The 115343-nt window shown below is 50.8% G+C and carries 87 protein-coding genes and 1 CRISPR repeat array (1 of these 88 running past the window's edge); of the genes, 36 read left to right on the forward strand and 51 right to left on the reverse strand.

Features of this window, described 5'->3' with window-relative positions; all coding sequences use genetic code 11:
* Positions 1 to 350: 350 nt before the first annotated feature.
* From EOE67_RS12490 to EOE67_RS12500, 3 genes are all read right to left on the reverse strand, one after another.
* Positions 351 to 8231 (reverse strand): Ig-like domain-containing protein, encoded by a 7881-nt coding sequence (locus tag EOE67_RS12490; protein WP_206099582.1) that lies wholly within the window; start codon positions 8229 to 8231, stop codon positions 351 to 353.
* Positions 8232 to 8463: 232 nt separating this feature from the next.
* Complete coding sequence (locus tag EOE67_RS12495; protein ID WP_127699418.1) at positions 8464 to 9099, reverse strand: phage tail protein; 636 nt, start codon at positions 9097 to 9099, stop codon at positions 8464 to 8466.
* A gap of 281 nt (positions 9100 to 9380) precedes the next feature.
* Positions 9381 to 9869 carry a GNAT family N-acetyltransferase gene (locus EOE67_RS12500; protein WP_164852318.1) on the reverse strand — a complete coding sequence of 163 codons (489 nt, stop codon included), beginning with the start codon at positions 9867 to 9869 and terminating at the stop codon, positions 9381 to 9383.
* A gap of 624 nt (positions 9870 to 10493) precedes the next feature.
* Here EOE67_RS12500 and EOE67_RS12505 point away from each other — a divergent pair.
* Complete coding sequence (locus EOE67_RS12505; protein WP_164852319.1) at positions 10494 to 13472, forward strand: TonB-dependent receptor; 2979 nt, start codon at positions 10494 to 10496, stop codon at positions 13470 to 13472.
* A gap of 109 nt (positions 13473 to 13581) precedes the next feature.
* Positions 13582 to 15138, forward strand: a complete 1557-nt coding sequence (locus EOE67_RS12510; RefSeq protein ID WP_127699421.1) for a tryptophan halogenase family protein — start codon at positions 13582 to 13584, stop codon at positions 15136 to 15138.
* Here EOE67_RS12510 and EOE67_RS12515 read toward each other — a convergent pair.
* A complete protein-coding gene (locus EOE67_RS12515) occupies positions 15115 to 16014 on the reverse strand; it encodes a helix-turn-helix domain-containing protein (protein ID WP_164852320.1) in 900 nt (299 codons plus the stop codon). The genes EOE67_RS12510 and EOE67_RS12515 overlap by 24 nt on opposite strands.
* A 275-nt stretch (positions 16015 to 16289) precedes the next feature.
* Here EOE67_RS12515 and EOE67_RS12520 point away from each other — a divergent pair, with 275 nt between their 5' ends.
* From EOE67_RS12520 to EOE67_RS12530, 3 genes are read left to right on the forward strand one after another with little or no spacing between them, the layout of a single operon-like run.
* Entirely contained in the window at positions 16290 to 17573 is a 1284-nt protein-coding gene (locus EOE67_RS12520; RefSeq protein WP_127699423.1) for an MFS transporter, read from the forward strand.
* Positions 17570 to 20206 (forward strand): family 20 glycosylhydrolase, encoded by a 2637-nt coding sequence (locus tag EOE67_RS12525; protein WP_127699424.1) that lies wholly within the window; start codon positions 17570 to 17572, stop codon positions 20204 to 20206. Before EOE67_RS12520 ends, EOE67_RS12525 begins: the two co-directional genes overlap by 4 nt.
* Positions 20207 to 20243: 37 nt before the next feature.
* A complete protein-coding gene (locus tag EOE67_RS12530) occupies positions 20244 to 21365 on the forward strand; it encodes a polysaccharide deacetylase family protein (RefSeq protein WP_127699425.1) in 1122 nt (373 codons plus the stop codon).
* Between the two features lie 123 nt (positions 21366 to 21488).
* Here the strand turns inward: EOE67_RS12530 and EOE67_RS12535 are convergent, their stop codons facing one another.
* Entirely contained in the window at positions 21489 to 21785 is a 297-nt protein-coding gene (locus tag EOE67_RS12535; protein ID WP_127699426.1) for a cell division protein ZapA, read from the reverse strand.
* A gap of 4 nt (positions 21786 to 21789) precedes the next feature.
* Entirely contained in the window at positions 21790 to 22011 is a 222-nt protein-coding gene (locus EOE67_RS12540; protein WP_127699427.1) for an MreC domain-containing protein, read from the reverse strand.
* A gap of 289 nt (positions 22012 to 22300) precedes the next feature.
* Between EOE67_RS12540 and EOE67_RS12545 the strand changes: the two genes are divergently transcribed.
* Positions 22301 to 22792: an anti-virulence regulator CigR family protein gene (locus EOE67_RS12545; RefSeq protein ID WP_127699428.1), complete on the forward strand. Its 492-nt coding sequence runs from the start codon at positions 22301 to 22303 to the stop codon at positions 22790 to 22792.
* Between the two features lie 78 nt (positions 22793 to 22870).
* Here the strand turns inward: EOE67_RS12545 and EOE67_RS12550 are convergent, their stop codons facing one another.
* From EOE67_RS12550 to EOE67_RS12565, 4 genes are all read right to left on the reverse strand, one after another.
* Entirely contained in the window at positions 22871 to 25945 is a 3075-nt protein-coding gene (locus EOE67_RS12550; RefSeq protein WP_127699429.1) for an efflux RND transporter permease subunit, read from the reverse strand.
* Positions 25945 to 29046, reverse strand: a complete 3102-nt coding sequence (locus tag EOE67_RS12555; RefSeq protein WP_127699430.1) for a multidrug efflux RND transporter permease subunit — start codon at positions 29044 to 29046, stop codon at positions 25945 to 25947. The genes EOE67_RS12550 and EOE67_RS12555 overlap by 1 nt, the downstream gene beginning before the upstream one ends.
* The gene (locus EOE67_RS12560; protein ID WP_127699431.1) at positions 29046 to 30365 is read right to left on the reverse strand and encodes an efflux RND transporter periplasmic adaptor subunit; all 1320 of its coding nucleotides are present in this window, start codon (positions 30363 to 30365) and stop codon (positions 29046 to 29048) included. The genes EOE67_RS12555 and EOE67_RS12560 overlap by 1 nt, the downstream gene beginning before the upstream one ends.
* 255 nt (positions 30366 to 30620) lie before the next feature.
* On the reverse strand, positions 30621 to 31736 hold the full coding sequence (locus EOE67_RS12565; RefSeq protein WP_127699432.1) for an HDOD domain-containing protein: 1116 nt from the start codon (positions 31734 to 31736) through the stop codon (positions 30621 to 30623).
* 4 nt (positions 31737 to 31740) lie between these two features.
* Here EOE67_RS12565 and EOE67_RS12570 point away from each other — a divergent pair, with 4 nt between their 5' ends.
* Positions 31741 to 32127, forward strand: a complete 387-nt coding sequence (locus EOE67_RS12570; RefSeq protein WP_127699433.1) for a hypothetical protein — start codon at positions 31741 to 31743, stop codon at positions 32125 to 32127.
* A gap of 68 nt (positions 32128 to 32195) precedes the next feature.
* Here EOE67_RS12570 and EOE67_RS12575 read toward each other — a convergent pair whose 3' ends face one another.
* Positions 32196 to 33617, reverse strand: coding sequence for a DUF3612 domain-containing protein (locus EOE67_RS12575; protein WP_240652803.1), 1422 nt, complete (start codon positions 33615 to 33617; stop codon positions 32196 to 32198).
* 211 nt (positions 33618 to 33828) lie between these two features.
* Here EOE67_RS12575 and EOE67_RS12580 point away from each other — a divergent pair, with 211 nt between their 5' ends.
* Entirely contained in the window at positions 33829 to 34377 is a 549-nt protein-coding gene (locus EOE67_RS12580) for an aldolase/citrate lyase/malate synthase family protein (protein WP_240652804.1), read from the forward strand.
* Between the two features lie 56 nt (positions 34378 to 34433).
* Here the strand turns inward: EOE67_RS12580 and EOE67_RS12585 are convergent, their stop codons facing one another.
* The gene (locus tag EOE67_RS12585) at positions 34434 to 36077 is read right to left on the reverse strand and encodes a S41 family peptidase (protein WP_127699435.1); all 1644 of its coding nucleotides are present in this window, start codon (positions 36075 to 36077) and stop codon (positions 34434 to 34436) included.
* Between the two features lie 207 nt (positions 36078 to 36284).
* On the opposite strand from EOE67_RS12585, the gene EOE67_RS12590 reads away from it, so the two are divergent.
* Complete coding sequence (locus EOE67_RS12590; RefSeq protein ID WP_127699436.1) at positions 36285 to 36878, forward strand: hypothetical protein; 594 nt, start codon at positions 36285 to 36287, stop codon at positions 36876 to 36878.
* A gap of 373 nt (positions 36879 to 37251) precedes the next feature.
* Complete coding sequence (locus EOE67_RS12595; RefSeq protein ID WP_127699437.1) at positions 37252 to 37878, forward strand: trimeric intracellular cation channel family protein; 627 nt, start codon at positions 37252 to 37254, stop codon at positions 37876 to 37878.
* Positions 37879 to 37968: 90 nt separating this feature from the next.
* Here EOE67_RS12595 and EOE67_RS12600 read toward each other — a convergent pair whose 3' ends face one another.
* On the reverse strand, positions 37969 to 38715 hold the full coding sequence (locus tag EOE67_RS12600; RefSeq protein WP_127699438.1) for a TerC family protein: 747 nt from the start codon (positions 38713 to 38715) through the stop codon (positions 37969 to 37971).
* 213 nt (positions 38716 to 38928) lie between these two features.
* Here EOE67_RS12600 and EOE67_RS12605 point away from each other — a divergent pair, with 213 nt between their 5' ends.
* Positions 38929 to 40290 (forward strand): amidohydrolase, encoded by a 1362-nt coding sequence (locus EOE67_RS12605; RefSeq protein WP_127699439.1) that lies wholly within the window; start codon positions 38929 to 38931, stop codon positions 40288 to 40290.
* An 85-nt stretch (positions 40291 to 40375) separates the two neighbouring features.
* Here the strand turns inward: EOE67_RS12605 and EOE67_RS12610 are convergent, their stop codons facing one another.
* The 7 genes from EOE67_RS12610 to EOE67_RS12640 all read right to left on the reverse strand — a co-directional run bounded on the left by EOE67_RS12610 (position 40376) and on the right by EOE67_RS12640 (position 50690).
* Positions 40376 to 42163, reverse strand: coding sequence for a choice-of-anchor I family protein (locus EOE67_RS12610; protein ID WP_127699440.1), 1788 nt, complete (start codon positions 42161 to 42163; stop codon positions 40376 to 40378).
* Between the two features lie 107 nt (positions 42164 to 42270).
* Positions 42271 to 43056 (reverse strand): substrate-binding periplasmic protein, encoded by a 786-nt coding sequence (locus tag EOE67_RS12615; protein WP_127699441.1) that lies wholly within the window; start codon positions 43054 to 43056, stop codon positions 42271 to 42273.
* Between the two features lie 203 nt (positions 43057 to 43259).
* Complete coding sequence (locus EOE67_RS12620; protein ID WP_164852321.1) at positions 43260 to 44987, reverse strand: FimV/HubP family polar landmark protein; 1728 nt, start codon at positions 44985 to 44987, stop codon at positions 43260 to 43262.
* A gap of 162 nt (positions 44988 to 45149) precedes the next feature.
* A complete protein-coding gene (locus tag EOE67_RS12625) occupies positions 45150 to 45944 on the reverse strand; it encodes an outer membrane lipoprotein-sorting protein (RefSeq protein ID WP_164852322.1) in 795 nt (264 codons plus the stop codon).
* A complete protein-coding gene (locus EOE67_RS12630; RefSeq protein ID WP_127699443.1) occupies positions 45937 to 48264 on the reverse strand; it encodes an efflux RND transporter permease subunit in 2328 nt (775 codons plus the stop codon). Before EOE67_RS12630 ends, EOE67_RS12625 begins: the two co-directional genes overlap by 8 nt.
* A 22-nt stretch (positions 48265 to 48286) precedes the next feature.
* Positions 48287 to 49039 carry a TetR/AcrR family transcriptional regulator gene (locus tag EOE67_RS12635; protein ID WP_127699444.1) on the reverse strand — a complete coding sequence of 251 codons (753 nt, stop codon included), beginning with the start codon at positions 49037 to 49039 and terminating at the stop codon, positions 48287 to 48289.
* Positions 49040 to 49232: 193 nt separating this feature from the next.
* Positions 49233 to 50690 carry a TrkH family potassium uptake protein gene (locus EOE67_RS12640; protein WP_240652805.1) on the reverse strand — a complete coding sequence of 486 codons (1458 nt, stop codon included), beginning with the start codon at positions 50688 to 50690 and terminating at the stop codon, positions 49233 to 49235.
* A gap of 235 nt (positions 50691 to 50925) precedes the next feature.
* Between EOE67_RS12640 and EOE67_RS12645 the strand changes: the two genes are divergently transcribed.
* The 4 genes from EOE67_RS12645 to EOE67_RS12660 all read left to right on the forward strand — a co-directional run bounded on the left by EOE67_RS12645 (position 50926) and on the right by EOE67_RS12660 (position 55581).
* Entirely contained in the window at positions 50926 to 52434 is a 1509-nt protein-coding gene (locus EOE67_RS12645; protein WP_127699445.1) for a YifB family Mg chelatase-like AAA ATPase, read from the forward strand.
* Positions 52435 to 52704: 270 nt separating this feature from the next.
* Positions 52705 to 53754, forward strand: coding sequence for a sensor histidine kinase (locus tag EOE67_RS12650; RefSeq protein ID WP_127699446.1), 1050 nt, complete (start codon positions 52705 to 52707; stop codon positions 53752 to 53754).
* Positions 53751 to 54869 carry a sensor histidine kinase gene (locus tag EOE67_RS12655; RefSeq protein WP_127699447.1) on the forward strand — a complete coding sequence of 373 codons (1119 nt, stop codon included), beginning with the start codon at positions 53751 to 53753 and terminating at the stop codon, positions 54867 to 54869. Before EOE67_RS12650 ends, EOE67_RS12655 begins: the two co-directional genes overlap by 4 nt.
* Positions 54856 to 55581 carry a LytR/AlgR family response regulator transcription factor gene (locus tag EOE67_RS12660; RefSeq protein WP_127699448.1) on the forward strand — a complete coding sequence of 242 codons (726 nt, stop codon included), beginning with the start codon at positions 54856 to 54858 and terminating at the stop codon, positions 55579 to 55581. The genes EOE67_RS12655 and EOE67_RS12660 overlap by 14 nt, the downstream gene beginning before the upstream one ends.
* Here the strand turns inward: EOE67_RS12660 and EOE67_RS12665 are convergent.
* Positions 55578 to 56882, reverse strand: a complete 1305-nt coding sequence (locus EOE67_RS12665; RefSeq protein ID WP_127699449.1) for a mechanosensitive ion channel family protein — start codon at positions 56880 to 56882, stop codon at positions 55578 to 55580. The genes EOE67_RS12660 and EOE67_RS12665 overlap by 4 nt on opposite strands.
* A 136-nt stretch (positions 56883 to 57018) precedes the next feature.
* On the opposite strand from EOE67_RS12665, the gene EOE67_RS12670 reads away from it, so the two are divergent.
* Positions 57019 to 57924 carry a hypothetical protein gene (locus tag EOE67_RS12670; RefSeq protein ID WP_127699450.1) on the forward strand — a complete coding sequence of 302 codons (906 nt, stop codon included), beginning with the start codon at positions 57019 to 57021 and terminating at the stop codon, positions 57922 to 57924.
* Positions 57925 to 57932: 8 nt separating this feature from the next.
* Here the strand turns inward: EOE67_RS12670 and EOE67_RS12675 are convergent, their stop codons facing one another.
* Positions 57933 to 61229, reverse strand: coding sequence for a DEAD/DEAH box helicase (locus EOE67_RS12675; RefSeq protein WP_127699451.1), 3297 nt, complete (start codon positions 61227 to 61229; stop codon positions 57933 to 57935).
* A 162-nt stretch (positions 61230 to 61391) separates the two neighbouring features.
* Between EOE67_RS12675 and EOE67_RS12680 the strand changes: the two genes are divergently transcribed.
* A complete protein-coding gene (locus EOE67_RS12680; protein ID WP_127699452.1) occupies positions 61392 to 63479 on the forward strand; it encodes an amidohydrolase family protein in 2088 nt (695 codons plus the stop codon).
* A gap of 776 nt (positions 63480 to 64255) precedes the next feature.
* Positions 64256 to 67334: a CRISPR direct-repeat array (repeat unit 29 nt; unit sequence CGGTTTATCCCCGGCCATGCGGGGAACGG).
* Positions 67335 to 67422: 88 nt separating this feature from the next.
* Here the strand turns inward: EOE67_RS12680 and cas2e are convergent.
* The 19 genes from cas2e to EOE67_RS12775 all read right to left on the reverse strand — a co-directional run bounded on the left by cas2e (position 67423) and on the right by EOE67_RS12775 (position 86695).
* A complete protein-coding gene (gene cas2e / locus EOE67_RS12685) occupies positions 67423 to 67713 on the reverse strand; it encodes a type I-E CRISPR-associated endoribonuclease Cas2e (protein ID WP_420849777.1) in 291 nt (96 codons plus the stop codon).
* An 8-nt stretch (positions 67714 to 67721) separates the two neighbouring features.
* Positions 67722 to 68642 (reverse strand): type I-E CRISPR-associated endonuclease Cas1e, encoded by a 921-nt coding sequence (gene cas1e / locus EOE67_RS12690; RefSeq protein ID WP_127699454.1) that lies wholly within the window; start codon positions 68640 to 68642, stop codon positions 67722 to 67724.
* A 2-nt stretch (positions 68643 to 68644) separates the two neighbouring features.
* Positions 68645 to 69475 (reverse strand): KilA-N domain-containing protein, encoded by an 831-nt coding sequence (locus tag EOE67_RS12695; protein ID WP_127699455.1) that lies wholly within the window; start codon positions 69473 to 69475, stop codon positions 68645 to 68647.
* A gap of 26 nt (positions 69476 to 69501) precedes the next feature.
* A complete protein-coding gene (gene cas6e, locus EOE67_RS12700; protein ID WP_127699456.1) occupies positions 69502 to 70203 on the reverse strand; it encodes a type I-E CRISPR-associated protein Cas6/Cse3/CasE in 702 nt (233 codons plus the stop codon).
* 1 nt (position 70204) lies between these two features.
* Entirely contained in the window at positions 70205 to 70948 is a 744-nt protein-coding gene (cas5e, locus tag EOE67_RS12705; RefSeq protein ID WP_127699457.1) for a type I-E CRISPR-associated protein Cas5/CasD, read from the reverse strand.
* 13 nt (positions 70949 to 70961) lie between these two features.
* Positions 70962 to 71996, reverse strand: coding sequence for a type I-E CRISPR-associated protein Cas7/Cse4/CasC (cas7e, locus tag EOE67_RS12710; RefSeq protein WP_127699458.1), 1035 nt, complete (start codon positions 71994 to 71996; stop codon positions 70962 to 70964).
* A 35-nt stretch (positions 71997 to 72031) separates the two neighbouring features.
* Positions 72032 to 72601: a type I-E CRISPR-associated protein Cse2/CasB gene (gene casB, locus EOE67_RS12715; protein WP_127699459.1), complete on the reverse strand. Its 570-nt coding sequence runs from the start codon at positions 72599 to 72601 to the stop codon at positions 72032 to 72034.
* Positions 72598 to 74223, reverse strand: a complete 1626-nt coding sequence (gene casA, locus EOE67_RS12720) for a type I-E CRISPR-associated protein Cse1/CasA (protein WP_127699460.1) — start codon at positions 74221 to 74223, stop codon at positions 72598 to 72600. The genes casB and casA overlap by 4 nt, the downstream gene beginning before the upstream one ends.
* Positions 74224 to 74731: 508 nt before the next feature.
* Positions 74732 to 77413 (reverse strand): CRISPR-associated helicase Cas3', encoded by a 2682-nt coding sequence (cas3, locus tag EOE67_RS12725; RefSeq protein ID WP_127699461.1) that lies wholly within the window; start codon positions 77411 to 77413, stop codon positions 74732 to 74734.
* Between the two features lie 101 nt (positions 77414 to 77514).
* Complete coding sequence (locus tag EOE67_RS12730) at positions 77515 to 78372, reverse strand: BrxR family helix-turn-helix transcriptional regulator (RefSeq protein ID WP_127699462.1); 858 nt, start codon at positions 78370 to 78372, stop codon at positions 77515 to 77517.
* 146 nt (positions 78373 to 78518) lie between these two features.
* Complete coding sequence (locus EOE67_RS12735) at positions 78519 to 80087, reverse strand: Fic family protein (RefSeq protein ID WP_127699463.1); 1569 nt, start codon at positions 80085 to 80087, stop codon at positions 78519 to 78521.
* A 494-nt stretch (positions 80088 to 80581) separates the two neighbouring features.
* On the reverse strand, positions 80582 to 81223 hold the full coding sequence (locus EOE67_RS12740) for a DUF642 domain-containing protein (RefSeq protein ID WP_206099583.1): 642 nt from the start codon (positions 81221 to 81223) through the stop codon (positions 80582 to 80584).
* Between the two features lie 198 nt (positions 81224 to 81421).
* Positions 81422 to 82741, reverse strand: coding sequence for a peptide-methionine (S)-S-oxide reductase MsrA (gene msrA, locus EOE67_RS12745; protein WP_240652806.1), 1320 nt, complete (start codon positions 82739 to 82741; stop codon positions 81422 to 81424).
* A 264-nt stretch (positions 82742 to 83005) separates the two neighbouring features.
* On the reverse strand, positions 83006 to 84085 hold the full coding sequence (locus EOE67_RS12750) for a M56 family metallopeptidase (RefSeq protein ID WP_338069032.1): 1080 nt from the start codon (positions 84083 to 84085) through the stop codon (positions 83006 to 83008).
* A complete protein-coding gene (locus EOE67_RS12755) occupies positions 84004 to 84198 on the reverse strand; it encodes a hypothetical protein (RefSeq protein WP_127699465.1) in 195 nt (64 codons plus the stop codon). The genes EOE67_RS12750 and EOE67_RS12755 overlap by 82 nt, the downstream gene beginning before the upstream one ends.
* Entirely contained in the window at positions 84191 to 84580 is a 390-nt protein-coding gene (locus tag EOE67_RS12760) for a BlaI/MecI/CopY family transcriptional regulator (protein ID WP_127699466.1), read from the reverse strand. Before EOE67_RS12760 ends, EOE67_RS12755 begins: the two co-directional genes overlap by 8 nt.
* Positions 84581 to 84662: 82 nt before the next feature.
* Positions 84663 to 85088: a DUF3429 domain-containing protein gene (locus EOE67_RS12765; protein ID WP_127699467.1), complete on the reverse strand. Its 426-nt coding sequence runs from the start codon at positions 85086 to 85088 to the stop codon at positions 84663 to 84665.
* Between the two features lie 141 nt (positions 85089 to 85229).
* The gene (gene ubiA, locus EOE67_RS12770; protein WP_206099584.1) at positions 85230 to 86099 is read right to left on the reverse strand and encodes a 4-hydroxybenzoate octaprenyltransferase; all 870 of its coding nucleotides are present in this window, start codon (positions 86097 to 86099) and stop codon (positions 85230 to 85232) included.
* Positions 86096 to 86695, reverse strand: coding sequence for a chorismate--pyruvate lyase family protein (locus EOE67_RS12775; RefSeq protein ID WP_164852323.1), 600 nt, complete (start codon positions 86693 to 86695; stop codon positions 86096 to 86098). Before EOE67_RS12775 ends, ubiA begins: the two co-directional genes overlap by 4 nt.
* 109 nt (positions 86696 to 86804) lie before the next feature.
* On the opposite strand from EOE67_RS12775, the gene EOE67_RS12780 reads away from it, so the two are divergent.
* Together EOE67_RS12780 and EOE67_RS12785 are read left to right on the forward strand one after the other, a co-directional pair.
* Positions 86805 to 87965, forward strand: a complete 1161-nt coding sequence (locus EOE67_RS12780) for an FAD-dependent oxidoreductase (protein ID WP_127699472.1) — start codon at positions 86805 to 86807, stop codon at positions 87963 to 87965.
* 66 nt (positions 87966 to 88031) lie between these two features.
* Positions 88032 to 88448 carry a flagellar basal body-associated FliL family protein gene (locus EOE67_RS12785; RefSeq protein WP_127699475.1) on the forward strand — a complete coding sequence of 139 codons (417 nt, stop codon included), beginning with the start codon at positions 88032 to 88034 and terminating at the stop codon, positions 88446 to 88448.
* 321 nt (positions 88449 to 88769) lie between these two features.
* Here EOE67_RS12785 and EOE67_RS12790 read toward each other — a convergent pair whose 3' ends face one another.
* Positions 88770 to 89618, reverse strand: a complete 849-nt coding sequence (locus tag EOE67_RS12790) for a rhomboid family intramembrane serine protease (protein WP_127699477.1) — start codon at positions 89616 to 89618, stop codon at positions 88770 to 88772.
* Positions 89619 to 89621: 3 nt separating this feature from the next.
* Positions 89622 to 89945, reverse strand: a complete 324-nt coding sequence (gene glpE / locus EOE67_RS12795; RefSeq protein WP_127699479.1) for a thiosulfate sulfurtransferase GlpE — start codon at positions 89943 to 89945, stop codon at positions 89622 to 89624.
* A gap of 172 nt (positions 89946 to 90117) precedes the next feature.
* On the opposite strand from glpE, the gene EOE67_RS12800 reads away from it, so the two are divergent.
* The 6 genes from EOE67_RS12800 to EOE67_RS12825 all read left to right on the forward strand — a co-directional run bounded on the left by EOE67_RS12800 (position 90118) and on the right by EOE67_RS12825 (position 95565).
* Positions 90118 to 90708 carry a LemA family protein gene (locus EOE67_RS12800; RefSeq protein ID WP_127699481.1) on the forward strand — a complete coding sequence of 197 codons (591 nt, stop codon included), beginning with the start codon at positions 90118 to 90120 and terminating at the stop codon, positions 90706 to 90708.
* A gap of 5 nt (positions 90709 to 90713) precedes the next feature.
* Positions 90714 to 92606: a M48 family metallopeptidase gene (locus tag EOE67_RS12805; protein ID WP_127699483.1), complete on the forward strand. Its 1893-nt coding sequence runs from the start codon at positions 90714 to 90716 to the stop codon at positions 92604 to 92606.
* 135 nt (positions 92607 to 92741) lie between these two features.
* Positions 92742 to 93206: a hypothetical protein gene (locus EOE67_RS12810; protein WP_127699485.1), complete on the forward strand. Its 465-nt coding sequence runs from the start codon at positions 92742 to 92744 to the stop codon at positions 93204 to 93206.
* Positions 93207 to 93328: 122 nt separating this feature from the next.
* Complete coding sequence (locus EOE67_RS12815) at positions 93329 to 93463, forward strand: DUF2256 domain-containing protein (protein WP_127699487.1); 135 nt, start codon at positions 93329 to 93331, stop codon at positions 93461 to 93463.
* An 86-nt stretch (positions 93464 to 93549) separates the two neighbouring features.
* Positions 93550 to 94542: a tetratricopeptide repeat protein gene (locus EOE67_RS12820; RefSeq protein WP_127699489.1), complete on the forward strand. Its 993-nt coding sequence runs from the start codon at positions 93550 to 93552 to the stop codon at positions 94540 to 94542.
* A gap of 150 nt (positions 94543 to 94692) precedes the next feature.
* Positions 94693 to 95565, forward strand: coding sequence for an HDOD domain-containing protein (locus EOE67_RS12825; RefSeq protein ID WP_127699491.1), 873 nt, complete (start codon positions 94693 to 94695; stop codon positions 95563 to 95565).
* A 34-nt stretch (positions 95566 to 95599) separates the two neighbouring features.
* Here EOE67_RS12825 and EOE67_RS12830 read toward each other — a convergent pair whose 3' ends face one another.
* Positions 95600 to 96013 (reverse strand): hypothetical protein, encoded by a 414-nt coding sequence (locus EOE67_RS12830; RefSeq protein ID WP_127699494.1) that lies wholly within the window; start codon positions 96011 to 96013, stop codon positions 95600 to 95602.
* Between the two features lie 561 nt (positions 96014 to 96574).
* On the opposite strand from EOE67_RS12830, the gene EOE67_RS12835 reads away from it, so the two are divergent.
* Positions 96575 to 98080: an MFS transporter gene (locus EOE67_RS12835; protein WP_127699496.1), complete on the forward strand. Its 1506-nt coding sequence runs from the start codon at positions 96575 to 96577 to the stop codon at positions 98078 to 98080.
* Positions 98081 to 98098: 18 nt separating this feature from the next.
* The gene (locus tag EOE67_RS12840) at positions 98099 to 100561 is read left to right on the forward strand and encodes a glucan 1,4-alpha-glucosidase (protein WP_127699498.1); all 2463 of its coding nucleotides are present in this window, start codon (positions 98099 to 98101) and stop codon (positions 100559 to 100561) included.
* Positions 100562 to 100767: 206 nt separating this feature from the next.
* Here the strand turns inward: EOE67_RS12840 and rlmF are convergent, their stop codons facing one another.
* From rlmF to EOE67_RS12855, 3 genes are all read right to left on the reverse strand, one after another.
* Entirely contained in the window at positions 100768 to 101766 is a 999-nt protein-coding gene (gene rlmF / locus EOE67_RS12845) for a 23S rRNA (adenine(1618)-N(6))-methyltransferase RlmF (RefSeq protein ID WP_127699501.1), read from the reverse strand.
* Between the two features lie 15 nt (positions 101767 to 101781).
* Positions 101782 to 102825, reverse strand: coding sequence for a LacI family DNA-binding transcriptional regulator (locus EOE67_RS12850; protein WP_127699503.1), 1044 nt, complete (start codon positions 102823 to 102825; stop codon positions 101782 to 101784).
* 184 nt (positions 102826 to 103009) lie between these two features.
* Complete coding sequence (locus EOE67_RS12855) at positions 103010 to 103219, reverse strand: hypothetical protein (protein WP_127699505.1); 210 nt, start codon at positions 103217 to 103219, stop codon at positions 103010 to 103012.
* A 324-nt stretch (positions 103220 to 103543) separates the two neighbouring features.
* On the opposite strand from EOE67_RS12855, the gene EOE67_RS12860 reads away from it, so the two are divergent.
* The 4 genes from EOE67_RS12860 to EOE67_RS12875 are packed head-to-tail and all read left to right on the forward strand — an operon-like array spanning position 103544 to position 106704.
* A complete protein-coding gene (locus tag EOE67_RS12860) occupies positions 103544 to 104353 on the forward strand; it encodes a MipA/OmpV family protein (RefSeq protein WP_164852324.1) in 810 nt (269 codons plus the stop codon).
* A 17-nt stretch (positions 104354 to 104370) separates the two neighbouring features.
* Positions 104371 to 104745 carry a DUF3019 domain-containing protein gene (locus tag EOE67_RS12865; RefSeq protein WP_164852325.1) on the forward strand — a complete coding sequence of 125 codons (375 nt, stop codon included), beginning with the start codon at positions 104371 to 104373 and terminating at the stop codon, positions 104743 to 104745.
* On the forward strand, positions 104745 to 105437 hold the full coding sequence (locus EOE67_RS12870) for a response regulator (RefSeq protein WP_127699511.1): 693 nt from the start codon (positions 104745 to 104747) through the stop codon (positions 105435 to 105437). Before EOE67_RS12865 ends, EOE67_RS12870 begins: the two co-directional genes overlap by 1 nt.
* A 1-nt stretch (position 105438) precedes the next feature.
* Positions 105439 to 106704 (forward strand): ATP-binding protein, encoded by a 1266-nt coding sequence (locus EOE67_RS12875; protein ID WP_127699513.1) that lies wholly within the window; start codon positions 105439 to 105441, stop codon positions 106702 to 106704.
* A gap of 130 nt (positions 106705 to 106834) precedes the next feature.
* Here EOE67_RS12875 and EOE67_RS12880 read toward each other — a convergent pair whose 3' ends face one another.
* A complete protein-coding gene (locus EOE67_RS12880; protein WP_127699516.1) occupies positions 106835 to 107512 on the reverse strand; it encodes a DUF3334 family protein in 678 nt (225 codons plus the stop codon).
* A 242-nt stretch (positions 107513 to 107754) separates the two neighbouring features.
* Here EOE67_RS12880 and EOE67_RS12885 point away from each other — a divergent pair, with 242 nt between their 5' ends.
* From EOE67_RS12885 to EOE67_RS12895, 3 genes are all read left to right on the forward strand, one after another.
* Complete coding sequence (locus tag EOE67_RS12885) at positions 107755 to 109227, forward strand: hypothetical protein (RefSeq protein WP_127699518.1); 1473 nt, start codon at positions 107755 to 107757, stop codon at positions 109225 to 109227.
* Between the two features lie 40 nt (positions 109228 to 109267).
* Entirely contained in the window at positions 109268 to 109816 is a 549-nt protein-coding gene (locus tag EOE67_RS12890; RefSeq protein WP_127699520.1) for a sugar O-acetyltransferase, read from the forward strand.
* A 128-nt stretch (positions 109817 to 109944) separates the two neighbouring features.
* Entirely contained in the window at positions 109945 to 111165 is a 1221-nt protein-coding gene (locus EOE67_RS12895; RefSeq protein ID WP_127699522.1) for a Bcr/CflA family efflux MFS transporter, read from the forward strand.
* On the opposite strand, the gene EOE67_RS12900 is transcribed toward EOE67_RS12895, so the two are convergent.
* The gene (locus EOE67_RS12900; RefSeq protein WP_127699524.1) at positions 111162 to 112115 is read right to left on the reverse strand and encodes a tRNA-dihydrouridine synthase; all 954 of its coding nucleotides are present in this window, start codon (positions 112113 to 112115) and stop codon (positions 111162 to 111164) included. The genes EOE67_RS12895 and EOE67_RS12900 overlap by 4 nt on opposite strands.
* A gap of 139 nt (positions 112116 to 112254) precedes the next feature.
* On the opposite strand from EOE67_RS12900, the gene EOE67_RS12905 reads away from it, so the two are divergent.
* Positions 112255 to 112461, forward strand: coding sequence for a hypothetical protein (locus EOE67_RS12905; RefSeq protein ID WP_127699527.1), 207 nt, complete (start codon positions 112255 to 112257; stop codon positions 112459 to 112461).
* On the opposite strand, the gene EOE67_RS12910 is transcribed toward EOE67_RS12905, so the two are convergent.
* Together EOE67_RS12910 and EOE67_RS12915 are read right to left on the reverse strand one after the other, a co-directional pair.
* Entirely contained in the window at positions 112458 to 113507 is a 1050-nt protein-coding gene (locus EOE67_RS12910; RefSeq protein WP_206099585.1) for an endonuclease/exonuclease/phosphatase family protein, read from the reverse strand. The two genes, EOE67_RS12905 and EOE67_RS12910, sit on opposite strands and share 4 nt — an antisense overlap.
* Positions 113500 to 114387 carry an ion transporter gene (locus EOE67_RS12915; RefSeq protein ID WP_127699529.1) on the reverse strand — a complete coding sequence of 296 codons (888 nt, stop codon included), beginning with the start codon at positions 114385 to 114387 and terminating at the stop codon, positions 113500 to 113502. Before EOE67_RS12915 ends, EOE67_RS12910 begins: the two co-directional genes overlap by 8 nt.
* A 123-nt stretch (positions 114388 to 114510) precedes the next feature.
* Between EOE67_RS12915 and EOE67_RS12920 the strand changes: the two genes are divergently transcribed.
* On the forward strand, positions 114511 to 115343 hold the 5' portion of the coding sequence (locus tag EOE67_RS12920) for a matrixin family metalloprotease (protein WP_127699532.1). 70 nt of this gene lie beyond the right edge of the window; only the first 833 of its 903 coding nucleotides appear in the window; the start codon lies at positions 114511 to 114513; its stop codon lies off the right edge, out of view.

The raw sequence follows: 115343 nt of genomic DNA on the forward strand, positions 1-115343 counted from the left end.
GTGTCAAATCATCACGTGGCGCACTACCGCTCACGCGGTGAGTGACGCCCTACGCCAGGTGAGTATTTACGCCATCAACAACCAACCGCCATCATGCGAGTCGTGTCAAATCACCACCCGGCGCACTACCGCTCACGCGGTGAGTGACGCCCTACGCCAGGTGAACATTTACTTCATCAACAACCGACCGTCATCATGCGATGTCGTGTCAAATCATAACCCGCCGCACTACCGCTCACGCGGTGAGTGACGCCCTACGGCGGGTGAGCATTTACTTCATCAACAACCGACCGTCATCTAGCGATGTCGTGTCAAATCATCACGTGGCGCACCAGCACTTTCAGCTGTGCTTAAAACTGATACCTCACACTCAGTAGCCAGCTACTCACATCATTAGGTGCCAGGTTTATTTGCTGATAACCAACCCCCAGCTGCCAGTCATTCACCAACTGATATTGCAGTTGTAGCCCTAGCAGCCAGTCATTGCCGTCATTTTCTGTAACAAGCTCGGTATTGTTCATCCGGCTTTTGATCTCTGAATCCCAGAAGAACAGACCCACCGGCACTTCAAGGCGCAACCTATCGTTTTGCCACAAGGTAAATCGGAAGGCCGCACTCACGCCATCCACCAGCACCGGACTGACCGCTTTGAGCAGTGCATGGTATTGCTGCGGTGTCAGACTTTCACCACTGAACTGACTACTGGCATCCCCTAAATCCTGATAGCCCAACTCGATGGCTACCGACGGATGCAACTGATATCCCACAGCGACGCCATAGGAAAAGTCACTTTTATCAAAAGCAGTGATTACCGTGCCCGCCGGCATGCCAGCAGCAAGTGAACTTTGCTTGCTGTCCGCAGAGCTTTGACCGGCAACCCCTTGCAGATACCAGTCAGCACTCTGACTGGCTGGACTGAACAGCAATAGCAGCGCAGTTGTGACTCCGATTGAACTACGGCGTAACACCGCAGCAGTTCCTAACAGCAACAGCGCCCATAACGTCATGCTGCCGCCACTGGATTTATTCTCCACCACCACCTCTTTAAAGGCTGTCACTGTCACCAGCACCTGGCCGGTTGCCGTCCCCCCAAAACCATCCGAGATGCTGTAGCTGATGGTGTCAACACCATCAAATCCGGATTTTGGTGTATAACGCAGCCGCTGGTCAGCTTCGATACTGACGGTTCCCTGCACAGCACTGGCCGCAGTGACCCTCAGACTGTTGCCATCGACGTCGGTATCATTGGTCAGCACCGCAATCAACAGCACCGTTTTGTCATTGGTCGCAGCCACGTCATTCACCGCAACCGGCGCGCTGTTGCTAACGACGTCTATCACCAGCTCGCTACTTGCGGTACCGCCTTTACCATCGGTGACGCTGTAGATCACCGTATCCACACCGGTAAAGTCGGTATTAGGCAGATAACTCAGTTTTTGGTCAGCCAGGATAGTCACAGTCCCAAAGCCGCTGACCGCCTGGGTAATCGTTAAGCTGTCGCCATCGGCATCGGTATCATTGGCCAATACATTCACCACCACGGCGGTATTTTCTCTGGTTGATGCCTGATCAGCCACCGCCACCGGCAGTCTGTTACTGCTCAGCGCCACCGCAACACCACCCGGGTCGACAATCGCACTATTGGCAATACCGTCGGCGTCATTCGGACCACCATCTTGTACCCGCACCTGCACACACCAGTGACCTTCGGTTAAACCCGGCGTCCAGGACGCGTCACCCGGCGGCGGACAGAAACCACGTTCGCCTAAGGTACTCGACACCGAATTGTTGGCGTTGCTGACAAAATCTACCCAGCCGGTGGTGTCGTTGAATTTGCGATAGATGGCATTGGCCGGCACCGGTAACCGCTGTGGCAATACCAGACTGTAGCTTTTACCCTGCTCTGGCAAACCATAAGCAATAAAGTCGAAGATACCGCCAATATTGACCGCCGTAGTATCGGTCTCGACCGCGTCGTTTTCAATTTTCAGACCACCGGCATCTGTTTCAGCAGCCACGGTCCCTAAACGTAAACAGACCCCGGGTTCCCCTTCCGCCACGAACTCAGTCTGTCCTAACAATTCGGTCGGCATCACATTACATTCACTGATCGCATCCTGATAATCCGGGATACCATCACCATCGGAGTCAGCAAAACCTTCTTGATTATCAGGCACTAAATCGCCATCGGAATCACTGCCACTGAGCACCGGCAGGCTAGGTTTAACCACAATAAAGACTCTGCTGGTGGTCGATAAATTGGGCGAACCATTGTCAGTAGCAGTGTAGCTAACCTGATACAAACCAGGGCCCTGTTCAGCCGGATCAAAACTCAGCGCGGTATCTGCTGTAGTGACATTTTCAAGTCGGCCGAAGTCCCAGTTGCCGGTCAGTTGATCCTGCGGATTGGTGTCGGTGACTGTAGCGGTGACAGTAACCACGCCATCACCTTCACTGACCGTCAACCGATCCAGGCCATTCTGCCCGACGGCTAAACTTACCACAGGCGCAATATTGGCTTCGGAGATCAGGATCCGGCTGCTGCGTTGACTCCCCCGGTTGAGGCTGCTGTCCAACGTAATCACAACATCTTCCGGCGAGTCCGCGAGTCCGTCCTCCAGCACATTAAACCGGATACTGGTACTTACACCTGATGCAATCTCTGCCACACCAGACACCAGCGTATGATCGTTGGCACCGGCACTACCACTGACCGAATACGACACCGACACCGGATACGAAGGTGCAGGTCCATTCAGGATCACCGAAACCTCAACTGCATTGCCTTCAGTCACCAGTTGATCTTTGCTCAGAGAAATCAACGGATGCACGCTGACCTTTTGCGCTTTGGTCGCCGTATTGCCATCAGCATCTGTGGCTTGCCAGTACACAATATGCTCGCCTGGTGCAAAGAACAGACTGCCATTGATTAACGATACCCGCAGCCGGCGACCGTTGCGATCAACGGCAGTCGCAGTGCCAAGCTGCACTCGGGTGAAGAGCGCAGTCGCATTGACGGTGATATCTGCAGGCACAGTAATGACCGGCAGATTGGAAGCATCGCCACCGGTAATAATCAGACTGACATCGGCTGAGCCGCGGCCGCCTTTACCATCGCTCAAGGTATAGCGCAGACTGATCGGCCCTACATAGAGATCCGGCACTGTCAGCGTCAGGCCCTGAGCATTAAAGGTGACGGTACCCGCAGTTGCAGAAGCGCCATCAATGGTCAATGGATCGGTATCTACATCAGAATCATTGGCCAACACCGCAAGCTGATACTGATTGGTGCTGGTCCGCTGCAGGTTAAAGCTGTCATCAGCGGCGACCGGTTGGTCATTCACCGCCGTGACAGTCAGACGAATGGTTGCCGTATTTGAACTGAATTCAGCATCTTTGGCGATAAAACCAATACTGTCGGTGCCGTTAAAATCCTGCGCTGGCGTGTAAATCAGTAAATCACCTTGCAGCGTCGCGGTACCGTGTGCAGGTTGGGCCGCAATTTCATAGGTCAATGCATCCGCATCAGCGTCTTGCGCCGTCAAAGTCACACTCAGCGGGTTGTCTTCCGCGGTACTGACAGCACTGTCCATAGCAACCGGCGCCACATTTCCTGCCACAACTGTGAGGTTAAACGCCGCTAAACTGGCGCTAGCGGTGCCATCCGACACACTCATGACAATGCCAGAGGTCACGCCGACATCAGTGCTGGCCGGCGTCCCTGATAGTGCACCAGTGCTGGTACTGAAACTGGCCCAGCCCGGCTTGTTACTGATGCTGAAGGTTAACACGGCACCTTCATCCGGATCTGAAGCTGTTGGGGTGAAGCTATACAGCGTACCGGCATCGACTGAAGTAGCCGGAGTTCCGCTAATCACCGGCGACTGATTCGCTGGTTGCACCGTAATACTAAATGGCGCCAGCGAGGCGGTCTCAGTACCATCACTGACACTGATCACAATGCCGCTGGTGGTCCCCACATCAGTAAGCCCTGGTACACCGGTCAATGCACCGGAACTGCTTGAGAAACTGGCCCAGGCCGGCTGATTACTAATACTGAAAGTCAGCGTTTGTTCGTCGGCATCCGATGCTGCGGGTACAAAACTATAAGGTGTTCCCTGCACCACCGTGGTTGCCGGTGCACCACTGATCACAGGTGCCGTATTTGGTACTTGCGGAGTAACAGAATTTGAAGCCGCTGATGCTGCACCGGAGCCGACAACGTTAGTGGCAACGACGGTGAAGGTATAAGCGGTACCATTGGTTAAGCCAGGGAAAGCAATCGGGGAACTCGCGCCCGTTGCCGTCAGCCCGCCCGGATTGGAAGTTATGGTGTAACCGGAAATGGCCACCCCACCGTTCGAAGCTGGAGCCGTAAAAGTGACTGAAGCCGAGGCGTTCCCTGCAGTTGCGGTGCCGATCACCGGCGCACCTGGCAATACCGGATTGACGGCAAAGCTGCGACTGACCTGAGTTGCCGCTAAATAACTGCTATTACCGGCTTGATCCGCATTAATTGTACAGGTGCCGGCCGTCACAAACGTCAGCAAGCCGCCGGAAGTGACAGTACAAACGCCGGTTGTGGACGAAGTAAAGGTCGGGACAAGACCCGTCGCATCCGTAGTTGCAATCAGGGTTGGCGAAGTTCCAAAATTCTGCGATCCAGGGGCTGCAAAAGTGATGGTTTGCGCTGCCGCCGGCGTGATCGAATTGGATGCCGCTGATGCCGAACCTGTACCTGCCGAATTGGTGGCTGTGACCGTGAAGGTATAAGCGACGCCATTGGTGAGCGTGGCAACAACAATCGGTGAGCTGGCACCAGTACCGGTCAGTCCGCCAGGATTTGCAGTCACGGTATAGCCGGTAATCGCAGCACCACCAATATTTGCTGGTGCAGTAAAGGCGACACTGGCCTGGGTATCACCGGCAGTTGCGGTACCAATGGTGGGAGCACTTGGTGCTACCGGATTCACAGTGAAGGTTCGACTGACTTGTGGGGCCGCTAAAAACGAACTGTCACCAGCCTGATCTGCATTGATGGTACAACTACCAGCAGTGACAAACGTCAGTAAACCGCCACTGGTAATGGTACAAACGCCGGTGGTAGCTGAAGTGAAAGTCACCACATAGCCGCCCCCGGCCGAGGCGGTCGCAGTCAACGTTGGCGTGGTGCCAAAATTCTGCGCGCCCGGATTGGCGAAGGTTATCGTTTGCGGTGCGGCTGGTGTCACCGAATTCGATGCAGCTGACGCAGCACCTGTGCCCGCTGAATTGGTGGCGGTGACGGTAAAGGTGTAAGCCACCCCATTGGTTAAACCCGTCACCGTCACTGGTGAACTGGAACCCGTGCCGGTTGCACCACCCGGATTGGCAGTCACGGTGTAACCACTGGCAATGATTGCCGCGCCACCGTTACTGGCAGGCGCAGTGAAAGTGACGGTCGCTTGAGTATCGCCAGCAGTGGCCGTACCGATGGTTGGGGCACCAGGCACTATCGCATTGACGGTAAAGGTTTGGCTGACGGTGGTCGCGGCGTTCCAGGCAGAATTCCCTGCCTGATCGGCATCAATGGTACAGCTACCAGCGGTAACGAAGGTCAGAGTTCCCGTACCGGTAATGGTACAAACTCCGGTTGTAGACGAACTAAAACTGACCGCAAGCGCGGAAGATGCACTGGCTGATGGCCCCAGATCCGGCGCTGTGCCGAAGTTTTGTGCCCCGGGATTTGGAAAGGTGATGGTTTGATCAGCTTTCGGTGTCGCTGAACCAGAAGATCCTGAAGCCACACTGGTCCCGATAGCATTGGTTGCTGTCACAGTAAAGGTATACGCAGTGCCGTTGGTTAAGCCCGTCACTGTGATCGGGGAGGTGGTAAAACCAAAACCACCTGCGGTAATACTTCCGGGGTTCGAGGTCACGGTATAACCGGTAATGGCCGCACCGCCATTGCTGCCTGGGGCGCTAAATGCAACGGAGACCTGGCCATCACCTGCGGTTGCGGCGCCAATCGTCGGGGCATCTGGAGCAGTCAAAGCGTTACTCACGGTAATGCCATTGCCGGTTAAATCAGCCACCGTCACCGCAGCATCCGCTCCCGCAGCCCAATCTTCAGCGGCAGCCAGATTGTAGGTTGTCGCATCCACCGAGCTGGTGCCGTTTTTATTCAGTAACAGGTTCACGGCATCTTTGTCGGTCATACTGAAAGTGAGGGTAAAACTGCTGCCTGAAGTGATTTCGACATTGGAGGTATCGGTCAGGGTATAAGTAGCGCCACCTTCGCCGGTCAGCGTAAATTTATTGGCCACGATATCGTTGCTGGCACCATTGGCATTAAGCAAACCGGTGGCTGTCACCACTAAGGCGCCGGTTGAGGCATTGTAAGTGGCGCTGGTCACGGTCGGCACCGCTACATTGCTGACGGTCACGCCATTGCCAGTCAGGTCGGCAATCGTCACTGCCGCATCCGCACCGGCATTCCAATCTTCGGCAGCAGCCAGATTATAAGTGGTGGCAGTCGTCGATGAAGTCCCATTTTTATTCAGGATTAAGTTAACTCCGGCGCGGTCGGTCGCACTCAGGGTCAGGCTAAAACTGCTGCCGCTGGTAATTTCGGCATTACCAGTGTCAGTGAACGTATAGGTACTGCCACCTTCGCCGGTCAGGGTAAATTTGTTGGCGACGATGTCATTGGTGGCGCCGCTGGCAGATTTCAAATCGGTACCGGTCACGGTCAGTACGCCGGTACTGGCATCATAAGTTGCTGATGTGACAGCAGGCACTGCCACATTGGACGCAGTAATGCCGTTGCCAGTCAGATCTGCTGTCGCGACCGAATCAGCGATAAAACCAGCAGCACCAGCCAGATTGTACGTCGTAGCGCCGGTAGAACTGGTGCCGTTCTTGTTAACAATCAAATTCACTGCGGCGCGATCAGTAGCGCTGAGTGTCAGGGTAAATGCAGTGGCCGATGAAATTTCGACATTCGCGGTATCGGTCAGGAGATAAGTGCTACCACCTTCACCGGTAACCGTGAATTTATTGGCTACGACATCGTTGGTCGCACCACCGGTTGCAGTGAAATTGGTGCCAGTGACGACCAATGCGCCGGTGTTGGCGTTATAGGTAGCTGACGTGATAGTAGGCGGTGGGATCACGGCATCGGCAAAGACCAATTCATCCAGTACCACAAATAACGGATTGCTACTGCTATCGGTAATCCGAACCTGGTCCACATTCTGAAATTTAGCGGGGGTCAGACCACTAAGCTGGGAATAATCACTATAAAAGTTAGTAGAGTCATCGATAACCAAGGTTTCACTGCCTGTCGACACCCCATCTCTAAAGCCCTCAAATTTTATATGGGTGTGCGCGGTTAGATGATTGACGACCCGAATCCCCTCAAAGGAAAAATCTTCACCACCTTGCGTTCTAACAACGATAGATGCGGCGTCACCCCCATCGGCAATCACACCATCATCAATCTCATCCAAACCATTGCTAAATATATCTGCCCAAAACTCCCAGTTTTCTCCAGTATTGGTGTCCGTTCCCAGATTTGCGGCGTAAATTTCTATCACCACGCCAGGAATATCGGTCGAATTCGCCTCCCCATCCGTGGCTGTCGAGCCCAGCACGACGCCATCAACCGTTCCGGAAAAATTAACCGAACCGGAAAACAAACGACTGGCATAAAGCTGCCGGGCCTTGGTAGAAAAAGGTAGGGATGTCTGAATATCGCCATAACCGGATTCCAGCACCCAGTCCGCATTTTTCGCGGTGGCACCGGTCGCGTTCGATGATGCGGCGACATCCGCTGACGTCAGGTGCGCTAACTGCCGGATAAAAGCAGCACCCCGACTGTCACGAGCAACATCACAACCATAAATGAGAATATCGCCGTCCTGTTGCAGACTGGCAGCGATTTGCTTGAATTCTGCGGTATATGCCGTCAGATTGGTGTGGTCGATGATGGTGCTACCCAGCTTTATTTGTCCCTGCCCGCCATGACTCAAAATATGCAGTGCAGCAAGATCAGTCCGCTTTGCCATCTGTTGCGCCATAAACACCACTCCGTCCTGACCTGGTGGCAGCAACACAACCTCAACGGCTGGGTTTAATTGTTCCAGCAGTGTCATGACATCTGGCACGGCTGCGTCAACAAAGACAATTTCTGATGCTGCTACCACTGGTGTATCAATGCGCGACGCCTGCGCCGGATTGAACATTGCCATGACGAAGCAACACATCCATGCAAAACCAAGACAAATACGCCTCAGCAACCGGAGTGAATGAAAGGTTTTTATGAAAGTAGCTGGATCTGACTTGCACCCTGACATGTGAACGCTCCTGGAAAATTGCCGTCCAGCCCAAGCAGGAAAGGCGTTGAGTAAGTATCAGAAACATTGCAACCATCTGAATTAAAAAAGAAACAGATGATTGCAACATTGCAAACGACCAAAATTATTAACCGTGAGATGGATAGATCCCGACTAGCGCAATAATAAAATTCATGCCTAGATATGGATTGAGCACGGAAACAGCCAGCCCACCCCCAATCGGATTGACTGTCACTGACCCAGCAGTTGTTACACTGCCATGGATACCGCCAAGGCTTGCTTTGGTTGCATCTGGTGCCGTTGCCGTATAAAGACCATTCACAGTTGCATTGGTTGGCCCGACTTTCGCGGTCATCGCCGACAGATAGCTGGTATTCCCCGGAGTCGGCGGCACCATGACCGCAGCCGTCGTAGTCGCTACGTCGACAGTTGCGGTTACCGGACTTACCGCGCCGGTAAACACGGCTGTTGGCGCATGTACAGGGAGCTGTGCAGTCGTCAGGTTGACACTTTCAGTGCCAGCCATTTCTCCCAAAGCGATATCACTTAAGCCAGCGCCAGTGCCCGTTCCGACCGGGCTACGACTTTGCAGATTTGGTAAAGCAAAAGTAGCGTGTCCATCACCGCCGTAATTAGTACCTAGTATCGAAAATAGTGCGGCGTTGGTCGAAATTGCCAAGAGCTGCCCCTGACATAAAGCCCAGCCATTCGGGGCGAAAGTACCGGCAAACATGCGGATTTCACCAATAAAGGGATCAGACATTCGAACTCTCCTTAGTTAGGTTTTGGTGCGGTTTTGTCGAGCAAAACCATTTTCAAAACAATGTCCGACACCTGGATGCTTTACTACACGCCTGCGTCCGGTGCGGGCTTGCTTGTATGGCCTGTGCATCACCTCATCGTGCGATGGTGTGACACTCAATATTTTGGTTAAAAAATAAACTCCATCAAACCTAGGCCAAGTCAGACAAAACATCAACCCGATACAGAAACAGAAACAGAAACAGAAACAGAAACAGAAACAGAAACAGAAACAGAAACATCTTATGATCGCCAGCACAGCTGATAATGGCTTGTAGTTACCGCTACCGACTTAAAATCATGCCGCAGATAAAATTGGTAGGCACCGCTATTTTGCTGGTCAACCAGCAAACTTAACGCCAGTTGTTGCCGTCGGGCATACTGCTGTAATGCTTGTATCAGTTTGCTGCCAAACCCCCGACCACAGTGGGACGGCAAAAACGCCAGATCGGTCAGGTGCAAATATTCCACATGTCGTGCCAGCATCAACCTGCCAACCGGCTCTGTGCAATTAAGCAGCAGATACGTATCGGGTTTGGGCGTTTGTTGGAGGTAACTCTGCAGCTGTAGTTGATATTGCTGTTGCAGCAATTGCCGAACCATTGGTTCAGGCAAGCCACAGTGTTCTAAATACGGGTGATTGGCGGCAAAAAGTTGCTGAAAAAAAGCATCATCAGCTTGCTCAGCAAGTCGAAGTGATAGCCCGGGATCAGAAAAATCCAGCAGCTGCATGGTTGCTCCTTTGTAAGTTTTTGTTCTGGACTCTGTTGGCATCAGACACAAAACTGACCAATTCACGAGGTACCATCGGTGTGACCTCCGTCCTGCCGGATGCCAAAGTATGGCAGGCGGTGAGTGTGCACAGAGAGTCAAACTATATCGTGCCATCTAACCCTGTGACAAAAATGAGTGTAATGCATGATCTGCACAATAACCGGTGAACCCTTTATCGCCCATGCAGTTACTCGCATTAACAACCGAAAACAGCTGCATTCAGGCACTCCTTGCCTCCCGCACCACAGTGCAAAACCAAACTTCGACCTAAAATTGACAGCGCTGACAATAACCACACTGCGATATGGCTCCGTTTAGCAGCCATCAAACCGATAAACTTATAAATATTGATACTTTTGACACAATTTTATTCACTAATCCACCCATTATGGCCTTGTCATCTTTAGCTATTGACTGCAACTGTGTAACGTCTGAATAGAAATGACAGCGATGTCATTTTCCAGTTTAAAGCACCAAAGTGTTGCTAAATACTGTTCATAAAACATGCATCCGGATTGGAAGTCCTGCCAAGCTGCAGCAGAGCAATCCCTAAGATGCCAGATCATTACAACAGGGATAATCATGAACCAGAAACATTTCGCCGTGTCGCGCCTGGCGTCACAAATTACATTGCTGCTTGCTGCCAGCATCAGCCTGCCCGCTATCGCACAAACCGCCTCTGCTACCAGCTCTGCCAAACCACAGGACGAGATCGAAGTGATCAGTGTGCGGGGTTTACGCGCTTCACAGGCGAAAAACCTGAATAACAAACGTCTGGCGGAAAGCACTATTGATTCCATCACGGCAGAAGATATCGGTAAATTACCCGATACCACGATTGCCGACTCACTGCAGCGCGTACCTGGTATCCAGATCCGCCGCTCAGCCGGCGAAGGTTCCACGGTCAACGTGCGCGGTATGCCACAGGTCACTACTTTATTGAATGGCGAACAATTTTTAAGCGCAGGTTCGATCAGTGACGTGCAACCGGATTTTACCGACATTCCTTCGGCCCTGATGGCAGGGATGGATGTATTAAAATCGCCGATGGCCACCACCCTGGCAGGTGGTATTTCCGGCACCGTTGATTTAAAGACCGCCCGTCCCTTTTCACTGGAAGAAGGTCTGACCCTTTCTGGTTCTGCCGAGACTTCCACGGGTTCTTATTCTGATGAAAACGATGGCAAATACAGTGCTTTTGTTGGTTATAACGCCGACAAAGTGGCGGGTATTTTTACCGCTTCTTACGACAAAAGTAATCTGGCCAACTACCGTTTTGGTGCACCGCATGAAGGCTGGGCCTCTGCTTTTGGCGAAGGCAAAGATTGTTTCCCTTGCGCCGGTGGTAACGGCCGTGATTTGAACGGCGATGGCGATTTAAACGATAGTTATTTTGGTTTTATTGATTATGGCAATATGAACCGTTTTAACGAACGCGAGCGCACCGGTTTAAGTGCGTCGGTTCAAGCGGATCTCGGCCAGGGTTTTGAGCTGAGCGGTGATGCCTTTTACACCAAAATGGAAGACGCCGAACGCAGTCAGGGTCTGGTTGCTGACAATGCCTGGTCCGATTATGGCTGGGTGCGGCCAGAAAATCTGGAAGATCGGGGTAAAAACGAAGCCGGTGGTACTTTTTACACCTCCAAGAAAGTCACACTGAATGCACCAAGGGTGAATGCATATTCCGAAAGTCAGACCAATGACCGGGACTCTTTGAACCTGAATCTGAAACTGGCTTACAACAACGGTGATGCTTTGAGTGGTAGTTTCCGTGTCCTGCATGGTCAGGCCGATCGCGCCCATACCGAAAACGTCGCCCAGGGTTATCTGACCAGCGGTGCCCAGCATGGTCTGATGCGCCGTGATGCCAAAGGCATTGAACCGGTGAACCCAAGAGGTTATGGCCCGGCCCGGCCACAGGTCGTGTTTGATACAAGCGGCAAACACCCGCAACTGACCTTCCCGAATGTCGGCACTGAAGTGTTTGGCTCTGATATTAAACGTTACAACATCGTCTCCACTTATTCCGAAAATAACTTTGATGAAGAAGGCACGCTGGATGTTGTCAGAGCCGATGGTAATTACAAGTTTGATACCGAACATCTGCAATCTGTAGATTTTGGCGTACGCCACGGAGCCCGCGATGTCACCCGCGATACCTGGATCATGACCGCACCATTCACCTTAGGTGGCGTAACCAAAGACGTGATGTGGAAAGACTCAGGGGCGACTTTTGCCGACACCAATGGCGATGGCACTATTGACGTTGGCAAAGGCGATCTGACGTTGGGCAAACCCTGGTTCTTTACGGATTTACCCGCTGGCTGGGTCACCCAAGTGAAAGACTTCGGACCGGTTTCTGGGAACGGTATTTATTTTGTTGATCCTAAAGTGATGGACGACCCTTGGGCCTTCCAGAACGCTTTGTATCCAAACAATAAAAAAATTGCCAACCCGAATGACTCGTACAAAGTTGATGAACGCACGCAGTCGGCTTATTTTAAAGCCAATTTCAGCAGTTCAGCCGGTGCCATGAGTTACAACGCCAATATCGGGTTGCAGTATGTCCGCACCGAACTGGATATTAATCAGAATGAGCTGGGTGATGACGCCTGTGTGTTATGTACAGCCCGTATTGACAGTGGTGATATCAATACCAAACGCACGTTTAACGACCTGCTCCCATCTGCCAACCTGGCGGTGAATCTGTCAGAAAACCTGATTTTCCGCAGTGGTTACGGTAAAACCATGACGCGGCTGGATCTGGGCCGTTTAGGTCGGGGTTTATCGGTAGGCCGTACCCGCGCGGGTGAACGGGCCGCTGATTTGGGCGTTTCGCCAGACACGATGGTGGCAGTGGATGCGACTCAAAATGGTAACCCGCAGTTGAACCCATGGTATTCCGACAACATTGATTTAGGCCTGGAATATTACTTTGGCAGCGCCGGTATGGTGAGCGCCTCGATATTTAACATGAATATCGACTCATTTATTGAAACCGGCAGCTCCACCATCAGAGTCAAAGATGGTGACGGCGTGGAACGTCGTGCAGTGCCGGTCAAAGGGGATGTCAATGGCAAAGGCGGTACGATCAAGGGGGTTGAAGTTGCTTATCAGCAAAGTTTTGATTTCCTGCCAGATTTCTGGAGTGGTTTAGGTGCCGGTCTGAATATGACCTACGCACCAAGCGAAAGTGGCGCCGTTGATTTTTACAAAGCAACCTTGCCGATCGCCGACAACTCAGAACGTTCAGGCAACGCGGTGTTGTGGTACGAACGGAGCGGTTTGCAACTGCGGATCGCCGCCAACTACCGCAGTGAACGTCTGGCCAGTAACGGCACGGTGTTTGGTGTGTCCAGCCGCTTACCTATCTGGACGGAACCAACAACTTATATCGATTTATCAGGTAGTTATGATATCACCGATAATTTCACCGGCTACGCTTCTATCAGCAACCTGACCGAAGAGTATGAAAACAATTACCTGCAGTGGGAAGGCAATGTCATTTCACAAAATATCTACGAACGCCGGGTGACTTTGGGTGTCCGTGCCCGCTTCTGATCAATCTGACGATGCAGACCTTTACCGGCGCTGCTAAAACCACACCGCCGCAGCTCGTTTGCGGCGGTGTTTTTATTGAAATAACCGACGAATTACCCCAGAGGCTCGGATGCAAAATTCTATAACACCCCAGGCTCCGCCATTAAAACTACTGATTGTCGGCGGCGGCACCGCTGGCTGGCTGAGCGCCCTGATGCTGGCATGGCATTTCCGTCAACAACCCTGGGTCCACATTGAGCTGGTGGAAGCTCCGGATATTGCCACTATCGGTGTCGGCGAAGGCTCGACGCCGGCTTTAACCCGGTTGTTCCGCCAACTGGAAATCGCTGAAGCCGACTGGATGCCCGCCTGTCAGGCCACGTACAAAAATGGTATTCAGTTCAGTGATTGGTCGACAATTCCGGGTTACCAGCATTATTTCCACCCTTTTCCAAGCAGTGAAGACAATGCGGTATTACCGGAATTTTTCCGCCAGGTGCGTGCGGCACAACAGGGCCAGCCCAATGATGCGCACCCGGATAGCTTTTTTTTGCAACACCAACTGGCCATCACAGGCAAAGCGCCTTTTTGTGCCGACCACCAGATCCAGCTGCAATATGGTTATCATTTTGATGCTGGTTTACTGGGCCAATGCCTGAAAAAAATTGCCATCCAGCGTGGTGTTGCTTACCGGCCATTTAAAGTGACCGATGTGCAGTGTTTTGCCGATGGCGCGATTGCGCAATTGCATACTGCTGAAGGTGCAACATTAGCAGCCGATTTTTACGTTGATTGCACCGGTTTTGCCAGCAAGCTGATGCGCCAGACACTCGGTAGCAAGTTTCATCGTTATCAGCAGATGTTGCCGAATAATGCCGCCCTGACCATTGCCACCCAAGCCGAATCGCACCCACTTTCTCAAACAACCGCAACCGCCTTGCGCCATGGTTGGTGCTGGCAAATTCCGCTGCAACATCGCACCGGCAATGGTTATGTGTTCAGCCAGGATTTTATTTCCGCCGATATCGCCGAAACCGAATTACGCCAGCACCTTGGCTTGTCGGAGCAAGAAGGTAGCAGCAGATTATTGAAGTTTGAGTCGGGCCGGTTGCAACAACACTGGCAGCACAACTGCGTTGCCGTTGGCTTATCTCAGGGTTTTATTGAGCCGCTTGAAGCCACGGCACTTTATCTGGTGCAACAGACGGTCAGTCATTTTTTATTACACTGGCAACAAAGCCAGTATCAGTGCCGCGGTGAACTGGTAGCCAGATCTGACTATAACCTTCTGATCAATAACTACTTTGATCGTGTCGCTGATTATATAGTGCTGCATTACAAAACCAATTCCCGTTCGGATTCCGATTACTGGCAACACAACAGAAAGTTAGAGTTTATTTCGCCGGAGCTGCGTCAGTTATTACAGTGTTGGCAGTCAGGCGGCGATTTGCCTGCGCTGCTGGCCGCAAAACAGCTGGAGAAATATTACCATGCTGTTTCCTGGTATTGTCTGTTGGCAGGCACCGGCTATTTACCCGAGCGCGGCCGTTTACCAGAGTACAGCCGGCAACAATTACCAGCGGCACAGCAACGGCTGCAGCGCTGGCAACAATTGGCGGCCTGGTGCCCGGAACAGCTGGCACATCTGCGCCAGCTTGCTGCATCAAATCGTTTGGTTACCCCGTAACGCCAACTGATGTAATTGCCGTAAATCAGATTGCCGGTACTGGCGTGGTGTCATTTTTTTCAGTTTTAAAAACTGGCGGTTAAAATTCGCCATACTGAAAAAACCACACTTACCGGCAATCATTTCCACCGACCAACTGGTTTTCAGCAAATGGTCACAAGCCCTTTCTATCCGCAGCTGAATCACATACTGGGTAATGGTCATTTCTGTTTTTTGCCGGAAAAAACGATGCAGATGGTTGGTACTCATATGGACAATGCCCGCCAACTTGGCAGCGCTGAGATCTTCCATCAGATTCTGATGGATGTAATTGATAATTTTATCAATTTTACGCTGACTGCTGATTTTATCCGGTTCAATGTTGTCGGGAACGGTGAGTCGCTGCACTTGTTCATCCTGACTGAGCAACACCAGGATCTGCAACAAGCGAATTTGCCGGGTCATCACATCATCCTGCTCCAGCTGCAACACCAGCGGTTTAACCTGTGCGGTGATTTCAGCGCTAAAACAAGCACCAGCTTTGGCCAGCGTTAACAACTTCTGCAACCTTTGCAACGCCGGATTCAGCTGCAACCATTGCTCCAGCCAGAGCCCCGGCAACTGCAGCACATAAGCATGGTGTTGGCCTGTTACACCGTCGATTGCCGCCTGACTTTGCCAGCCGTGCGGCAAATATGGCCCCAGCAGTACCAAATCATTATCCTGATAAGTCTCAGTACTGGTGCCGACAAAACGGTTCCCCGTGCTGTTGCAGGTCAAAACCAGCTCGTACTCCGGATGACAATGCCAGTTCAGCTCAATCGCCGGCCAGCAATAATGATAAAAACGCCAGGATTGACCCGGTTCGGTGATAATTTTTTCAAATTGCAGTTTCATATTTTCATCCTGAAAACAGATTTCCTTGCCTATGGTCATTGTTGCGACCTTGTAACTACCGCAGAAAGATTACGGTCGGCACTTCAACATCACGACGGATTAAAACAACCATAAAAAAATTATAAATTTCATATAGATAAATAAATTCATCCGTTTTAAATCAGACCGCACCACTATGCCAAACCGCGCAAGGAAAGTACAGATTTTAGGTAGAAATCCATTACAACCCACTAACAGAATACTCCAGAATTGAAAAAAACAACCAAGGATCATTCATGCGTTCGCAACATCCTGTGTTGATTTTGCTGGTGTTGACCGGCTTTATCACAGTGTCATTTATTACCAATTTATTGGGACCAATTTTCCCTGAACTGATCAGCGATTTTGGTATCGGTCTGATGCTGGCTGGTTTTTTCCCCTTTGCATTTTTTATCGCTTATGGCGTGATGTCGGTACCTGCGGGTTTGTTGGTTGAACGTTTTGGCGAACGGGCCATGATGTTGTTTGCCTATAGCTTAAGTGCCCTGAGTTGTGGGCTCTTTGTGCTGTTGCCACATTTTGCTGTCGCAATGTTGTCGTTATTCTGCCTTGGCCTTGCCATGAGTGTGCTGCAAGTGGTGATGAATCCACTGCTGCGTTTTGCCGCTGGCAGCGAACATTATTCTTTTATGGCCGTACTAGGCCAGTTGTTGTTTGGTCTGGCGGCCGCTATCACCCCTGTTATTTATCAGCAACTTACGGCGCTACCAAGCGATGCATGGCTGTATCCCTTGTTGTTGTGGTTACCCGCGACGATGCCGTGGCTCAGTTTGTATCTGCTGTTTGCGGTGATTTGTCTGCTGATGTTGGTGTGGTTGTGGTTTTTACCTTTTCCGAAGCACACCGCAACTGAAGCTGCTGCCGAGCCTGAGTCCGCCCACCACATGCTGCAAAGCCAGTGGTTGTTGCTAAAAAACCGCACAGTGCAGAAGTTCTTTGTCGCCATCTTTTGTTATGTCGCGCTGGAACAAGGCATCGCCAACAGCATGGCGGTTTATTTACAGCAAGTGCATCAGGTGGATGCCGCCAGCACCGGCGCCAGTGCAGTGGGCCAGTTCTGGCTAAATATGACGATTGGCTGTGTATTAGGGCTGCTGTTGTTAAAGCTGTTTGATTGTCGTTTTATTCTGCTGATCTTTGGCACTGTCAGCCTGTTGCTACTCGTACTCGGTTTGTCGGGTGACAAACCACTGGCGCTTTGGTGTTTACCGCTGCTCGGTGGCAGTTTATCGGTGATGTGGTCGATTATTTTTGCCTTGGCGCTGAACTCGATGCCCGGACAACATGGTGCTGTTGCCGGCATCTTGTGTAGCGGCATTATCGGCGGCGCTTTTGCCTCGCCTCTGCTTGGTCTGCTGGCCGAACAACTGGACAGTATCCGGCTCGCTATGCTGCTGCTATTCGTGCCGCTGGCTTACATTATTTCGATTGTGTTCTGGGCCAGGCCGTTGGTGAATAACCAGAACTGGTGGGCCAGCCGTCAGCGCCAGCCTGCCGCCGGATTGGAGGATGTGGCATGAAAGCACTTGTCCTTTCTCATCAAACCCTGCTTTTGTGTGGCAGTCTGCTATATGCATCAGCGCTGTTGTCACCGCAATTACAGGCGGAGCCAAGGCCTGCAGCTGAAGTGGCGGCAGCACTGAAAGTAGAATATCAGTTGTTGCAGCCCGCTTATGCCGAATGTCCGGTGAGCAAACTACGCAAAGAACCCGGTTGTTATTTATCAAGACTGAGCCTGACATTGCCTTTTGCCCATCAGGCAACAGACTGGCGGATTTATTTCAGCCAGTTGACGCCGGTGATCGCCAGCCTGCACCCACAATTGCAGATCCGTCATCTGAATGGCGACTTACATGAGCTGAGTGCCAAAGCAGGTTTTAGCGGTTTTCAGGCCCGGCAACCGATTGAGATTGATTTTATCAGCGCTTCCGGCATTTTCAGCCAATCGATGTTGCCTGGCAATTATCTGCTACAAGACAAATATAACGACGTTCATCTGATCACCAGTACCAGCACCGGCAACACCGATGCCAGTGGCACCCCGGCTTTTATCCGGCCTTTTACCAACAGCAACCCGGAATTTTTGCAAAACCCGGCTGACGAATTGGGTGTGGCCAGTGGCGAAAGCCTGTATCAGCACTATCTGCACTATCAGCGTGCTCAAGCGGCAGCTCCGGCAAATACCACAGCCACCCAGCATAGGTTGATCCCAAAACCTGCGTTGCAACAGGAACTTAGTAAAACAGCCGTCAATACCACGGCCGGTTTTGCCTTGCAGCTGGCAGACGCACAGTTACAACAACAGCTGCAATCTGCGCTACTGCAGTTGCAACAACAGCAACTGTTAAAACCACAGAGTAAAACGCCGCTGCAGATCAGGATCAAAACCGGTTTTGCCTCTGCCGAACATTACCGGTTACGGATTGAGCCAGCAGGTATCCAGATTGAAGCAGGCGGTACCGCCGGTGCTTTTTATGCGTTGCAGTCGGTGCTTGGGCTTTATGACGCAGCCAATAAACAACTGCCCTCAGTGCTGATTGAAGATGGCCCTGCTTATCCGTACCGTGGTCAGCATGTTGATATAGCAAGAAATTTTCTTGGCAAAGATTTTATCCTACAGCTGATCAGCCAGATGGCGCGCTACAAAATGAATCAGTTGCATCTGCATCTGGCCGACGACGAAGGCTGGCGTATTGCGATCAAAGCGCTGCCGGAACTGACCGAACTTGGCGCCAGACGCTGCCTGGATTTGGGGGAAACCCGCTGTTTATTACCACAGCTCGGAGCTGGTCATCAGCCGGACGCCCTGCCCAATGGTTTTCTTAGCCAGCAGGATTATCTCGACATTCTGGCACATGCCAAAGCACATCAGGTGCGGGTGATCCCAAGTCTGGATATGCCGGGCCACAGCAGAGCGGCGGTCAAAGCGATGTCACTGCGCGCAGAAAAGTTAAAGCAGCAACAATCGCCAGACTGGGATCAACACCTGCTGACGGAAGCCGTTGATCGCAGCGACTATTTGTCCATTCAGTACTATCACGACAACACCATCAACGTTTGTCTCGACAGCAGTTACCGCTTTATCGACACCGTGCTCGATGAATTGGTCAGCATGCATCAGCAGGCTGGAATGCCACTCGGGCTTTATCATATTGGCGCGGACGAAACCGCGGGTGCCTGGCAACAATCGCCTGCTTGTCAAAAGCTGAAAGATGCCGGTGAAACCGATTTAATGCGCTATTTTTTAACCCGGACTGCCAGCCTGCTGCAGGCTAAAGGCGTGCAACTGGCGGCCTGGAGTGATGGCCTGAAACATCTGCAGCCTGGTCAAAACAGCCAGCCTTTACCATCGTCTGTCACGTCTTATATCTGGCAAAACAGTTATGACGGCGCCGCCCTGACCGCCCATCAGCACGCCAATCCCGGCTGGCAAGTGGTGCTGGCACTGCCAGATGCCAGTTATTTTGACGTGCCTTATTTAAACACTCCTTATGCCCGCGGTAATCATTGGGCCAGCCGCATGTTAAGCACTGAAAAAGTGTTTAGTTTCCAGCCGCAAAATCTGCCGTCATTGGCTGCGGTCTGGCAGGACCTGAATGGCAAAAATTATCAGATAAACGACAAGGTTCCGCTGCAACAACCAAAGCAAATTATTGGTTTACAAGGCAACTTATGGACAGAAGTGATCCCGGACGCCCAAAGCGCCTGGCAGATGTTACTACCGAGATTATTGGCTTTTGCCGAGCGCAGCTGGCATCTGGCTGACTGGCAGCCGCCCTATCAACCAGGCCGTTCTTATCAGCACAACAGCCCATTGTTAAGTGCAAAGCAGAGTCAGCAGTATCAGGCCGACTGGCATAGTTTTCAGCAGCGTTTGTGGTTCAAAGAGGTGCCAGCCCTGCTGGCCGCCGGTTTGCCGGTGCAGTTGCCCTGGGTTGGTGTGAAACAGATAAAAGGCAAACTACAGGCCCTGACCGAGCCCGGACTGTTGATTGAATATCAACAAGGTCATCAGCCATGGCAGCTTTACCAACAACCGTTGCCGCCAGCAAACAACATTCGTTTTCGCAGCAAAATCGTCAACCCATTACCACCGGCAGCACAGACGCTGCCACAACACGGATTAAGCAGCACCGTCGGTACTGCATGGTAACAGGGCACATCGCCCTGAATTAAAGGAGAGGAAAGTGATGAAAAAGACCCTTCTGGCAGCTTTATTCAGCTGCACAGTATTATCCGCTCAGGCCGCAGAAAAAGGCGTGATTTATCTGACCTTTGATGACGGCCCAATTAACGCGTCCAATCAATTAGTAACTGAGCTGGACGCCGCCGGGATCCGCGCGACTTTTTTCATCAATGCTTTTCACATGTTCGGCGAAGGTGACGAAAACGAATCGTACGCCACCACGTCGTTGCAAAAAATGTTTAACTCAGGCCATATCATTGCCAACCACAGTGATGACCACATGCTGCACAACTGCACCGATGGCATTGAATCCGGAGCTTTTTATTGCAACAGAGTCGGATTGTGGCCGGTGAAATCTTATCGTTCGGTCAGTGCTGATTTAACCTATTTTGATAAAAATATCCAACGGGTGGAGCAGGAAATTCCTGGTGCTTATTTGTATACCAATTACAAAATGAGCAAACTGGCGCGGCTGCCGTATACCAACGGCTGGCGTGTCACCACCAAAATGAAAGGTGATGGTCGTTGTGCGACATCAGACACAGTGCCGCCATGGGATCCGGCATTCAGCTGTGACGCTGCAACTTCAACCCAAAGCAGCAAAACTGCAGCGCAAATTGCTGACCAACTGGCCAGCCGCGGCTATAAACTTTATGGTTGGGATTTAGACTGGGGTCCGGAAAACTGGGGTGTGGCCTTCCCGGCTGAAACTTTGTTAGATGGTGATGCCTTGTTAGCCAGGGTGAATGCGGTGGTCAATACCTGTGCCCCGCGGACGATGAACCCGCTGAACAGCCGGACACCGGATCTGGATTGTTCCGATGGCATCGCCCGTAACAAAGTGGTGATCCTGGCGCACGACTTCCTGTTCGAAAATGGCAAACGTGGTCAGGGTGCAACAATTAACCTGCCAAAAATCAAACGTTTTGTCGATGCGGCCAAAGCTGAAGGTTACCGTTTTGACACGCTGGATAACTACGCACCGCAGTGGCAGCCCTATGTGGCTTATAAAGCCGGTGATTTTGTCAGTTTTGAAGACAAAATTTACAGCATTATTCAGCCACACACTTCACAGATCAACTGGAACCCTACGGCAACTCCAGCGCTGTGGCGCAACGAGATTTAACCAATATCGGCGCTTTAACAGTACCGGTAGACTTTAACTCCCATTCCGTTACCGGTACTTTTTTCTTCCGCCAGCAGTTCACTGCTGGCTTTTTTGTGGCCATTGCACTGGCCGTCAATATTCTCAATCCAGCGAACTTTCCACTTGTTGCTGCAACTGTGCCAGCCGTTCGGCGATTTGCTGACGATCTTGCGCCAGTAGTTCGCGTTCGGTGAGCAGCTCGTAGCTTAAATTTAGTGCTGCGAGCACCGCAGCTTGTTCGGCGGATAAAGTGCGGCTTTTGCTTTTCAGCTCAGCGATTTTTTCATTGAGTAAAGCCGCCGCTTCCTGCAAACCTTGTTGCTGATGCTGTGGGGTTTTCAGCTTGTAATTGCGCCCGGCGATGTCGAGACTGACTTCGGAAAATTCAGTGTGCAACATCGGGTTAAGCCTGAGCCGGGAACAATGCTAACAACGCCTCCAGCTTTTGAGCTGTGGCCGTTTGTAACTCTTCCTGCTCCATCGCCTGCAACTGAAAGTTTTCCAGCTCTTCGTGCTTTTGCTTTAACTGCTGCTGGCTGTGCAGTAATGCCTGATTTAACTGCTGGTTTTCACTGACAAGGCGTTGAATGGCGGATTCTAACTGACTGAATTGATTATTAAACATACAAAGATTTATTCCAAAATAGCGGGGGAAGGGAAAGGCGCGCAGGATAACAGCGAAACGGTAAAAACACAGCGTTAAATCGGGTTTTATTCGCAGGTTTTCGGCTAGTTTTAGTAAAAGATAATCTATTCAGTTGCGGTACAAACTACACTGCGATGATGGGTTCTGGCGCATTATCGGGTTATGGCGCACTACCGCTTGCGCGGTGAGTGACGCCCTACGATGCTTGTGATGTTAAACATAGTGTTCAACTTACACGGTTGCAAAGTCAGCAGTTTTGGAGATTACCATGGCAAATTATCGAAAAATCACCTTATTACTTATTAGCTTAAGTTTGATTGGCACCAGCACTGCAGCGCTGGCTGAACCACCGGCACATGCTAAGGGTGCGCAAAAGGCTGGCAAAAAAGCCGAGAAAGGCGCTGCAAAACACCTATCTGACAGCAACGCCACGTTAGCGGCGGCCGGCACTGGCATCGTCGCTTCCACCACCATTGGCGGTGTCACCATCAACGCCCGGATCAGCGTGGGTCAGGCTCGGGAAATGGCGGTTAGTTATCAGCAAACCGGCTATAGCAGCTTACCGCCTGGCATTCGCAAAAATCTGGCGCGGGGTAAACCACTGCCACCGGGCATTGCGAAAAAACTACAGTCTTCACCGATGTTACAGCAACTGCCGCAGCATCCAGGCTATGAATGGCGGGCTTGTGGCACCGATTTAGTGCTGGTTTCGATTGCCAGCCAGGTGATTGCTGAGGTGTTGATCGACGTTTTTAACTAAGAATTCACTCTGAGCCCCAGATGTTAATGGCGCACTACCGCTTGCGCGGTGAGTGACGCCCTTGTATCCATTTGATGCCTACGATGAGGGTTGTACGTCCGCGGCTGGCATTGATGCAGTACGCCTAAACCGGCTCAGCAGCAAATACACCACTGGCGTGCTGTACAGCGTCAACAACTGACTGACTAACAAACCGCCGACAATGGTAATACCCAGTGGCTGACGTAGCTCTGAGCCTTCGCCCATGCCCAGCAACAGCGGCACGGCGCCCAACACTGCCGCGCAGTTGGTCATCAAAATTGGCCGCAGCCGTTGTCCGGCAGCCTGCAGTACGGCTTCTTTTGGCGACAAGCCCTGGGTACGCTCGGCTTCCAGCGCAAAATCAATCAGCAGAATGGCGTTTTTCATCACGATACCAATCAGCAAAAATAACCCCAATAACGCAATCAGGTTTAAGTCGGAATTGGTCAGATACAGCGCCAGCAAAGCGCCGATCGCCGCGCAGGGTAAAGTGGAAATGATCGTCAGCGGCTGCACCATACTCTCGTAAAGTACGCCAAGCACCAGATACACCGCCAGCACCACGCCAACAAACAACCAGAAATTATCCTGACTTTCGAAAATGGCATTGCGTTGATCTTCACCGTTAATGCTGTGCACTGTCGACGGCAGCATTAGCTTGGCCAGCAGCTGATCAATCGCCGCTGCAGCCTGCTGCGCGGAGACGCCGGGCGCCAGCGCATAACCAATGCCCATCGAAGCAAACTGGCCATCGTGGCGCACCCGGTCGCTGACCAAACCATAACCATAACTAGCGATGGCGCTGAGCGGCACCCTGCTGCCATCTTTGCTTATCAGCATTAACTGCTTCAGTACTTCCGGCTGCGCGGTATAACCCGGCGCTAACTCCATCACCACCCGGTACTGGTTCATTTCATCGTACAAAGTGGCTACCTGACGCTGCGAAAACGAGTTATTTAGCATGGTGGCGACGGTGCGCATATCGACACCCAAGCGCTGCGCCGCTTCACGATCAATCTGCAGCACCACTTGCTGCGCATCTTCACCGCCCGGTGCATCGACATCGGTCAGTTCCGGCAGCTCTTTCATGCCTTCGGCGACTTTTTTGCCCCATTCGCGCAGCGGTTTCAGTTCACCCGATAACAACAACAATTCAAAATCGCTGCTGCCAAAAGGCGACGATAAACGGATATCCTGATCGACACTTAAAAACACTATAGCGCCCGGCACTTTTGGTGCATTCATCCGAATGCGATCCACCACTGCCTGCGCCGAAATTTTGCGCTCGGCCAAAGGTTTTAAGCGGATTTGGATCCGTGAATTGCTTAAGCCCATCGCGCCGCCGCTGGCGCCGGTGATATCGGCAATCGCTGGATCTTTCAGTAAATACTGCCGGAATTCTTCAATTTTTGGCTGCATCACCTGATACGAAAAACCATCGTCACCACGGACAAAACCATTCAGCTGACCAGTATCCTGATCCGGCAACATGCCGCCTGGCAATTGGTTATAGAGCCAGCCGGTACTGCCAAAAATCACCACCATCACCAACAACACCCAGCGTTTATGTAACAGCACTGTGCCAAGGCTGCGCTGATAACCGGCAGCAAACCGGCTGAACGCGCTGGCTTCAGTTGCTATTGGTTTTTGAGTAAGCGGTTTTAATAACAAAGCCGACAAACTCGGCGTTAGCGTCAGTGAAATCGCCAGTGAAATCAGCATGGCGCCAGCTAAAGTAATCGAGAATTCGCGGAACAGCCGCTCAACTAAACCGCCCATAAATAAAATCGATAAAAACACCACAATCAGCGCCGCGTTCATCGCGATCAGGGTAAAACCAACTTCACCAGCGCCTTTACGCGCCGCTGCAATCGGGGTTAAACCCGCTTCGATATGCCGTTTAATATTTTCCAGCACCACAATCGCGTCATCGACCACTAAACCGGCAGCGACAATCAGCGCCATCACCGATAAATTATTCAATGAAAAATCACACAGATACATCACGCTAAAAGCGCCAATCAACGACACCGGAATAGCCGCCGTTGGGATCAGCGCGGTGCGGAAGCTGCCTAAAAACAGCCACACCACAATCACCACCAACAATACCGAAATAAACAAACTGAGCTGCGCTTCACTCAAGGTGGCGCGGATCACCGGCGAGCGGTCCATCACCACCGATAAATCAGCATCGGCGGGAATAAGTGCTTGTAACTGCGGTAATTGGGCGTAAATGGCATCGATGGTGGCGACTATATTGGCACCACTGCGACGGCTGATTTGCAAAATAACGGCGCTGCGCTCGTTATGAAAACCCGAGGCATAGCGGTTTTCGGTGGAATCGGTGACGGTGGCAACATCGGTCAACCTAATGGGCGAACCATTTTGGTATTTAATCAATAAGTTCTGATAATCGGCGGCGCGGCGCATTGTTTGATTCGTCGCCAGCTGCCAACGTTGATCGTCCAGTTCCACTAAGCCCAGCGGCACTGTGGCATTGGCGCCACTAATGGCGGTGCGCACTTCGTCCAGTGCAATGCCAAAATGACTGAGCATCGCTGGATTTAGCTGCACCCGCACGGCTGGCAGTGAAGCACCGGTCACTTCAACTTCACCCACCCCTTGAATTTGCAATATTTTCTGGGCGATGACCGTGGCCGCGGCGTCATACAACACGCTGGACGCCAGATTGTCTGAGCTCAGTGCCAGCGCCATCACCGGTTGCTGCGACGGGTTAAATTTGCGGTACATCGGGTTACCCGGCATCCCAGCCGGTAACTGCGCGCGTACCGCGTTAATCGCCGCCTGCACTTCTCGCGCGGCTTCGTCGACATTACGATCCAGCTTAAATTCCAGCCGGATCTGGGTTGAACCCTGATTGCTGTTGGAACTGATGCGGTTGATGCCAGCGATACTACCCAGCGCCCGTTCCAGCGGCGTCGCCACCGTTGCCGCCATACTTTCCGGACTAGCGCCCGGCAAACTGGCGGTGACCACTATCATCGGAAAATCAACCGCCGGCAGCGGCGATACCGGCAGCAAGCGCCAGCACAATAAACCGAGCAGCAAAATAGCGGTGGCGATCAGACCACTGGCAACCGGTCTTTCGATAAATGGATGCGCCAGATTCATCAGATTGCTGCCCCGGTAGTTGGCTCTGTCGCAGGCTCTTTAGTCGTTGCGGCCGTCGGCTTGCGACTTAAATGCCGGTCAAACCACAGGTACACCACAGGCGTGGTGAACAGCGTCAGAATTTGACTGACAATCAAACCACCCACCATCACCAGACCCAACGGCTGGCGCAATTCAGCACCCGAACCACTGGCCAGCAACAACGGAATAGCACCAAATAACGCCGCTAAGGTGGTCATCAGAATAGGCCGGAACCGCAATAACGCCGCCTGATAAATCGCTTCGCGTGGCGTTAAACCGTCATTACGCTGCGCTTCCAGCGCAAAGTCGACCATCATAATGCCGTTTTTCTTCACTAAACCTATCAACAACACGATACCAATCACCGCAATCAGATCCAGCGGCTGGTTCATGATCAGGAGTGCCAGCAAGGCGCCAACAGTGGCCGAAGGTAAAGTCGATAAAATGGTCAACGGGTGAATAAGGCTTTCGTACAAAATCCCGAGCACGATGTACATGGTCAGTACCGCCGCCAAAATCAGCCACAAGGTATTGGACAATGATGCCCGGAACGCTTCAGCTGCGCCCTGGAAACTCAGTTCAATTTCGGCCGGCAGCTGCAGTTGTTGCTGCGTTTCTTCAATCGCCGCTACCGCTTCACCCAATGAATAACCGGCAGCTAAGTTAAATGACAAGGTCACCGACGGAAATTGCCCCTGGTGGTTAATCAACAAAGTAGCCGGCCGCTGCGTCACTTTCGCCACTGCCGACAAAGGCACCGTGCCGCCGGATGCGGTGGTTAAAAACAATTTATTCAGCGCATCAACACCTTGCACCTGCGCCGGATCCACTTCCAAAATCACCCGGTACTGGTTGGCTTGGGTAAACAAGGTGCTGATTTGGCGCTGGCTATAGGCGCTTTGTAGTGCCGCACCAACCTGACTAACGCTGATGCCAAGCCTGGACGCCGCAGTGCGGTCGATATCAATGTAAGCCTGCAAGCCTTGTTGCTGTAAGTCATGCGCCACTTCCGACAATTCCGGTCTGCTACGCAGTGCCGCCAGCACATCAGGTAACCACTGCCCCAGCACTTCGCTGTCTGGTGTGGTCAACGTGAACTGATATTGGGTGCGGCTGACTTTATCTTCGATACTTAATTCCTGCACCGGCTGGAACCAGCCTTTAATACCAGTGACTTCAGCCGCTTGCTGCTCCAACTGGCGCAAAATAACGGTCGCACTTTCACTACGGCTACCATGAGGTTTTAAGTTCAGCAAAATGCGGCCGCTATTGATACTGCTATTGCTGCCATCAACGCCAATAAAGGAACTTAAACTGGCCACATCCGGATGTTGCAGTAAATTGGCTGCGAGTTGTTGCTGCCGCTCGGCCATCGCCTGAAACGAAATATCCTGCGGCGCTTCGGTCACCACCTGAATAACCCCGCTGTCCTGCACCGGGAAAAAGCCTTTCGGCACCGCCAGATACAGCAAGCCGGTTAACACCACAGTACCAAACATCGTCAGCATTGCCAGCCGTTGATGGTGCAGCACCCACTGCAACATCACGCCATAACGCCGAATGATCCGCGACATCCAGTCATGTTCATCATCATGTTTTGGCATTTTGGTAAGCAAACGGGCACAGAGCATGGGCGTTAACGTCAGCGATACCAACAGCGAAATCAAAATGGCCACCGCCAACGTCACCGCAAATTCATAAAATAACCGACCAACCACATCAGCCATAAACAGCAGCGGGATTAATACGGCGATCAATGAAAAAGTCAGCGAAATCAGCGTAAAACCAATTTCCTGCGCGCCTTTGAGTGCTGCTTCCATTGGGCTCGCGCCTTGCTCGCGATGGCGGGCGACGTTTTCCAGCATCACAATGGCATCATCGACCACAAAGCCGGTGGCGATGGTCAGCGCCATTAAAGTTAAGTTATTCACTGAAAAATCAAGCAGGTACATCACAGCAAAGGTACCGACTAAACTGAGTGGCACCGCCAGACTTGGAATTATGGTCGCCGGAATAGTGCGTAAAAACACAAAGGTCACCAACACCACCAAACAAATGGCGAAAATCAGTTCCATCTGCACGTCATGCACCGAAGCGCGGATACTTTGGGTGCGGTCGGTTAAAATCTGCACCTTGACCGCCGCTGGCATGGTTGCGGTGAGTTGTGGCAATAATTGCTGAATCAAATCAGCGACTTCAATCACGTTGGCACCAGGCTGGCGCTGAATATTCACCAACACCGCCGCTTCTTGGTTAGCCCAGGCCGCTAAAAACCGGTCTTCCGCGCTTTGCTCAACCGTTGCCACATCGCGCATCCGCACCGGCGCATCACCACGCCAGGCGATAATTAATTCTTCATATTCCTGGGTACTGCGAATTTGGTCATTGGCGTCCAGCATGGTCGAACGAAACGGGCCATCAAAACTGCCTTTCGGCTGATTAGTATTGGCTGAAGTGATGGCAGCACGTAGTTGCTCCATGCTCAGACCCAACGAGGCTAACGCCGCCGGATTGGCTTTGACCCGAATGGCCGGGCGCTGGCCACCGGCCAAGCTCACCATGCCAACACCCGTCACCTGCGCCAGCTTTTGCGCCATCCGGGTATCAACTAAATCATAAACTTGCGGCAATGGCAGAGTGTCGGATGTCACCGCCAGTGTCAGAATTGGCGCATCGGCCGGGTTTACTTTGCGGTAAATCGGCGGTGCCGGTAAATCGTTTGGCAGCAAAGATCCGGCGGTATTTATGGCCGCCTGCACTTCCTGCTCGGCCACGCCCATATCGACCACCAGCGCAAATTGCAAAGTCACCACCGAAGCGCCGTTGGAGCTGGCCGATGACATTTGTTTTAGGCCGGGAATTTGGCCGAGCCTGCGTTCAAGTGGCGCAGTAATGGTTCTGGCGACGACATCGGAGCTAGCGCCTGGCTGAAAGGTAAACACCTGAATAATCGGATAATCCACCTGCGGCAATGCTGCCACCGGCAACAAGCGCCAGGCCAGCATGCCGGCGATCAACATCGCCAGCATCAGTAACGATGTCGCGACCGGTCGCAGAATAAAAGGTTTGGACATATTCATTAGTTAGCCTGCCGCGCTGGTCTGGTTTTTTTCACCTTGGCTTCGCTGTTTACCGGCGCTTCACCATTTACCGGCGCTTCGCTGCCAGCAGCCGCATCAGCAATCACTTCCACCTGCCGACCTGGTCTTAACCGATCCAAACCTTCCAGTACTACCAAATCGCCAGCGGCCAAACCTTCTTCCACGGCCACCAGGCCATTATCCACGGCGCCTAATTTCAGCATTTTAATCTGCGATTTTTGTGCTTTATCAACGGTGTAGACATAAGTGCCCTGTGAGCCATATTGCACCGCATCTTGCGGAATGGTCACAGCGCCACTTTGTATGGCTACGTTCAGCCGCACATTGACAAACTGGTTCGGGAACAACTCTTCATGTTGATTGGCAAATTCCGCTTTCAGTTTTAAGGTGCCGGTGGCTAAATCAATCTGATTATCCAGCGTCGTCAACACACCGCTGGTCAGCTGTTGTTGTTCAGAGCGGTCCCAGGCTTCGACCGACAACGCCACACCTTTGCGGTACGCATCGCGCACTTGGGCTAATTGCGTTTCCGGAATGGTAAATTGCACCGCGATTGGCGAGCTTTGAGTGATCGTCACTAATCCGTCGGCGCTATTGGCCTGGACTAAATTGCCCGGATCAACCCGGCGTAAACCTAAACGGCCGCTGATCGGCGCTTTAATTTCGGTATAAGACAGCTCCAGTTTGGCAGCGTCAATTTGCGCCTGATTTGATTTCAGCGTGCCTTTAAGCTGATTCACTAGCGATTGCTGATTATTAAACTGCTGCGCCGAAATAGAATTTTGCTGCTTCAGCTTTTGATACAAGGCCAAATCCTGCTCGGCATTGACCAGCTGCGCTACATTCTGCTGCTTCACGCCTTCGGCTTGCGACAACTTCACCTGATAAGGTGCCGGGTCTATCCGCGCCAGCAACTGACCGGCTTCAACTTTTTCGCCTTCTTTGAATAACACTTCGAGCAACGGACCACTGACCCGGCTTTGCAGCACCACGGTATTGAGCGGCGTCACAGTACCAATGGCTTTGACCTGGACTTTTAAATCAGAACTGCCTGCTGCGATCACCCGCACCGGCACCGGCGCATTCCACGGGTTGGCACCTGCGCCCGGACCACCTGGACCGCCCGGACGTGGACCGCCTGCTCTTGGCCCCCCTTGTCCGCCTGGACGCTGACCTTGTTGTGCAGATTGGCCGCCGGCAGCGGTTTCGGCATCCGCAGACAGATACCACCAACCGCCAACCGCCAGTGCAGCGAGACTTAAACCAGCGATAAGGGTGCGTGTTGTTAACTTCGGCATTCTGAATTTCCCTGCAAATGCTCATGACTCTGTGAGTTCAGTCGCCAATGCCTGAATGCTTTATTGCAACAGCTGGCGGTCGAGCGATAATTTACGACGAACCTGGTTGGTAAGTTCATACCAACGATGAATTTTTGCTGCATCCTAACGATAATCAGCCGCCGCGCGACAGCCGCTGCGGTCTTTCCACCAGCAGCTGCGACCAGTACTGCTGATGAACAGCAACGTCTAATGGATCGCCGGCTTCGGATGATGTTAAGGCCGCAGACCCAAAGTGGGTCCAAACGGTGACGCTACGATGTGTTGGCGGACATCGTCCGGCAACGCCTGTAGTTGCGCTTTGCTAAGCCGCGCCAGATAAAGGCAATTGCTGACCAGCCACTCAGTTCCAGGGTCCGCATTAAACTGATGCTGCGTCAACAAAGGGGCAATCAGCTTTTGATCCAGCCCCCATAACGTCAGCAGATAAGCTGAAATCGCTACATCGGGTCTGATGCTGTCCGACTGTTCAGCTTCCAGGCCCGGATCATCCAGCATCCAGCCGTTTTGCAGTAATAGTAACTGCCCAAAACAACTCAGAATGGCCGCGATAAACACGTGCTCCTGTTGCTGCCGTTTCAGCTGGCTTTCTTTAGCCAGCGAGCGGCAGGCATTCGCCAACTGCAGCGCCTGCTCCATCACCTGGCCATGCTCTTTAGCGGAAACTGTCGCCGAAGCGCCTTTGACCGCCAACATCAGCACCAGCATTTCCACCACCTGCATGCCAAGACGGCTGACCGCGATGTCCAGCGACAGCGTTTCACTGGCAAAGCCCATATAAGGTGAATTGACCAGCTGCATTAAACGCGAAACGACCACCGGATCATGTTCCAGTAAACGGGCGACTCTGGCCACGTCCACCGTCGGATCGGCCAACTGCTGCCGCAAGTTGTTGCTGACCGCCGGGAACACCGGGTAATGGGTAAATGACGCCAGAATACGCCGCGATAACGCTGGTAACGGCAAGGTTTTTAGCCGCTGCGCATTTTGAAATAACTGGGTTAAATGTTCAAAATCAACAGATTCGCCAATAAAGGCATGGAAGTGATCCAGATGGTCCAGCACCACATCGTCATGCAGGGTATTGGTCACCACCACCCTGAGCGCTAACGGCGCCATAAAACAAACCAGCCGCTTTTCTTCCAGGCCTGCAATGATGTCCTGCGCATCAAAAAACAACAAATCAGTGCTGTCTTCATTCCGCGGCGCCGCGGCATAACTACCGATCGTCGGAAAACTTCGCAGCTGCCAACGCGCGTCATATTTGGTGCAGTACTTATTTAAGAAACTCAGCAAGGCCGGGTTAAGACTGATAGCAACAACCTGAAACATGGGAATGTCCTTTGCAATATTGGCTCAATGTAACAGTAGCGGGGACAGTGCTGTAGTCAATTTACATAACCTTTGCACTTACATCGGGTTACAATTTGACCGCTCCAGTCCCGAAAATGCCACTTGTTTTGTTTTTGTAAATGAATTAGCTTATTTTGCTGTTATTCACCTAATTCAGGAACTCGCCATGAAACACCTTTTAACCCTCGTATTGTTGGTTAGCATCACTGGCTGTGGTGCAACCGCCAACAACACAACGAAACAAACTGAAGCTACCAACAAAACGGCCGCCACCGCGGAAGCGGACAAGCCGAAAAAAGATATGATCTGCCGCTCAGAAAAGGCGCTCGGTTCGAATATGAAAACCAAAGTTTGCCGGCCAAAAAGCTAACACTTAACCTACCGCGACCAGCCCTCTGGCGTTAACAATTACTTGGGAATTTAAGCCCTTCGCAATTGTTAACCGCCACACCGCTGATAACAGGCCGGATCCCGCGGGCAATGATTTCCCCTGGAACAAATCAGTTGCGCTGGCTTTTCCAGACTCCGCGCCACCCAGTTAATATTCAGAATATTGGCCACCGTACTTAAAGTGCTTTTGATCGCCGGCGGAATTTTCCCGGCGCCGCCTTGGCTATTACACAAAGCTTTTAATTCCTGCGCCATCGCATCGGCGTCCATACCCTGTGCATCAATCGCCGGGTTTAAATCAATGCCGGCGCACAGCACATGGGCGTTGCCCGCCAAATCCAATACTTTAGTCGATTCACAACAATAAATTCTGGGTTGTCCCTGCACTTCTAACAATGACAACTGCGCCGAACTTTGTTGCCCTTCAACATCAAACATCCGGAACACCGCCCAGTGCTGACAAGGATCTTCCACTTTGCGCATATTGCCCCACGGCAGCGGAATGCCATTGCCGCGATACACTGCCTTTAATTTGCCAGGGGTATAAGCATCAAAATAGTGCCAGTGATGATAAGGCGACACCGCCGTCATCCGCCGCATCGCCACCGAAGCAGATACACCAGCGCCCTGGTGCGAGCTGATTTCATAACCATGGCGGTCCAGCAATTGCCGGAACGGCATTTTCGGGCACAACAAAGCGCCGGCGAAAAAGCTTGATTCAAAGTCACGCCAGGCGTGCAGAATGTCCTGCGGCGCCATATCGGGTGAATCCGATCCCACCACTTCCTGCGCGCCACCGACCGACATGCCACTTTTGACACCGTCTTTGTTATGGAGCACGGCATGGCCAATATGCACCGCCAGCTCGTATTTCAGCCGGGTTGGATGGTTTTTCAGAATGCGGTTTAAATGCAAAGTTTTTGGTGGCAAATAAAACGAGGTTGACACGTTTTTACTCAGCACCCCCAGCTCATCCAGCACTTCTTTGGGCACTTCATCAAACCAGCTGATACTGAGCCCAAGCTGCTTCACGATTACCAACAAATCTTCGACGCTGAGTGGCATCCGCTTTAAACCAACTTCTTCAGCGGCGCGTTCCAGCTCCGGAAAGTGGTTTTGGTGATGCTCCTGATGCGCGCGGATCAATAGCTGCGCAAACTGTTTGCCGCTGATGCCGGTTTGCGACAACATTTCCGGAATGGCAATTTGCAGAATGTCGTTGGAAAACAAAAAGCCTGGTTCCAGCGCCATACCATGAATGCCACCGCGACTGCCTTTGGCCGGCGTGATATCCAGTTGCTGCTCTTCGCCATCGAGAAACCATTCCAGATCTTTTTGAAAAACCTGGGCAATCACCGTTAGCATTTCGACGCTGGGCACCCGTTTGCCACGTTCGATCATCGACAAGTAAGACACCGACGGCGCGTATTCCGGATCGATCCGGATACAGCGGGTCGACAAGTCTTCCATCGTTAAGTTATTGCGTTTCCTCAGGTTTCTTATTTTAGTCCCGAGGAAATGTGATTTTCTGAGTAAGCTTTTTGTTGAAGTCATTTTGTAAAATTCACACTGTGAAGTTTTAATTGTCAAATTATGCACAAAAACAACATAGACTAAGTTCTAAGCAACAGCAACGACTGCTTGCAGCAATGAATAGCCAGAGTGAGCGAGGATAACCACCATGACGATGACACAACGCAACGAGCAGCATGATCAATACCAAACGCAGCAACCACAAATGCTTGATCATTTCATCCGCCAGGAAATCAACGCCATCAGCGCGTTAAATGATAGCCACTTACGGCAGATCCTGGATTACTCCAAAGGCTTTTTGGATAAAGTCTTCCCACTGGAGCACGGCTCGCACAAAGATGTTCTGAGTTATGTGGTGTATTACCAACATTTGTTGGCGTTTTTAAAAGATGGCAGCAACAGCGGCTTGGCCGATCCAACCCAGTTTGTCGCGCTGTGCGGTTCGAAACAAAAGCCACAGTCGGTGTTGTTACGTGGTGAAGGTCGTCATGTCGAACTGGTGTTCTGCGGCAGTGGTCAACACAGCGCCCGCGATAATGCCGGCATTACCGATATTCAGTTAGAGATTGCCGCCGAGCAGCCAGAGCTGTCACCACGCTGGTTCAGTATGATGGACGGGCAATTACGCAGCGATCAGCTGCCAGGGTGTCACGGCACTTGTTTTACGGCGAAAGATGGTGGCGATTATCAGCTTTAACGTAAAAAAGGGGGCGGAGCTCATTGCAACACAATGAGCTCCGCCCCTTTTTTAAGTTATTGCTGTTTAATTTCAGGCTGATAAATCTTGTTATTCAGTATGTGATCCTGATTTGGATCCCGAACCTCTAAACCATTTGGAACAATGGCCGCTGCCGCAGATTTCGCCGCCAGCGCCTGAGCTAAGGTTTGGGTTTGCACCGGGCAAGTCCCGCTACTCATATATTGCAAAGCAGCGCTGAACATCTTCTCGTTGCTGTCACCTAATGGTCTCGTCAAATCATCGGCAACACTGCAGCCTTTAATATCAGCAGCGAATTGTGGAGCTGGCGCAGGTCGTAAACCATCCGCATAATCGCCAAAACCTTTGGCATTGACGCCACTGAACTGAATAGTGCTGTACGTCACACCACAGTTATCCGTTGGATTAAAGCCATAAGGTTTACCGCAGGTTTTACTACCAATCAGGATCACTTCCAAATCAACACCCCGTAAGCCATTAATAAAGGCTTCGCTGGCTGAACAAGTGTTCGCTGTTGAGAGCACAAAAACCCGGCTCAGACCTACGACAGGTAAATTCTCTCCAGTTAGTTCACCGGCCTGATAATCGATTTTTTTATCATAAAATGGCACAGGTCTCTGCACCTTCCCGGTCTCGGGATCGGTATTCGGATACTTGTCGTTAAAGACCAATTTCTCAAAATCACGACCCTGAATAATATTCGGACCTGCCACCATAAATCCAAACTGACTGGCAAGTGCCAACAAACCACCGCCGTTATAGCGTAAATCAATCACCAGTTCGCTGACATTGTCATTTCTGAATTTATGAATAGCAGCAATCAGTTGCGGCTGCGCGTTGGCAATATGTGAGTTAAATTGCAGATAACCTACTTTTCCTCTAGCGCTGTTGATCACTTTGACATTCTGTACCGGATTGGTCGGCACATCGGCTGAAACCAGGGTGTAGCTTCGACGCACACCTTGCTGGTCAACAAAGGTAAACTGATGACTTTCGCCCGCTTTGGCCGGTAACAATCCAGCGTTAATTTTATCAACTCCGGCCTGGGTGTTGTCATTGACAAAATCGACGCCATCCACTTCCAGCAATTTAGCGCCACGGCCCAGATTTTGCGCTACGGCTGGGGAAGCACTTTCGGTGTAGGCAATGACAAAATCCCGCGGTGGCGCAGTTGCACCTGCTTTCCAACTGATGCCATAACCAGAAGTCACACCACTTTGCGTACGTTTTTTATACTCTGCGGTATTATCCTGATAATGGTACTTGTCTTTCACCGCGCCAGAATCAATCACGGCAGTGGTTCGCAACAAATTAAAATACTGCTCAACGGTATAACTCGCCGGATTCAAATCAGATAACTCGCGATACCATAAATAAGTGCGGTTACTCCAGCTGCGCAACCACATCTTTTCATGGTCGGTGGTACCGGCTTTATCCGGATAGGCCGTATTGGAATAAGGATTAACACCACTGCGCGGCGCGGCGCAGAAGTTTTTGAATGTGCCTTCGGCCGGGAACTGACCGGCAACCCAGGTTGGCGCCGGTGGAATGGTACCGGTGCCCGGATTTGGCGCCGGTGGTGTCACTGTGGTCCCACCGCCGCTACCACCGCCACATGCCGTCAACGCCAGAGCTGAAATCAGCAGGGTGAGACTGCTGCGCAATTGAATAAACTTCATCGGTATGACCTCACTTCAATAGTCGGTTTGTACACCAGTCTAACTTACCAACCTTGTTTGTTAGCAACTTTGTAACCTATAGCGCTTTTTTAGGCAACCCAGAAATAACCATCGCGGTTGCCAGAGCGGCCAAAATAATTAAGCCATGGTTCATTCCGGCAACAATACCATCAGTCGCACCCCCTCAGATTATCATGGCAGGCTTCTGTGAAAAAAATATTAATATTCAGTACTTTGATTTTCTGTTCCGCACTGTGGGCAGATCCATTTTACCAGCAAGAATGGCGACTGACCCCGACCCTCAGCTACGAAACGAATTCACTAGGCAATATCAGCAATGCTGGCTTGAAATGGGGTAACTATGCATATGACAAACAATATGTCGAATTGGTCACTAATTTAAGTTTTTTCCAACCAGAAAGTCATTTACACCCTGATACTTCATTTACCAACTTTGACGCTTCAGTGCGGTTTGGCGTGTTTCATTATGTCAATCTTTATGCCGAACTTGGCGTCGCCATTGATGAGCTATTTGTCGACGGCAGCAGGAACTATGGCTACTACGATGATTATTATGGGGACTATTACGAAGAACGTTATCAGGATCCATCCCGCCCGGACTGGTTTGTCGGCGTCGGCGCAGGCTGGCGACTTGATTGGCTCAGTGTGAATCTATATGCACGGTATCGTTATCTGGAAAGCCTGGAAGAACAATTTTTACAACACAACTTTGACCCTTATCAACCGATCCCAAATCGCTATCAGTGGTTTACCGGATTGGAGCTCAGTGTACATTTTTAACGCGGGGAAAATGACTGCAGCGGAAAACGCGCCGCGGCGACTCTGGAAAGCCAGCAATCACCCTGGGAGAATCCGCTCCGCGAAAGTGATTGCTGTACCGCCAAAAACTTTTTGCCAGTTGCCTGTCATGAAAACAGGTAACTGAATTAATCATAATGGATACAGCCGTTTTGCCAAGTCAAATTTGCAATTTTCGGTAATTTTTTTTGTAATTTGTTGAGCTGGTGTTGCCAGTAAGGCGCTGTGTGCTAATGCCGGCATCAGTTCTAATGAGTCTGCTAATGCTCAGCAGTCATCAGAGCAATTTGTCGCCGCTGCTATCCGCAGTTCCTACTTCATTGTTATGATGGGTTCTTTTGCGGTGGAGCGCACGATGGAGCTTTATTTTCACTGGTTTGATTTGCTCGGTATTGCGGTGTTTGCAATCTCCGGTACTTTAGCGGCCTGGCGTAAACAAATGGATGGCTTTGGGGTACTGGTACTGGCCACTGTGACCGCGATTGGCGGCGGGACCATCAGAGATCTGATCCTGGACGTACCGGTGATTTGGCTCAGCAACAACGATTATTTTTATGCCATCTTCGCAGCAACTGCGCTCACCATCCTGCTGGTGCGCAAACGACTGACCATTCCTAATAATGCGCTGCAAATTGCTGACGCCATTGGCTTGGCGTTTTTTGTGGTGATGGGCACGCAAAAGGCGCTGGATCATGGCACTTCAGGTTTTGTCGCCATTATGATGGGCACCATGAGCGGCGTCTGTGGCGGGATGATCCGTGATGTATTGTGCCGCGAGATCCCGCTGGTGTTTCGTGGCGAATTGTACGCCGTGACCTGTATTTTTGGCGGACTGGTGTATATCGGTTTGCTGGAGCTTGGCGTGGGCAAAATGCCGTCCATGTTGTGTGGCATGACGGCGCTGTTACTGTTGCGACTGGCGGCGATTCGTTGGCATCTGACAATCCCGGTGTTTGGCCGACACGGCAAAATTGATCCCTGACTTCCCCCGCTTCACCATGCATCTGCAAATAACATGGCTGAAAACAACAAACCCGGCAGGAAGCCGGGTTTGTTTCAGCTAAAAAGCAGGTTATTCAGGGGTGTCTTTGTGCAAAGTCACCGGCTGTGTTTTCTTGCGCATCTTGATGTTGATCATTTCGACCACCACCGAGAACGCCATTGCGAAGTAGATGTAGCCTTTTGGTACATGCACGTCAAAACCTTCAACAATTAACATCGCGCCAACCATGATCAGGAATGACAACGCCAGAATTTTAATCGAAGGATGAGCGTCAACAAAATCGCCAATCGATTTGGCGGCAAACATCATCACCAGCACAGCTGCAATAATCGCAATTGCCATAATTTCAATGTCATTGACCAGACCAACGGCAGTAATCACAGAATCCAGCGAGAACACGATATCGAGGATCATGATCTGAATCAGCACCATCATCAGGTTATTGGCAACCACTTTTGGACCTGATGCTTCTTGATGCGCACCTTCCAGACTGATGTGAATTTCCTGCGTCGATTTCGCCAGTAAAAATAAACCACCACCAATCAGGATCACGTCCCGACCCGAGATGTCATTCCCTAACACAGTGAACCAAGTGTCGGTTAACCCCATCACCCAGGAAATCGAGAACAACAACGCCAACCGGGCAAACATCGCCAGGCCTAAACCGACCCGACGGGCAAAAGCACGTTGCTTTTCCGGTAACCGGCCGACTAAAATTGATAAAAAGATAATATTATCAATACCTAATACAATTTCCAGCGCAGCAAGGGTGCCAAGGGCAATCCAGGCTTCCGGACTGGCGATCCACTCAAACATAGCCATTTTCCTTCGTTAGTTACTTTGTCTTTCGCTAGTCTACCAGCAGGCTTAAAAACCGCCAGCAGATAAAGGCACAGCACGGCTGATTGCACAGAACATCACCAACGCCCGACAATCGCTGAACGTGGCTGAATTCAGGTTCAATGGTGCTGGTCGCGGTACAACTGCAGCTGTTATGCTGAAAAAAACCACTCCAGGAAACCCGATCTGATGAAAAGCCTGACGCATGTCTTCACGAAAAGCCTCACCAAAAAAATATCGCTGCTGCTGACCCCGTTGGCGCTGAGCTGTCAGGTTGCATTCGCCGCTCCCGCCGACTTATCCAAAGCCATTGAGGCAGATTATCAACAACATTTGTCATCGCTGTTTCAGCATTTTCATCAACACCCGGAACTGTCCCATCTGGAATTTAATACCGCTAAACGACTAGCCGCTGAATTAAAAGCTGCTGGTTTTACTGTGACCACCGGCGTTGGTAAAACCGGTGTGGTGGCCATTCTGAAAAACGGTCCTGGCCCGTTGGTGATGATGCGTGCTGATATGGACGGTTTGCCGGTAGAGGAAAAATCCGGTTTAGCTTATGCGTCGAAAGTAAAAACCAAGGACTGGGACGGTAAAGAAGTCTCGGTGATGCATGCCTGTGGCCACGATGTGCATATCACCAGTCTGGTCGGTACGGCGCGGCAAATGGCGGCGCGCAAAAAAGCATGGTCTGGCACCCTGATGCTGATTGGTCAGCCAGCGGAAGAGCGGGTCGGCGGCGCCCAAAGTATGATGGACGATGGGTTATATCAGCGTTTTGGCAAACCGGATTACGCGCTGGCCTTTCACGTGTCCAGTGAAATTGAAGCCGGCAAAATAGTCGCGGTTGAAGGTTCACCTTATTCTGGTGTCGATAGCGTGGATATTATTATTCATGGTGTTGGCGCGCACGGTGCCAGCCCGCACCGGGGCAAAGATCCAATCGTGCTCGGCGCACAAATAGTGTTGGCGCTGCAAACCATTATCAGCCGCGAACTGGCGCCAAAAGAGCCTGGCGTGATTACCGTCGGTTCTTTTCATGCCGGTTCTAAGCACAACATTATTCCGGATCAGGCGGTTCTGCAGCTGACGGTGCGCAATGATAATCTGGAAACGCGTGACTATTTAATTCAAGCCATTGAACGGGTGGCGAAAAACCTTGGTCGTGCCGCGGGTTTACCTGAAGATAAATTACCGGAAGTGAAAGTCGACCCACAAACCACGCCACCGACGGTCAACGATATTCCATTAACACAAAGACTAAAAGCCAGCTGGCGCAAAACCATGGGTGAACAGATTTTTGATGAGAATTATCGTCGTTTAGGCATGGGCGCCGAAGACTTTCCGTTTTTAACCATTAACCCATACATTCCAAGCACTTACTTTGCAGTCGGCGGCACACCAGCAGCCGCTTTTGCCGCAGAGAAAAACGGCGGTCCTGCGGTGCCTAGCCATCATAGCCCGCTGTTTAAAGTAGAACCAGAACCGGCCATTCGCACTGGGGTTGAAGCCACGGTGCATGCTTTGTTTGAACTGATGCCGGTGAAATAACACCTTTAAAAGGATGAAAATAGTGAAGGGACAACACATAATGCTGACCCTTCATTTCATTCTCAAATCATTAATAACCTGAATATCAATATTTTGGGCTGACTTCAAACACCGTCAGGCTACCGCTGACTTCGCTGGCCATCAACAACAGAGCTTTGCCGGTGGCACTTTGCGCTGCCGGTACAAACACCAAACTTTCTGGTCCTAAATCACCGGCTTGCAGGTAGCTGCCGCTCAGGGTAGGTGGTGATTTTTCGTCGTCGATGGCAAAAGTCACGTCAAAATTGCGGTTGTGGAAATAATCGACAAACTTCACCTGATACGGGTTGGTGACGTCATAAACAAAAACTGCACTTAACCGCTCAGTGCCGACAAAAGCGTAAGTTTTATCCCCGACTTGACCCACAGCGACCGCTTCCGGCTCTGGACCTTTATCGTCAGAACGGTTGTCGCCGCCATTGGCTAAATGGTTGCTGTTAAAGCCGGCTTCACCTTGCAACGCCGCACTGATTTTCTCGAAATCAGCAGCACTGTCATACACCTGGGCGCCGTTTTGATCCCAGATACTAAAAGAGCGGCTACCAAAAGCGTACAACGCGTCATACTCGCCGTTGGCATTTTTGCCCAATGCTTTAGTGACTTTTAGCCTTGCTAAACCGTTGCTGCTATAAACACCGGCTTGTTTGGCCACCAACTCTGCCGAACGTGGCATGGCGCTGACGCGGGCTTCTTCGCTATAGGCCGACCAGTCACGAGAATCACCTTCGTTGGCGGAAACGATAAAAGTCGCGCCTTTCCATTGATAATTGGTGATCGTATCTGGCTGATACACACCAAACAGGCCAGGAACGGTCTGCAGATTAATGCCGTCACGATCACCGGTATCGAGGGCGTTTTCCGGCAAACTGTAATCTTTAAAGCCTAAACCAACAATTTTGTCGATTTTAGCTGTAGCAATATCGACCACCGCCAGCGCGTTGTTGTCCTGCAACGAGACATAAGCTTTTTTGCCGTCAGCAGTAACGGTAATATATTCAGGCTCGATATCCTGTGCCAAAGTTGTGCCTTCTGGCGCCGCTATCTTCAAACCTTTTTTCAAAAGCACGGCTTTTTGACTTTCAAAAGCGCCAAATCCCAACAAGACCGCCTGATCTGGCCATTGATTGTTGGTACGTTTGACCAGGCCAATGCTCCCTTCCGGATCAACACTGTAATTGCTTTCCGGCTCGCCTTCGTTGGCGATAATTAAGGTTTGACCATCCGGGCTGAAGGTCAGCATGTCTGGCAACGAACCGACTTTAATCGCTTTGTTAAAAACCGGGGTGGCGGCAGTTAAATCATAAATCAGCACCGCACCGGCGGCAGATTTCACTTTATTTTCAACGGCAATCGCCAGCCAGTTGCCAGAAATGGCAATCGAGTTGGCAAAACCTAAAGTGAGGGTTTCATCGACCGCGGCGGCATTTTTGACCACCGCAGTCGCAGGTATTGCCAACGGGGTGCTGGTCAGGTTATTGGCCGTCAGCGCATCACTGAGTGCAGTGCTGGTTAGGGTAGCTGCATTGAGAATTTCAATGCGGTTGGCCGCGCCGTTGATCAGGAAAATACGCTTTGAAGCACTGTGATATTGGGTAATTTCGGCAGCAGCCTGGCCGTAAGTGCCCGTCGTAAAACGGCCAATCGGCTGAGTGTTGACTCCGGTCTGAGCATTTTGACCAGCAGCACCGGTTGGGCCTGTTGCACCCGGCGTACCGGCAGCACCGTTGGCACCCGCCGGGCCCGTAGCACCGTCGTCTCCTTCCAGGCTACAACCGGCTAAACTGACCATGATGGCCATTGCGAGTAAGCTGATGCCAGATTTTTTGATGTTCATTGCTGCTAAGTTCCTGTTTAGTCTGAAAATTAAGCAGTAACTTACGACAAGGATCTGACAGTGGCGTGACGATTGAATGACATTTGCATGGCGAAAACGTGGCAAATTTAAGGCAGTAGCTTAGCTTCATTGACATTGGCTGGCTGACGGGCAACCGGTGCCGGTCTTTGTTCTTGCAGCATATATTTTCTTTTCAGGGCCGTAACTTGTTCTGCATTATCCAGTAAAAACTGATCAAACTGCGCCAGCAATTGAGGATGTTTGACCGTCGACAGTAAAAATGGCAATTGGGTAAAGGGCAATTGTTCGGCAATCACCAGTTGATCCTGCGCAGCAATGGAACGCAAATAATGTTGCGCCACGTTATATTCAATATTGGCTCCATCCAGCCGACCTTTGAGCACCAAACCCAATGCTGAAGCCACATCAGGCACGTCCACCATCCGGTACTTATATTGATTTTTCAGGGTCAGCCATTTGGTCGGCACAAAACCATGGATCACCGCCAGACTGCGAAACTGCTCCAGCGAAATATGCTGCTGTTCAGGTTTTACCAGTGTGCTGCCAAGGGTAAAAATTACCGGCTCACTGAACACTTTGTCGATACCAGGCTCATAATATTGTTGCCACTGCGGATTATCCGGGTAAATCAGGTCAATTTCGGAAGTCGAGGATTGATACAGGCGCTTCACCGGCAGCGGCATGAAAGTAAACTGATGGCCGGTCTTTTCAGAGAATAACTGAATTAAATCAACGAAGTAACCACGCTGCTGCCGTTGACTGAAATCATAATGAGGGTAAAAGTCGATCTGCTCGATACCAATGACATAGTTTTCCGCCCGCAACGGGCTATTGAAAAACATCACAACAAAGAGCGCCAGCCACCGCATCATAGGTGTCACTCCAAAAACTGCTCTGCAAAGTCAAGGATTACTAATATAAATACCCTAATCATTGGAGGTGCAGAGGCCACGGTGGAACCGCGGACCGTGAATGAATCTGGAGCGCCAGTCCGACCCAGGAGCATAGTTGTCCTATGTGACTGGGGTGAATGAGCGCGGCCAACAACCCTGCAACTTCAAGGATGACGGGTATATTAGAAATAATAGTCTATACCAAGCTGAACGTAATCATCACGACGAAACCACCAAATCGGCTGATCCATGCGGTAGGTATGGAAAAACCAAGCGTCGAGCCGCAACCGGATATTATTGTTGTAGCGGGTAGACGCTTCTAACATACCACTACGGCTGCCACGGTCATCCAGATCCTGAGCAAAACCAAACAATAATTCAGTGCCGGCTTCATCGTTCCAGGCCAGTCGGGCACCGAGAAACAGGTCGCGCTGACCTGGTCCGGTTGCCGCCATGCCGCGGCTGTCATACTGATATTCCATCAGCCAGCCAAGGTCATAATTGCTGTCCATCACCCCAACCATACTGTATTCAAAGCCGGCAGTCGCAGCATAAAAATGGCCAAGTTGGCTCTGCGTATATTGGTTTTGAGCATTTAGGTTTTGATGATAGTCGCGATAAATACTTTCGAGTTTCCAAATCCAGCTATCAACAATCCACTGCCCTTCTAAACCGACTTGTTTCATCTGCGGATAATAAGGGCTGAAAAAACCGCTGTTACCTAAGGTTACCAAGCCGGGTTCACGCGAAGTACCCTGAAAATACGACCAGGCTAAATCCAGCTGATCAAGCTGTTTGGCGTAGCGTAATGCCCAATCCAGATGGCGTTGTTCACGACCGGACTGATACAAAGCTTCATCCGGCAACAACGGCAGTGGTAAACGTAAGCGGCCATCAGGTCCGGCTAAGGTGCGTTCGCGAAAATACGGCAGCAAAAATGTCTGAAGGGTGCCCCAGTCGCCGAAAAGATTGTATTGCAGCATCGGCTGACCCAGTTTGGTCTCGCCATCAATATTGTCGACTAAATCGGTTTGGTTAATCACATCCACCAAATGCTGCGATTCGGTGACGCCCCAAAATACCTGATCCACCCCAACTTTCAGCTCCCAACCGCTGCCGACCCGCAGCCAAAACGCCTGGCGCAGATCGATCAAATTACGCTCCGGATCACGTTGATCAACCCGGAAATAGGGGCTGAAAGTAAAACTATCGGTTTCATCCGCCGACTGCCAATACCACTCCTGCAGTAGTGAAGCGCTGATACTCGCTTGGGCTTGTTGCTGCAGGCCTTTTTTGGCGTACCAGCGGCTATCAAGACCAAAAGTGCTGTCACTTTGCAGGCGATCGGTCCAGTGTTCTGGTGGTGATGCCGTCGAAGACGCAGTGGCTGTCGCAGTCGCCGCCATCGGCACGCGCACCGTCGCTGGCTCTGCCGGAACTGCATTTTGTGCTGGAGTTGTTGCGGTAACAACCAGCGGTTTTGTCACCACAGCTTGTTGGATCAAGCGCATCGTTGCCTGCGCCGAATAACCCATTTTTGGTTTGCCAGCAGCTTTACGGCCAATACGTTGTTGTTTTTGCAAATCGCGCCAGCGCTGCTCGTCGGCTTCGACTTTTTGTCTGGCACTCTCGACGTCAATGGCGGCAATTTCCTCAGCAGTAGGGATGGTTAACACGGCGCCAGCTTGCACGTGGTGCACGTTATCACCAATAAAGGCACGGGGGTTTTTCTGCTGTAGCGCAATAATCACCTGGTACATGCTGTAAGGTGCATCACCACGGGCGGCTTTGGCCAGACTCCACAAAGTATCCTGCTGCGTGACCGGACCCAACTCGGCGGCGGCCAAAGGCAACACCAGCGATGCCAGCAGCAATGCCTTAATTTTTTTAAGTTGCTTGTTTTGTTGCATCTTTTGCTGCATTTGGACCTTTACCACTCACTTGCTACCGGAACCAACGCCGAGGCTGTAAAAAACTTCGCCCCTGTAGCTTCAACGAGTCAGAGGATAAGCATGGCTCAAAAATCTGATTGAGCAATTTTTGAGCCATTCCGAACGAGCGCCAGACGCCGGTTATTTGGCGCGCATTAAAGCATTGGTATCAAAATCTGCTTCGGTACGACCTTTGCCAAACTGGATCTCATGTACCAGTAAGTCGGTACTTTTACCTGTTTGGTGATTGACCATACTCAGCTTCAATGGCCGCCAGAATTTATTCAGATACAGCTGATAATCCAGCATCTGTAGCGTTTTTAACAGCGCATTTTTTTTATCGTAGTATTCTACTTTCAATACCTTATAGTCTTTTTGGTCGATCCAGGCAATGGTTTTGCTATAACCGGTAAACTCATCCGTTGGCGTTTGCTCGACCACAAAAACCGGTAAATCCTGCATTGTTTCATCACGCAGATAATTAAATTTAAACTTCTCCAGTTCAAATGAACTTAAGTCTTCATACGCAAATTCACTCCCCATAAAAGGACCTGATTTGTTGCGTGAAGCAATACGCTTGACCCGTTTGACCGCCGGTAAATACAACCATTGATCATCCGGTTTTCCGACATGCGAATGGTTTAAAAAGGCCGTGCCACGCACATCTTTGGGTTCATCAAAAATGGTCAGGCCTTTGTCACCTTCGTCTTTGATTTCCAGGCTTAAAGTACGAATTTCTCTTTTACTTTCGGCACCTTGTGCATTTCGCAGCACCATCGTCGTTTTACTTTCACTGTCGGCCCAGCCTTCATCCCGTTGTTTGCGCTCCTGCGCTATGGTTAGGCCTTTGCCGCCATCATCAGCCAATAACGGCAAACTGGTGAAACCAAGGCTGCAACATAACAAAGCAGTCCCCATCATCTTGCGGTTAAACATGGTGTTTTTCTCCTGAAGTAGTTGATGCGGCAGCGGTTTTTTTACTACGGTCAAACTGCAGCAAAAATGCCGGTAAAAATAACAAATCAATAATCAGCGCGACCACAATAATCATCCCGGTCAGCAAGCCCATATCCGAATTCAGTCGGAAATTCGATAAAATTAACACCGAGAACCCAAACACCAGCACCACAGTGGTGATAAGCAGCGCATGGCCAACACTGTGAAACGCATAACGAATCGCTTGTTCAGTGTCCCGCCCTTCATCGCGGGCAATTTTGTATTTGGCTAAAAAGTGCACCGTATCGTCAACAATAATGCCGAGACTCATCGACGCCACCACGGACAAGCCAAGGTTAATTTCGCCCGACCACAGTTTCCATAACCCAAAACCAATCACCGCCGGCACCAGATTTGGGATCAAACTAATCAGTCCCAGCCGCCAGGACTTCAGGCTCAGCACCAATAACGCTGAAATAATAAACATCGCTAAAGGTAAACTCTGGATCATGCTGGTCATATTACGCTCGCCAATATGGGCAAACATCAACGCGGTACTGGAGGCTTCCATCGCATATTGCGGATAATGTTCCGCCATCCAACTGCGGGCTTTTTGCTCCAGCGCCAGCATTTGGGTGCTACCCAGATTTTTCAGCGCCACCGATACTTTGGTCGCCTGCTTATCCAAATCGAGTTGATTGTTTAAATCCAGACCAAACGGCAATGACATTTCAAACATTAATAAATATTGCGCCGCTTCGTCTTGTTGCTCCGGCAAGCGATAAAACGCCGGATCATCGCCATTCATATTTTTATTCAGGCGCTTAAACACATCGCTGATGGTACTGACATGGGTGACTTCCGGCAGCGTTTGCAAATACAACGCAAATTCGGCGATCGCTTTAATAAACACCGGATCATTGACGCCGGATGGCTGGCCGCTGTCGATAGCAAAATCAATCAGCGACACGCCACCCAGCTTTTGCTCCAGCACATCGACCGACTGCCGGTATTCAGTGGCTGGCGCAAAATATTTCACCGCTTCGTCGTTGACTTTGTTCTGCAGCATCAACCAGCCGCTGGCCAACGTAATCACCGCAGTCAGCGGTAATATGGCTTTGTGGTGGCGGATCACCCAATCCGCCAGCCGGTCCATTTGCGTGGCTTTGTCGGTTGGCTCGGCATAACCGTGACTGATTGGAAACACCATCAATAACGCCGGTAACAACAACATTGTAAACATCCAGGCCAGCATCACACCGACGGCGGTCATGTTGCCCAGGTCGCGCAGAATAGGTACTTCCGAGAAATTCAGGGTTAAAAAGCCAACGGCGGTGGTGACACTGGTGATCAACACCGGCATGGTATTAATTCGTACCGCTTTTTTGATTGCTTCTGGCTTGGTTAACCCTTCCCGCAACAAAAACTGTGTTGAAGCAATCAGATGCACACTGTCTGCCACCGCCAGCGTCATCACAATGGTCGGCACATTCACCGTGGCTGTGCTTAAGAACAAACCGGCCCAGCCCGCCAATCCTAAAGTGGCAATGATGGTCAACACGATAATAATCACCACCGCGGTGGCGGCGAGTGCCGAGCGCAGCATATAACCGAGCATCAGCACTATCACCACAAACATCAGCGGTACCAGGCTTTCAACGTCATTTTTTGCTTCAGTGCTAAAAGCATTGTTCAGCGCGATGACACCGCCATGATAAAAGGTTAAATCAGGATGCGCCGCCGCCAGCCGATCAGTCAGGGCCCGCACACTGTTATAAACGTCCGACACTTCCTGGTTCTGATCTTTTTCCGGCAGTTGCACTGTGATATTGATAGCGGTCATGCTGCCGTCATGGGACACCAATCGCCCCACCAACGCCGGTTCGGCCAGCGCAATGGCTTTGATATTGGCCGCTTTGGCTGCATCCAGCTGGCTTAACTCCAATAACAAATCCTCTACCTGCAAGTCGTCATCGACTGCGGCGGTATGTTGGAAATTGGTAATGGAATCAACCCGTAACGAATGCGGAGTTTGCCAGGCGGCGTCGGTGAGTTCTTTCACCACCGCCAGCACTTTGGGATCAAACACATCGCCGGACGCCGGGGTTATGGCCACCAGCATATTGTCGCTTTTATTAAAACGGGCCTGCATTTTGTCAAAGGTCTGCATTTGTGGGTTTTCCGGCGAGAAGAAAATCCGGAAATCCCCACGGAAATACAGATTTTTGGCGCCAAATGCCATCGCAAACGCCAGAGCCAACACCCAGGCCAAAGTCCAGTACGGATGACGTAGCGCGCCAGTCAACCAGAATTCTTTCATTCCATCTCCTTGTTGTATTCCATCAATTTGTTTGACCGTCGGCAGCTGGCAACTCAGCCGCTAAAAACGCCATCACACGTTGCCAACTGGTTTGGTAGTCCCATTCGGTAGAAAGTGGTTTCCAGTTTAGTCCATCCAACAACAGGTTGATGCCGAGCAGCATCGTGCTCTGTGGTTCCAGCTGAGTAAACAAGCCAAGCTGTTGTGTTGGTTTTAATAAAGCATTGCTGCCAAATGCTTGCGCCCATTGCACAAAAGCCAGCGCATCAACGCTCTGCTGAGGCGGTAACTGTAACGAACCGTCCGCTATCGCTTGGGACATAAGGTGCTGGCAGATAGCCACCAGTTGCAACTCCAATTGCCGGCGCAACGCCAGCCGCGCCGGTGAGCTTTTTTCAATCACGCCCGGTGTATTCGCGGTCAGCAAACACAAAAATAACGTGGGTTCGGTCATGGAAAACTGATGATAAGCCAGATGTAGCGCCAGCACCTGCTCGCGGCTATGACCCGGGATCTGTAGCGCCCGCGCAAACAGCTGCAGTTGTCGCTGCAAACTGTCGACGCTAAGCGCAGTGAACAAATCTTCTTTGCTGCAAAAGTGGTTATAAATGGTGCCTTTGGAGACTGACGATAAAGCAGTCAGCCTGTCCATAGTCAAACCGGCAAAGCCGTCCTGTTGCAAAATCTGTTGCGCCAGAGTCAATAATTCCTGCTCCCGTTGCTGCTTGGCCAGCAGACGCTTGGGCGTGACTTCAGATGCAGGTTTGGCTGGCATCAGCGCGGCACCAAAATGTATTGACGATTCGTCATTCTAGATCACAAACCGCAGAACTCAAGGTTAAATTTTTAAGATGCTGCCGAGGATCACCGGACTGCGGATAGCAGTGCGGACAACAGTACGGGCAACAGGGCAGATAGCAAAAAGCCAGTCCGGTGGTTGACTGGCTTTTGCATGCTGTACCGGGCGTTTAATAGCGCCAGTACATTGGGGTAAACAGCAGCAAAATGGTCAGAATTTCCAGCCGCCCTAAGATCATGCCAAAACTGATCAACCATTTGGCGCCATCGGGCAAACTGCTGAAATTACCGTCCGGCCCAATCACCGGACCAAGACCAGGACCAACATTACTGATAGCGGTGGCCGCGCCGGTTAAAGCAGTGACAAAATCGAGGTCAAACATCGACAAGCCCAACGCCAGTGCTGCGATGGAAGCAAAATAGACAAAACAAAACGCCAGCACCGAACCCAGCAGTTGGTCGTTCACCGGTTTGGTGCCATATTTTTGCACCCAAACGGCATTCGGATGCACCAACAATTTGAATTGTTTGATCAGTAACAAACCGGCCAGCTGGGTGCGGAAAATTTTCAAACCACCGGAAGTCGAACCCGAGCAAGCGCCGGAAAAGGTGATGTAGAAGAACAAAATCACCGCCAGCCCACCCCAGGCCGAATAATTCTCTGAGGCAAAACCACAGGTGGTGATCACCGACACCACGTTAAACACGCTGTGAGTCAACGCATCCATCCAGGGTCTGGCATTGTGTTCATGCTGATACCAGGTCAGTAGCAAGGCACAAAACAGCACAATGGCTAAAAACGCCCGGACTTGTGGATCGCGAAATAAAATCCACTTATGACCCCGTAACGTTCCCACCAATAACACCAGCGGCAAGGCCGACAGCAGCATAAAAACACTGGAAATCCACAGCAAATGCGGCCGGTCGTTGAAATGGCCAAATGAGGCATCGTAATTGGCAAAACCGCCGGTAGAGACTGTCGCCATGCCGTGGGTAATGGCATCAAAACCGGACATGCCACCGAGGAAATACAACAACATACAACTGACGCTTAAAATCAGGTACACCACGCCGATGTACATCGACAGGCTGGAGCTTCTGGGCAGTATTTTTTCCGAAATATCGGAGTTTTCAGTTTTAAATAACTTCATCCCGCCGATTTTTAACGCCGGTAAAATGGCAATCGCCATCACGATAATACCGACCCCGCCAATCCACTGCAAAATGGCGCGCCAGAACAACAGACCTCTGGGCATGGTATCAAGGCCAGTCAGCACAGTGGCGCCGGTGGTCGTGATGGCCGACACCGTTTCAAAAACCGCGTCCACATAAGTTAAATCGGGTAATACCAGCACAAAAGGCAAGGTTGAAAACAGGCAAATAGCCAGCCAGCAACAAGCGGTCAACAAGAATAAATGACGTTTAATCAGCGAGAATTCGTGACGGCCTTTGTACACCAGAAAATAACCAACACTGACCGTGATCAGAGCCGAAATCAGGTAACTCCAGAAGCTTTTTTCGTTGTAATACACAGCGACTGCAGTGGTGATCAGCATAGCGCCCGATAGCATCACCAGCAGATAACCGATGACCCGATAAAATAAAAATCGACTTGTTGATGAGCGCACTGCTTCTCTCTCAAATCAACTGCCGTTTTAAGTACAGGCAGCGTCAGGAATGACGGGTACTATACCCTTCATCCTTGAAAATGCAGGGTATAAAAACTTTTTTGCAGTGTAGCGAGTTATCTGTCATTTAGAAAGCTAGCTGCCTCCAAGCCGGTCAAAACACGCCTTTAATTTGCAATTAATTTACAACTTGCTACACCTTACAGACGCAAATTCAGGATCAAGGATGTTCCGTATGGCACTTGCCATTGTTTATAGTCGAGCGCGGATCGGGCTTCATGCGCCGCAGGTGACGGTCGAAGTGCATTTAAGTGCCGGTTTACCGGGCTTCCAGCTGGTGGGATTGCCGGAAACTTCGGTACGCGAATCGAGGGACAGAGTACGCAGTGCTTTGATTAACTGTGGTTTTGAATTTCCGGATCGCAAAATCACCGTCAATCTGGCGCCAGCCGATTTACCCAAAGAAGGCGGGCGATTTGATTTGCCGATCGCGCTTGGCATTATTGTCGCCAGCGGTCAACTGCCAGCGACGGCGTTGGTTGGCTATGAATTTTATGGTGAGCTGGCACTATCCGGCGAGATCCGGCCAATAGTTGGCGAAATTCCGCTGGCGATGGCCTGTCTGGCGAGTGGCCGCCAGGCGGTATTGCCACTGCACAATGCCAGTCAAGCACAACAGGTGCCGGATGTGCAGTTGCATGGTGCCAGTCATTTATTGCAGGTACATAGCTTTTTGCTCGGCCAACAGGCACTACCAACCATCCCACCGTTACCGCCATTACCGGCTGCAAGTTGCAACAGCATCCACTGTTTTTCCGACGTCAAAGGCCAGCAACATGCCAAAAGAGCGCTGGAAATTGCAGCCTCCGGACAACACAACATCCTGATGTTCGGCCCGCCCGGTACTGGCAAATCGATGTTAGCGCAGCGTTTTCCCGGCTTATTGCCGTTATTGTCGCCGGACGAAGCCCTGCAAAGTGCAGCAGTATATTCGATTGCCGCACTACCGGCACAACGCCACTGGCGGTTACCGCCCTTTCGCCAGCCGCACCATACCAGTTCGGCCATCGCACTGGTCGGCGGTGGCTCGGTGCCAAGGCCTGGCGAGATTTCGCTGGCGCACCAGGGCATTTTATTTTTGGACGAATTACCGGAATACGATCGCAAAGTATTGGACGTCCTGCGCGAACCTTTGGAAACCGGTACCGTGCATATTTCCCGCGCTGGGCGCCAAGCGCAATTTCCGGCGCAGTTTCAACTAATTGCTGCGCTCAATCCAAGTCCAACCGGCCATCATCAGGACGGCCGCGCCAGCCGCGAACAGGTTTTGCGTTATTTAAACCGCATCTCCGGACCGTTATTGGATCGGATTGAAATGCAAATTGAAGTGCCGTTATTACCCAAAGGCATGCTGACGCAGACACAAGCTGATGAAAGTTCCGCGGACATCGCCAAAAGAGTGGCCGCCAGCCGGGTTTGTCAGCTGGAACGGCAGGGCAAAGCCAACGCCCGCTTGCAGCCGTCAGAACTCGCCAGTTATTGCGCATTGAGTGAGGCCGATAGCGATTTTCTGGAGCAATGTCTGGTGCAGCTCAAACTGTCGGCGCGCAGTTATCACAAGCTATTAAAAGTCGCGCGCACCATCGCCGATCTGCAACAACAAGTGGATATTTCGCGCAACCACTTGCTGGAGGCGTTAAGCTACCGGGCTTTTGATCGTTTGTTGCAGCATTTGCAGCAATAACCTAGATCAGGACTTGTGTATACCCGAAATCATTGACGATGAGGCGCGGCGACAAGTGAACGAGACTGGAACGCCAGTCCGACCCGGAGCATAGTTGTCCTATGTGACGGGCCGGGCTGGCGCTCCAGCGAGCGAACGAAGGCAACAAAGCCTCAGCTTCAAGGATGACGGGTATAACCATCACGGAAATTCATCCGCTGGTCATGGATGCTCAGTCGATTTGAAACATTGGCTCTATACTAAAACGGAATTTAAAAAGGTGTTGGTTTGATGGCAAATGTGCAACTGCAACAACTGTTACGCTTTAACCTGGGCTACTGGCTAAGCTTGGCGCTGCTTGATTTCGGGCTGATGCTGCTGTGGTGGTTGTTGATGCCGGAATACAAGTTTGAGTTGCCTTATATGGCGTCAAAATTGGCGATGGTGATCCTGGAAATTGCCGTTTCGACCTGGTTTATCCGTTGGTCGTTTGCCCGCCAGCTACCGCCGGTCAAGGTATGCGCCGCTGCGGCTTTGATCTTATGCGTCTACACCCCGCTAAATAATTTATCCTGGATGCTGGTCAAAGATCCTGAGTATTTCCGCCCTGAAATGCTGCTGAGCGAACTCGACACCACCAGCCTGCCGTTTTTTATTTGGGTGCTCTGTTATCTGACGTTTTGGCGTTATCAGCAGCAACAAAGCAAATTGCAGGAATCCACCCGCTTAAGTCAGAATATTCAACAACTTGAGCTGCAAGCATTGCAGCACCAACTCAATCCGCATTTTACCTTTAACGCCCTGAATTCGGTCTGCGCTTTGCTGGAAGCCGAGCGTTACGATGATGCTGAGACCATGTCGGAACAGCTTTCTACATTTTTACGCTATTCGCTGAGTAAATCGCCGGACAGCTTAGTGCGCCTTGCCGACGAGCTGTCTGCGATTGAAGCTTATCTGACTTTGCAAAAAACCCGTTTTGGCGACAAGTTAAAAGTCATCTGGCAAATTGATGAAAGTTTAAAAGCCCAGCAAATTCCGGCGTTATTGCTGCAACCTTTGATTGAAAATGCGGTGAAGTATGCCGTCGCTACCCGCCAGCAAGGTGCCACTATTACCATTCATGGCAGCCATCAGCAGGAGCAGCTGTTGCTGGAAGTCACCGACGATGGACCGGGTTCAACGCTGATTTCCGACCACAGCTGTAGTTCAGGCGTTGGCCTTGCCAATATCCGCAACCGCTTAAAACAACATTTTGGCGATCGCGCAAGTCTCGCGGTGTTGGCGTTGCCGACCGGTTTTCAGGTGAATATCTGTTTGCCCTGGCAAGGGAGTCGCGGATGAGTATTCTGGTCTGGTCACAATCAGCGCAGCATCGGTTCTGGTACTGGCATTTAGTGTATTGGTTTGGTTATCTGCTGCTGAAATATACCAATCTGGCGGTGTTGTTGCCGCTGCAAAACGAGCAGTCCTGGCCTTATTTGGGCACCTATACCTTATTAACGCTGATTAACCTGGTGATCACCGGCTATTTAGGCCAGCGTGATTTGACCAGCACCATGGCGTTGCCGCAGCAAATGCGCCGCTTGTTGTACTGGATAGTACCGCTCTGTCTGGTACTGCTACTGCTGCGACAAACGCTGATCACGACCTACTCGACCAATAGCAGCGCCTGGAAATCGTCGTTTGCGGAACAAATGGTTTCAACGCTGCCGTTGGTGTTATTGCCGTTACTTGGCTGGCTGGCCATGTATTTGTTGATTAAAGCCAATCAGGGTTATCAACAGGAATTTATGGCGCAGCAGGCGTTGCTGAATCAAGCCAGAGCCGCGCGGTTAAAAGTGCTGCGGTATCAGTTGAATCCGCATTTTATGTTTAATACCTTAAATGCCTTAAATTCGTTAATTATCAGCCGCCAGGGTTTGTTGGCCGAACAGCTTATTCAAAATCTGTCGACTTTTTTGCGCCATTCGCTGAAAAACAAAGATGAAACTTTGATCCCATTGCCGCAGGAACTGGATGCACTGGCGGCTTACCTGGCTATTCAGCAGGTGCGGTTTGGCGAACGGCTGCAGCTCAACTGGCACATTGCCGCTTTACCGAAATTACAAATTCCCCCCTTGTTGTTGCAGCCGCTGGCAGAGAACGCCGTGTTGTTCACAGTCGCGGAAATTTCCGGGCCGGTGCAACTGGATATCCGTATCTACACCACCGGACTGCAGTTGCTGATTGAGATTAAACGTGACATTGGTAACTCAGATCCGGCAGCCGCTGAACCAACAACCGCATCAGCTGCGGCAAATCCTGACACCACCGCGTGGCCAGCCAGCCTACAGCAACTGGCCGAACGGCTGGAGCTGATGTTTGGCGCTCATGCCAGTTTGCAATTACACCTGTCCGGCGCCTCGTTTGCAGGCCAGTTATCTTTACCTTTGGAGTCTGCTTATGTCCGCAATTAATCTGGTGATCGCCGATGATGAACCGTTAGCAATCAGTAACTTAAAGGCGAAACTGGCCACGTATCCGCATTTGAATATTGTCGCCTGTTTTGACAATGGCGACGACACCTTAAGTTATTTACAACAACATCCGGTTGATTTGGTGTTTCTGGACATTCAGATGCCGGGCATTAAAGGCATCGATATTCTGAAGCAGCTGAACAAAGCCTCGGCACTGTCACCGCCCTTGCTGATTTTAGTAACGGCTTATGAGCAATATGCGTTTTCGGCGTTTGAGCATTTCGCTTTTGATTATTTGCTGAAACCGGTATCGCGGCAGCGGCTGGCGCAGTGTTTGCTGGATGCCCGCACCACGTTGGATAAACAACCGGAACTGCCGGAAACCGTCAGCCACAAACTGTCGTTTCGCACCGGCGCTTCAACGTTATTGCTGGACGATATTGAAATTCTGCAGATTGAAGCGGCGGGCAACTATATGTGTATTCAAACGCTGACCGAAAGCCTGGTGATCCGCGAAACCATTAAAGAGTTACTGCAGCGGTTACCGGCGCATTTTGTGCAAATTCACCGCTCGACGCTGGTCAATCTGCACCATGTGCATAAAGTGCAGCCGCATAACAACGACTACCAGTTCCGCTTATCCGATGGCAAGTGGGTGAATGCTTCGCGCCGTTATAAACAAAACTGGCAGCAATTGCTGGCTGAGATTTAATCAGCCTGCGGTGCAGCGGCTGTGGTTGGCGCATTTGTCGGCGCAGCTGTCGGCGCAGAAACCGGCAACGCCCGCTGCAACTGGCGTAAATCATAACCAGACGGCTGCTGATACACCCGCAAATCAAACTCGGCGATCACCGCAAAGATATGGTCAAAAATATCGGCCTGCACCGCTTCATAATGTAACCAGGCGGTGTCGCTGCAAAAGGCATAAATCTCCAGCGGAATACCGGTCGGCCCCGGCGCCAGTTGCCGCACCATTTGCGTCATCTGCGAGTGAATGTCCGGATGTTGATTTAAAAACGCCGTCAGATAAGCGCGCAAAGTGCCGAGATTGGTTAAACGGCGGCCATTCAGCGCACAACTTAAATCCAGACTTTGATTAAAAATCTCAATTTCCGGCAGTTTTTGATCAAAGTAAGACTTTAATAACAATGACTTTTCCAGCTGCGCTATATCCGTTTGTTGTAAAAACCGCACACTGCTGGCGTCGATAAAAATCGACCTTTTCAGCCGCCGGCCGCCCGATTCACTCATGCCACGCCAGTTTTTAAACGAATCGGAAATCAGCGCATAAGCCGGAATGCTGGTGATGGTATTGTCCCAGTTCCGCACTTTCACCGTGGTCAGATTCATTTCGATCACCGCGCCATCGGCACCGTATTTTGGCATTTCCAGCCAGTCGCCGAGCATCAGCATTTTGTTGGCTGACAACTGAATACCGGCGACAAAACCTAAAATTGGATCTTTAAATACCAACAACAAAATGGCGGTCATGGCGCCAAGACCACTTAATAACAACAACGGCGACTTACCAGAAATCATCGACAACGCCAAAATCACCGCCAGCACCGAAGCCGCCAGTTTTAAACTCTGAAACAAACCGCGCACCGGTGCTTGTTTGCCAAAGCCATTGTTTTGCATCACCGCTTCGATGGTATCGAGCAGCGAAAAGCCGCTGAGCAAACCGTACAACAACACCCACAGCTGCGACAACAAGGTGATGAGCATGAGCGTTTCACTGCCACTGTCCAGCCAGATACTGGCCTGCACTTCTAAAATCATCCCTTGCGCGGTGAGCGCCATGCGGCTTAATAATTTATTGCGTGCCAGCGCCTGGCGCCAGCTGGTATCCACCACATCAGTTTTATGCCGTAGCCAACGTAAAATGCCGTGATGGAGCATCAGATGCAGTACCAGGGCGGTGAAGATGATCAACGTCATCACCATCAGGTAATAGGCTAGTGTTGGTTCCAGCCAGGTTTGCAGCTTGGCCCAGGCCATAAATTGCGTTTTCATCACGAGCGGCAGTTCCTCTTTGCACCAAAATTATCAACGTAATGGAACATCATCATTTTGTTCCTTTTTTTATCACACTTGCCAGACCAGTGCTTGCTTGCTAAGGTAAACTCATTTCGATCCACTGGTTACCTTGATGACTCTCTTGCGTGGTCTGGTGCTACTTATCTTTGGCCTGTCTGGCCACACTGCTGCCGCAGAACCTGTTGTGCATTGGTTGCTGTCGGATTTAGCACCGTTTCGGATCTTAACCGGACCAGCCCAGGGTCAGGGATCTTCTGATCTGATGGAAAAAATGTTGATGGCTCAGCTGCCACAATATCAGCATCGTTCCCGTTTTGTTAGTTTTGAGCGGCGTGAAGTACTGCACGGCGACCCTTCGGCTTTATATTGCAGTTTTGGCATTCTGAATAATGCCAAACGGCAGCGACAAATGTTGATGTCGGTACCGGCGGGTGTGGTGATGCCGGTGGCGCTGGCCACAGTCGCCGACAGCAAGCTGGATCAGGAACTGCAGAAGCAGCAGGTGTCGGTGGTCGAATTATCACAGCTGGTGAGCCGGCAACGGTATCTGGGGTTGCTGGAATCGGGTCGTAGTTATCCGCAACTGATTGACCAGGCCCGCGCTATTCCTGGTAGTTTGCTCGGCGATCACAGCGCCATCGACCAAAACCCGGTCGATTTGCTGCTCGGCGGCCGGGTGGATTACCTGTTGGAGTATCCACATCGGGTAAACTTCCTGCTGAACTCGTCGAAACAACCGACCGCAAAACTGCATTTTTATTTACTGGCGGGCGATGACAGCTACCAGACCACCTATGTGGCCTGCAGTAAACATCCGGCGGCACCAAAGCTGATCAACGATATTAATCAGCAACTGGTGAAACTGTGGGCGAACGCTGAATATCAGCAAAAAATGCTGAGCTGGCACGATGACAAAAGCAAGCTGGCGCTACAGCAGTTGATGCAACAAGTGCAATCACAGCTGGTGAACCAACAAACCAGGCCCAGCAGCACTGCACCAAAAACCGCCCATTTGTAAGCCAGCGGTTATCGGAATTGTAAGTCTTCGTCCGGCACTTGCCCCGGAATCGCTTCTTCGCTAAATAACGACAGCAAATCAACGGCACTGCCCTGCCACACTTGCCCTTTGCCACCGGCAAACAGCTGGTCAGCTAAACCTTGCTTAAACTGCTGTAATTTCTGTACTTTTTCTTCCACGGTGTTGCGCACAATCAGCTTATACACAAATACCGCTTTGTCCTGACCAATGCGGTGCGCGCGGTCGGTCGCCTGATTTTCTGCCGCCGGGTTCCACCAGGGGTCATAGTGAATAACGGTATCCGCCGCCGTCAGGTTTAAGCCAGTACCACCGGCTTTTAAGCTTATTAGAAACACCGACGTTTCACCTTGCTGGAAAGCGTCGATTTGATCCTGGCGTTTTTTGGTCTGACCGGTCAGCTTGCTATAAGAAATGCCCATATATTGCAGCTCTTGTTCAATCAGATTCAGCATGCTGGCAAACTGACTAAACAACAGAATTTTCCGGCCTTCTTCAATCATTTCCGGCAGCGTATCACGCAGCCATTGCAACTTGGCGTTGTGTTTCACCGACTGTGCCTGTTCAATTGGCACTAAACGCGCATCACAACAGGCCTGGCGTAATTTCAGCAAAGCATCAAGAAATTCTATCTGACTGGCAGCAACGCCTTTACGCAGGAACAGTTCCCGCACCTTGGTTTCCATCACCAGCCGGATACTTTCATATAAATTGCGTTGGTCTGATTCGAGCTCTAACAGCTGAATAATCTCGGTTTTTTCCGGCAATTCGGTCGCGACCTGCGACTTGGTGCGGCGCAGCATAAAGGGCGCGATTTTCGCCTTTAACGCATGGGCCCGTTCGGCATCACCATGTTTTTCAATCGGTTTGCGATACACCTGTTGGAAATGTTGTTCGGTGCCAAGTAGCCCTGGCAGCACAAAATCAAACAACGATTTTAGCTCGCCCAGGTGATTTTCCAATGGCGTACCGGACAGCGCTAAGCGGAAATCGGCTTTGAGCAATCGCACCGATTGCGCCGCCTGACTACCGGAATTTTTAATATGCTGCGCTTCGTCCAGAATCACCGCACTAAACCGGTAACGCTGATACAACGCAATATCGCGCACCACCAGCGGATAACTGGTGACGATAATGTCGTAATCCGGCAACAGTTCAAACAAGGCCTGGCGTTTTGGGCCGTACAGCTGCAATACCCGAAGTTCTGGCGTAAACCGCGCCGCTTCTTGCTGCCAGTTACCGAGCAAGCTGGTCGGACAGACAATCAGCACCGGCAGCGTCAAACGGCCCGCTTCGCGTTCACTTTGTAAAAAACTCAGCGCCTGCAAGGTTTTACCCAAGCCCATATCGTCGGCGAGCACCCCACCAAGGCCGTACTGACGCAAAAAGCTTAACCAGTTCAAACCTTGTTGTTGATAAGGCCGCAGCTCTGCTTCCAGCGCTTCTGGCTTGGCGACTTCGCTGATGCCACTAAAATGATGCAACTGGCTGGTCAGCCGTTCTAGCCGACCGGCATTGAGATACTTCACTTCAGCCGCGCCAGGGGCTGGCAGCAGCGCCGCTTTGTAATCGGGCAATTCCAGCATTAACATTGGCTTGCTGAGGTTCAGCAGTTCAACAATCGTATCGATGAGCGGCTGAATAAGACTGACCGGTAACGCCAGTTTGCCCTGCGGTAAACTGAGCCAAATATGCTGTTGCGACGTGGGTAAACCATATTGTCGCAGCCACAGGGTAATGAGCGATAACAACGGCACTTGCTGGCCGTCGATATCCACCTGAATGCCCAGTTTAAAACCACTTTCTTTGCCATCTTCGACTTGTAAATATGGGGTCGAAGCTAATATATCCAGATTAAAATCAGCGGCTTGCTCTACCCGCCAGCCATCGTTGGCTAAATCGGGTAACGCTTGTAACAGCGGTTGCCACAGTTGTGGATTGTCGGGGCCTTCACCGATACCAAAGGAAGCTTGTTGCCATTGCTGCTTGGAATTCACAGTATCAACGGCAGCTTCAGCGACGGTATGTTCAACATCATCCGGCTCGGCCAACTGCACCAACCCGTATTCCAGCAACTGTTCCAGCGCTGCGGTTTCCAGCGCCCGGCTGCGTTTGATAAATACCGTGCGGCCAGGCTCTTTCACTTCGGTTTGCGATTGGCGTAAATCCAGCGGCAATACAAAGTCGCCATAAGCAAAACCCAGGCGCGCCGTGGGTCGTTTATTGCCGGCAGTTTTTTGTGGTTGCATCCGTAGTTGCAGCACCGGAATAGGATCGACATCAAGCCGCTCCAGCGCCACACCTTTTGGCACCGGCAGACTGACTTTACCAAATAGTTTTTGCAGTTTACTTAAACTGTCCTGCACCACAGCAACCGGCACCGGCGGCATTTTTGCCAGCAGTTTTAATTCGCGGCCACTGAGTTCTGTGGTCAAAGGGCCAATCACAAAATGGGTGGTATCGAGATAACAAGGCGGATTGGTGTAGACCACTTCAAGTTCAGCGTCGTCGCCTAAATCCCACATCAACTGATGACCAGCTTTGCCTTCCAGCCATTTCAGCTCAAGCTCGCGTGGCGCGCCATGTTTCAGTTCGTGCCGTGCTTCACCAAAAAAACAACGACCGGTGGCCAGTAATTGTTGCAGTAGCTGATAGCCCCAGTCGTCTTCCAACAACGACTGTTCGCGGATATTTTGTGAACGGAACAGGTTAATCAGCCGAAAATCAGCTTCTTCAATCCAGTACGGCACCAGATAACCGGAGAATTCATGATGAGTGATGGTCTGGCCTTTGGTGTAAGTGCCTTTTTTACTTTGCTTCACCCGTCTTGGGTACAGCTGCAACCCAGACTGGCCGTAACTGAGGATATATAACACCACGTCTTTGAGTTTACCGATGCTGGGATCGGTATTGGCCAAGCGCTCGACATCATTAAACCATTGATTCAGCTGACGCATGGGAAGTTGCGATAACCCCTGCTGTTGCTGCTCGTACGCTTGTTTTAGTTTTAACAGCACCGCCAGCACATGTTTACAACGGCCACCAATCGGGCAGCTACAGGTGTCGGTTAAACGCCACTCGGCGCCATGCGGTTTTAACGAGATAAATTGCCGGTACGGGGACAAAGCTTCACCCCAGACCTGCGCACTGATCTGAGCCAAATCTTCACTGTATTCAAGTTTAATCACTTTACCCGCCTGCCAATAGGCACGGGCACGCTGGAAAGTACCAGGATCAAACCAAAGCTGCAGCGTGGCTGCACTAATAGGAAATACCGCGTCAGACATGGGGTTTACAATAAATTCAGGCCAAAGGACGTCTATGCTACCTTAATTCGGCCGCTGGCCAAAGCGCCAGTCGACATTTCGTCCAAGACCATCAGCATTGCACAACATTCCGAAGCTTTGGTATTGTCGGTGCATAGCCTCTTCATCCTTAAGGATTTTCCGATGCGTTTTACCCCAATTGCAGCCTTATTACTGGCAAGTTTCGCTTTTCAAAGCCTGGCGGCTGAGCAGCGCCGTTACACTATTCTGGTCGACAACGGCGTCAAAGCCGGTGAGCAAATTGTTGATATTGCAGACAATGGTGAACTGAAAGTCCGTTTTATTTTTAAAGACAACGGCCGCGGCCCGGAATTAAACGAATCGATTAAACTGAACGCCGACGGCACCATTGCCAGTTACAGCGGCCAGGGCAAATCGACTTTTGGTTCGGTGATCAACGAAAAATTTAACCGCGACGGCAACAACGCCAGCTGGAGCGCCGGCGAACAAAAAGGTCAGACTAAAGTATCTGGCGCCGTCATGTATTTACCGGTCGACGGCTCACCTGAACTGAGCTCCATCGCCATCAACGCGATCAAAAAAAGCGGCACTAACAGCATTGCGCTATTACCATCCGGCACTTTAAGCCAGCAAACGGTTAGCGACCTGATCGTTGAAAAAGGCGGTGAAAAACAACAGGTGCAGCTGCTGGTGCAAACCGGCGTTGGGCTGGTGCCGAATTTTGTCTGGGCAACCAGCGGCGAAAACCCACGGTTGTTTGCCAGTATCGCGCCTGGTTATTTAACGCTGATTGAAGAAGGTTGGCAGGAAAACGCGGTCAAAATGGCCGAAATGCAGCAACAAGCTGAAACCAAACTGCTGACCGAAATGGCCAGCAACATTCCAAAAGAGTTACCGGGCCTGACGGTACTGCGTAACGTGCGGATTTTTGACAGCAAAACCACCAAAGTAGGCAGCGCCAGCGACGTGTATCTGCTGCGCGGCAAAATTACCAGCATAGTGCCAACCGGGACTTTAAACACGCCGGTGCAAAACGATATCGACGGTAAAGGCCGCATGGTCGTGCCGGGTTTATTTGATATGCACGGCCATATTTCACGTTGGGAAGGCCCGTTACATCTGGCCGCTGGCGTCACAACCTTGCGTGATATGGGTAACGACAACGCCACCATTCAGGCAATTATCGACGAAACCCAGCATCAGCAACTGCTGGCGCCAACCGTAGTCCCAACTGGTTTCCTGGAAGGCGAAAGCCCGTTTTCGGCCCGCAACGGTTTTGTGGTGAAAGATCTGGCTGGAGCCAAATCAGCCATTGATTGGTACGCCGCTCACGGTTATCCGCAGCTGAAAATTTATAACTCCTTTCCAAAAGAAATCTTAAAAGATACCGTCACTTACGCGCACAGCCGTGGCCTGCGTGTGAGTGGCCATGTGCCGGCATTTTTAAAAGCGGAAGACGTAATCGCCGCCGGTTTTGATGAAATTCAACATATTAACCAGATGCTGCTGAATTTCCTGGTCAAACCCGACACCGACACCCGCACGCTGGAACGGTTTTACCTGCCAGCACAACAAGTGGCCGGTTTAGATCTGCAAAGCAAAAAGGTGCAGGACTATATCAAGCTGATGAAAGATAAAGGCATTGTGGTTGACCCAACCCTAGCGACTTTTGACTTCCTGAAAAAAGTCGATGGTGAAGTGGGCGACCCATGGAAAGCCATAGTCCACCATTTACCACCAGATTTACAACGCCGTTACGCCACTGCCGAGCTGGATATTCCAGACGCAGCGACCGCGAAACTGTACGCAAAATCCTACGCCAAGATGGTTGAGTTTGTCGGCATGATGTACAAAGCAGGTATTCCGGTCGTCGCAGGCACCGACGAACTGGCCGGTTTCACCCTGCAAGGTGAGCTGGAATTACTGGTCAAAGCCGGCTTAACCCCAGCCCAGGCGCTGCAAGTAGCCACGCTCAACGGCGCCCGCTACAGCAAAGTCGAAGCCAGCAAAGGCAGCATTGAAGTAGGCAAAGACGCCGACTTACTCCTGGTCGACGGCGACCCAACCAAAAACATCAGCGACATCCGCCAGTTAGCCATGGTAATCACCCAAAACCAGGCCATCTACCCGATGGATATTTACCAGTCGATGGGGATTAAGCCATTTGTGACGGCTAAACCGGTTATTAAGCAGAGTGCTGCTGCGCCGGGCAAAGGTGCTGGTGGTGCTAAACATGGGCATCGGCATTGATTGATAGTTGTTGATTGATCGGTTGAATTTGGAATTCGTGTTGAGGCCTGTTTTTACAGGCCTTTTTAATGTCATCGAATTCGATGGGTTTAAAATCGGATTTTGTTATTAAGTTGGTCTTTGTAGCCGCGAATTAACTTAGCTTAATCTGAAATTTTGTAGTACTTCAACAAACATAAACCCGTCGAATTCGACGGATTTATGTTGAGAATCAACTCGAGGCGACGATCTAAATTGCATTGCGACAACGCAATCAGTACCTCTAATTTTTTAACATTGAGGGTGGTAGGATTTTCATGTGCATAGTGATTTTTACGATTGGGCTGGCACGCTCAACCTCGAAATTATCAAAATGCCCCAACTTAACTGTCGCATCGAAATTGATGACGACGTTTACGTTCGCCATGAAAATTCCTATACTGGCAACGCCATGGTGGATAGGCTCCCGGCAATAGAGCCGCCAAACACCACGGTTGCCCAAGAGCCGGCTTGGGGTTTTTACCTCAAACTACGAGTTAGGCTGATATAGGTCTGTTTCTGACCGCGAAACCTCCAACTTTATCAGTGCCGCACGGGTCAGCGTGCGGTTGTTTTTTGTTTCGATTTACCTGACGATCCCGCTGCAATCATCGATACCAAAATCAGACATTGTATTGCCACAGCGGTATTCCGTCTTCGACACGGATGATGTCAAGCGGCATGACCTTTACTCGCGTGGATTAACCCTGACTATGCTGGAAACAGCATAATATTTATGATTAGGTGAAAGGTAGCCAAGGGTGATCCCCGACCACGCGGGGAACGGCGATTTGAACTTGACGATACCTCCGGTAAAGGCGGTTTATCCCCGGCCATGTGGGGAACGGATGTCAATCTGAGATTGCAGGTATGCAGCAATCGGTTTATCCCCGGCCATACGGGGAACGGACCGGATAACCGCCACCGAATACAGAAACAACCGGTTTATCCCCGGCCATACGGGGAACGGCAATTCTAACAAGTAATAATTATGAGTTATTACGGTTTATCCCCGGCCATGCGGGGAACGGTTCATCCAGCCCCAATGATTGTCCGGTTTTTACGGTTTATCCCCGGCCATGCGGGGAACGGACCATGTCGACTGCACGGGCATCAGCCATGTCCGGTTTATCCCCGGCCATGCGGGGAACGGAATAGCAGGTCTTCTAAGATGTGAAATGCTGCCGGTTTATCCCCGGCCATGCGGGGAACGGTCTTCGTCGTTATCATCCAACTGGTAGTCTTGCGGTTTATCCCCGGCCATGCGGGGAACGGACGATTACCCGAATTACCTAAACGGGTATTTGCGGTTTATCCCCGGCCATGCGGGGAACGGTCTAAGTTATCTGTCCTTTGCAGTAACTGTTGCGGTTTATCCCCGGCCATGCGGGGAACGGGAAAATGGAATTGTGTGCGGCTGGATAATCCTCGGTTTATCCCCGGCCATGCGGGGAACGGCTGCCATTCAGGGAACCCCGCCAGCAGCTGCTCGGTTTATCCCCGGCCATGCGGGGAACGGACCAACCAAACCCGTTTTACAACCCGACGCCACGGTTTATCCCCGGCCATGCGGGGAACGGCGGCGTAGGAGCAGCATAATATGGATGATATGCGGTTTATCCCCGGCCATGCGGGGAACGGTTTATTCTCGGCATAATTAGTTAATTTACCGGCGGTTTATCCCCGGCCATGCGGGGAACGGTGCATCGGGTTGTTAGTAAATTTCTGGATACGCGGTTTATCCCCGGCCATGCGGGGAACGGTAATATGGATGATATACTTTTAACAGTTTTTGCGGTTTATCCCCGGCCATGCGGGGAACGGACGCTCAGATAGTATGGGGTTTGCTGCTGGGGCGGTTTATCCCCGGCCATGCGGGGAACGGTTATGGATTGAATCTGACGCTGGCGGGAGCCGCGGTTTATCCCCGGCCATGCGGGGAACGGTGATGAAGCGTGCTATTGCTCAGATTCAGGAGCGGTTTATCCCCGGCCATGCGGGGAACGGGTCATCTGGGTCAATCCACAGCTGGCAGTGTGCGGTTTATCCCCGGCCATGCGGGGAACGGTAAACAAAATTTTTGTCACTTGCGGGATTTAACGGTTTATCCCCGGCCATGCGGGGAACGGCGTAAACGTCAGGATGCCTCGGCCGCCCTGACCGGTTTATCCCCGGCCATGCGGGGAACGGGTTCAGATGAGCAAACATTCAGACCCGCTTGGCGGTTTATCCCCGGCCATGCGGGGAACGGATGATCGCGTACCTATGCACCAAGGCATTTCCCGGTTTATCCCCGGCCATGCGGGGAACGGGTCAATACTGCCGCTTGGACATCAGACCACGCCGGTTTATCCCCGGCCATGCGGGGAACGGCCACTAACACATCATGGAACGCCGCCAACGGCCGGTTTATCCCCGGCCATGCGGGGAACGGGTGCTCACCCGAGCAATCAAGAAAAGCCCCATCGGTTTATCCCCGGCCATGCGGGGAACGGTCAACTAATTCTATTATTGGTTTCATTGTTTCCGGTTTATCCCCGGCCATGCGGGGAACGGTATCGTTCAGCCGCTTTTTTGCCATAGCCCTGCGGTTTATCCCCGGCCATGCGGGGAACGGCTCAGCTTCGCGTCGGCGATTCTCAGAATATTCGGTTTATCCCCGGCCATGCGGGGAACGGGCCATTAATCATCCGCTCATAATCGCTGAAGACGGTTTATCCCCGGCCATGCGGGGAACGGGGGCGCAAGGCTGGCCTTGTGACGAGTGAGGGCGGTTTATCCCCGGCCATGCGGGGAACGGCCAAGCTCTGCTGGCACCAACTGTTTGAACCACGGTTTATCCCCGGCCATGCGGGGAACGGATGATTTGGATTTTACCCAGCATGAAACCGGCCGGTTTATCCCCGGCCATGCGGGGAACGGCCCACCGCCACATCAGCAAGCTGCAATAATAACGGTTTATCCCCGGCCATGCGGGGAACGGCGTGTCATATCAACCTCTTGAATCTTTGACGGCGGTTTATCCCCGGCCATGCGGGGAACGGTCAGCAGGACTATTGCAGCCAGACTGCATGCCCGGTTTATCCCCGGCCATGCGGGGAACGGTCAACGCCTTCAATGTATTTTGGTTTGATTTACGGTTTATCCCCGGCCATGCGGGGAACGGGTTAACTATTTCCATCTGTAATGATGTCAGGGCGGTTTATCCCCGGCCATGCGGGGAACGGTTCCGATTACCATTTTTCTTCCTGGTTTTAACCGGTTTATCCCCGGCCATGCGGGGAACGGTTGCCAGCTGACAGGACTGGTGCGCCCTGCCACGGTTTATCCCCGGCCATGCGGGGAACGGGTCTTCCAGCGCTTCTTCGGTAACGATGAAGCCGGTTTATCCCCGGCCATGCGGGGAACGGGTTAAGGCGCGTGCCAGCAATGTTGCTACCTGCGGTTTATCCCCGGCCATGCGGGGAACGGTCAACTAATTCTGTTATTGGTTTCATTGTTTCCGGTTTATCCCCGGCCATGCGGGGAACGGCTACCGGCGCAATTCTGAATGGAGTCTCAGGCCGGTTTATCCCCGGCCATGCGGGGAACGGAAAGACGCGTCAATCGTGATATCCAGCTCATGTGGTTTATCCCCGGCCATGCGGGGAACGGTTCCAGCATTTTATTATCTGCTCGACGCTCTACGGTTTATCCCCGGCCATGCGGGGAACGGATCAAGCCCACCAGCCTTGTCACGAAGTACGGCGGTTTATCCCCGGCCATGCGGGGAACGGAACGCCACAGCAGAGGGATTGTTAAAGAAGGCCGGTTTATCCCCGGCCATGCGGGGAACGGACTAAAAGTATATACCTGATTTTAAAACAAAAAAACAGGCTATGTTTTTCTACCAAATTTTCCGGATTTTTAAAGAGCAAGTGAATGATTAATTTTGCGCGTCATCAGGCAGGAAAGTGACCAGCCTTAAACCATCAAAATCGACAGGTTGACGACGGTTTTTGCCGTAGGTGATGAAGTCGAAACCTGATTCGGTGTTGGTGGCCCAAGCCATAATGGCGTTGCCGTCTTCTGCCATAGCGTCTACTTGTTGCCACAACATTTCTCGTACGCGCTGACTGACATCACCCACGTACACACCTGCGCGTACTTCTAATAACCACACGGCTAATCGACCACGTAATCTCGGCGGGACTGCTTCGGTCACAATCATGCACATACTCATAATTAACCGCTCCGATGGCCAGCATCGCCAATTGATGGCGGTTCAGGGAGTGCGGGGGGCTGCGCATCCGGGTATGGTTCTGGTGGTTTAATTTCACCCGCGGCCAGAATGTCTTCAATCAGCGGGATCAGCCTTTTGAGCGTTCGATCAGTGCGAAACAACTCGCGACAGGCCAGCCGTACTTCTTTGTCTGGTGATATTGGATTTTTCGAAGCGATCCGAAACGCGAGTGGCACCACGGTGTCGAATTTGATGATATCTGCGATGTCATAGACAAAACTCAGCGGCTTGCCGGTATGCAAATATCCAATGGCTGGCGCATAACCGGCCGCCAAAATTGCCGCTTCAGTGATGCCATATAAACAGGCAGTAGCAGCACTGATACAACGATTGGCGATATCTCCGGCCTCCCAATCTTTGGGATCATATTTGCGACCGTGCCACTGCAAGCCATATTGTTTGGCTAACAACTGATAGGTTTGACGCACTCGGGCGCCTTCAATCCCGCGTAACTGATCAACACTGCGCCGCAGTGGCGCCTCTTCGCCAAACCGTAGTTCAAACATTTTTCGCACTACTTTTAGTCGAAGTTGTTCATCAAGTGCCAGACTTGCCTGGTACAACAACTTATCGGAACGGGCACCGCCGGGCTGTCCGGCAGAATAGAACCGAACGCCGCCCTCGCCCACCCAGGTAATTAAAGTGCCAACTTCAGCCGCCAGCTTCATGGCCGCATGGGAAATTCGGGTGCCAGGCTCCAGCATCAAACAGGCAATGGATCCCACTGGAATATGCATACGTTCGCCATTCACTTCATCCACCACCACAAAAGCACCGTCTTTGACATCAATTCGGCCCATGCCAATAAAAATCATCGAGTTACGATCTTTAAGTGGGATAGGCTTTAGCGGAATAAAGGCCATGGCTAATTATTTCCTTTGCCGGATAAAGCCAAAAGACCAGTGGGCTGTTTAGATAAAATAGTCATTTGTGAAATGGCCAGCGCGTTCAGTTGTTGCAACCGATCTGTTGCAGCTGCGCCCTGATGGATCAGATAAGCATTCATGGTTTCAAGGTTAGCGAGACATACCAACTGATGCATATTGGCATGATCACGCATATTGCCGGTTAGAGCAGGGTTTTGATCACGCCACTGTCTGGCGGTAACCCCAAACAAAGCCATGTTCAGCAAGTCGGCTTCATCGGCATATATGTGACTGATCTGCCCAGGAGTTAAAGTGTCAGGTATTAAATTTTGCTTAATCGCATCGGTGTGGATCAGGTAATTTACCTTGGCTAAATTGCGTCGAATATCCCAACCAAGCTGCTGAAATTCCTGCTCTTTTAGCCGCTGAAACTCTTTAATCAGATAAAGTTTAAATTCAACAGAAATCCAGCTAGCGAATTCAAAGGCAATATCTTTTTGTGCATAAGTGCCGCCATAACGGCCAGCTTTGGATATCAGACCAATAGCATTGGTCTGTTCAATCCACTGTTTTGGCGTCAGGGTAAAGCTATTGAGGCCGGCTTGTTTTTTAAACCCATCGAATTCGATGGGTTTAAAATCCGGATTATTTAGCTGTTCCCAAATACCTAAAAACTCAATCGTATTGCGATTCCGCAGCCAGTTACCAATGATGATATCGGTTCTGTCTGGGTTCTTAAAACGAGCCATATCAGTAATGCTGATGTACTCAATCCCATCCTTGGCGTAAGTTGCGATCTGCTGTTCCAGCACTTCCAGTTTTGCAGCCATCAAAGATCCTCCTTGAATTTTGATTATTAAACCCGCCGGATTAACATTAGCCCGCAACCAAAGGCTTTGGCCCGCCCTAATCCCAGCGCTACTTGCGTCAGAAATAATTCAGGTTCGTTGACAGTCAACACCCCCTCATAATCTACTGCACTGTAACTAATCAGCTGTGACTGGCTTTTCTTGCTGGTTTTATGTTGCGATGACTCAATTATTGTCGGTTGTACTTCAAACCTCACACCCAACTTGGCCGAGCGTTGCTCACAAGTAAGCCATTCAATTGCAGCTTGGTCCATCTGCTGCTGCAATTGCTGTTTATCAACGATACCTGAAGCTTGAGCCGTTTTTCTGGCATGCATCATCACATCATGACGTTGCCCTCTGGTACTGTCTGACGATCCACCTTTATAAGACACAGTCGGATTTGCCCTTAACCGAAATGCCAGCCTTTCTCCAACAACCAAGCGTGGTTCAAACTTTTTGGTCTGAACCTGAAATAACTCAGACAACTGCGCGGGCGCTGTTGTCGACAACACCAGATATTCTGGCATCCCTTGTGATCCAACAAGGCCACTGGCCTGCTCTTCGCGAAACAAAAAATTACGATCTGCCTGCTCAGTAAACAACTGCCACAACAATTGATGGCTGGCATAGCTGCCTTTTTGCTGCACTGAAATCAAAGCCTGATGCGCGGCATTATTCGGCCAGAAACGAACTCGTGATAAATACATGCTAGCTCTCCATGCTGACAGTTAGCTGATGCTCTGTCCGTGCTGAAAACTGCCACTTCAATCGATCGCCGGGTTCATCCCATAACTGCACGCTCTGCGTAACCAAAGCACCCGCCGAAATTAAGTCCTTAGGGCCTTGCCAGTAATAGCTATGTTGTTTCGAAAAACGCAACCAGCTACGATCTTGTTCCGCAGAATTTAGCAAACAAGGAAACTCCGAATCCAAAGCTTGCTTTAAGGTTTCTGTTTCAACCAGTTGCGGCTTTAATGGTGCAGCAAGCGGACAAGACTTTCTCCCAAGATACAAGGTAAACCGAGGCTTTAACAACGCATCTGCAAGCCCCGCCAGACTTACATTTGTTTGCCCGGTTAACCAGATAGCCACTACCCAAAGTCCATCACTCCGGTAATCACGAGTCGATAGCACTGTATTTAACTTAAATCCAGGTCCTGTAAGTTCACTTTTACGATGCCGATGTGTCATTTTTTTATCTGAAGAAGGCACCTGAGCAGTATGATAATCCCGCACCAGAACACCCGAGCTGTATTCTTTGATAGCAAACTGAACTGACTGAAATAGGTCTGTTAATTCTGTTTGTTGATCTCGCCGGATCCCCAAAGCCGCCGATAACAATCCCAAAACAGCAGAACGGGTCGGATGCAGTGCAGTGGGTCTGTCACCACCAACAGCAGCTTCCCCCCAACTCGCCATTGGGCCGTATAACCGAAAAACCAGATATTGCATAACGCCTCCTGTATTAGTCGGCGACAAAAGCCACTAACTCACTAAAACTGCCTTCGCCAGCCACCGCATTCAAAGATCTTCGACTGTCTGCACACGGACCATATACAGCATCAAAGTTGTGGACTTGCTGAAGTAATTTACTGATTGCTTCGGCAGCTTGATCTTCACCAAATACTGGTTTTAAAAATGCCACGGACAGCGAACGTGGTTGTTGTTCTCCTTTTTCGGCCAGCACAAAACTGGCATAGGCTCTGGAAGCAAAAGAATTTTGTTTCCCTTTTGGCGAGACTTTTACGGCAGCTTCAACCAAGGCGGCAATTGCTTTATTTGCAAGCTCAAGGTCATTGTTCAGGTTTTCGACTAACAGTTCTTTATCGATGCAGATATAGTTATAGAACAGCGCGGCAGCAAAACCGGATTCGCCAATATGTGAAGCGCCGCGATCATCCATGCCATCATTTAAATCATCAACTGCGGTGAAATAGTCGTCTTCAACAGCAACACTGTGCACACTGATGGCGTGCGCGACCTGACATGCAGCTTCAATATTAAATTCCGGACTGGATGCCAACATACGACCAAACAGCGCTATATCAACAGCCGACGTTTTACGGGTTAACAGGTTCAAATCCTCTTCTGATGGAGCCCGATCTTCAGCGGTCAATTGATCAAGTAAAGCAAAAGTTGCTTGTTGTTCTTGAGGGCTAATATGCGCAAGCTGCTCAATTTCTACGGAATCTTTTTTAAGTTTGCCAAACTGCCCGGCAATTGCAGCTGTCCATTCAGTTGCTTTTTTCTCAGAAATTCCTTTAGAAATAAGCTGCTGCAGAACCTGCTCACCAAAACGTTTGGTTCGGATCCCAATATTTCCAGCCAACGCTTGCTCAAATAAATCTGAACAACGCCAATTCCGCTTTAAACTCTGCGAGCTGACGCGAAGCCTCTCTGAACCGCCCATTCTGGCTGTTTTAGGCCGTCCTAGATCGTCCCTGTTCAGGTTTGACGGCGCATAAGAAGTTAATAAATGCAGTTGAATAAATTTACTCATATGATTTTCCTTAATTCACTATTAGATTTAATTGTTCAGGCGTGAGCTTGCACACTGTAATAATCTAGCGCCCAGCGCACCGCGACTCTTTTGTCTGCACGACGCGGTTGCTGCGTATAATGTTCACCAAACCAATCCAGAATATCGGCTATCAATGCTTCTGGATTTGCTTTGCCACCGAGCTGCCGTACCAGACGATGCAGTCGACGGAAGAAATCCTGACTGGTTTTGGCCCCTTGTAATTGCTGTAAACGAAGTTCGCTGACGACCGCTTTGTCCGTCTTAGCATCCAGCTGGCCGAGGCTGGCACCAAATGTTTTTTCCTGAGCCTGACTGACATGTGAAAGTATCGCCGCTACGGTTGCCCAGGCTTCAATGCTGTATGAATGTTGCTCACGAATCTCAGCAGGTAAGGCCAACCACAACACTCTAAAACCTTCCGTCAGCATTGCCGCATCAGCACTGCCACAACGGCGTAGTTCTGCTCTGTAGCGGGCTGGCGCCTTCGGGACGTTAAGTTCGGCTTGTGGCAACATCATCTGTTGCCACCACTGCTCTGCCTGCCATTTTGCTTTATTCACTAACTCTTTTTGCTGCCCACTCATGCTTTGGCCTCCTGCATATTTTTCGCTGGTGTCGCTGTTGATAAAGTCGGAATTTGGTATGCCTGTTTAAAACTCTTTATTGATTTTCCGCCGACAAACCATCCAGTGAGGGCGCCGCGGGCTTTCACCGAGCGGGCAATGTCTTTCTGGCTGTCGCTGACTGAAAGCACAAGTTCGTCGAACAAATCGGTTGCGGTATGTTTTAATGCCAGCAGCCACTTTAAAGCTGCATCTGGGGTTAGCGAATCAGTTGCGTGCTCATCGGACAGTATCTGTGCGATCGTTTGATAAAACGCTTGTTCCGACCTTTGCCAAAATTGTAAATCAACAAAACTGGTGTCACCTTTGACATCTGCAGGTTTGCCAAACCAAGCAGCTTTCACTTGCGTGCGACAACACCATACTGCTTCTGCAGCTAGTTGCTGAACGGCCTTGATATCTTTAAGTAATCGCTCACGCTGCTTTGGCTTTATATGAAAAAGCGGTAACTCTGTTGAATACCAGCCTCTTGCTTTCATATTGTCCATATCGTAGCCAAAGGCCCATAGCCGTTGATACTCGCCTTTAAGCCGGCTATTTCTTTCACTGCTGCAGGCTGTTACAACCAAAGCTGGAATATTGCCTTCATCTTTATCTTGTAAAGTTAACGCTTGCCAGTATTTGTAAGTAACGCCGCCAGGTTGTCCCTTGGTGGATAAATTGTCTTCTTCAGGTTTTTTCGGATTCACCCGGTAATGTGTTAATGGATGAAACCAACTACCGCTGTAGTTACAACCGTAGTTTTGTGTCCGATAGTGGGTCACATAACTCTCGCACGGTTGCTGATTCAGGTCACATTGTGCAGAACCATGTTGCACTTCCAGTCGGATCCGTCTGGGCATCGCCCAGTACATATGCAGGGGATGGACATCTTTGGCGTAAACCTCAGTTCCTTTAAGTTTGCTTTCTTTGGTAGGGCCTAACCAGGGAAATACTGACACGCTATGCAAATCTGGATCCTGATACCGAAATGTTTCCCTACTCAGTACATTCAGCCAAAGTTTTTGCCACAACGACGCATCGGCATCATGTGGCAACACCAGCGTGGTTAAAGGACCACCGCCCCTTAAACCAGTACGATGACCCTGCCCGCCGGAAGGTGCATTAATTTGTAAGGTAAATAAGGCGATGGCGGCCATAGGCAAAGACAACTGGCCGTATAAACCCCGTTTCACAAAATGGTCGGTGTTCAATTTCAGCGTATTGCCACCCGGGGCTTCGATCAATAGTCCGGAAACCGGGCCTGCTTCTGCTTGCTCCAACGCGTCAAAGTCCTGCATAAATCGGGGGGTATTCGCTGAGTCTGCCATAAGTTCAAACGCATGCCGGCCTTTCTCAAGAGCTTCATGCAGAACAACAGCTGTTGGCGCTTGCAGATAAAAATCGAACCAGCACTCTTCATCTTTCGGTGCAAATAATGTTTGCAATGCCCCGATGGCAAACTGATATGCCGCGCCCTGAAAATCAGCACGGGGAAACGCAAAATCGGCGATTTGTGGACTGGTGATGTCACTCAAACTGATATTACGCCGCTCGCCGTTTTGCAAACGCACTGGGATCCATCGTTCAAAAAGTAAGTTCATTTAACCTCCTGAAAAAGAGTGGTGCCACAAGCACCACTCCTATGACTTAATCAGATTTTCGGATTTTAATAGGCCATGCCTTTAATCCGTATTTCCTTGCATCAAGTAACTGTCCAGATTTATCCTTTTTAAAGCGTCGAAAAATTAAAATGTAGTCATCAACATCGTCGGACTTAAGCATGATATTGCCCTTTTTAGCTAACGGGATGACTAGTTCACGTTATTGCAAACTAGGTCTGGAACAAGTAGTATCGACGATGCGAAACGTGAGCGTACTTGGGGCAAAGCGCCCCTTGAACGCTCTACCTAAATCAGATAAAACAAGAGTACGTTCAAAAAAAGAACAAGTCAAATTTTTTATAAGTAATGATGCAAAGCATTTTATTTAATAAATTGAAAACCTACTCTCATACGCGTATCCTTCCATCTTCTCTGCAAAGCAGAGATGAACCTTAATGATGCAACGCATCTGATGGTGTATTTCTACCGTTCCCCGCATCCGCGGGGATTATTTTTTGGAGAACCCTGTCTCTGTTGAATAGCAAAACATTTGATCGTCCTCTGCCAGCCAAAACATGGCAAACCTCGCCTGCTTATAATGCGCTTTTAATTGCTCCGCTTTCACGGGAAGACTTTTAGCAAAATCCTGTAGTTTGTCAGCGTGGTGTTTCGGGAGTTTTAATTTACTGAGTGCAAGCGCATTTTGCTGGTCATGTGCCCATAATATTATTTGCCCGGACTCTTCCCTTTTTAATACAATAACTTCAACACTTTCCATATCGCTGTATCGGGTGCTGATATCACTGTCATCCTCTCCCCAACAAACATGGCTCTCGGCACAATAACCTTGATGCCAATCAATGGTTTGTTGCATCGCTTTATTAGTTTTCCGTTGAATTTCGCCAAAATGCAATTGTTCAGCTGTTTGTAATGCTTCCGGAATGTCCTGAGTTGCCTTCTCTCCATAAACAGATTCGATCAATAACCGGGCATCCTCTGGCATGCGAATAGCACCTTGCTGCATTAACACCCTTAAACCAAGCCATAATCTGCCAGGTGAACGGTATACCAGTTCGGTATTTCGAAACTGCGCCGACAGCCAATTCGTCTCTGGTGATTCTGAGAATTCCGGACAATGCAGATATAACACTGGTTTTTGCCGTTGATCCTGAATACCTGATTGATAGCAGCCATACGTATCACGGGTATGCCGGTGCAAACGGCCTGCACGCTGAATTAAATCATCAATAGGGCATATATCAGAAATCATCACATCTGCATCGGCATCGAGACTCTCTTGAAATACTTGGGTCGTGATGATGATTTTTCCAGCACGTTCTTTAACGGTAGAGGTTTTACCTAAAATAGTTAGCACTGAGCTCTCAGTGGTCTGGCGGTCGAGTAGCGTAAAACGACTATGAAACAACAAGCATTGACCGGGAAATTGCGTACTCACGAGTTGATAAGCCATTAATGCATCCGCAACCGAATTGCGGATCCAAACAATGGATTGACCCAAACTCACTGCGGCTTCTACTCTGGCAAGGCAAGCAGCTACTGAGTGCAAAAAAACAACTTGAAGCTGTCGGCAAACATCTTCACGTGACGACAACGCCGACTGTAAAACACTTTGATTCCCGACCTGAGTTGCTAACGGAAATGAATTGTTTGATTCTGTCGGAGCGGTAAGACCAAAAACGTCCAGCCAACGTGTTATCAGCTCCTTGCGTTGCCTTTCGGCAAGAGTTGCGGTCAGTAATATGACACTGCCTCCCTGCCGAGCATGGAGCTGCAACAAATCTTGTAGCAATACCAGCATGTATTCATCTGCAGCATGGACTTCATCAAATATCAGCACCTTACGGTGTAAACCAATCATTCGCAGTGCCTGATGCCTTCGCGGTAACACCGCCAACAAAGCCTGATCTAAAGTACCAACCCCGACAGGGGCCAGTAGTGCTTTTTTGCGAGAGTCAGCAAACCATTGATGGCAAACTGCAGTTGCCGTCGGTTCATCGGGCAAGTAATCAGCATCACTGAATGCGCTTGTTTGAAATAAGTCACGAAAACTCTGTTCCATATCTCTGGCGCCATGTGCCAGCACAATACTAGGCGCATTGCCTTGATACATCTGATGATAATGGCGAAGGATCCGTTTAAACATGGCGTTCGAAGTCGCCATTGATGGCAAGCCAAAGTAAAAACCATCAGCTAAATTTGCTGCCATTATTCTTTGGGTTAAAGTCAGTGCGGCTTCGGTTTTTCCAGCACCGGTCACATCTTCCAGAATAAATAATTGGGGGCAGTTCTGAATAGGTACCTCAGCTGCCCACTGCTGCAAAGGAGTGGGTTCGAAACCGAATTGCTGTTTAAAAGTGCTAAATGGTTCGACTGGAAAAGCATCAAATAATCCGGTATCTGCCACGGCGAGTTTGGCATGGTCCAATGCTACCAACCAATAGTCTGCCAGTGAAACCGCGCTGTTCTGATACTGAAAGAAACGTGTATCTGATCCAACCCAATCTGCCAATATACCGATACCCGCCAAATGCCAGCTTATTTGCCGGAAACGCTGTTGAATTTCGGGTGTAAAAAATGTCTCTGACCACTGTGGCGTAAACAATGACGCGACATCTTTAATAAATTCAGTAGCATGTTGAATATTCGCGTCAACCAGATGATCTTCCAGCTCAACGTTACGACCTTGCAGCACTGGCTTCCCATGATGCCCCCAAGTAGTTTGGAATAAGGTCACCAGCCCTTTATCAATTTTGGCCTCTGCAAGTGAAAGTCCTGTCAACTGAAGTAAATCCAGATCTTCGTCGATAGCCATTCGCCATAGTGCCCAGCCCAACATATCATGACGGGCTTTAGCTCCATCATAGGGTCTGCGCACCTTAAACTGATGCAAATCCGTAGTTTCGAATGTTTTTAAAGCCTGAAAAGCACCGGTGAATTTTCCTAAATCATGTATAGCCAGAGCAAAAGTGAATAAGCTTTGTAACTGCGCTGGTTGCAGTTGCAGAAAATCAGCCAATTCCTGACACAACTTATTGTCCGGGTTAAGTAACTGCCAACCCACCGCCGCCACATCCAAACTGTGATAAGCCAACAAGTGATACTCTGGCCCAGCCTGCTCTGGATCTTTTTTGGCTTTGCCCCAGTACCCCATGTAACTTGCTGTTGTCATTAACTATGCTCCTTGTGTCTAACACCACCCTACCCAACAATCCCCATAATCGCAACACTGCACAAAAAACCACTATATTCACTGAACAGGTGCGGTTTTTTTCAGCGTTGGCTGAATAGCCAGGGCGACAGTTCGGCTTGGTTGTGTAGTACCAGTTGTTGTGATTCCGGCGAATGCAGTTCGGGTTTGAGGCTGACCTGCATTTCTTGCAGCAGGTACTGGGCGAGGCAGGCGCGGGTTTGTAGGCGGAGCACGCCGTCGGTTAAGCGGTAGTCTTCGGCGATGACTTGTTGTTGGGCGGTGGAGAGGCGTGGATCGGGGGTGAGTTGAATTTCCAGCTGCGTTTGCCAGCCGGGGTCTTGGGCGGCGCCGAATTCGGATTTATCCAGCAGTTCGGCGTCGCCGCGAAACCGGCTCAGCACAAAATCGCGGTATTGCCGGTGTTTTTCGTCGTAACCGCGCACGTGCCAGCGCAGGCCGGTGCGGACAAAATGATGTGGGGCGATGATGCGGCCTTCGGCGGTGGGGTTGGTCAGCGACAAATAGGCTAAATCGACCCGCAGCTGTTTACGCATGGCCTGCACCAAAATGCGGATCAGGCTGGGTTCAATCGGGCGCGCTGGTAGCGTTAAGGCGTAAAATGGCCATTGGGTGCTTTCGCGATCGCTGGAAATCTCAAGGTAAGTTTGCTGGGACAAGCTCAGCCAGTTCAGGTATTCCACCACGTCGCCGGAAATCAGCTGACAGCAAAAATCTGCAGTGGGCCGGAAGCCTTTGATACTGGCATCCAGTTGTAATTGCCGGGGGTAAAGCTTTTGGTAACTGGCTAAATCGGCTTGCGCCTGACCCCGGCCCAGCGCCATATGTTTGATTAAATGACTGGTACAAACCCGACCTTCCCACCAGGCCAATAATTCAATCAGCCAATACCTTTGAGTCAGTTCGAGTTTTGATTTCATTGCACTTCCTATGCAGCCTATGCAGCGGTCTTTGCCGAGGTTAACAATTCACCATACATGGAAATAATTCGGTCGCAAAATAATTAGTAAAGCAGAGCAGACATTCAGCTTAATTTTGTTCTGTCCCCGATATTATGACCCTGATATTACAAACTGTTATCTGTACTCAAATGCGTCGCCAGCCATTGTTGTCCGATGTCCGTGATACGGTATCGTTGTTTGCTGCTGCGAGGTATGTCCGGCAAGGTCATCACAATGACCTGTGCTAGCAATGCAGGTTTTAAATAGGCTGTGCGGAAGTGATCGTCGCCTTTAAGACCAAGCGCCGACTGGATTTGTTGCCTGGACATCTCGCCGCTCATCACGCGTAGCACACGTTCGACTTCACCTGTGACTTCACCTGCGACTTCACCTGTGACTTCACCTGTGACTTCCCATCCAGTGATGACTGGACCCAGAGACAACGGATGACGAGGAAGCCTGATCACAAAAGAAAGCCGGTCGTCGTCGGTCTCAAACTTCGGTGCAGGTGAGCCGTTCGTCGTCATTTCCTTCAAAATTTTCGGAATGCCGGTGGCGCGCCCTTCCGTCATCTGTAGTTCCTTCAGGAACTCGCCAATCCGACGATTGCGGTAACGACGGCTAACCGCACGGCCAACCTGGAGGTCCGCCATACGGATCGATCGATCCGGGCCAGGGAAACTCAGGATCACCAGCTCGTCGTAGCTGATCCGCACTTCTATCGGCTCTCGTTCTTCATAGGATCGGTGATAAACCGCGTTCACCAAAGCTTCCTCGATGGCTGCATAAGGGAAGTTCCAAATACGTGTGGCTTCGGCCCGATCAGGATGTTTAATGACTGTCTCACGCAAATAATTACGCTGAATGTAGTGCAACGCCTCACGCGTCATCTGCGCCAGAGGACCTTTAAAGATTTTTTCTTCAAAGCGATCTCCGCCAGCGCCTTCGGGAAACCAAACAACGTCAATCTGCACACCGGGGAAAAATCGTTCCGGTGTTTCATTAAAAAACAGCAATCCGACATTTTTGGCTCGCGCGGCTTCCGCAGCTCCGCCCGCCACGTTCATCTGCCGCGCCAATTCTTCGACCGACAACATGGAGGCATTCTCAGCCAAAGCACTGTTCACTTCATGCAAGAAGGCCTGCAATAAAGGCTTGGATAGATCATCAGGAAGAGCAGTTTGGTTGTATCGATCGTCGAACGGTACCTTGGCAGCCAGGCTCAACAGCTCGAGCTCAGCGTCACCTTTTGCCTCAACCGTACTACTGAAACGCCGAATGTAATAACGCCAGGTCTTCTTGTTAGCGGTAATGGCTTCCGGCGCTTTGTAAGGCCGGTTTTGCCCGCCTGGTGCCCATAGCACGATCAGCTTGCGTGCTTCCACTTCTTCAATGCTCAATACCGGGAAGTACGGTGGTTGAAACAACTGGCAAGCCGCCAGCAATTCCTGCTGAATTTTGTCGAGTTGATTGTCAGCTAACCCAACCGGTGGAAATACTGGTTGACCATTCGCGTCACAGTCTTGACCAATCACCACATAGCCGCCACCGAGGTTTTCAAAGTCGTTGGCAAAGGCGCAGATGGTGCGGATGATCGCATCGGGATTCCAACCAGATTTGTACTCGATACGTTCACCCTCGACAGTGCGCTGGCGTAACAAATCGATGAGGTTGATCGGGAGTTTGCTGTTCACTGTGTTTGACCTTGCTCAATTTAGTTAGGCAGTTCGTCGTCGGTGAAATCAAAATTTTTTTGACAGAAGACTTTTTGGTGGCAATTTGCTCTATAAGATCTGAATCTTCATGCATATGGAGTCTGCAACACGACTAATGCCTCAAGCTAGCCGCTTCTTGTTCTAATTTCAACAATCTATAAACATTAGTCGTGATTCAGGGCATGAGGTTTGATGTATTTTGCTCGCGCGACACCATATATAACTTATGATTTAGTGGCGAGGCATTCCAAGAACTGCGTTTAGGAATGTTAATCGCACGTTTTTGGCACAAACGAACCAACCGCTCATGTGGCGATTTGCTGAAATCATTAGCGCAGTATATTTCTGAGTTCGGCAGAAGGAATCAAAAAAACAAAGCCCAGTCCATAGTTAACAAACATCGTTAACTCTAAACCGAGCCTCGTTTTCTAAAATCAGTGTACTAAAGCAGATGACTAAATCGAAATACTCAATCAGCCTTTAGTCTGACGACGGCTAAACAGCAACGCCAGTAAGCCTAAACCTAAACCTAAAACCGCCAGCGTTGGTGCGGCTGGTACTTCGGCTTTTAATGCTGAAGGAGCCTGAGTCACCACCACATCATCAATAAAATTTCCGACGGTGCCGGTATTTAATGAGGTGAAACGGATGGTGCTGCTGGTGCTGTTGGCGACAAAGCTGCCGCTGAATTTGTTCCAGGCGCTGGTGCTGTGTTGTTGCACCAGAGCTTCTACGTTGCCAATACTGAACTCAAAGGCTTCGTTGGTATTGGCGCGGGCGCGGTAATAAAACGAGAAGTCGTATAACTGGCCTTTGGTGGTGGCGAAGGTTTGGAAAATTGACCAGGCGCCGTTGTTTTTGCCATCGGCATTCAGTTCGGCGTGGTGGTTGCCTTCTGGCGCCAGCACACCATTCAGGTGATGCCAGATTTCAACGTTGCTGCCTTCCCAGCCCAATACCTGGTCAGCACTAAAGTAGCTCCATTGGTTGTTTTTCAGTGGGTTAGCTTCAAAGCCACCGTTGACGATTAACGTGGCCTGCGCGCTGCTTGTTACGAAAGTTGCTGTCACTAAAGTTGCTGCTGCAACCCACATTTTGAAACCAGAAAACTGCATACTTCACCCTGTTCAAAAAATCGGCAACAACGCCATGACCGCGCATTCTACTGATCTGGATCTGGTCTGAACAGTACTTTTTTTAAGCAATTGCTAATTCAATTAGTTTGGTAGATTAACTGCTTGATTAGTAATGAAAAATGAAAAGTGGTCGGAGCTAATTATCGAAAATTAGCGCCGACCACTTTTTCTCTGCCGTTAGGACTTGCGCGCCACAAACTCCAGCACAGTGGCGTTAATACAATATCTTGGCTGGCCGTTGGGGCCGTCAGGAAAGACGTGGCCTAAGTGGATGCCGGAACTTTTGGCACGAATTTCTACGCGTTGCATGCCGTAGCGATTATCGGCTCTTTCGATGACAGAACCCTCGACTGGTTTGGTGAACGATAACCAGCCGCTGCCGGAATCAAATCGGTCGCGGGTGTCGAACAGTGCGGCGCCGCTGAGTTTGTCGATAAAAACGCCGTCCGGGGTGTTTTTGAAAATCTCGTATTCTTTGCAAAACCGGCCGTCGGTGCCTTCATCAAACGCCACGTTAAAGGCTTCTGATTCGCCCAGTTTAAAATGGCCCAATGCTTTATAAAATTCGGCTGACGTCATAGTGCCCTGGCGACCGAACACTTCTTTGCCCTGCTCTAAAAACAAAATAGTCGGCGTGGCCCAGGTTGGCGTTTTCAGCGTCAGGCCATCAAGCTCTGCCGCTGTGCGAAAAGTCATTGGAATGGTGCCCTGATAGGCATTGGCCACTTCTTTTTTAAAGTGCTCGCAATAAGGACAATAACCTTCGGCATCGATCACCACAATTTGCTTACCCAGCAATAGCTTGCTGTTGTCGGTGCTGGTTTTAGCCGTTTGCATTGACGCATCAAACTTCACGCCGGTGGCATGATCCGGGCAATAACCGTTCGGGTTTTTCGCCAGATAATCCTGATGGTAGTCTTCGGCCGGATAGAATTTATCCAGCGCTTTGATATTAGTGGTGATTTCGCCATACCCTTCAGCCGTCAGTCGTTGCTGATAGGACGCTTTGACTTGCTCAGCCACCTGCTGTTGCTGGACGCTGCCAAACAAAATAGTCGAGCGATATTGAGTGCCGATATCGTTACCCTGCCGGTTGAGCTGGGTTGGGTCGTGCTGCTCAAAATAGAACTGCAGAATTTGCTGTAAGCTGATTTGCGCCGGATTAAACGTTACCTGCACCACTTCGGCGAAATTATCCGGGTTATGTTGATGTTTGGCCCTGGTAATTTCCGAATAAGTCGGCGATAGGCCACGACCATCGGCATAACCGGACACCGCATCCACCACGCCTGGCAGCGCCTGGTAGCGTTTTTCGACGCCCCAGAAACAACCGGCGCCTAGCACTATCATTTCGAGTTGTTTGCTGGCCGGCATCGGTTTTGTCAGATCTACGGTCGCTGGCACTGCAGCCGCAGGTTGGCGTAACAGCATGGTATTCAGAATCACCAACACGCCCAACAAACCCAACAGCGCTGCGATATACCCAAACATTTTCATTTATTTACCCCTTATCACGGCGGATTGATGATCCGCACATCCAACAGCTTGCACAGCATAAGACAGTGCAGGCGGCAGATAACTTTCAAAAGTCTGTGTAATAAATGGATACGCTGAAAAATAGGTTTTGGTCTTTTAGTGATCAATATCAGAATCACAACAGCAAAAGAGCCCGTGGCCCTTTTGCTGTTGTGACTAGCTTGTCAGCGACATACCTGAAAGCCACCCGTGCCGTAAAGACACTGTTTCAGTGTTGGCCGGCAACTATTTAGACTTCACTTTAATTTGTTCCATACCCGATTCCGGTGGATCCATCATAAAATCAAGTTGCACGGTCGCGCCTTTTACGCCTTCGGCACTTGGTTGATAACGCCATTTTTCTAAAGCCCGAATAGCTTCTTTATTAAAGATCTCAGCAGGTTCTGCTTTGATAACTTTCACATCCGTCACTGAACCATCCGGCTGGATATTAAATTCCGCCTGCACATAGCCGGTGATGCGCTGCTGTGCTGCCTGCACCGGATATTTTGGCTCGACCCGCATCTGTGGTTGTGGCTGTTCAGCACCGGCATACGCAGGTTGCTGCAACCATAAAGCGCTCGCAACCACCAGTGCTAATCCGCCAAGTACCGCTGTTTTGCTAAAACCCTTGCTCTGCTGTAATTGCATTAAACGTTGTTTCATCATCTGTTTATCTCCATAGTGATAAGTCAGTGGCTGCCAACCATTGGCGGCCTGCTGTAAGTTGCTCACCAGCGCATAGCCGTAAGCAATTCGGTCTTGCTGACTGGCATTTTTCAGCACCAGTGCATCACATGCCAGTTCCTGATCCTGCCGGTAACGGCGGTAGGCTAGCCAAATCAAAGGGTTAAACCAGGAAACTGCCAACAGAGCCAGCGCCAGGTAGTTGCAATGCAAATCACCACGCTGCCAGTGCGCCAGTTCATGGCGCAGGATCAGCTGTTGTTGTTGTGGGCTAAAACGTTGGGAAAAATCGCGTGGCAACAACACTTTAGGTTGCAGGAAACCGCTGATATGTGGCCCCGTGAGCTGGTCGCTCTGATAACAAAGCCCTGTCGGAAGACCACTGTCGCTCACTGGTATTGGCTGTGCTTGTTGCAACATCCGTTGCAGCGACCAGTGCATCACACCAATCATGGTGACAACGGCCATCACGCCAACCGCCCACACCCAAACCAGCCAGTCGTGTTGCTGCAGTTGTTGTTGCAGTTGCTGTAATTGCTGCGCAGTGACTTTGACAATCAACATCTCGACTGCACTGCTCGCCACGGCAGTAGTGCAGCAAGCGTGGATGACAGCAACCACAACGGCACACTCAGCCACAAGGCGTATAAAGTGCGGGCGCCAAGCGTCTGCAGTAGTTTTTGATGCCCAAGCAGCAACACCAACAGCAGCATAGACAACGGCAACTGTTGGGCGAAAATCCAGTTAATCATCCTGCGTTCCTTGTTGCGCTTGTTCCCAATCGGCGATCAGCTGTTTTAGCTCATCAATATCAGTCGCCTGCAGGGTTGTACTGGCGGCAAAACCGGCCACTAAAGGCGCAATGCGACCAGCAAACACCCGGGCGATAAAGCTCTGGCTTTCTTTATATTGATAATCTTGTTGTTGCAGGACTGGGGAATACAAATAAGCACGGCCATCTTTTTCAAAACTGACAGCACCTTTCGACACTAAACGATTAAGCAGGGTTTTGACGGTTTTCTCATGCCACTGGCTGGCATCGGCTAGCGCATCCACCACCTGATTGGCGGTTTGTGGCGCTTGCTGCCACAAAATTTTCAGCACTTCAAGTTCTGCCGGACTGATGTCTTTCATTTCAAACCTCATTGATTACAACTGTAATAGATTTAATATTACAGATGTAATCAATTGCGGCAAGGTATTTTTCGATAAAAATTTAAGACAGTAACAAACCCAGCATCAATAAATGACAAGCCACCACCACCCAGGTCAGGCGACGGCGTAATTGCAGGTAAGAAGGGTGATATTGCTCGTCCAGCGCAAACCAGCGCTCGCCTAACCGTAGCGCGATAAACAGCAGCAATTCAATGGCTAAGGTATAAGATGCCGGTAATAACCCCGCCAGAAAACTCAGTACCGGCAAACTAACTGCAAACAACGCTAACGGCCGCACCGACGCTTGCTGCGCCCACACCGGCCATAGAACCCCGGCCATAAAACCCAGAATAATAGCGCTGTAACGCTGGAACATGGTTAAAGCGTCCAACTGTGGCCAGATTGGGAAAAAGGTGAGTAGCGTTAATAACATAAAGGGCAATAGCCCGAGGTAACCTAAGCCTTGTAAAAACCGAACTGAATGCATTGTTATTTTCCAGAGATGGTGCGCAACAACGCTTACGCTGCAAGATCGCAGTCAGATCTGTCAATCAACATCTGGCAGAATGCCCTGAAATTGCCTTGAGCTACCGAAAATCGCTAAAAATAGATCAAAAGGCAACCGACGCTAGTATCCCGCTTGCCCCAGTACCACACCAATAAAAATCACCAGTCCGACATAATGATTATTTAAAAAGGCTTTAAAGCAGCCGTCGCGACCTTGTCTGGCGAGCCGATGCTGGTAGATAAACAACACCAGCGCGACCACCAACGATAGATAAAACGCCTGACTGAGCCCGGCCAAGGCGCCAGCCCATTCTAATAAAGCCAGCATACCTAACTGCAAAATAGCGATCATAAACAGCGCATAACGCCCGAACAACCGGGCGGTGGATTTGACGCCAATTTTTTCGTCATCGTCTTTGTCGACCATGGCGTAAAAGGTGTCGTAAGCGACCGTCCACAGCAAGTTAGCGCCATAAATCAGCCAGACTAACAACGGCAACTGGCCCTGGATCGCCATAAAACTCATCACCATACCCCAGCTAAAAGCCGCGCCCAGCACCACTTGTGGCAGATGGGTGTAACGTTTCATAAAGGGGTAACTGGCGGCAAGCGCTACTGCGACCAAAGCCAGTACAGCCGATTGCCAATTGAGAAACAGCAGCAACAACGCCGACAATGCCAACAACAGGCCAAACAGCTGTAAAGCTTCGCTGCTACTCACGGCGCCGGTGGCCAGTGGCCGTTGTTTGGTGCGCTCAACGGCGCCGTCAAAATTGCGGTCGGCGTAATCATTAATCACGCAGCCCGCAGCGCGCATCAGCACCACGCCCAGCGTGAAAATCAGCAGCATGTCGATGGCAGGTATTCCGTCACTCGCCAGCCACAGAGCCCAGTACGTTGGCCATAACAACAAATAAGTGCCGATGGGTTTATCCAGCCGCATCAGTTGCCGGTAGTCACGCCATTTTGAAGTCTGAAGTTGCCAGTTCATTGCTGCAATAATCCTGCTAAAAATACTTCCTGCACCAAGAGTTCGTGTTGCTGCAAGGCAAAAAACGACCGGCGGCCCCAGACTTGCGGCTGCTCGCCAAGCGCTGGTAACTGCAAGCCTGCGGCAAAACAGGCGACTTCAATCTCGCCACGGACTAAATCCGGTTGCTGGAAAATATAATCACCGAGTGGCTGCTCGCCAAGATCGGCCAAAGGCGTCAGGGCCTGTAAGGTGTGATCCGGCAAAAAACTCTGGCCGAACACACAAGGCTGCTCGCCTAAATACAAAATGACTTGCCGCTGCATGCCGATTTTTGTTTGCCATCGATTGGCCAAAGCTACCGGTAATGTGACTGTCTGCTCACTGAAAAGCTGCAACCAAAATCCAGATCGAAAGGATTTTAGCTTTTGCGTCAGTGAACCCGGACATAACAACCAGGGCGCTAACTCTACAGGTAATTCAAGCGCTGACGCTTGTTCCGGCATCCGCGACTTTGGCAATGGCACTGCTGGTAATTGCCAGCCGGCATAAGAGAAAATCTCATCACACTTCATAAAAAAACATCGAATGGTTAGCGCGAAAACTGACGGCATCATAACAACTCCACCAGCATTTTTCAGCTGATGCCGCAGCCAACCGTGACAAAAAGCCTTAGCTTCATTAACCTCAGCACAGAGCACAGGCGCAATCAGCACGGAGTACCACATGCAACAGGCAGATATTGTGATTATTGGTGCAGGCCATGCTGGTTATCAGCTGGTGAAGGAGATTCGTAAACTCAATCACGAGCTCAGCATATTACTGCTCTGTGCCGATAGCGGCGACTATTACTCCAAACCGCTGCTCTCCAACGGTTTTAGTAAAGGCAAAACGGCCGAGACTTTGGTGCAAAAAACTGCCGCTGAGATGGCCGTCGAATATCAAATCCAGATCCAACCTGGCTGCGAAGTACAGGAAATTGATCCAGTCCGCCAATTGCTACACAGTAGCCACGGCGACATAGGTTATCAGCAGCTGGTGCTGGCCACCGGCGCCAGCGCTTTAACACCGCCGCTGCCCGCTGCCGCTTTAGAAATCAGCCAACCAATCAATGATTTAGCCGATTATCAGCAATTCTTGGCACGCTGTGCCGGCAAACAACAAATTTGTATTTTAGGCGCCGGACTGGTCGGCATTGAATATGCAAACGATTTGGTGAGCGCGGGATATCAGGTGTCGGTGATTGCGCTGGAACAACAACCACTGGCACAACTGATGCCCGCAGCCCTTGGCGATAAGCTGGCGCAGGCGTTGATGCAATTGGGGGTGACGTTTTATTGGGGCAGCCCGATTGCTGCAGCAGAACCCAATGGTGACGCTTGTGAACTCACACTCAGTGACGGTCGTACATTCAGTACACAACTGATTTTGTCAGCCATTGGTTTACGACCAAACATTCACCTGGCAAAAAAAGTTGGCCTTGATTGTGGTAAAGGCATTCAGGTTGACCAATATTTACAAAGCTCTGTCGCGAATATTTACGCGATTGGCGACTGCGCCGAAATTTGCCACCATGTATTGATGTATATCACGCCGATTAATTTGTCGGCCAAGGCACTGGCGGCAACTTTGGTGGGTCAGCCAACGCTGTTGCAGTTGCCCGCGATGCCGGTGTTGGTGAAAAGTCCGGCGTTGCCGGTGGTGAGTTGTCAAAACCGGCAGCCAGATCACAGTGACTGGCAGATCAGCGGTGAAGGGGATGACTTACAAGCGCTATGGTTTGACGCACAGCAACAATTGCAGGCATTTGCGTTAACAGGAAAAATGGTCGGGCAACGCATGCGTTTAATCAAACAAATGGCTAATTTACTACCTGCTGTAGGATAGCCAGCGCTTGGTGACTCAGGTACACTTGTTAACAGAATCAATCGACTTAAAATCAGTGTGGTTTAGATGAAAAACTTATATGCGGTATTACTGTTATTACTAAGTGGAGCTGCACTGGCTCAGGATCCACCTGCAGCCGCCCCAGCGTCCAACAAACCTAAAATTGTTTATTACGGTTTTGACCCGGATATTGTGACCAATTACGTTACCAGCGGCCAAAAAAGCCTCGGGTATGTCCGGGTGACCATGGAATTGATGATCAAAGACGAAAAGTTTCTGCCGATGATTGAACATCATGAACCAATGATCCTGAACGCGATTGTTGGGGTGTTTGGTAAAGAGCAGGAAGACGCCATCAAATCGTTGACCGGCCGCGAAGAAATCCGCCTGAAAATTCTGAAGAGTCTGAACGAATTACTGACCAAAGAAATTGGTGCCGCCGCAGTGCAGGATGTGTTGTTTACCAAATATTTGTATCAATAACCACCCAGTTCCGCATTAAAAATCAGATCTTTGCGTAGAGCGTACTCACCGCGTCAGCGGTAGTACGCCGCATGGCACTCACCGCGAAATTTCAAAGCTCAACGGCGGACTAGCTTCGCTGAGACAGCCCTACTTTTTACCGTACAATCAGACACTTGCGTAGGGCGTACTCACCGCGCAAGCGGTAGTACGCCGCATGGCACTCACCGCGTCAGCGGTAGTACGCCGAATAATGACGTGCAATTTCAAAGCTCAACGGCGGACTAGCTTCGCTGAGTCCGCCCTTTTTACCGTACAAAATGGCACTCACCGCCACAACAATTAAACCGACAACGCTGTTGCCGCCGGACGCCGCTGCAACAACGCCAGGCAGATGCCCGTCAACAAACCGGCTAAATGCGCCCAATTCGCGGTGTTCACCCACAACAAATCGGCAAAACCTAACACCAGAAACAATAACGCCACGCCGATATCGGCATGATTTAACCGCAACTGCGGGCTTTGAAAACGCCAGCCGTAACACCAGGCAAAACCCATCACCGCATAAGCGACCCCGGACAATCCGCCAAACTGATCATTGTGCAGCAAAAATTGTGCGGTATTGCTAATAACCGCAGCCGCCAACGACAGCAGCAACAACACCCGTGTTCCCAAATGAACTTCAATGCGGCCGGCAAACAACCACCAGGCCAGTAAATTAAACATCAGATGGGCGACACCAAAATGCAGCAGCGCCGGAGTTAACCAGCGAAAGCTCAGCCAGTCGTCTTGAAATTGCCAGGGACTAAAAAACTTCAGTTGATTGTAAACATCAGCTGGCCAGATTTGCTGTGCAATAAATACCAGCACACACAGCAGCGCCACCGTTTGCGTCCAGACTCCAGCCATACTGCGCATCCGTTGCCACACCGGCGCCAAACCCAAGCCACCACTTTGCGCAGCAGGTTGATTATGCGCCCAGGCAGCACCACTGTATTTCGGATCGTCCGGCTGTTCGATAAAGGCCGACAACTCCAGCTGCACCAGGGCAGCTACCGCTTCTTCAGCGTACAGCTCAGCCCGGTCAGCCGACAGCACCACCACACTCACCGGCCACTGACAACTCAGGCAATAAGCGGCAAACGTCTGGGCGGCACTGGCAGAATTCAGTTCAGCCAACTTCAGCATCATCCGTTATTCCGCACTGCTGACATGTGGGAAATTGTGCCGCCAGCCTTCAAAACCACCGTCCATGCTGTACACCTCTTCAAAACCCTGTTGCACCAGATATTGCGCTGCACCCTGGCTCGAATTGCCGTGGTAACACACCACCACCACCGGCTGTTCAAAATCGTGTTGCTGGGTAAATTGCAGCAAAGTGCCGTTGGTCAGATGAAAAGCACCGTCGATATGGGCGGCGCTGAAACTTTGTTCATCCCGAATATCAACAATCACAATTTCGCCTTGCTGCAGTCTGGTAAAAGTATCGGTGACTGATATATGTTTAAACTCTTTCATACGATGATAAATCCTTAATGCTGTCCGCCGCATGGTACCGCAGCATCAGCAAAATTGCAGCTGTCGGATTTTTAAAACCAGCCAACGCCCAGAGCTTTACTTGCTATTAATTTAATGTTAACAATGCTAAATTATTTATCGCTTGTTTTTGCATCAACTTGTAGGAGACACCATGAGCAGCCTGATTACTTTGATCGTCATTGGCTTGTTGCTGTTATACGTTATTAGTATTTTCAACCAGTTAGTAAAGCTCAAAAACCGCTTCCAAAACGCTTTTGCCCAGATTGAAGTGCAGCTGAAACGCCGCTACGACCTGATCCCCAATCTGGTTGAAACCGCCAAGGGGTATATGGCGCATGAGCGCGACACTTTAGAAGCAGTGATCCAGGCGCGTAATGCGGCAGTGGCAGAATTAAAAGTCGCATCCAGCAACCCGGGCGATGCCGGGGCCATTGGCCAGTTAGCTGGCGCAGAATCAGCGTTGCAAGGTGCAATGAGCCGCTTCAGCATGGTGATGGAAGCTTATCCGGATTTAAAAGCCAACGAAAATATGCTGCAGTTATCCGAAGAGCTGACCAGCACCGAAAACAAAGTTTCTTTTGCCCGCCAGGCGTTTAATGACGCGGTTACCGAGTACAACAGCTATCGCCAAAGTTTCCCGCCGGTATTTTTTGCCGGATTTTTTGGCCATACCCAGGATGCCAAACTGCTCGAATTCGCTGACAGCGCTGCAATTCAGGCTGCGCCTAAAGTGAGCTTTTAACCACCGTGGCGGTAGATTTTTTTAAAGCGCAAGACGAAGCGCGCCGCAACACCAAGCTGCTGGTCCTGTTGTTTGGACTGGCGGTTTTTTGTCTGCTGATCCTTACCAACATACTGTTATTAATCACCTTAGGTTTTCTTAACCCCGAGCAAAGCCAGTTGCTGTTTTCACCTTCAGCACCGAACTGGTGGTCGGCGTTGCCCTGGCCTATCATGGCCTGGACCAGTCTTGGCATTGTGCTGCTGATTGGCATTGTGGTCGCAATCAAACGCGCCGAACTGCGTCAGGGTGGTCAGGTGGTCGCCAAAGCGCTTGGCGGCATCCGGCTTGATCATCAGATCGCGGATCCAAAACAACGGATGTTATTAAACGTAGTCGAGGAAATGGCCATCGCCGCGGGCGTGCCGGTACCGCCGGTGTATTTAATGCCCGAAGCGGGGATTAATGCCTTTGCTGCCGGTTACGCCCCCGCCGACGCAGTGATTGGTATTACCGAAGGTTGTTTGCAGCAACTAAATCGCGACCAGCTGCAAGGCGTCATAGCCCATGAATTCAGCCATATTCTGAACGGCGATATGCGGATGAACATCCGCTTGATTGCGCTGCTGCAAGGCATTTTGTTTATTGGGCATGCTGGGTATTATTTGCTGCGAAGCGGTGGCCGCACGGCTGCGGCGGTCAGTATTGGCAGTTCCCGTTCGAAAAACAGCAATGGCGGCGGCATTTTTGCGTTGGCGCTGGGTTTAATGGTGCTGGGTTATCTTGGTTCCTTTTTCGGAAATTTAATCAAAGCCGCCGTCAGCCGGCAACGTGAGTTTCTGGCCGATGCCAGCGCGGTGCAATTTACCCGCAATCCACAGGGCATCGCTGGCGCGCTCAAAGCCATCGGCGCAGTTGGCAGTCGTGGTAGCAGAGTCAAACACCCGAACGCCGATGAAATGAGCCATCTGTTTTTTGGTGAAGCAATTTCGCGCTGGACCAGCCTGTTTGCCACCCATCCACCTTTGGCCGAGCGGATTAAACGGATTGATCCGTCGTGGCTTGGAAAATTTCCACAGGCAGCCGAGCCACCAACGTCTAACTTCACTGACAGCGCCAACCAAAACAACGACTCCGGTCACTCTGCTGCCGCCAAGCCAGCCACTGGCAGCCAAGCGGTACAACACATGCTGGCGGCGATCCCGGCTTTGTTGCTTCACAGCAGCCGCCACGCACCTTCGGCGCCAGCGCTGGTGTGTGCCTGTCTGATCCAGCCTGAGCATCTGGCGCGTCAACTGCATTTTGTCAAAGAGCTGGGCAGTGCCGCGCTGCTGGCCGATGTCGACCGGCTCTATGATCAGGTGTCGCAGTTAACCCCACGACAAAAACTGCAGTTGCTGCAGTTGGTGATCCCGGCGCTCAAACAACAAACCTCTCAGCAATTTTTGTACTTGCAACAACTGGTGGAAGCACTGGTGAGCTGCGACGGGCAACAAGATTTACTGGAGTGGAGTCTGATGTGCTGGCTGGAGCATTGTGTCGGCAGCCAGTTTGACCCGGATCAGATTTATCGCGGCGACCGCGCCAGTCGTTTATCCCAGGTGGAAGCTGCCGCTTTGGCATTGCTGAGTGTCTGTACCAGGCTTGTGGCCGAGCCTGCAACGCAGCAACAAGCCTGGCAAGCGGGTCTGACGGCACTCGGGTTACCGGCAACTACGGTAGAGCCTGCTGCCGATTTAGTGCATTTAAAAACTTTGTTGCCGCAGTTAATTCAAACCGCGCCAATGCTGAAAAAGCAGTTGTGGCAGATGGTGCAGGCCGCCATTATGGCCGACGAAAACCTCAGTCAGGACGAGGGGTTATTAGCTGATGCGCTGGCTTTATTACTGGAAGTGCCAAAACCAGACTTGCTCAGATAAATCGCTGCCGGAGCCGCAAAGCCCGGCCGCTAACACCGGCATGGTTGATTATTCGGCAGCAATTGCCAATTTGTGCTTTAGCTATCCGGCTGGCTTAGGTAGAATATGCGCCCTTTAGGATGTGGACCAAGCCCAATGTCAGACCAACGCCTGTTTTTAGTGTACGACGCTGCCTTTGACGATTTGGATGCAGAAGGCTGTCCGGCGTTTGGTTATGTGCTGCTGTTTAATGAACAGGATGTCGCAGGCTATCAATCCGGGGAAAACCCACCCTTCCCTGCCGTTTCATTGTTATTTACCGACCATGCCGATGGCACCATCAGCGGCGATTTATTGGGTTGGGCGCAGCTTGATCACGAAGTTTTTCAAACCTTTCCACTGGGTTATTTCTTTATGCTGATGGAACAAGCAGCGCAGGTTGCCATCAATGCGTACCGTCAGGTGGGCCAGGTTCCGGATCAGCTGGTCGCGATGAATATGCCGCACGACGATTTAATTCAGTTTGATGTGCAATTTGGCGAGCTAAAACTGTCCGACAGCGATGCAGAGTTGCAGCTGGCGCAACAAATGATGGTTGGCCGTCCTTACCTCGATTCTTAGTTCAGCACTTAGCCCACTCGCCGCAACCATTTGCTTTGGTTGCCAACTGAACTGCTCCATCAGGCATCCAACGCCTTGGTTTTCACGTATACCGCGGTATTGTCAGTTCAGAATTCATTCAGATGACCCACCACAAACTGCTGTTGCCGGCGAAAATCTGTGCCCATTGTGGCCGTCCTTTTAACTGGCGTAAAAAATGGAAGCTGAATTGGCCGCAGGTTCGGTACTGCTCCGAACGGTGTCGGCAACAACGCTAGCGCTTCGTTCAAAGCCGCTATTTTTGAGTTGCGCCGCTGCACAAAAAAGCTTCTAATGTTAAAAAACACAACCGGAAGCAAATTTAATGAAAACGAAAATTCTGTTTGGTCTTTCTCTACTGACTTGCTCGTTGTTTAGCCAGGCCTATGATTTAACCCAGCTGCAGCACCATCTTGATCGTCAACAATTCCGAAAACTCCACCAGGCCGTTGAACAGCTTCCGGAAACACCAACAAAGGCCGAATTGCGGGTGATGCAGGTCAAAGCCATGTTGTCGCTGAAAGACGACGAAGCTTTGGAAGAATTAATGCCCACCTTACTGAAAGATTTCCCAAACCATGCCGAATTGATTTTTCTGGCAAGCGCCAATCAGTTTAATCTGGCGCAGTCGGGCAGCATGTTTTCCGCACCAGGTCGCGCCAAAAAAGGTCTGGCCTACCTGCAACAAGCGGTCAAACTTGAACCCGACAATCTGGAATATCAGCGAACGCTGATTGGCTTTTATTACAGCGCCCCCGGCATTGCGGGTGGTGATGAAGACGAAGCAAAACGTTTAGCTGATGCATTACTGACCAAAAATACCATTCACGGCACCCTGGCGCACGCCGATATTCTACGCAAAAATGAAAAAAACACCGAAGCGCTGGCGCTGATCGACACCCAATTAGCGGCGCAGCCAGACAATACCGAACTACTGGAAGCCAAGGCAGCTTTGCTTGCCAGCGAGAAAAAAGCTGCCGAAGCTTTTGCCTTGTATCAAAAAGCTTTAACGCTATACCCGACTGAACTGGAAAAGTATGGCAGCATGTATCAACTCGGCCGGTTAGCCGCGGTTGAAGGCCAGGACGCGGCAACCGGCACCCAGGCTTTGCAACAATATCTGGCGTTTTTTAAGGATAGCGATAACCCGATGTACCCTTGGGCCATGCTGCGTTTAGCCCAAATTCAGTTACGCCTGAATGACAAAGCCGCCGCCACCGCCACTATCGAGCCGTTGCTGGCAAAAGAGCAAACGCAGGAACGACTGCAAAAAGAACTGAAATCCTTCCAAAAGCAGTTAAAGTCTGGCAAAAGCTAACGATAACGTTAGACCGTTATCAGCCCCCACTCAGGCAGTTCGGTTGCGAATTGCCTGATTGTTTTCCGCAAAACCGCATATCCAACACTAGTCAAAACCACCACCAGCGATATACTACAATTTTTCCCTGCACAGGCCGGAGTAAGCCGTATGGTCAAACCTATAGATATGTCGATGGTCGAAAACGCACTGGCCGGTTTTACCATTCCGCCGCAACCAGAAGTGCTTATTCGGATCAAACAGGAAATTGAACTGGAAGATCCGGATATCAACACCATCGCCGCTTTGATCAATATGGATGTAGGGATCGCCGGTTTTACCCTGAAAGTGGTGAATTCAGCCTATTTTGGCTTACGTCGTAAAATCAGTTCGATTGAACATGCCTGCAAATTTTTAGGTTTAAACCGGGTGATTAAGCTGGTCAGCAGCGTGGTACTAAGGTTTACTTTAAGCGGTGGCAGCAGCGACCCTTTCACCCTGAAACTGTGGAACAGCGCGATGAATGTTGGCAGCGCCGCGATGCTGATAGCGCAGCAGCTGCGGCTTGGCAGCGATTGTGCCGATGACTGCTACACACTCGGCTTGTTTCACAACGCCGGTATGAGTTTGATCCACGCCCAGTTCCCCGATTACGCCAAAGTACTGAAAGTGGGTTTAAGCCAACAACTGCCTTTTGTCAGCATCGAACAACGGTATTTCCACACCAGTCATGACACTTTGGGTTACCTGATCGCACAATCCTGGGGCTTAGCGCCAGAAATCGGTCAGGTGATTGCCTACCATCACAACCCCGAACAAGTGCTGTTATCAACCGATTTATACGAAAAACGCCTGTTTGCCATTTTAAAACTAGCTGAGCATCTGACCGGCGAAGAAGCAGCGTTATTTGATGTAAAGCTCGAGCTGGAATGGCAACAACATGGTGAAGCACTGCTGGACATTCTGGAACTGGATGAAATGCAGCTACCGGATTTAGGCGATTATCTGCTGCAAAATGGCGTGGAAAACCATTTTCATCGGTGATATTGCCCGTGGTTGCGACAACAAACACTCGCCATCACGGCAAGCGCCGCCACGTTTCGCGTTCCACCAGCTTGCCATCAGCAAAACGTTCGTTGTGCCATAAGTTACCTTCAAGCCGGAACACAAAACGGTAGGTTTCGCCGATCATCGGAGCATAAGAAGCATATTGTGGCGTTTCGCTGTAGTTCTGGCCTTCAAGTTTGATGCTGCCAGCGGCGGCAGCGTAAAACTTACCGTCTTTGTGGCTGATAAAACTAAACTGGTTACCACTGATAATTTTCACGCCTTGCATCTGTGCTTTGGCGTAATCGATTTGCTGGCCTTGCTCGTTTACTTCGCCGGACAACAACTGCCAGCTGCCTTCTAATGGGTGCGCCTGCAAACCAAAGCTCGTTATGCTCACGAACATCAAGCCGCCAGCCAAAATCCCGGATGTGATTCCTTTCATGATGAAATTCCTTGTAATCAGCGCAGTAAGAACCTGAGTATGCCGCAAACGAACGTCGTCACGCCACTGCATAACGGGCCTCTTTTTAGTGCAATCATCCTGTCGCACGCACCGGTTCGGGGCAAGCTGATGAATTTGAATACGTATTCATCTTGTTGTTGCCGTCAATTCAAGTTATCAAAGCAGGCACAACAACAAAAGCTGCGGCATTTCGTGAATGTTAAGGCCAGAACGCAGCGGTAGCTCCGGCCAATCCATGCTGTCCACCCAACAGATTTACAGCAGCAATTTCAATCGGTGCTCCAACAAAACCGGACGCAAAGCGATTATTCGTATCTGCTATGCTAGGTTCTGCTGACTATACCCAAAATCATTGAAGATTCGGGTAGGCGACGAGATCGTGAGACCCCAGGAGCATAGCTGTTCTATGTGACTGGGTCGGACTGACGCTTCAGCGAACGAACGAAGACAACAACCCCGAATCTTCAAGGATGACGGGTATAAAAGAACAAAAAAATGTCTGCCCACCGCAGCAGACTTTATTCAGGACGGGGAAGAATAATGCAGCAAGCCAAGCCCAATCTTAGCTTTTGGCAAATTTGGAACATGTGTTTTGGTTTTTTAGGCATTCAGTTTGGTTTTGCTTTGCAAAATGGCAACGTCAGCCGGATTTTCCAGACCCTTGGCGCCAGTATCGACGAAATTCCAATTCTGTGGATTGCCGGACCGCTTACTGGCCTGTTAGTGCAGCCGATTATCGGTTATTTCAGCGACCGCACCTGGAATAAGCTGGGACGGCGGCGTCCTTATTTCTTTTATGGTGCCGTGCTCACCACAGTCGCGCTGTTTTTTATGCCCAATTCACCAACGCTGTGGATGGCGGCCGGTATGCTGTGGATCTTGGACGCCTCGATTAACATCACCATGGAGCCGTTCCGGGCTTTTGTTGGCGACAACCTGAATAAACAGCAGCGTCCGCTCGGTTTTTCGATGCAAAGCTTTTTTATCGGCGTTGGCGCTGTGGTCGCATCTGCCCTTCCATACATTCTTTCGAACTGGTTTGATGTCGCTAATACCGCACCAGCAGGGGAAATCCCGGACTCCGTTAAATATTCGTTTTATGCCGGTGGTGTGGTGCTGTTTATCGCGGTGCTGTGGACGGTGATGAAATCGACTGAATATAGCCCGGAGCAACTTGAAGCCTTTGGCGATGAAATTGACACCTCTGCACCGCAAACCCACAACGACCGTCGTTATTGGCTGCCGGGGGCAATTTTTACTGCGCTGGGTGTGGCGGGTGTTGTGTTGGTGTATGCCAACTCGCTGGATCAACAGTTATACGTGCTGGGTGGCTGCTTATTAGCTTTCGGTTTATTGCAATGGCTGGTTAGCTTGCTTAAAAACGGCGGCAAAAAAGATGAAGGCCAGCAAGGCATGCTGGTACAAATCGTCGATGATTTATTCACCATGCCCACTACCATGCGTCACCTCGCCGTGGTGCAATTTTTCTCCTGGTTTGCGCTATTTTCGATGTGGATTTACACCACGGCTGCCGTCACTTCGGTGCACTACGGCAGCTCAGATCCAACTTCAAGCGCCTATAACGATGGTGCCGATTGGGTCGGTTTATTGTTTGCGATATACAACGGTTTTGCTGCAATCGCCGCCATTCTCATTCCGTGGGTAGTGCGGAAAACTTCATTGCAAATCAGTCACAGCCTGAACTTAATTTGCGGCGCTTTAGGTCTGATGGCGTTTTTATGGATCAAAGATCCGGCCTTGTTGTGGATCCCGATGATTGGTGTGGGTATCGCTTGGGCCTCTATTTTGTCGCTGCCTTATGCTTTATTGGCCGATTCATTACCCAGCCAAAAAATGGGCGTCTATATGGGCATGTTCAATTTCTTTATCGTGTTGCCACAGCTATTGGCCGCTTCGATCCTCGGCACCATGCTGAAGCTGTTTTTTAACGGCGAAGCGATTTACGCGCTGGCCACTGGCGCTGTCAGCTGGGTGATCGCGGCCGTTTATGTGCTGACGATTAAAAACCGCAGCGTCAGCCACTGAGTTACACAGGAATTACTGATGATATCTTTTGTACGTTTAAAATCTTCGTTTCAGGTCAGCGCGCTGGCCTCTGCGATGTTACTGGCCGCTTGCCAGCCTGCCACCGACAGCAGTGCTGCAAAAAATCAGGCCGCAGCACCGGGCGCGCCAGGTCTGACTTCAACCTGGTCCTATGCCGGTAAAACCGGGATTGGCACTTCATTCGAGCAATACCTCGACGGTCAATATCAGGACAAAGCGCCCACCGGTGCGGTATCAAAAGTTTGGTTTTCATTGGCCAACGGCGTCGTCACTGAAACGATGCATGGCCTGATTCATCAAGCGCAATTACGTGAATTGCAGTTTGTAGTCAAAGGCGCCGACTTTGTTGATGAAGAAAAAACCGCCACGATTTCCAGCATCGATTATCTATACAAAGACGCAGCGGGCCGGCCGTTGTCGCTGGCCTATAAAGTACTGAACAAAGCCAAAAATGGTCAGTATGAAATTGAAAAACACATCTTTACCGATCCGGATAGCCAAACTTTAGTGGTAAAAAGCTGGTTCCGGCCTTTGGTTGATGGCTTAGAGCTGTATGTTTATCTGGATCCGGCATTGGCGAATACCGGCAGCAATGATAGCGCCAGCGTGAAAGACGGCATTATTAGCGCGACTGAAGCCGCCACGGCAGCTTCCAGTAGTTTGTCATTGCTGGCGAGCCCGGCCTTTGTCAGCACTCAGGTTGGTTTTGTTGGTGTATCCGACGGTTTAACCGAACTGAAAAACCGCCAGCCATTGGCCGGTTATCAATCGACCGGCACTACTACAGGTAATGTCGGCGCACTGGCACAATTGCCAGGCGTCGCCAAAGGCGCCAGCGGCGAATTTAATCTGGTGCTTGGTTTTGGCAGCACCGCTGAACAAAGCACCGCCGCCGCCCAAGACACACTCGCTAAAGGTCTGGATAAAGTGTTAGCGCAGTTTAACGGTGAAGGTGAGGCCATCGGCTGGCAGGATTATCTGCAAAGCCTGCCGCAACTGGAAAAACTGAGCAGCACAGCAATGGACCAAGGCAAATTGTTATTCACAAGCGCCTTGGTGTTAAAAGCTCAGGAAGATAAAACCCATGCCGGCGCGTTAATCGCATCGTTGTCCAACCCTTGGGGCGATGTCAAATCGGCCGAACAAAGTCAGACTGGTTACAAAGCAGTCTGGCCACGCGATTTTTATCAGGTGGCAATGGCACTGCTGGCGCTTGGCGACAAACAGAGCCCCAAAGTTGCCTTTGAATATTTGCACCAGGTGCAGGTCAATGCCAAAACGCCGGGTTATCAGGGCGAACCGGGCTGGTTCCTGCAAAAAACCCATGTCGATGGCACTTTGGAATGGGTCGGCATTCAGCTGGATCAAACCGCGATGCCCATTATGCTCGGCTGGCGGTTATGGCAAGACGGTATTTTAACTGATGCTGAAATCAAAAACTGGTACAGCCGGATGCTCAAACCTGCCGCCGACTATCTGGCCAAAGGTGGCAAAGCCAAACTGGACTGGAACGACATCGAGTTAACCCCACCGAATACCCAGCAAGAGCGCTGGGAAGAACAGGCTGGTTATTCACCTTCGACCATCGCCGCCATTATCAGTGGCCTGGTCAGCGCAGCCGATATTGCAACACTGGCCGGTGATACCGAAGGTGCCACGTTGTATCTGGCCAAAGCGGATGCTTATCAACAAGCGCTGGAAAGCCTGACCTTTACCACCAGCGGCAATCTGAACAAAACGCCGAGTGATGGTCAGTATTATCTGCGCATTAACAGCAATCAGGACGCTAACGATAAAAGCCTGCTGGAAAACCGTAATGGTCAGGGCGACATTAACGAAAGTGACGTCGTCGACGGCGGTTTCCTGGAATTAGTGCGTTATGGCGTGCGTCCGGCCAATCACCCGGCAGTGCTGGCAAGTTTAGGTGAGCTCGACGACCAAACGCTGCCCGATGCGCAGCGGGTGAAATATGAATTTAGCTTTGACGGTATTGCCGGTACGTTACCAGGCTGGCGTCGGTATGGCTTAGACGGTTATGGTGAGGATATCGCCACCGGTCAGGGTTATGCCATAGGACCAAATGACAGTAATTTACCAACACAACGCGGCCGGGTTTGGCCAATTTTCTCCGGCGAACGGGGTCACTACGAATTGGCGCGGCTGTTAGTGAGTAAAACTAACCTCAGTGCAGAAGACATTCAGCCACTGCAACGCAATTATGTGCAGGCGATGGAGCAATTCGCCAACGCCGGTTTGATGTTGCCGGAGCAAGTGTGGGACAACGTGGGTAAAAACGACGTCTATCAATACACCCAGGGCGAAGGCACCAACGGCGCTACGCCATTGGCCTGGAGCCATGCGGAATATATCAAGTTGCTGCGCTCAGTGTCCGATCAGAAAGTCTGGGATCGCTATAGCCCGGTGGAATTACGTTATAGCAGCAAGTCAGTACAGCACTAGTCCAAGGTAAAAACCAGCTCTCCCGCTCCCGGTGTGTTGAAGCGATGCAACCATCGGGAGTTTTTTATAAATTAAAATCAGACTCTCGGTAGGGCGTACTCACCGCGTAAGCGGTAGTACGCCGTATGGTGATTTGAAACCTTGCGACTTTACGGCGGACTACCTTCGGTGAGTCCGCCCTTTTTACTGCTCGCGCGCGCACACTATCACCAGCGATGCTGTCGCCACAACGTTTGCTGCGCTGGCGTTAAGAATGTCCAGGCGATAAAGCGGCTTTGTTTATTACCTTGCGCCATCTCGACCACTTGCTGCCCGGTCACACTAAGTTTTTTAAGCATCGCCTGCAAGGGTGCCAGATGCTCTTTTTTCGACACCAGACTACTAAACCAATACACCTGATGGCCGACTGCCACACTTTGCTGCATCATGCGCTGGATAAACTTCAGCTCGCCGCCATCACACCAAAGCTCATGCGACAATCCGGAAAAATTCAGCTCCGCCGCATCGCTGGCAAGGCCAAGATTTTCCCGTTTACGCAAACTGCCGGCAGCAGCTTCTGCGGCCGAACTGTGAAATGGTGGATTGCATAAAGTGACATCGATGTACTCACCGGCGTTGAGCAAATGGTCAAAAATATCCAAACTGCTGGCCTGCTGGCGCAATTCAATCCGACCGCCAAGCTGATGCTGCGCCAGCAATTTTGCACCATGCTGCAGCGCGCCCTGGTCAATATCCGAAGCCAGCACCTGCCAACCAAAATGACGCGCCGCCAAAAGCGAATAAATTAAATTGGCGCCACAACCGACATCCAGCAACTTCAGCTGGCTTTTTTTCGGCGCTTTGCCTTGGTGACTGTTTTTGAGCAAATCAGCCAGATACAACAGATAATCCAGACGCCCTGGTACCGGTGGGCATAAATAACCTTCCGGCAGATCCCACAACGGCAACTGATAATGATGCGCCAATAGCGCCTGATTCAGTGTTTTCACTGCGATAGGATCAGCAAAATCGATGCTTTGGTCGCCGCGTGGCGTAGTCACTAACAGCGCAGCCAATGCCGGATAACTTAAAACAAGCGCCGCCATGTCATAACCAGCCAGATGCGGATTGGCCGGATGCAAACTGTTGTTGCTGGAACTGGCTTGATCAGCCGTCGCTTTCGCGCTCGACGCAGCGTGCTGGCTGCGTCCTTTGGGTGTCTTCATCAATGATCGGCCTGGTTAGAACGAAGCGGTTGGCAACACGGCACCACAGGAACGGCGCACGATGATTTTCGGTTCAATTTCAGTTTGAGCAATGCCTTCCCGATGAATCAGCCGTAATAAATTCACCACCAGCATTTCACCGGCAAGGGTGGTATTTTGCTGAATGGTGGTAAGCGCCGGCGACGAAAATGAAGCGACCGGAATATCATCAAAACCAACGACAGCCACATCCGACGGCACATGAAAACCTTGTTGTTGCAGTGCGCGCATCACACCAATGGCGATTAAATCACTGGCGGCAAAAATCGCATCGGGTTTGTAACCGCTGGCCAGCAGCTGCAAAGTTGCATCAAAACCGGCTTGTTCAGTCGAAATGGCCTCAAGTTGTGGCACTTGCGCTGGCTTGATGCCTTGGGTCGACAACGCTTGCACAAACCCCTGATAACGTTCAAAAAATTCTGGGCTATGTTCAGATGCGTTGCCAATAAACGCAAAACGGCTGCGGCCAAGGCTCAGCAAATGCTCACCGGCCAAACGGCCACCTTGTTGGTTGTTGCTGCGAATGGTGAATTCCGGATGACCTTCGACCCGCGCGCCCCAGCAGACAAAATGGGTTTCCTGCGCCAGCAGCTGATTGAGTTTTTCTTCGTAATCAACGTAATCGCCGTAACCCAACAAAATAATCCCATCGGCTTTTTTACTGTCTTCGTAATCGGCATGCCAGTCGTTGCTCAGCTGCTGAAACGAAATCAGTAAATCGTGGCCTCTTTTGGTACAAGCGCGGGTGATACTGCCAAGCATCGCCAGAAAAAATGGATTGATTTGTGATTCATCAACGGTCGGATCTTCAAACAACAACAACGCCAAAGTCCCACTGCGTTGTTTACGCAGATTGCTGGCGTTTTTATCAACTTTGTAATTCAGCTGTTTGGCTATCGCAAAAATGCGATCTTTGGTTTCCTGATTCACCGCTGGGCTATCACGCAAGGCGCGTGAGACGGTGGATTGCGACACACCGGCCTGGTAAGCAATGTCAAATGAAGTAGCTTTACCTTTCATCGAACCCCCTGCGACAAGCACAGGTTACAGAGTTGGATCCAGACGTAGTTTATAGCTGATACCACACTTACCTCAGACGTAGCCGAACCGCGAGCTGCGCTGGCAAAGTTGCCAGCACTTTTAGAGTGCTAAGGTGCCATATTCCAGCCCAAAAAGGCAAGGTGAAAGCGCAGCTGCCGCTAAATTAGCGGGCAGGCGAATTCAGGTTGATAGGTTTGATCTGGCTGATCGGAGCTCGCGTGGCGGGTATGGTGATACTCGTGCTTGGGTTAACGGCAGTTAAAGCATGCTGAGTCGTGCTCATCGGTACGCAAGAACCAAGCAAATGCAGTACCATAAAAGCCAGTAGCTGATTGCGGATCACCACCAGCGGGCGTGGTTGAAATTGTGGCATTGTGCGCTCCTGCTATTTGCTCCAAAAATCGAGCGTTTGAATCATTCAAGGCCGTCAAATGCTGCACCAATTTTTGCCCCTTTTCTGCAACGACAGCGGGTGCGAATACAAAGCAATATCATTTTCGACCTTAATTACGGCTGAACGCAGTGTAAAAAAACTTCGTGACCAGCTCTGTGACCAATCAGGCTGCATTTTGTGAAACATTGTTATTTAGCCTTAAGCTCAACTGCAGGGAATGCTAAAGTGGCAAGGTGTAAGTTGCGAAGAGTTGTAGTGATGCGCCTGATATTCATATTCCTGACCCTGTTGCCAATGTGGGCTATGGCTGATCAATGCACAGCTAACACCCCTCCATCCACAGATTGCGCCGAAACCGGTCGGTGGCAGTTTTCGCTGGCCATCGGTGCCGGTCACCGCTCAAATCCATTGCTCGGTGGCCGCAATTTCCCGCTTAATCTGATGCCGGATTTAAACTATTACGGTAAACACTGGTTTTTCGATAACGGCACCCTGGGCTACAGCTGGGTCCTAGCCGACGATTTACAACTGAGCCTGATCTCCCGCCTGAATGAAGAAAAAGGTTATTTCCGCCGTCATCATCTGAGTAATGTTTTCACCGGTCAGGTGTCTGGTAGCACGGCCTTTATCGGACCCGCGCAAAAGTATCAGCAAAACATCGAACTTTCGGTGGCCGATCTAGCCAAACGACCAACAGCTGTAGACGCTGGCTGGCAATTGGACTGGTTCACGCCGCTGATCCAATGGAAACTGAACTGGTTGCATGATGTGTCAGGCCAGTATCATGGACAACATGCCAGTATCGCCGCCAGTCACGGCTGGCAAAACCAATATGGACATTGGCAGCTCAGCTCTGCCCTCACCTGGAAAAGCAGCCAATTGATCGATACTTATTACGCCTTAGATCAAAGCTTTGAAGCAGAGCTGGACCGGCTGAACCACAGCTGGCAGCCCGAGCTTAAACTAAGCTGGAATTATCCGCTGACGCGAGATTGGTCGATGTTGGCTTTTTACCGCTATCGCTGGCTCGACGATGCGATGACCGTCAGCCCGTTGGTGACGGAAAACTCAGTTCGCTCCTGGTTTGTAGGAGTGAGTTACCGATTTTTCTAATGCATGGATGTACATTGGTGGTGATTTCAATACTGAGTTTGCTGGCAGGCGCCGTGAACGCAGCGACCCCTTGCGACAAAACTGTCTGCTGGCAGGTCGCGCCAACCGTTTGCCTGGTTGATCAACAACAACGGCCCTGCCAACTGGCCCTGTCCCTGCAATGGCAAAGTGCCTTGCCACAATCGGTCTGCGTTTATCTGGATGAACAACAACTGGATTGCTGGCGCGCCGTCAATCACGGCCAGTGGCAACAGCAACTACAATTAACCGGGCCTGCCAGGCTTGAGCTTCGAAATCAACAGCAACAGGTTTTGCTGCAACAACAGTTAACCGTCTTAAGCCGTCAGCCGGAACGCCGCCGACGGTTAGTCGCGCCGTGGAGTGTATTTTAATGAGCAAAATTTTATTGGTCGAAGATGATGAACGGCTGGCCAGTCTGGTACAGACGTTTTTACAACAACATGGTTTTGAAGTGCGACTGGTCAATAACGGTCTGGCGGTGGAAGCCACTTGTCGGGAGTTCCAGCCGGATTTAGTGGTGTTGGATCTGATGTTACCCGGCCTCGATGGTTTTGCGGTGTGCCGCGCCATTCGACCTTGGTACAAATCACCAATTTTAATGCTGACGGCCAAACAAAGTGATATCGATCAAGTGCTTGGTCTTGAACTGGGCGCCGACGATTATGTAATCAAACCGGTGGAACCCCGCGTGTTGCTGGCCAGGATCCATGCGTTATTACGACGCAGCCAACCAGCGAGCACGGCCGACGCTAACAGCCTGGAATTTGGTAAGTTACAGCTCAGTCAGGCCGCCCGCGAAGCGTATTTTGACGGCGCTTTAGTTGAGCTGACCAGCTACGAATTTGATTTGTTGTGGATGCTGGCCAAACATGCCGGCCAGACGGTGCGCCGTGAAGCCATTCACAAACAAATTATTGGCCGTGAATACGATGGTTTAGATCGCACTGTTGATGTGCGGGTGTCGCATTTACGGCGCAAACTGGGTGATAACGCCGACACCCCATTTCGGATCAAAACTGTTTGGGGTAAAGGCTACTTGTTCGTCGCCGACGCCTGGAACTGATATGCGTCGTTTGTTCCTGCATTTTTACCTGTTTATGCTGCTGGTGCTGGTTGGTATTGGCTGGAGCGTCGACCGGCTGTGGCAGCAAAGCCAGACCACTGAACTGCCCGGCTGGGTCAGTTTATTGGGGCAAAGCCTGGCTTATCAGCTAAGTCAGCCGGAAACCCTGCCACAACAAGTCGCTGGCCAGCTCAATCTGCCGCTGCAAAGCCTGTCACCCGATGCGATAGGCTGGTCCGAGTCAGAGCAGGCCGCTTTGGATCGGGGTCAGCTGGTACCGCTTTTTAGCGATAACATGGTGTACTTCTACCAACTGCAACTGCAGCCTGATCAGTTATTACAATTTGGGCCGGTGCAGATTGAAGCCAATAACCATTCGGGTTATTTGTTCACTTTGTTGTTTTTTGCCTTGCTTGCTGTTGCCGTGGCATTGTGGTTATGGCCGCTGGCGCGCGATATTCAGCAGCTGCAGGCGCAGCTCCGGCGTTTTGGCCAAGGGATGCAAGTACCGGAACAGCAACTGCCCGCACATTCGTTATTGGCGCCGATTGCCCAAAGTGTGCAGCAAATGGCCGAACAAATTCAGCGGCTGGTGAGCCTGCAACGCGAAATGACCCACGCCGTGTCCCATGAACTTCGCACCCCGCTGGCCCGGCTTAATTTTGCGCTGGAAATGCAGCCTATTGCCGAAGCGGATAAACAAGCGATGCTGCAGGATGTGCGGGAGCTTGATCAACTGGTCGACGAAATGCTCGACTACGCCAGGCTGGAAGCACAGGTCGTCACGCTGCAATTGCATCAGGTTGATGTCGGCGAATTACTGGATAATCTGGTGGAAAAGCTGGCGCCATTGCCAGGCGCTCCCATTCTGCTACAGCGGCCGCCACATATTCAGCTGCTGTGTGATGGTCATTATCTGGAGCGGGCGTTACAAAATCTGCTGGTGAATGCCAAAAGATACGGCCGGCAACAAGTGTTGCTCAGCGTACAACAAGACCACGACCGGGTGCAGTTTGTGGTAGAAGACGATGGCATTGGTATTCCCAAAGCGCAGCGCGACAGTATTTTGCAGCCGTTTGTCCGCTTAGATCAAAGCCGCAGTAAAGGTCATGGTGGTTTTGGCTTGGGGCTGGCGATTGTCAGTCGCATCGTCAGCTGGCATCAGGGGCAGCTGAGTATCGGCGATTCAGTGTTGGGTGGCGCCGAGTTCAAACTGCAGTTACCGAAGAAACCCCGCAGTCTGAACCTGATGCAAACAGCTAATTAAGGTGTATACCCAAAATCATTGAAGATGCAGGTAGGCGGCAACTGAACGAATCCCCAGGAGCATAGTAGTCCTATGCGACTGGGGTGAATGAAGGCGGCCAACACCCCTGCAACTTCAAGGATGAAGGGAATTAGAGGCCTAAATTCGCCAGGAAATCGTCATCGACCATATCCACGGCTTCGGCAGCAGTATCAACCTGTTGATTCTGATGGGCATTGGCCAGAATGTCATCGACATTTTCGTGAGCCGCTTTTTCAAAATCATGCAGCTGGATAAATTCGGTTTTATCCATCGCCAGCTCCATATAAAAAATATTGTGCAGTGGCGTGCTGAAGGTCACCCGACGCGCTTGTGGCTGATCGAGCTGGGTATTAATTAAAATCTGCACTTGCTTGTTGATCGCCATCATTTTTGGCTGGCTTTGGTTGATTGACGTTTGTAAATCAACCCGGACGCGGTTGGTGAAATCACCGACGATCTGGTTCATCAGTTCGCCCATCACATTACCCACTTCATCCGAGGTATGGAATTGCGCCAGTTCTGATTCTGGCATTCCCATACTCATCATATATTTACGGTAAATTTCCAGCGCCGCTTCCGAGGTGAAGTTAATAATCACCAACCCGGAAAAACCACCGTCGAACAATACAAAACAACCCAAATCCGGGCGCAGACAAGTTTTCTGAATTTTTTGTACCATTGGCGAATACGCGACCTGCGCGTTGCCGGCCGCTGATAAAACCTGAGTCACGGACGAACACAGTGTCAGCAGAATTTCTTCCGTGGTAATAACTTTATTTTTTCTCATGTAGGCTCCTGATTGGCCCGGGTAACAACAAGAATGACCGGCAATATAGTGGATTGACAATCACGTGCACGACTGATGCCGCTAGAGATTATGGGTCGGGTTGCTTCAAATACTAAGCCAGCCGGCAGCTGCATGCAACTTTGTTCCGCAATTGATTGCGCAAACAGCTCTTTTCGAAAAGATCGGCATGCGTTAAGGTGATGGAAGCAACCAACCAGATGATTTGCAGGGAAAATGCACTGATGCAGTTCGCCGCAGAACCAAATGCAGATAAGTCGTATATCCGGCAGTTAAAACGACTGATCAGCAGCCTATTGTCCGTCAGCAAATTCCAACATTCGATGTATGGCCAAGCCAGTCAGTTTTTTGAGCGGGACGCCAGCGCACGGCACGAACTACAACAACTGGAGCAAAGTTGGGAGCACAGCCAGCACCAACTAAAAAGCGCCACCGCCAAAACCGAAGCCAGGCTGATTGCCCAGGTGCAACAACACCGCCAGGCATTTGTTGATGCCGAGCAACAGTACCAGCAAAAACGGCTGTATCGGCAAAGCCAGCTGGTGATGTTGTGCCAGCAGTTTCTGCAATTAAGTGAAGGTAATAGCCGCAGCGAGACCATTTTACGCTCGTCAAAACTGCTTGGTTGTCTGCAACTGTTAGCCCCAAGCGAGGGGGAGCAAATTACCTCGGTGCAGCAAAAATACAAACCTTTGTATAAAGCCGCTTTAAGTTTACGCTTACTCGACCATCTGCTGGAACGGGGTCTGGTGACCAATAGTTTTATTCTGCAAAAAGCCGAACTTCGGCAGAACGGCGGTGAGCCGGATCAACCCTGCCCGTTTCGCGATGATGTCCAAATTCCGATGCTGATGGCGCTGCTGCTGCAAGACGTCGGGCATTATCATCCGGACGCAGTGTCCATTTTATGTGGACCACACGGCGAGTTATCGCGCAGCCGCGAGCTTGACGTCGAAGAGCGGCAGCAATTTTTGGAAGTGAGTTTACAAGCCAGCCTGCGTTTTTTACTGCATGGCATCGCCGCACCGAGATATCGCGGCAATTCACGGGCCGAGCGCGACGAATTTGAGAAAAACGAACAGGACAAACTGGCCTTTGCCGCCACTTTATTGCGTAACGCCAATACACCCGGCGTTGGCATTGGCAATCTGGTGAAAATTCCGCAAGTCTACGCATCAGCGGTGTTGCCGGGGCGCAATCGTTTTGACTATCAGGCGCTGCCCAAAGTCGCGTTGATTATCAAAACCGGCGCTAGTCAGGGCCGATTTGACGCCAGAATGGCGGACGCTTTGCTGACCATTACCGGTATATTTCCGCAAGGTTATGGCATTGTATTTCTGCCCAAACCACAACCTGGCCAGGCGGTGGAACGTTACGAGTTTGCCATCGTCAATTCGCTGTACCCGCTGCAAGCCGAAGTGCCACTGTGCCGCATCGTCACCCGCAATCTGCAATTTAAGCATATCGGCCAAAATTGTACCGTCAGCGTGGCGCACAATCTTTATTTTAAACCGGCGCGTCAGCAGCTGGCGATTATTCCACAGGCCAGACTAAGCGACATTTTGAGTAAATTATCGTCCGGTTTTGAACCCGGCCAGCTGCGCCATATGCTGCCACGTTATTGGCATCCGGATGAGTTTTTCGCCGATCCGAAGCATCAGAATTTGTGGAACCGCACTGAATTACTCAGCAACTAAGCTGCTCAACAATTAACTTTCCTTTTTCCCCGGAGCCGAAATGTCGGAAGCCTTTGTATCTGAAAAACAAAAAATGCTCAGTCAGCAGTGGTTTAATCCACGGGATCCGGAGCTTACGGCAAGCAGAGCGCGGGCGAAAAAACTCTGCCGTGAGCTCAATAGCTGCACGCCTGAAGCCTTTAAAGCCGCGCAGCACATCGCCAAGCAGCTGTTCGGCAAGGTGCAGGGTTGTTATCTCGAACCGGACTTTTACTGCGACTATGGTTTTAATATCGAGCTCGGCGCGCGGTTCTACGCCAATCATCATTGTGTGATGCTCGACGCAGCACCAATCCGGATTGGCGATGATGTGATGTTAGGGCCGGCGGTGCAGTTGTATACCGTCACGCATCCGCTGGATGCGGCACTGCGGCAAAGTGGTATCGAACAGGCAAAACCCATCACCATCGGCAACAGAGTCTGGATTGGCGGCGGCGCTATCGTACTGCCGGGTGTCACCATCGGCGATGACGCGGTGATTGCTGCCGGCAGTATTGTCACCAAAGATGTACCTGCAGCAACCTTGGTCAAAGGAAATCCCGCTCGCTAACGACCCCTTTTTAATATATGTGCACAAAACCGAATGATTACGGCGTTTTTACAGCGAAATTATGCACTTTTTTGTGATAATGGTTTGGGTACAATAGCCGCCTTGTTGTTGTACAGGATTGCCCGCTCATGAATCGTTCGTCCCCGTCACTGGCCTTAATCATGTTATTGGCCGCAGTGATCGCCACCACTCCGCTAGCGATTGACATGTATCTGCCCGCCATGCCGCAGCTGGCAACTTCTTTACAGACCGATGGCCTGATGGTGCAACAATCGCTGAGTATTTTCCTGGCTTTTTATGGCATTGGCATGTTGCTGTTCGGGCCGCTGGCCGATGCGATTGGCCGCCGGCCCCTGGCGTTATGGGGTTTGGCCATCTTCTTTGTCGCCAGTGTCTTGCTGAGCCAAACCGAAAGTATTGAATGGTTTTTAACCTGGCGCGCGTTACAGGCTTTTGCCGGCAGCGCCGCGACTGTGGTGATCCCGGGCATTATTCGTGCGTTATATCAGGAACATACCGCTAAAGGGATGTCCTATGTGTCAATGATGATGATGCTGGCGCCGTTACTGGCACCCGCTATTGGCAGTCTGGTGTTGTATGTCGCCAGCTGGCCATGGATTTTCGCAGTGCTGGCTGGCTATGCCCTGGTGATAGGCGCTTTTGCCGCTAAATATTTGCCGGAAATTAATACCAAAGCGCAGCGCAGCAAACTGGACTTTTTTGGCTCTTACCAAGTGGTGTTTGCCCATCGCCAGGCGCGGCCACTCATCGCTATCTCAATGTTCGCTTCCTTTAGTTTTTTCTGCTTCTTAACTGCAGTGCCCTTTGTTTATATTGAATTTTTTAAGGTCGACGAACAAACCTTTAGCCTGCTATTTGGCATTAATGTGCTGATGTTGATTATGGCTAATTTTACCAATAGCCGACTGGTGACCCGTTTTGGCAGTCATAAAATGCTAAAAGCCGGTTGGTGTAGCGCGCTGTTGTTTGCTTGCGGCTTATTGGTGGTGAGCGTGGCGGAGTTACCGTTATTGTGGACGGTGCTGATGATAGCGCCATTGATGGCGAGTTTGGGCCTGATTGCTACCAATGCCGATGCGCTGATCCTGATTGCTTTTCCAAAACACAGCGGCACGGCAACGGCGGTGATTGGCACTTTAAGATTTGGTTGTGGTGCTTTGGCGGGGCCATTATTGGCACTGTTCGCCAATGGCGGCACCGTGCCTTTTGCCGCGTTAATGCTGGGTGGTGTGGTGGCGATTACCATTGCGCGTTGGTTTATTCAGCCGGTGTCCGCACTAAACACTGGCAACATCGCATCAAGCAGCGCAGCCCCCTCAAACGACTAGCTGTGCGCTCGCTCTGCTTGCAGTTCCGACTGAAGCAACGCCAGAATTTCCGGACTGCGTCTTAACAACCGCAGTTTGGCAAATAGCTGTTCCGCCTGCGGATATTGCAGTTTTAAATAGCTAAACCATTGTTTGATCCGGTTGGAATAATACAAACCTTTGTCGCCAGCGATTTCGTATTCGGAATAACGCATCAGTAACTCGAGCACTGCAGGCCAAGGCAAAGCATCACCGCCGCTGGCAATCCGAGCCGCCAGATTCGGCTGCGCCAGCGCACCTCGACCTAACATAATATCGCTGCTGCCGGATTGCTCGCGGCAAAGCGCTGCGTCGGACGGCTGCCAGATTTCACCATTGGCAATCACCGGAATGCTCACCACTTCCCGAATTTTAGCAATCCAGGGCCAATACGCCGGCGGACGGTAGCCATCGGTTTTGGTACGGGCATGGACTGTAAGTTCGCTGGCACCCGCAGCGGCGAGCGCAATCGCATTATCGAGCGTCAGACTGGTATCTTCATAACCAAGGCGCATTTTGGCGGTGACCGGAAACTGCGCCGGTACGGCCTGGCGGACCGCTTGCACAATGCGATATAGCTGCTCGGTTTCGCGTAGCAGTACAGCACCACCTTTGCTTTTATTGACGGTTTTGGCCGGACAGCCAAAATTTAAATCGACACCTGGCGATCCTAACTGCACGGCACGAAAAGCATTTTCGGCCAGCCAGTTTGGTTCCTGCCCCAGCAACTGTACCCGGACCGGTGTGCCAGCGCGGGTTTTGCCACCTTGTAATAATTCCGGGCAGAGCCTGGTAAACACCCGCGCCGGTAACAGCTGATCGACCACCCGCACAAACTCGGTGATGCACAGGTCGAAGCCACCGATTTCGGTCAGCATTTCCCGCATCAGGTGATCAACCACCCCTTCCATCGGCGCCAGAATAATTCGCATGTCACAGCCTCAGTCAAAACGGCCGTCAGTGTAATAATTCTGCGGCTTAAAAGCCATATTAGTCGCGGACACATTGGTTTTTACCGCCAGCCTGTTCTGAGTTACACTATGCAAAGTTTACGAGTCACAGAGTGTCGTCATGAGTTCAAGCAAAGCGTTAAAAAAGAAAATCAGTAAAAGAGCTAAACAGAAGAAAAATATCCAGGTGAAAAACTCCATTCGGCTGAAAAATGCCAAGCTTGCTGAAAGCGCAGCTGTGGTGGCTGAAGCGCCGGAAGTGGCAGCCGAAGCATTAGAGCCAACATCAGACCAGGCATCAGACTCAGCAGCCCCAGCCAACAGCTAAAGCGCGGCGGGTCGCAGCTGCACCGTGACCAGCGCATGGTCACTGCTGTAGCCATCAACAGCGAACACCGGTTGTCGCAGATGTTGATCCACCACCCACTGCCGCTGCACCAGCGGTGCAAAGTCAGCAGATAACAGAATGTAATCCAGCACCGAACCTTTGGCGCCATAATAATGGGTGGCCGGGCGCGGCTCTGGTTGCTCCGGCTGCATTATCCAGCTGTCTTGCAGTTGCAACACGTTGTCTGGCGGTTGTGGTTGCGCGTCACCTAGATCTACACTTAGCTCAGCAGTTGGCTGAAAACTTTGCGCCAAACTTTGCACTAAAATCTGCAACAACGGCGAGCTTAACTCATCGTTAAAATCGCCCAGCAACATTACCGGTAACTTGTCCTCTGCCCACTGTTCAGTGATGGCTTCGAGCAACAAACCGGCCTCATTACCACGCTGCACACAAGCCGCCCAACGACTCAGCGCTTCAGCGGCTGGCAGGTTTTGCCCTTGCGGCAATGCCAGTGGCCGGCGCGATTTCAGATGCACCACATAACAATTACAAAGTCCGATCTCTGGCAGTTGCACCAAGGCACGCAGTGGTGCCCGGCTGAAATTAAAATGGCTTAAACCTAAGGCGTTGGCCGCGGCTTGCGGCACCTGCACGGCATTGCTCTGGACAATGGGATACTTAGACGCCAGCGCCACCACTGGTTTTTGATATACATGGTCGTCAATTAAGGTGGGCTGCCCGGCCACGGCAAAGTAACCAAAACCAAGTTCGCTGGTTAATTGCTGCAATGCTTCAAAGCTAAACACTTCCTGCAGCGCCAGTACGTCTGGTGCCACATCTGTCAGCACCCGGCGCAGCCAGTCGGTTTTTTGCTGCCACTGCGCGCTGCTATAAATATTGTCAAACTCATAACTTGCTTGCGGCGGCGCCGTGAAATTGAGCAAATTTAAGCTGCTGAGCCGCAAGCTGGCTGAGCTGGATGTTGCTGGCAATGCTTCGGATGATGTGGTCGAAGCGTCCGGTTCAGCAACCACCTCAGTCACTGGATTGGTCCGGATTAGACTTTGGCTGTGGCAGCATGCCAGGCGAGCTGCGGATTAAAGCCTGTAATTGTTGCAACTCCTGGCGAATGGTTTTTAATTCTTCATGCATCTGCAACTGTTCCTGATCCTGCGCTTGTTTATCCAGAGCCCGCTCCAACGCATGTTCTTCATCGCTGAAGGTTTGCATGGTATTGACGATAATCGCGATAAACAAATTCAGCATGGTGAAGGTCGCCACCAAAATAAAAGGGATAAAAAACAGCCAGGCATAAGGGAACACTTCCATCACCGGCCGCGAAATACCCATCGACCAGCTTTCCAGCGTCATCACCTGAAACAACGTGAAAAACGAATCACCAATGGTGCCAAACCACTCAGGAAACGACGCCCCAAAAATCTTGGTGGCGATGACGGCAAACACGTAATAAATCAGTACCAGCACCATGCCAATTGAGGCCAAGCCCGGCATGGAGCCAAGCAAAGCCGACACCACCCGCTTCATCGATGGCACTATCGACAACACCCGCAATACGCGCAATACCCGCAACGAACGCAGAACCGCCAATGGCCCGGACGCCGGAATTAGGGCAATCGCGACCACCGCGAAATCAAATAAACTCCAGGCGTCTTTAAAAAATGCGCCGCGATAAGCAAAAATTCGCAGCAGCAGTTCCAACACAAATATCCCCAACAGCAGTTTGTCTAAACTCACCAGCAATGGGCCATATTGCGCCATCAATCCGGCGGAAGTTTCCATACCCAGCAACACGGCATTGATGAGAATTAACGTCAGAATAAAACGGCCAAACCAGTTTTGTTCAACCAGCTGGATAACCCGCGCCTGCAAACCCGTTGGTGCATCAGGTAACGATGTCGTCATGGAACACTCCTGTCATCACATTGGCGGCGATTGTAGCGACTACCTACTCAGATGCCCAGATCTTTGCTCTTGCTAAAACCGCCTCGCTGCTTTTAAATCTTCAATAACATCCAGGGAGGGACCATGAACTTTTTAATCCGTCTGATCTTTATCGCTATTCTGGTTTTTTTGGGCTGGCGTTTCTGGACACAGCAGCAAGTCGGCAGCTCGGTTGAGCAGCTCACCCACCAAGTACTGAACCCGAAATCACCTTATTGCCAGAGTCCGCTTGGCTGGCGTTTGGGCAGGCTGGATCCGGCGTTTAATCTCACTGAAGCGCAAGCAATCCAGCTGATTAGCACTGCCGCCGACATGTGGAACCAGGCCAGCGGCCAGCAATTGTTGCACCACGACCCGGCGCACGGATTTGTCATCGATTTTAAATTTGATGCCAGACAACAGCAGCTGTTAAAACAACGGCTGTTGCAACGGAATCTGGCGCGTTATGACGATGCCATTCAACCTGGGCTACAAAATCTGCCAGAAAAATTTGCCGAACTTGATGCCAAGATTGCCGAATTTAATCAGCAAAAAGCCCTTTTACAACAGCAAATCAGCCAGTTTCAACCGAACGCCCACAACGCCGAAGCCCAAAGGCGGCAGCTGGAGCAGCAGCAACAAAGTTTAGTCAGGGAAGCCGATTGGCTGGAACAACAAAGACAGCAACTGATGCGGGATCAGGATTATCTGAATGAAACCATTCGTCAGCGCAATGAGTTGGTGCAGACCGCAGAGCAACCCACGGCAGCAGCCTCGTTTGAAGTAGGGCTAATGACCATCAAACAGCTGCAGCGGCAGATGACTATTTTTGCTTTTTCGTCTGAAACCGATTTAATCGCCACCATCGCCCATGAATTTGGTCACGCATTTGGCATTGCGCACACTGAAGAACCCGATTCGATTATGTTTCATCAACT

The sequence above is a fragment of the Rheinheimera riviphila genome, assembly GCF_004005945.1.
Lineage (GTDB): Bacteria > Pseudomonadota > Gammaproteobacteria > Enterobacterales > Alteromonadaceae > Pararheinheimera > Pararheinheimera riviphila.

Bases quoted from the DNA above. Each gene is read 5' to 3' on its own strand.
- EOE67_RS12695 (WP_127699455.1), bottom strand. From the start codon at position 69,475: ATGGCTGCAAAACTGGAAGTGCTGGAACAGCAGATCGCAACTTACGCC.
- EOE67_RS12680 (WP_127699452.1), top strand. From the start codon at position 61,392: ATGCGTTTTACCCCAATTGCAGCCTTATTACTGGCAAGTTTCGCTTTT.
- EOE67_RS12555 (WP_127699430.1), bottom strand. From the start codon at position 29,046: ATGAATATGTCCAAACCTTTTATTCTGCGACCGGTCGCGACATCGTTA.
- rlmF (WP_127699501.1), bottom strand. From the start codon at position 101,766: ATGAAGACACCCAAAGGACGCAGCCAGCACGCTGCGTCGAGCGCGAAA.
- EOE67_RS12755 (WP_127699465.1), bottom strand. From the start codon at position 84,198: ATGATTAACTGGATTTTCGCCCAACAGTTGCCGTTGTCTATGCTGCTG.
- EOE67_RS12825 (WP_127699491.1), top strand. From the start codon at position 94,693: ATGGTCAAACCTATAGATATGTCGATGGTCGAAAACGCACTGGCCGGT.
- EOE67_RS12550 (WP_127699429.1), bottom strand. From the start codon at position 25,945: ATGAATCTGGCGCATCCATTTATCGAAAGACCGGTTGCCAGTGGTCTG.
- EOE67_RS12660 (WP_127699448.1), top strand. From the start codon at position 54,856: ATGTCCGCAATTAATCTGGTGATCGCCGATGATGAACCGTTAGCAATC.
- EOE67_RS12515 (WP_164852320.1), bottom strand. From the start codon at position 16,014: ATGAAACTGCAATTTGAAAAAATTATCACCGAACCGGGTCAATCCTGG.
- EOE67_RS12630 (WP_127699443.1), bottom strand. From the start codon at position 48,264: ATGAAAGAATTCTGGTTGACTGGCGCGCTACGTCATCCGTACTGGACT.
- EOE67_RS12785 (WP_127699475.1), top strand. From the start codon at position 88,032: ATGAAAAACTTATATGCGGTATTACTGTTATTACTAAGTGGAGCTGCA.
- EOE67_RS12530 (WP_127699425.1), top strand. From the start codon at position 20,244: ATGAAAAAGACCCTTCTGGCAGCTTTATTCAGCTGCACAGTATTATCC.
- EOE67_RS12505 (WP_164852319.1), top strand. From the start codon at position 10,494: ATGAACCAGAAACATTTCGCCGTGTCGCGCCTGGCGTCACAAATTACA.
- EOE67_RS12800 (WP_127699481.1), top strand. From the start codon at position 90,118: ATGAGCAGCCTGATTACTTTGATCGTCATTGGCTTGTTGCTGTTATAC.
- EOE67_RS12765 (WP_127699467.1), bottom strand. From the start codon at position 85,088: ATGCATTCAGTTCGGTTTTTACAAGGCTTAGGTTACCTCGGGCTATTG.
- EOE67_RS12850 (WP_127699503.1), bottom strand. From the start codon at position 102,825: ATGAAAGGTAAAGCTACTTCATTTGACATTGCTTACCAGGCCGGTGTG.
- EOE67_RS12830 (WP_127699494.1), bottom strand. From the start codon at position 96,013: ATGAAAGGAATCACATCCGGGATTTTGGCTGGCGGCTTGATGTTCGTG.
- EOE67_RS12645 (WP_127699445.1), top strand. From the start codon at position 50,926: ATGGCACTTGCCATTGTTTATAGTCGAGCGCGGATCGGGCTTCATGCG.
- EOE67_RS12880 (WP_127699516.1), bottom strand. From the start codon at position 107,512: ATGAGAAAAAATAAAGTTATTACCACGGAAGAAATTCTGCTGACACTG.
- EOE67_RS12535 (WP_127699426.1), bottom strand. From the start codon at position 21,785: ATGTTGCACACTGAATTTTCCGAAGTCAGTCTCGACATCGCCGGGCGC.
- EOE67_RS12840 (WP_127699498.1), top strand. From the start codon at position 98,099: ATGATATCTTTTGTACGTTTAAAATCTTCGTTTCAGGTCAGCGCGCTG.
- EOE67_RS12820 (WP_127699489.1), top strand. From the start codon at position 93,550: ATGAAAACGAAAATTCTGTTTGGTCTTTCTCTACTGACTTGCTCGTTG.
- EOE67_RS12895 (WP_127699522.1), top strand. From the start codon at position 109,945: ATGAATCGTTCGTCCCCGTCACTGGCCTTAATCATGTTATTGGCCGCA.
- EOE67_RS12835 (WP_127699496.1), top strand. From the start codon at position 96,575: ATGCAGCAAGCCAAGCCCAATCTTAGCTTTTGGCAAATTTGGAACATG.
- EOE67_RS12790 (WP_127699477.1), bottom strand. From the start codon at position 89,618: ATGATGCTGAAGTTGGCTGAACTGAATTCTGCCAGTGCCGCCCAGACG.
- EOE67_RS12570 (WP_127699433.1), top strand. From the start codon at position 31,741: ATGTCCTTTGCAATATTGGCTCAATGTAACAGTAGCGGGGACAGTGCT.
- EOE67_RS12855 (WP_127699505.1), bottom strand. From the start codon at position 103,219: ATGCCACAATTTCAACCACGCCCGCTGGTGGTGATCCGCAATCAGCTA.
- glpE (WP_127699479.1), bottom strand. From the start codon at position 89,945: ATGAAAGAGTTTAAACATATATCAGTCACCGATACTTTTACCAGACTG.
- ubiA (WP_206099584.1), bottom strand. From the start codon at position 86,099: ATGAACTGGCAACTTCAGACTTCAAAATGGCGTGACTACCGGCAACTG.
- EOE67_RS12875 (WP_127699513.1), top strand. From the start codon at position 105,439: ATGCGTCGTTTGTTCCTGCATTTTTACCTGTTTATGCTGCTGGTGCTG.
- EOE67_RS12495 (WP_127699418.1), bottom strand. From the start codon at position 9,099: ATGTCTGATCCCTTTATTGGTGAAATCCGCATGTTTGCCGGTACTTTC.
- EOE67_RS12650 (WP_127699446.1), top strand. From the start codon at position 52,705: ATGGCAAATGTGCAACTGCAACAACTGTTACGCTTTAACCTGGGCTAC.
- EOE67_RS12580 (WP_240652804.1), top strand. From the start codon at position 33,829: ATGACGATGACACAACGCAACGAGCAGCATGATCAATACCAAACGCAG.
- cas5e (WP_127699457.1), bottom strand. From the start codon at position 70,948: ATGCAATATCTGGTTTTTCGGTTATACGGCCCAATGGCGAGTTGGGGG.
- EOE67_RS12545 (WP_127699428.1), top strand. From the start codon at position 22,301: ATGGCAAATTATCGAAAAATCACCTTATTACTTATTAGCTTAAGTTTG.
- EOE67_RS12620 (WP_164852321.1), bottom strand. From the start codon at position 44,987: ATGCAACAAAACAAGCAACTTAAAAAAATTAAGGCATTGCTGCTGGCA.
- cas7e (WP_127699458.1), bottom strand. From the start codon at position 71,996: ATGAGTAAATTTATTCAACTGCATTTATTAACTTCTTATGCGCCGTCA.
- EOE67_RS12600 (WP_127699438.1), bottom strand. From the start codon at position 38,715: ATGTTTGAGTGGATCGCCAGTCCGGAAGCCTGGATTGCCCTTGGCACC.
- casB (WP_127699459.1), bottom strand. From the start codon at position 72,601: ATGAGTGGGCAGCAAAAAGAGTTAGTGAATAAAGCAAAATGGCAGGCA.
- EOE67_RS12810 (WP_127699485.1), top strand. From the start codon at position 92,742: ATGTCAGACCAACGCCTGTTTTTAGTGTACGACGCTGCCTTTGACGAT.
- EOE67_RS12730 (WP_127699462.1), bottom strand. From the start codon at position 78,372: ATGAAATCAAAACTCGAACTGACTCAAAGGTATTGGCTGATTGAATTA.
- casA (WP_127699460.1), bottom strand. From the start codon at position 74,223: ATGAACTTACTTTTTGAACGATGGATCCCAGTGCGTTTGCAAAACGGC.
- EOE67_RS12565 (WP_127699432.1), bottom strand. From the start codon at position 31,736: ATGTTTCAGGTTGTTGCTATCAGTCTTAACCCGGCCTTGCTGAGTTTC.
- EOE67_RS12885 (WP_127699518.1), top strand. From the start codon at position 107,755: ATGCAGTTCGCCGCAGAACCAAATGCAGATAAGTCGTATATCCGGCAG.
- EOE67_RS12510 (WP_127699421.1), top strand. From the start codon at position 13,582: ATGCAAAATTCTATAACACCCCAGGCTCCGCCATTAAAACTACTGATT.
- EOE67_RS12900 (WP_127699524.1), bottom strand. From the start codon at position 112,115: ATGCGAATTATTCTGGCGCCGATGGAAGGGGTGGTTGATCACCTGATG.
- EOE67_RS12585 (WP_127699435.1), bottom strand. From the start codon at position 36,077: ATGAAGTTTATTCAATTGCGCAGCAGTCTCACCCTGCTGATTTCAGCT.
- EOE67_RS12525 (WP_127699424.1), top strand. From the start codon at position 17,570: ATGAAAGCACTTGTCCTTTCTCATCAAACCCTGCTTTTGTGTGGCAGT.
- EOE67_RS12870 (WP_127699511.1), top strand. From the start codon at position 104,745: ATGAGCAAAATTTTATTGGTCGAAGATGATGAACGGCTGGCCAGTCTG.
- cas6e (WP_127699456.1), bottom strand. From the start codon at position 70,203: ATGTATTTATCACGAGTTCGTTTCTGGCCGAATAATGCCGCGCATCAG.
- cas3 (WP_127699461.1), bottom strand. From the start codon at position 77,413: ATGACAACAGCAAGTTACATGGGGTACTGGGGCAAAGCCAAAAAAGAT.
- EOE67_RS12615 (WP_127699441.1), bottom strand. From the start codon at position 43,056: ATGATGCGGTGGCTGGCGCTCTTTGTTGTGATGTTTTTCAATAGCCCG.
- EOE67_RS12595 (WP_127699437.1), top strand. From the start codon at position 37,252: ATGGAGCTTTATTTTCACTGGTTTGATTTGCTCGGTATTGCGGTGTTT.
- EOE67_RS12740 (WP_206099583.1), bottom strand. From the start codon at position 81,223: ATGCAGTTTTCTGGTTTCAAAATGTGGGTTGCAGCAGCAACTTTAGTG.
- EOE67_RS12655 (WP_127699447.1), top strand. From the start codon at position 53,751: ATGAGTATTCTGGTCTGGTCACAATCAGCGCAGCATCGGTTCTGGTAC.
- EOE67_RS12625 (WP_164852322.1), bottom strand. From the start codon at position 45,944: ATGTTTAACCGCAAGATGATGGGGACTGCTTTGTTATGTTGCAGCCTT.
- EOE67_RS12575 (WP_240652803.1), bottom strand. From the start codon at position 33,617: ATGGAAGACTTGTCGACCCGCTGTATCCGGATCGATCCGGAATACGCG.
- EOE67_RS12560 (WP_127699431.1), bottom strand. From the start codon at position 30,365: ATGCCGAAGTTAACAACACGCACCCTTATCGCTGGTTTAAGTCTCGCT.
- EOE67_RS12860 (WP_164852324.1), top strand. From the start codon at position 103,544: ATGGCTGATCAATGCACAGCTAACACCCCTCCATCCACAGATTGCGCC.
- EOE67_RS12635 (WP_127699444.1), bottom strand. From the start codon at position 49,039: ATGCCAGCCAAACCTGCATCTGAAGTCACGCCCAAGCGTCTGCTGGCC.
- EOE67_RS12915 (WP_127699529.1), bottom strand. From the start codon at position 114,387: ATGACGACATCGTTACCTGATGCACCAACGGGTTTGCAGGCGCGGGTT.
- EOE67_RS12890 (WP_127699520.1), top strand. From the start codon at position 109,268: ATGTCGGAAGCCTTTGTATCTGAAAAACAAAAAATGCTCAGTCAGCAG.
- EOE67_RS12500 (WP_164852318.1), bottom strand. From the start codon at position 9,869: ATGCAGCTGCTGGATTTTTCTGATCCCGGGCTATCACTTCGACTTGCT.
- EOE67_RS12540 (WP_127699427.1), bottom strand. From the start codon at position 22,011: ATGTTTAATAATCAATTCAGTCAGTTAGAATCCGCCATTCAACGCCTT.
- EOE67_RS12780 (WP_127699472.1), top strand. From the start codon at position 86,805: ATGCAACAGGCAGATATTGTGATTATTGGTGCAGGCCATGCTGGTTAT.
- EOE67_RS12775 (WP_164852323.1), bottom strand. From the start codon at position 86,695: ATGATGCCGTCAGTTTTCGCGCTAACCATTCGATGTTTTTTTATGAAG.
- EOE67_RS12665 (WP_127699449.1), bottom strand. From the start codon at position 56,882: ATGAAAACGCAATTTATGGCCTGGGCCAAGCTGCAAACCTGGCTGGAA.
- EOE67_RS12905 (WP_127699527.1), top strand. From the start codon at position 112,255: ATGAGTTCAAGCAAAGCGTTAAAAAAGAAAATCAGTAAAAGAGCTAAA.
- cas2e (WP_420849777.1), bottom strand. From the start codon at position 67,713: ATGTGCATGATTGTGACCGAAGCAGTCCCGCCGAGATTACGTGGTCGA.
- cas1e (WP_127699454.1), bottom strand. From the start codon at position 68,642: ATGGCCTTTATTCCGCTAAAGCCTATCCCACTTAAAGATCGTAACTCG.
- msrA (WP_240652806.1), bottom strand. From the start codon at position 82,741: ATGAAAATGTTTGGGTATATCGCAGCGCTGTTGGGTTTGTTGGGCGTG.
- EOE67_RS12670 (WP_127699450.1), top strand. From the start codon at position 57,019: ATGACTCTCTTGCGTGGTCTGGTGCTACTTATCTTTGGCCTGTCTGGC.
- EOE67_RS12675 (WP_127699451.1), bottom strand. From the start codon at position 61,229: ATGTCTGACGCGGTATTTCCTATTAGTGCAGCCACGCTGCAGCTTTGG.
- EOE67_RS12605 (WP_127699439.1), top strand. From the start codon at position 38,929: ATGAAAAGCCTGACGCATGTCTTCACGAAAAGCCTCACCAAAAAAATA.
- EOE67_RS12610 (WP_127699440.1), bottom strand. From the start codon at position 42,163: ATGAACATCAAAAAATCTGGCATCAGCTTACTCGCAATGGCCATCATG.
- EOE67_RS12520 (WP_127699423.1), top strand. From the start codon at position 16,290: ATGCGTTCGCAACATCCTGTGTTGATTTTGCTGGTGTTGACCGGCTTT.
- EOE67_RS12815 (WP_127699487.1), top strand. From the start codon at position 93,329: ATGACCCACCACAAACTGCTGTTGCCGGCGAAAATCTGTGCCCATTGT.
- EOE67_RS12490 (WP_206099582.1), bottom strand. From the start codon at position 8,231: ATGGCAATGTTCAATCCGGCGCAGGCGTCGCGCATTGATACACCAGTG.
- EOE67_RS12760 (WP_127699466.1), bottom strand. From the start codon at position 84,580: ATGAAAGACATCAGTCCGGCAGAACTTGAAGTGCTGAAAATTTTGTGG.